The sequence below is a fragment of the Micromonospora jinlongensis genome (genome assembly GCF_013410645.1).
GTDB classification, from domain to species: Bacteria; Actinomycetota; Actinomycetes; order Mycobacteriales; family Micromonosporaceae; genus Micromonospora; species Micromonospora zamorensis.
The window spans coordinates 916,810-1,027,500 of sequence record NZ_JACCHK010000001.1 but is presented as its reverse complement, the minus strand read 5'-3'; the positions used below and the strand labels follow the sequence as shown (position 1 = coordinate 1,027,500).

The following is a 110,691-nucleotide window of genomic DNA, read 5'->3' as shown; positions in this document are numbered from 1 at the left end:
CGGCCAGCGGCGTTTCCATGTCCGTGCGGGTAGGCACGTGGTGCTGGTTGCCGCGGGGGATGCCGCGCGCCGTCCGGGGGGAGCGGGTGGCACGGTTCGGTGGGTGGCTGCCCGGGAGATCTTGGACAGTTTCCGTTCCGCGCGAACGGAAACTGTCCAAGATCTCGCGGGGCACGGCCGAAGCGCGGCTCGATGGTGCGAGGGGTGGGTGTCGTGGCCGTGCGGCGATCACCGGTGCAACTCGACGGCGGTGCGATTCGGCGGCGGTACGGCCGGTGGTGCGGCCAGCCGGCGTGGTCGGTGGTGCGGCAAGCCGGCGTGGCCGGCGGTGCGGCAAGCCGGCGTGGCCGGCGGTGCGGCAAGCCCACGCGGCCGGCGGTGCGGCAAGCCCACGCGGCCGGCGGTGCGGCAAGCCGTTGCGGTCGCCGGCCAGCGGGACGGCGGACAGCCGGGCGGTGCATCGGACGGGCGCGTGCGGTGGGGTGAGGGAACAACGTGGGGGCCGAGCCGGTTGTGGTCAGTGTCGGTGTGACTCAGTGTCCCCGGGCCTCACCTAATATCGCCTTCGCGGAACACCGTTCGGCTGGAGCCGCGTCGCGCCACTCGCCGAGAGGCGACCTGCACACCGACACCAGCGCCGCCCCCGAGCCCACAAGGCCGGGGGCGGCGCTGACTGACTTCCCTCCGCTCGCGAAGATGTCTCGGCTGGCCTATGTTCATGGGGTCGCTCGCGTGGGAGGGGGTGTCGGGGCATGGGTCTGCGTACCTTCATCGAGGGTTGGCCGGTCTACCGCCAGCTCACGGGCACCGACCCGTTGGGCCGGGGTGCCGCGGCGAAGTCTGACGGATCCCGCGCGCTCACCGCTCGCACCGACACCGCCGACAGCGTGGCCCGTTCGGTGTGCCCGTACTGCGCGGTGGGTTGCGGTCAGCGGGTGTTCGTCAAGGACGGGCAGGTCAGCCAGATCGAGGGCGACCCGGACAGCCCGATCTCGCGGGGTCGGCTCTGCCCGAAGGGCGCGGCCAGCAAGAGTCTGGTGACGAGCCCGTTGCGGCAGACGAAGGTCCGCTACCGCCGTCCGTACTCGACGCAGTGGGAGGATCTGGACCTCGACACCGCGCTCGACATGATCGCCGACCGGGTGCTCGCGGCTCGTGAGCAGACCTGGGAGGACGTCGACACGCAGGGCCGGCCGCTCAACCGGACGCTGGGTTTCTCCAGTCTGGGTGGGGCGACGCTGGACAACGAGGAGAACTACCTCATCAAGAAGTTGTTCACCGCGGCCGGTGCGTTGCAGATCGAGAACCAGGCCCGTATTTGACACTCCGCCACTGTCCCCGGTCTGGGGGCCAGCTTCGGTCGTGGCGGTGCGACGGATTTCCAGCAGGACATCGCCAACGCTGACGTCATCGTCATTCAGGGTTCGAACATGGCTGAGGCACACCCGGTGGGTTTCCAGTGGGTGATGGAGGCCAAGCGTCGGGGCGCGAAGGTCTTCCACGTCGACCCGCGCTTCACCCGCACCAGCGCGCTGGCTGACTCGTACCTGCCGATCCGGGCGGGCACGGACATCGCGCTGCTCGGTGGTGTGGTGCGCTACATCCTGGACAACGAGCTGGACTTCCGGGAGTACGTGCTGTCGTACACCAACGCGGCGACGATCGTGAGCGAGCAGTTCAGCGACACCGAGGACGGCGACGGGTTCTTCTCCGGGTTCGACCCGGAGACCAGCACCTACGTGCAGGACAGCTGGCAGTACGAGGGCAACGAGGACTCGTCCGGCAGTGGGCACACGGCTAAGGAGCGCGACACCGCGTCCGGGCTGGAGCACGAGTCGCACGGCGCGCAGGTCGACGGGGACACCCCGCGGGACGAGACGTTGCAGCACCCGCGCTGCGTCTACCAGATCCTCAAGCGACACTTCGCCCGCTACACCCCGGAGATGGTCGAGCGGGTCTGCGGCATCCCACAGGACAAGTTCCTGGAGTTGGCCCAGGCGTGGACGCAGAACTCCGGCCGGGAGCGCACCGGGATGCTGATCTACTCGGTGGGCTGGACGCAGCACAGCGTCGGCGTGCAGTACATCCGCACCGGCGCGATCATCCAGCTCCTGCTCGGCAACATGGGTCGCCCGGGTGGCGGGGTCATGGCGCTGCGGGGTCATGCCAGCATCCAGGGCTCCACGGACATTCCGACGCTGTTCAACCTGCTGCCGGGTTACCTGCCGATGCCGCACCACGCCGACCACCCGACCTTCGACGAGTGGGTGGACAGCATCCGGCACCCCGGCCAGAAGGGCTTCTGGGGTAACGCCGGGTCGTTCGCCGCCAGCCTGCTCAAGGCGTACTGGGGTGACGCGGCGACACCGGAGAACGACTACTGCTACGGGTACCTGCCGCGGATGACCGGCGACCACGGCACCTACCAGCAGGTGCTGAACATGATCGACGGGAAGATCAAGGGCTACTTCCTGCTCGGGCAGAACCCGGCTGTCGGTTCGGCGCACGGCCGGGCGCAGCGCCTGGGCATGGCCAACCTCGACTGGCTGGTCGTCCGGGACCTCTTCATGATCGAAAGTGCCACGTTCTGGCAGAACGGTCCCGAGGTCGCCACCGGGGAGATCGTGCCCGAGGAGTGCCGCACCGAGGTGTTCTTCCTGCCCGCTGCCTCGCATGTGGAGAAGGAGGGTACGTTCACCCAGACGCAGCGCCTGTTGCAGTGGCGGGAGAAGGCCGTCGAGCCGCCAGGCGACGCCCGCTCCGAGTTGTGGTTCTTCTACCACCTCGGTCGCAAGCTGCGCGAGAAGCTGGCCGACTCGAAGCTGCCGCGCGACCGGGCGCTGCTCGACCTCGCCTGGGACTACCCCACGCACGGCCCGAACGTCGAGCCGAGCGCCGAGGCGGTGCTGCGTGAGATCAACGGGTACGACGTGGCGACCGGCCGCCCGCTGTCCAGCTTCGCCGAGGCCCGCGCTGACGGCTCCACCGCGATCGGTTGCTGGATCTACACCGGGGTGTACGCCGACGGCGTGAACCAGGCGGCGCGGCGCAAGTCCCGACACGAGCAGGACTGGGTGGCCGCCGAGTGGGGTTGGGCGTGGCCGGCGAACCGGCGCATCCTCTACAACCGTGCGTCCGCCGATCCGGACGGCAACCCGTGGAGTGAGCGCAAACGCTACGTCTGGTGGGACGCCGAGAAGGGCGAGTGGACCGGTCACGACGTGCCGGACTTCGAGAAGACCAAACCGCCGTCGTACCGGCCGCCACCCGGTGCGTCCGGGACGGAGGGCATCGCCGGCGACGACCCGTTCATCATGCAGGGCGACGGGAAGGGCTGGCTGTACGCGCCCAGCGGTGTCCTGGACGGCCCGTTGCCGACGCACTACGAGCCGGTGGAGTCGCCGGTGCGTAACCCGCTCTACGGGCAGCAGGCCAACCCGACCCGCAAGATGTACGCGCATCCGGTGAACTCGGTGAACCCGAGCCCGCCGGAGGAGCACAGCCAGGTGTTCCCGTACGTGTTCACGGTCAGCCGGCTCACCGAGCACCACACCGCCGGTGGGATGAGTCGGACGGTGTCGCCGCTGGCCGAGCTGCAGCCGGAGATGTTCGTGGAGGTGTCCCCGGAGTTGGCCGTCGAACGTGGTCTCGACCACCTGGGCTGGGCGCACCTGGTCAGCGGTCGTGCCGTGATCGAGGCGAAGGTGCTGGTGACCGACCGGCTCACCCCGTTGCGGGTCGAGGACCGGATCATCCACCAGGTGTGGTTGCCGTACCACTTCGGTTTCGAGGGTCTGGTGACCGGCGACTCGGCCAACGATTTGTTCGGCATCAGCCTGGACCCGAACGTGCTGATCCAGGAGAGCAAGGTCGGCACCTGCGACGTGCGGGCCGGCCGTCGGCCGACCGGGCCGGCGCTGCTGGACCTGGTCGCCGACTACCAGCGGCGCGCCGGGATCGACCCGGGCCACAACGCCCCGGCGGTCACCACCGACAGTGAGGGGAGGGATCGCGGTGCTTCCTGACCCGAACAGCCTCTACGGTCCGTTGGATCCGGCGCCGGACGCCGGTTGGTCGTCGGCGCCGCCGCGGATGGGGTTCTTCACCGACACCAGCGTCTGCATCGGCTGCAAGGCCTGCGAGGTGGCCTGCAAGGAGTGGAACGGCGTCCCGGAGAGCGGGCTCGACCTGCTCGGCATGTCGTACGACAACACCGGCGCGTTGACCGCGAACTCCTGGCGACACGTCGCGTTCATCGAGCAGCCCCGGCCGGCCGGGCACCGCACGCCGCCGTTCGCGGGACTGCCGACCGGTGCGTCGGTCAGCGCGGCGTCGGCGGCCGTGGCGGCTGGCACCAGTGAGCGCACCGGCACGGACCCGGGTGTGCCGACCGGCGCGCCGTCCGCCGCCGCCCGGATGGCCGCGGGCGGGACGGCGGACGTGCTGGGCGCCCCGATCGCCGCCGGTCCGACCGCCGTCGGCCAGGGTGGCGGTGGTGCGGGTCCGCAGTTCCTGGGGATGCCGGGGGCGCAGCCGCCGGGGCGTGGGTCCGGTGTGGAGGGGCGGACGGATTTCCGGTGGTTGATGATGTCGGACGTCTGTAAGCACTGCACGCACGCGGCGTGTCTGGATGTCTGTCCGACGGGTTCGTTGTTCCGGACGGAGTTCGGCACCGTGGTGGTGCAGGAGGACATCTGCAACGGGTGCGGTTACTGCATCTCCGCCTGCCCGTACGGCGTCATCGATCAGCGTAAGGACGACGGTCGGGCGTGGAAGTGCACGCTGTGCTACGACCGGTTGGGTGCGGGGATGACCCCGGCGTGCGCGCAGGCGTGCCCGACGGAGTCGATCCAGTACGGGCCGCTCGACGAGTTGCGGGAGCGGGCCGCCGCGCGGGTCGAGACGCTGCACGAGCGGGGCGTGCCCGAGGCCCGCCTGTACGGGCACGACCCGAACGACGGCGTCGGTGGTGACGGGGCGTTCTTCCTGCTGCTGGACGAGCCGGAGGTGTACGGGCTGCCACCGGACCCGGTCGTGACCACCCGCGACCTGCCGAAGATGTGGAAGCGCGCCGGCCTCGCGGCCCTCGCCATGGCGGCGGCCACCGTCGCCGCGTTCGTCGGAGGTTCCTCGTGAGTCCGCAGCGCCCCGAGGTCGGCGAGATCTTCCGTCGCTTCCGGGACCGCCTGGCCGCCGATGGCCGCGATCGGCCGACGGCCAGCACCGAGCCGCCGGCCGCGAACGGCGAGAACACCGGGCTGCCGGCCACGAATGGGACCGGCACCCGCTCGGCGATCGGACAGCAGCGGCGCAGCGCCGAACCCGGTCGGCGGGGTGGGCGTCGCGGGGGTGGGCGTCGTGGGGGCGGCGAGGAACTGCGGGTGCCGGAGGCGGAGTTCACGTCGTACTACGGTCGGCCCATCCTGAAGGCGCCGGTCTGGAAGTGGGACATCGCGGCGTACCTGTTCACCGGTGGGCTGGCGGCCGGCTCGTCACTGCTCGCCGCCGGTGGGCAGCTCACCGGCCGGCCGGCGTTGCGACGCGCCGGTCGGGTCACCGCTCTGGCCGCCGTCAGCGCCAGCGCGGTCTTCCTGGTCAAGGACCTCGGCCGGCCGGCGCGGTTCCACCACATGCTGCGCGTGGCCAAGCCGACCTCGCCGATGTCGGTGGGTACCTGGATCCTCACCGCGTACGGGCCGGCGGCAGGTGTCGCCGCGATCGCCGACGCCGCCGGTGTGCTGCCGCGCCACGGCCTGCTCGGGGTGGCCGGTCGGGCGTTGCCGTCGGTCGGGCACGTCGCTGGGCTGCTCGCCGCCGGCACCGCGCCCGCGCTGGCCACGTACACCGGGGTGTTGCTCGCCGACACGGCAGTGCCGTCGTGGCATGAGGCGTACCCCGAGTTGCCGGTGATCTTCGCGGGCAGCGCGCTGGCCAGCGGCGCCGGCGTGGGTCTGCTCGCCGCGCCGCCGGCCCAGGCGGGGCCGGCCCGGCGGATGGCGGTGGCCGGCGCGGCCCTGGAGCTGTACGGAGCGCATCGGGTGGAGACTGGCCTCGGTCTGCTCAGCGAGCCCTACCGGCAGGGCAGCCCCGGTCGGCTGCTGCGCGCCGGCCGGATGCTGACGGCCGGTGGGGTCGCCGGCGCGCTGCTCGGTCGGCGTAGCCGGCTGGTCAGCGCGCTGTCCGGCGCCGCGCTGCTGGCCGCCTCGGTGGTGACCCGGTTCGGCATCTTCTACGGAGGGGTCGCCTCCGCCCGCGACCCTCGGTACACGGTGGTGCCGCAGCGCGAGCGGGCCGACGCCCGCCGGGCCGGCATGGATCTTCCATCTGATCGGGCGGCCCCGCCCGCGATGTGATCGAATGTCCGGTGGAGGCGTTCAGGCGGCTGGTGCCCCTCCCGGTCTTCAAAACCGGTGTGGTCCGGGACCCGGGCCAGGCGGGTTCGATTCCCGTCCGTCTCCGCCAACCAGTGCAGGAGATGACGCGATGGGTGACGGGCCGGTGGACCCGCGACGCCGGGTGCCCCGCACCGACACGCTGCTCGCCGACCCTCGGCTGGCCGCGGCCAGCGCGACGCTCGGCCGGGACCGGGTGAAGGCGGTCGTCGCCCGGGCCCAGGAGCGGGCCCGCCGGGGCGAGCTGCACCCCGATGACGTACGCGACGCCGCGGTCGCCGCGCTGCCCGCGCCGGGCCCCCGCGTGGTGCTCAACGCCACCGGCGTCGTGCTGCACACCAACCTGGGCCGGGCGCCTCTGTCCACCGCCGCGGTCGCCGCCGTGGTGGCCGCCGCTGGGCACACCGACGTGGAGTTGGACCTGCGCACCGGCCGGCGGGCCCGCCGCGGCCGCGACGCCCTCGACGCGCTGGCCGCCGCCGTGCCCGACGCGGGCGCCGTGCACGTGGTCAACAACGGCGCCGCCGCGCTGGTGCTGGCCGCCACCGCGCTGGCCGCCGGCCGGGAGATCGTGGTGAGCCGGGGCGAGCTGGTCGAGATCGGCGACGGCTTCCGCCTGCCCGACCTGGTGGAGAGCACCGGCGCGCGCCTGCGGGAGGTCGGCACCACCAACCGCACCACCCTCGCCGACTACGCCGCCGCGCTCGGCCCGCAGACCGGCTTCGTGCTCAAGGTGCACCCGTCGAACTTCCAGGTCACCGGCTTCACCTCGGCGACCCCGGTCCGACAGCTGGCCACCCTCGGGGTGCCGGTGGTCGCCGACATCGGCTCCGGTCTGCTCACCGCGGATCCGCTGCTGCCCGACGAGCCGGACGCGGCCAACACCCTGCGCGCCGGTGCCACGCTGGTCACGGCCAGCGGCGACAAACTGCTCGGCGGCCCGCAGGCGGGGTTGCTGCTCGGCGACGTCGCGCTGGTCGACCGGCTGCGCCGTCATCCGCTGGCCCGCGCGTTGCGGGTGGACAAGCTCACCCTGGCCGCGCTGGCCGCCACCCTGCACCAGCCGGACACGCCCACCCGGACGGCGCTGCACGCCGACCCGGGTGCGCTGCGCAGCCGGGTGGAGCGGCTGCGCGACCGGCTCGGCGCGGACGGCCGCAAGGCGGAGGTGGTGCCGGCCGCCGCGGTGGTCGGCGGCGGCGGGGCGCCCGGCGTCGAGCTGGACTCGTGGGCGCTGAGTCTGCCCGAGCGGTACGCGGAGCCGCTGCGCACCGGCGACCAGCCCGTGCTCGGGCGGGTGGTGCGGGGCCGGCTCCTGCTCGACCTGCGCTGCGTGCCCGAAGAGGCCGACGAGATGGTCCGCGCGGCCGTGCTCCGCGTCCCCGGGGACGACTGACCGTGTTCGTCGTCGCCACCGCCGGGCACGTCGACCACGGCAAGTCGACACTGGTCCGGGCGCTGACCGGGATGGAACCCGACCGGTGGGCCGAGGAACGCCGCCGGGGGATGACCATCGACCTGGGGTTCGCCTGGGCGACGCTGCCGTCCGGCGGCACCGTCGCCTTCGTCGACGTGCCCGGGCACGAGCGGTTCGTGCCGAACATGCTCGCCGGTGTCGGCCCGGTGCCGGCGGCGCTGATCGTGGTGGCCGCCGACGAGGGCTGGATGCCGCAGTCCGCCGAGCACCTGGCCGCGCTCGACGCGCTCGGTGTGGCGTACGGCCTGGTGGCGGTGACCCGCGCGGACCTGGCCGACCCGGGGCCGGCCATGGCCCGCGCCCGGGCCGAGATCGCGGCGACCAGCCTCGGCACGGTGCCGGCGGTGGCGGTCAGTGGCCTGACCGGCGCCGGCCTGCCGGAGCTTCGGGCCGCCCTGGACCGGCTCGCCGCCGGGCTGCCCGCGCCGGTGGTGGACGACCCCGTCCGGCTCTGGGTGGACCGCAGTTTCACCGTGCGGGGCAGCGGCACCGTGGTCACCGGCACCCTCGGCGTCGGACGGCTGCGGGTGGGCGACGAGTTGGAGCTGGCCGGGGCCGACGAGCCGGTCCGGGTACGTGGCCTGCACTCACTGGGCGAGGCCCGGCCGGAGGTGACGGCGGTGGCCCGGGTGGCGGTCAACCTGCGCGGTACGCCCCGTGACCGGCTCGGTCGTGGCGACGCGCTGCTCACCCCGGGCCGGTTCCACCGCACCGACCTCGTCGACGTGCGGCTGACCGGTGATTCGGCGGCCGACCTGCCGGCCACCCTCACCCTGCACGTCGGGTCGGCGGCCGTGCCGGCACGGGTCCGCCCGCTCGGCCCGGACACCGTACGCCTGCGGTTGGCCCGTCCGTTGCCGTTGCTGGTGGGCGATCGGGCGCTGCTGCGTGACCCGGGGCGCCACCACGTGACCGGCGGGGTGCGGGTGCTGGACGTGGCGCCGCCACCGCTGGCCCGCCGGGGTGCCGCCGTCGCCCGCGCGCAGGTCCTCGCCGAGTTGGACGGTCGTCCCGACCTGGCCGGGGAGCTGCGCCGTCGCCGGCTGGTCCGCGCCGGTGCGCTGATCCGGATGGGTGTGCCGGTGGACGCCGCTCCGGTGGCCGGTGACTGGCTGGCCGACCCGGCGCACTGGCGGCGGCTCGGCGAGCGGGTGACCGAGGAGGTCGCCCGCCACGCCAGGGAGCACCCGTTGGAACCGGGGATGCCGGTGGACGCGCTGCGCCAGCGCCTCGCCCTGCCCGACCGGGTGCTGGTCGAGGCGTTGGTCCGGCCGCCGCTGCGGATCCACGCCGGGCGGGTCGGCGCGGCGGGCGCCGACGCGCTCCCCGAGCCGGTGGCCCGGGCCGTGCGGCGGGTCCGCGCAGAATACGGCGACCGGCCGTTTCGCGCCCCCGAGGCGGACCGCCTCGTCGACCTCGGTCTGGGCCCGCGCGAGATCGGCGCCGCGGTGCGGGCCGGCGCGCTGCTGCGGCTGGCCGACAACGTGGTGCTGCTGCCCGACGCGCTCGACGGCGCGGTCCGGGTGTTGGCCGGGCTGCCGCAGCCGTTCACGCTCTCCGCGGCCCGGCAGGCGTTGGACACCACCCGCCGGGTGGCGGTGCCCCTGCTGGAGTTGCTGGACCGTCGGGGCGCGACCCGACGACTGCCCGACGACGCCCGGATCGTCGTCGGCTGAGCGACGGGGTCGTGGCCGATACCGGCGGGCGGTCTCGTCAGTCCAGGTCGGACATGTCGAGCACGAAGCGGTAGCGGACGTCGTTTCGCCGGAGGCGGTCGAGTGCTGTGTTGACCTGCGTCGACGGAAGCACCTCGATGTCGGCGGCGATGCCGTTGTCGGCGCAGAACTGGAGCATTTCGGCTGTGGAGCGGCGGCCTCCGCTGCCAGCGGAGCTGAGCTTCTTGCGGCCGACCAGCAGGTCGGTGGCCTCGACGGTGACCGGGCCCAGGTGGCCGAGCAGGCTGAGGGTGCCGTCGAGCGCCACCAACTTCAGGTAGGGGGCGAGGTCGTGCGGTGCGGAGATGGTGTCGATGACGACGTCGAAGGTGTCGCGCGTCGCCGCCATCTGGCGGGTGTCGGTGGAGTCCACGAGGTCGTGTGCGCCGAGCCGGCGGGCGTCGTCGCGTTTGTCTGGGGTGCGGCTGATGACGGTCGTGGTGGCGCCGAGCGCGACTGCCATCCTGACCGCGAGGTGACCCAGGCCGCCGAGCCCGGCCACGGCGACCCGACTGCCGCGGCCCACACCGAGGGAGCGCAGTGGCTCCCAGACGGTGACACCGGCGCACAGCAGCGGGGCGGCCGCAGCCGGATCGAGGCCCGAGGGCAGCCGGTAGGCGAAGGTGTCGCGGACGACGTAGTCGCGGGAGAAGCCACCCAGGGTGGTCGACCCGTCCTGTCGGTCGGTGCCGCCGTAGGTGAGGGTCGGGAAGGAGTGGCAGAAGTTCTCCTGGCCCGCCGCGCACATGGCGCAGATGCCGCAGGAGTCGACGATGTTGCCCACGGCGACGCGGTCGCCGACCGTGAAGGCGCTCACCTCGGGGCCCGTCTCGGTCACCACGCCGGTGAACTCGTGACCGGGCACCAGAGGCGCGTCCGCACTGTGGTCGTAGTCGTGCAGGGCGTGCAGGTCGCTGTGGCACACGCCGCAGTAATCGATCCGCACCGCGAGGTCATCGGGGCGCAGGTCACGGCGGTTCAGCGAGGCGCGTCGCAGGGTTGTGGGGCTGTTCGCCAACCATCCGGTCGTCGTACGCATGGGTGAACTCCTTAAACAAACTGTTCGGTCTGTTCAGCCTAGGTCCGAACGACGGGCATGGCAAACCAACCGTTCTGTTTTTTGCTAGAGTGAGGGCATGCCGGAGCAGCCCCTGACCTCGCGAGGCGCCGCGACCTACCAGCGCATCCTGGACGCCGCCACCGAGGAGTTCGCCCAGCACGGCATCGCCGGAGCGCGCATCGAACGCATCGTGACGGCAGCGCGCACCAACAAGGCGCAGCTCTACGCCTACTTCGGCGACAAGGAACGACTCTTCGACGCGATCTTCCTCAGCTCCCTGGAGCGCATCACGAACGTCGTGCCCATCGACGCTGACGATCTCGCGGACTGGGCAGTTCGGCTCTACGACGAGTACCTTCGCCGCCCCGATCTCATCCGGCTCGCGACCTGGACACGGCTGGAGCGCAGGCCCGCCGGGCACCTCGTCGAGACCCACCAGCACTACGACGAGCGCAAGCTCACGGCCATCGCCGAGGCTCAGGCAGCCGGGCGGGTTCGCGCAGGTGACCCGTTCGACATCATGGCCCTGGTGATCGCCATGTCCATGGCCTGGTCGCCGGTCAGCAACGTCTACGCGGCCAGCAGCCAGGAACCCGACGAGGTCCACGGGCAACGTCGCGCACTGCTCCGCGACTGCGTCCGCCGAGCCACCGTGCCGACGGGCCAGGATCAACCGGATCGCTGACCCCGTACGACTCTCGCTCGTGGCCGATCCGGGGCTGACAGGATCGCGCCGGGGTGCGACGGTTGGCTGATGGTCGCCGTCACCCCCTCCTGGTCACGGCCCTCCGGCCGCCGGTGGCGCGAGATCGTCGCGGTGGCTCTGCGCTCGGCACTGCCGGTCCTCTGGGTGCTGTGGGCCGGTCTGGCGTGGTGGGTCGAGCCCCGCGAGTCGACCGAGGCCCAGCTCGACCGTGATCTCGCGGCCGGCCGGGTGGTGAGCGTCCAACGGGCGTACGGCTGGGCCGACGACGACGCGTACTGGGGCAGCCGGCCGCGGCCGCAGTATGCGGAGAACGGCGGGATGCTGGCCTGGACCGTGTCGAACGGCCAGAGCCGGTACACCTTCGACGTACCGCCCGACCCGGACTCGTACCTCGGCGAACCTGATCGGTCGGCCGGTGCCGGGCCCGACTGGCGGGTCGCCCGGTTCGCCGCCATTCCGGACCGGTGGAGCACCGCTGGCGGCTGGGCGCACCGGATCGCGAACGCGGCCGCACTGCTCGCTGGCGTGCTGACCGCGCTGTGGCTGGCCCGGCTGATCGGCGGCGCGCCGCCCCTGGCCGGCACCCGGTGGTTCTGGTTCTGGGTCGGGCTCCTGCCGTTCGGGCTGGGTGTGCTGGCCTGGACCTACCGTGAGCTCTGGAGGCCACCGTCGACGCCGGTGCTCGACCGTGGCTCCGGGTGGCGTGGCGTCGGCTGGCTGGTGCTCGCCGGGGTCGGGATCGCCCTGGTGGTGTCGGTCGCCCGCGGCGTGCTCGGCACGACGGCGGTCCCGGGCTAACCGGCCCCCCGGTCGGCGGCGGTCACCTACGGTGACGCCATGGACCCTTCGGCGGTCTGGCGGGACAGGCAGCACCGGTGGCGGATCGAGGCGTACCGCGCACCGGACCTGCGCTTCGCCATCTACGCCACCAACGGGCCCACCGAGTCGGTGCCGCTGTGGTTGTTCGGGATGACGGCGCTGGCCCGGTGGCTGATGACGCACGCCATCTCACTGGACGACCTGGAGGTCGACTGAGCGGGGCGCGGTCACGAACCAGGCCCGCAGGCGGCTCCGCTGCGGTTGAGTGACCTGAGGCGGCGGACGGGGGTGCGCGATGGGCGGTCAGTTCGGGCAGTTGGCGCTGGTGGCCGTGCTGGTGCTGATCAACGCCGCGCTGTCCGGCAGTGAGATGGCGCTGGTGACGCTGCGCGAGGGGCAGTTGCGACGGCTGGGCCGGCGGTCGCGCGCCGGCGACCGGTTGGTGCAGCTGTCCCGCGACCCGAACCGCTACCTGGCCACCATCCAACTCGGCATCACGCTGGCCGGCTTCCTCGCCTCGGCCGCGGCGGCGGTGTCGCTGGCCGGGCCGCTGGTCGGGCCGCTGGGTTTCCTTGGCGGCGCGGCCCGCCCCGCCGCGGTGCTGCTGGTGACGGTGCTGCTGACGTTCGTCACGCTGGTGCTCGGCGAGCTGGCCCCGAAGCGGCTGGCCATGCAGCGGGCGGAGCGGTGGGCGTTGCTGAGCGCCGGCCCTCTGGACCTCCTCGCCCGAGTGTCCCGACCGGCGGTGTGGTTGCTCAGCCGGGCCACCGACGCGGTCGTACGGCTCGCCGGGGGTGATCCGCGGGCCAACCGGGAGGAGATGACCGAGGAGGAGTTGCGGGAGATGCTGGCCAGCCAGCGCGGCCTGTCCGCCCAGCAGCGGGAGATCCTGACCGGCGCGTTCGACATCGCCGGCCGGACGCTGCGCGAGATCCTGGTCGCCCGGCGGGAGGTGATGACACTGCCGGCCAGCCTCACCGCCGACGAGGGGGTGCGCCGGCTCGCCGCCGCCGGGCGTTCCCGTGCCCCCGTCACCGGTCCCGGTGGCCTGGACGAGGTGCTCGGGGTGGTGCACATCCGTGACCTGGTGCGGGCCGGCACCGCCTCGGTGGGCGAGCAGGTCCGGTCGCCGCTGCTGCTGCCGGTCACCCTGCCGGTCGCCGACGCGTTGCGTCAGCTTCGCCAGGAGCATCAGCAACTGGCCCTGGTGGTCGACGAGCACGGTGGCATCGACGGCATGGTCACCATGGAGGACCTGCTGGCCGAGGTGGTCGGCGAGTTGTACGACGAGACCGACCGCGACGTGCGCGGGTTGGTCCGGGAAGCGGACGGGTCCCTGCTGGTGCCCGGTGACTTCCCGCTGCACGACCTGCCGGACCTCGGGGTGCGGCTGAGTTTCCCGTTGTCCCGCGAATACACGACGGTGGCGGGGTTGGTGCTGGCCCGGCTGCGGCACCTGCCGGGTGAGCCGGGGGAGACGGTGCGTCTGCCCGGGCTGACCCTGGAGGTGGTGGAGGTCCGCGACCGGGCGGTGCGTCGGGTGCGGCTGCGCAGCTTCGTCAGCGAGCGGTGACCTGTCACCCGGGCGATGGACAATAACCAACAATACGGCTAAACGGGGCGTGACCCGCCTAGGGTGCTATACGTGAAGGACCGAGGGTTTCGTACGTTCGTCACGGTGCTGGCCGGCCTCGCGGTGATCTACTTCGGTAGTGCGGGTCGCAGCCCCGAGGAGGGCCGTGGCATCTCCGGCGGGGTGGTGGTCCTGGCGCTGCTCGCCGCCCTGCTGGTGTGGCACCTGACCCGGCCGGGAGACAAGACGGTGAAATGAGCGCGGTCAGCGGGCGGCGACGCGGGTGACCTCGCCGGCGGACTCCTCGCCGAGCGCCACCCGGACCAGCGCCGACGCGAGACGGCCGAAGTCCGGTTCGTCGACGAGGTCGGCCAACCCGTGCGGGTTGCCGGGCAGGCCCAGCCGCTTCGCCCCGGCGAGAGCCCGCCGGTCGGCGTACGGGCGCACGTCGGACCAGACCGTCTGCGCCTCGCGCAGGTAGATGTCCGCTCCGGTGGGGCCGATGCCCGGGAACTCGGTGAGCCGCCGACGCAACCCGACGGGGTCGCCCTGGGCGTCGCGGTGCAGCCGTCGCAGGTCACCGTGCCAGCGGTCCAGGCACAACCGGGCGCCGGTGTCGAGCATGGTGGCGGTGCGCTCGTCGTAGCGGCGGTAGTGGCCCCGGCCCAGCGCGTCGACGCGCTCCTGCCAACTGGCCGCCTCCATCGCCTGCGGCGTGCGGTAGCCCGCGGCGAACAGCTCCCGTGCGGCGTCCACCGCCACGCACGCCCGGATCCGGGTGCTCAGCAGGGTGGTCAGCACCAGCAGCTGGTACAGCGGCCCGGGGCGGTCGGAGAGCCGGATACCGGCCTCCTCCGCGTAGGTGCGGCCACGCCGGTCCAGCAGGACCCGCACCACCGTTCGATCGTTGCCCACACCGACCGGGTACCCGATCCGGGCTCTGCTAGCCGTCGCGCCGGCGACCGCTGTCGGAATGCCGCCGGGGCGGGCGGGTATGCCGGCGGTGGAGGCGGTCGATGCCGCCCGCCGTACCCGGAGGGAGACACCCATGGTCAACCCGCAGCAGGAGGAGCTCCGGCGTAACGCCAAGGGCGCCACCAGTCAGGACAGCAAGGGGCCCAAGCCGACCGGGCATCCGCTCAACCGCGGCTCGTCGCGGGGCGACGTGGGTCGCCCGGTGCCAAAGGGGCAGGTGTCGCCGTACGGCCCGGCCGGTGAACCGGTGGCCGAGGACGAGAGCGACACCCGCTGACGAGACCCTAGCGACCGCGACCTGACGGCCGCCGCAACCTGTTCCAGGTGGCGGCGGCCGTCAGCCCGTACGCCAGGTGCGGAATGATGTCGGAGATCCAGTCGGAGCGCCGCCACGTACGCGGGTCGCTGATGCCCAGCGCGGTGATGGACCCGTCGGTCATCGTCATCACGCCGGCCCCGAGCACGCCCGCGGCCATCGGCAGCGGCTGGCGGCGACCACCGGCGTAGAGCGCGAACGCGACGCCGGCGGCGATACCCAGTCCGTAGCCGATCAGCGGGCCGAGGCCCGAGCGGCGGTTGGCCGCCCGGGCCCCGGACCCCAGGTTCACGTGCGCGATACCGGCCAACCGGTCGACGGTCTCACCGGGGACGCTGCTCTCCGGTCGAGCCCGCAGCGCCACGTCCAGATAGCTGACCACGTTCAGCGCGGTGCTGCCGACGGCGCCAGCGATGGCGCCGTCGGCAAGGTCGACCCTCCTCATTTCGGGTCGCCCGGTTCGCGCTCACTCTTGGGTCCGTACGTGCGCTCACCACGCACCACGCCCCGCTGGCCGCGATCCTCCTGCAGAATCCTGTTCGCGACCTGGTTGGCCTTGCCGTCGGGTACCCGGCGTCCGGAGTCGTCGATCGCGTTGCGCAACCGCGCCCGCTGCTTGTCGTACGCGTTACTGCCCGGCCGTGGTCCTGGCATCTGCTGCCTCCTTCGTCGGTCCGGCCGTCTACCCGTCTCGCGACCGGCCAACCCCGGCGCCTAACGCGGCGCGCGGACCACGGCGACCGGGCAGTGCGCGTGGTGCAGCAGCGACTGGCTCACCGACCCCAGCAGCAACCCGGACACCTCGCCACGCCCCTGCCCACCGGCCACCACGAGTTGGGCGGAGCGGGACGCTTCGGCGAGCACGGCGCCGGGGCGGCCGTGGACCGCCCGGCAGGTGAGCCGCACCGTCGGGTGCTGCTCGGTCAGCCCGCTCAGCCACCCGGCGAGCATCCGGTCCTGCTCGCCGTGCAGCTTCGCCTCGTCGTACACCAGGGGTTGCATGTCGCCCGGCCCGCTGCTGCCCGGGTGCCGGTAGGCGTGCATCGCCACCAGCGGCACCCCGCGCGACACGGCGGTCTCGGCGGCGAAGTCGGCCGCCTGCCGGGAGGCCGCCGAACCGTCCACCGCGACCAGCACCGGTTCGTCGGGTCGTTGCTCGCCGCGGGCCACCAGCACCGGACAGTCGGCGTACGCGGCGACCTGCACCGCGACCGACCCGACCACCAGCGCGGAGAAGCCGCCCAACCCGCGGTCGCCGAGCACGATGAGCGCGGCGGTGGGGGATTCGCCCACCAGCACCGCCGCGGCCTCGCCGTCGATGATCTCGCCGGAGATCGACAGCCCGGGTACTGTCGCCTCGGCCTCGGCCACCGCGGCCTCGACGAGTTCCTCGGCCTGGTGGCGCAGCCCACCGCCGGGCGGCGCGTCCGGGGCGGGGGAGACCGGCACGTGCAGCAGCGGCCAGATGAAGCCGTGCACGACCCGCAGGGGTCGTTGCCGGCGCGCCGCCTCGGTCGCGGCGAGGCGAACGGCGCGCAGCGCCGGCTCCGAGCCGTCCACGCCGACCACCACCGCCGCGTTGTTCGCCGAGTTCACCGCCCACCTCCCGCTCGCGGCCAGTATCGCGGGCCCGGGCGCCTCCGCGTCGCGATACCGCCGACAGCGTCCCGGTCGGTACGCTGGCCGCGAGCGGTCGGGGAGGGGGCGTCATCGATGGGTGAACCGGACCAGCCAAGCACGGCACGCATGATCGACTTTTGGCTCGGCGGGGAGCATCACTTCCCGGTCGACGTTGCCGCCGCGAGCGCTTTCGAGCAGGCGTACGGGCCGTGCGCGCCGGTGTTCCGGGAGCTGCGGGCGTTCCTGGGCCGGGCGGTGCGGGCGATGGCCGAGCAGGGCGTGGACGGGTTCCTGGTGTTCGGCGCGGGGGTGCCGACGATGGGCAACGTGCACGAGGTCGCCACCGACGCGACGGTGCTCTACACCGACGTCGACCCGGTCACCATCCGGCTGGGGCAGAGCATCCTCGCGGGCAGCGACCGGGCCGGCTACGGCTTCGGCGACGCGACCGACATCGGCACTGTCGACCCGGCGCAGCTGCACCGCTTCGTCCCGGGCTGGGGCCGGCGACCGGTCGGAGTGGTCTTTCTCGGGCTCGCCGCGTTCCTCGACGACGACACGCTGACCCGCACGCTCGACGAGCTGTACGCCGCCGCCGCGCCGGGCAGTCTGCTCGCCGTGGACTTCGACACCGAGGAGCTGGCGGGGCACCCGCAGGCGCTGGCGATGATGGGGCCGCAGTTCCGGATGCGGCCACCGGCGGCGTTCGCGCCGCTGCTGGGTCGCTGGGCGCCGACGGCGGACGGGATCGTCCCGGTCGCCCAGTGGCGGCCGGTGGGTCCGCCGGCGCAGGTGCCGGACGCGTTCCACGGCGTGCTCGCGACCCGGGACGGCGACTGACCGCGCCGGTCTGGTCGTCCGGGGGCGTCCGTATGATGCTTGCCCTGTAGCAAGCTTCTGGAGAGGACGACCATGGTTGACGCGCCGGACGTGGTGTCGCGCGCACTGCGCGACGCCCCGCCCGACCAACTGGCGGAGGCGGCGGACCGGGTGATCCGGTCGACGATGGGCGCGCTGCGCACCGACGTGTTCGTCGCCGACTACCGGATCAGCGGGCTCTGGCCGCTGCTGGATCCGGATCTGCCGGCGGCGGGCTTCCTGGCCTGTCACACCGTGGCTCAGCGGTGTTTCAGCAGCCAGCAACCGGTGCGCGACGGCGATGGCCCGTGCCGGCTCTACCTACCGTTGACGGTCTGGGGGGAACGGCTGGGTGTGCTGCTGATCGAGCTTCCCGCCGTACCCAATCCGGCTGTCACCGGCCGGGCGACGGACATCGCCGGCGCCCTGGCGCTGGCGATGCGTGCGGCGGACCGGGAGACCGACCGTTACCGGCGGGCGCGCCGCCGCGAGCGGCTGACGATGGCCGCCGAGATGCAGTGGGATCTGTTGCCCGGTCGCAGTGTGGCGCACCACGCGTTCGATCTGGCCGGTCAACTCGAACCTGCCTACACGGTCGGTGGCGACCACTTCGACTGGTCCCTGGACGGCGACCGCCTGACCGTGACGGCGCTCAACGGCGAGGGCAATGGTCTGACCGCGTCGATGCTGACCTCGGTCACGGTCAACGCGATGCGCAACGCGCGCCGCTCCGGCGGGGGGCTGGTGGAGCAGGCCGAGCTGGCCTCGGACACCGTCTTCTACCAACACCGGGGACGCCGGTACGTGGCCACCCTGCTGCTGGAGGTGGACACTCGCACGGGTCAGGTACGGGCGGTCGATGCCGGTTCCCCGCACATGCTGCGGGTGCGGGGGTCCGTGGTGGAGCCGGTGAAGCTGGATCAGCAGCTGCCGCTGGGCATGTTCGCGGAAACCCGTTACGAGCTGCAGGAGTTGCAACTCGCCCCCGGTGACCGCCTCTTCGTGGTCAGCGACGGGGTGTGGGCCGCCGAGCCCGCGGGTCGGGAGCCGTACGGGGAGCGGGTGATGGCTCGTTCCCTTCGCGCCACGCGGTTGCAGCCAGCGGCCGAGGCGGTTGGTACGGTGATGCGCGAACTGCACGCCTATCACGCGGATTCCGATCTGCGCGACGACGCCGTCGTGGTCTGTCTGGACTGGCACGGTCCGCGTGGGCGGAGCAGCGGGTGAGGGTGGCCGCCGTCCGGCTGGGCGGTCAGCAGCGCGACGACGGCAGGGGACATCGGGTGGAGCGACCTGCGGATCTCGCCGCGGCGATCGACGCGGCTGCCGAGACGCTGATCGCCGTGCTCGACTCGGCCGCGTCGCGGCATCAGGTGCCGCCCACCCAGTTGCGGGTGCTGGCGTTGATCAGCAGCCGGCAGGAGACCAACGTCAACGGGTTGGCGGAGCTGCTGGACGTGGTGCCGTCGTCGGCGAGTCGCCTCTGCGACCGGCTGGAGGCGACCGGGCTGTTGCGTAGGGTGGCGGATCCACGCGACCGGCGTGAGGTGCGACTGGTGCCCACCGCGGCGGCGCTGACCCTGCTGGGGGAGTTGGCTGAGCGGAGGCAGCGGGCGGTGCAGGCGGTGTTGGATCGGATGCCGACGCGGATGCAGCACGACCTGTTGCTGGCGTTGCTCGCGTTCGGCCGGGCGGCGACGCAGTCGGTGCCCGAGCAGCAGACCGATTCCGCAGCGCAGCCGGCGTGAGCAGGTCCCGTCTTCCACTAGTATCCTAGGACGCTCTACGCGTGGTGATCCACACCACAGAGCGGCAGAGCCGCACCCGGACGCCGCACGGCGGCACCCGGGAGGCTGGGGGAAGCCCGATATAGTGACAGCGCACTTACCCGGCCCGCGATCATCGAGATCGCGGGCCGCATCAGGGGAGGGCCCCGCCCGGGGCCGCAGGGGGAGCCGGCGGTGGCCGGCCCGACAGCGCGTACGACCCTCAGCCACGCTCGACGTCGGCTCGGGGGCCCACGTGCCGTGGAGGAGGATCGGTGTCGCGTCGGCCGGCTCGGGCAGAGCAACCGCCGGACACCGGTGACCAGACTCCCGGCAACCAGGTGCTCACCCTGCCCAACCTGATCAGCTTCGGGCGGCTGCTGGGCGTGCCGCTCTTCCTCTACCTGTTTCTGGTCACGCGGGCCGACGTGGCGGCGATCGTCGTGCTGGCCATCGGCGGCACCACCGACTGGGTCGACGGTTGGATCGCCCGCCGACTGCACCAGGTGAGCCGACTCGGTGAGCTGCTCGACCCCCTGGCCGATCGGCTCTACATCCTCGCCACCCTGCTCGCCTTCACCGCGCGGGAGGTGGTGCCGTGGCAGTTCACGGCGGCACTGCTGGCCCGTGAGCTGCTCCTGCTCGCCTCGCTGGCGGTGCTGCGCCGCTACGGCTACGGGCCGCCGCCGGTGCACTACGTGGGCAAGACCGCCACGTTCCTGCTGCTCGCGGCGTTCCCGGTGCTGTTGTTGGCCACCGAGTGGAGCGCGGCGGCGACGGCGATGGCCGCGATCGGCTGGGGGCTGGCCTGGTGGGGGCTGGTGCTCTACTGGGTGGCCGGTGGGATGTACGTCGTACAGGCGGCTCGGCTGGTGCGCGCGGCGCGCGGCCCGGGAGCGGCGGCGTGAGCGCGCCGGAGCCGGGCAAGCCCCGCCAGGACCGGGTGTACGCGCCGGATTTCCTCACCGAACTGTTCCGCAACCCCCTGGACCCGGGCTACGCGGACGCGGCGGCTGCCCGTCGGCGGTCGGCGTCCACCGGGCGGGCCTCGGGATGGCGGGCCTGGCCGACGCGGTCGGTCAGTCTGGTCGTGCTGGTGATGCTCGGTTTCCTGTTCGCGGTCGCATACCGGCAGACGATGGCGGACGAGCCGGGGCGCAGCCAGGCCCGTTCCGGCCTGGTGGCGCAGATCAAGGAACGGGAGAACCAGACCGACCGGTTGTCCACGCGCGCGGATCAGCTGCGCGAGGAGGTCAGTCGGCAGCGCGACGCGGCGTTGAGCGGGTCGGCCGCCGCCCGGTTGCGGGACATGGAGGCGAGCACGGGGCTGGGTCGGGTGCGCGGTGACGGTGTCGTGGTGCGGTTGGCCGATGCTCCGGACAAGGCGGACGCGGTGACCGGTGCTGGGGCTGGGCCGGACCGGGTGCTCTACAGCGATCTGCAGGGGGTGGCGAACGCGTTGTGGAGTGCCGGCGCGGAGGCGGTCGCCATCAACGGGCAGCGGTTGACGTCGACGTCGACGATCCGGTCGGCGGGTGAGGCGATGCTGGTGGATTTCCGGCCGGTGACCGGGCCGTACGAGGTGTCGGCGATCGGGCCGGGTTCGATGCGGCGCAAGTTCGAGGACAGTCGTAACGCGGCGTTGATGCGGGAGGTCGCGCAGAAGACCGGGTTGTCGTTCGGTGTGCGGGAGGCGGACGACCTCACCCTGCCGGCGGCTCCGGAGCCGCAGCTACGCTACGCCAAGCCGTCGGTCAGTCCGAGCCCTTCCGCGTCGGGTGTCCGTTCCGGCAGTCCCGGGTCGTCTGGTCCGACGACGACCGTTAGCCCCTCCGGAGGTGGCCGATGATCGCGGTGCTGGCGTTGCTCGCCGGTGTGGTGCTCGGTGTGTGGCTTGATCCCACGGTTCCGGCGGCGTTGCAGCCGTACCTGCCGATCGCGGTGGTGGCCGCGTTGGACGCGGTGTTCGGTGGGGTGCGGGCGAGGTTGGACCGCATCTTCGACGACAAGCAGTTCGTGGTGTCGTTCATCTCCAACGTGCTGGTCGCTGGTCTGATCGTGTATCTGGGTGACCAGTTGGGGGTGGGCGGGCAGTTGTCCACCGGTGTGGTGGTGGTGCTGGGCGTGCGCATCTTCGGCAACGTGGCGGCGATCCGCCGGCACCTGTTCCGGGCGTAGGTTGGGTTGCGATGAGTGACGAGCAGACCGACACGGGGACGGGGTGGCCGCAGCCTGCGGGTCCGGCGCGGCCGGGTGGGCCGGCGGGTGAGCCGGATCCTCGTCCGGACGCGCCGGATCCGGACGAGTTGAGCCCGTTGGCGCCGCAGGGGCCGGCGGAGCGCGAGCCGGTCGATGAGCCGGCGGTGGAGGATGAGCCGGCGGTGGAGCCGGTCGACGACGGTGCGACGGTGGACCTGAGCGCGGTGCCGCGGTCGGGGGAGCCGGTTGCGGGTTCCGACGGGTTGGGTGAACCGGTTGGTGAGTCGGCGGCACCGGCGGCGGGTCGGTCCCGGTGGAGTACGGCCGGGGTGATGATCGCCGCGTTGTTGGCGTTGCTGGGTTTCACGTTGGTGGTGCAGTTGAAGACGACGTCGACGGATCCGACGTTGGGTGCGACGCGCCAGGAGGACCTGGTCCGGATCCTGTCGGATCTGGATGCGCGGGAGAACCGTCTTCAGCAGGACATCCGGGCTCTGGAGGACAGTCAGCGGCAGTTGCAGTCGGGTGAGCAGGGGCGTCAGGCGGCGTTGGACGAGGCGACGCGGCGGGCGGACGAGTTGGGCATCCTGGCGGGCACGTTGCCGGCGATCGGGCCGGGGTTGACGGTGCGGTTCGACGCCGGTGCCAAGCCGATCTCGGCGAATCGGGTGCTGGACGCGGTGCAGGAGCTGCGGGGCGCTGGCGCGGAGGCGATGCAGATTTCCGGCGGCGACGGGGCGTCGGTGCGGATCATCGCGTCGACGTACTTCCTCGACGGGGACAACGGGTCGTTGGTGGTGGAGGGGCGTCGGTTGACGGTGCCGTTCACGATCACGGTGATCGGTGATCCGGCGACGATGCGCACGGCGTTGAACATTCCTGGTGGGGTGGTGGCGTCGGTCCGTGGTGTCGGCGGTAACGTGACGTTTGGGGAGCGTGAGGTTGCCGAGGTTTCGGCGCTGCACGTGCCGATCAAGTTGGAACACGCCCGTCCGGTCTCCTGACCGGCGCGGCCGCGCCGGATCCGGGTGGTCCGGGGCACCGATGGATGAAGGACGCGTCTGGTGATTCCCGAGGATCTGCGATACACCGCCGAGCATGAGTGGGTGGCGGGTGACGGCACGGGTTCGATCCGGGTCGGCATCACGCACTTCGCGCAGGACGCGCTGGGTGACATCGTGTACGTGCAGTTGCCCGAGGCGGGTGCGGTGGTCGCGGCCGGTGACTCGTTGGGTGAGATCGAGTCGACCAAGAGCGTGTCGGAGATCTACGCCCCGGTCGCTGGTACGGTCGCTTCCCGCAATGAGGCGTTGGGTGACACGCCGGAGCTGATCAACACGGATCCGTACGGTGAGGGTTGGTTGGTGGAGATCACGCCGAATGATCCGACCGCGACGGACGGGTTGCTCACGGCCGGCGCGTATCAGAAGATCACCGAAGGCTGAGTGTGCTTGATCCGGCGCGTGGGTTGTCTGCGCGCGTCCGGTTGCCCTGCATTTCGGCGCTGGCTAGGCTCGCCCAGTCGACCGAGAACCCAATAGTTGAGCGTTGCGGAATTGCCTTCCCGGGCACGGGGAGCCAGCCGCCGGGTGTTCAAGTGCCCGGCGGCCAGACCCGCCATTACCCGACGCCGACCGAACAGATCCGTGAGGTGGTCCCATGACGCGGCCAGACGACGAGTTCCCCCCGCTCGACGTCACTTCGACGCTCAATCTCGGTTCGCTCGACGAAGTGCTGGAGGGGCCGGACACCGATGTGGTGCCGAGCCGGATGTCCGGTTCGTTGCCGCCGGGTATGGCGCTGCTGGTGGTTCGTCGAGGTCCGAATGCGGGTGCCCGGTTCTTGTTGGACCACGATGTGACGACCAGTGGCCGGCATCCGGACAGTGACATCTTCCTCGATGACGTGACGGTGTCGCGTCGGCATGCGGAGTTCCACCGCGACGGTGGCACGTTCACGGTGCGGGACGTGGGTAGTTTGAATGGCACGTATGTGAATCGTGAGCGCGTCGAGGCGGCCACGTTGAGTAATGGTGATGAGGTTCAGATCGGTAAGTTCCGGGTGGTGTTCATCGCCGGTCCGCGCCCGGAGGAGGAGGCCGGCCGGGGGTGAACGAGCCTGCGGCCTCCACGTCACCCGGTGCGGCCCGGTCTCAGCCGCTGATGAGCATCGGTGAGGTGCTCGGGCAGTTGCGGGTGGATTTCCCGGACACCACGATTTCGAAGCTGCGGTTTCTTGAGGCTGAGGGTCTGGTCGAGCCGCAGCGGACGGCGGCGGGTTACCGGAAGTACAGCTGGGACGATGTGGCGCGGTTGCGGTTCGTGTTGACCGCGCAGCGGGACAAGTACCTGCCGTTGCGGGTGATCCGTGAGCAGTTGGCGCAGTGGGATTCGTCCGGTGAGCAGCCGGGGCGGTCGCGGCCGGCGTTGGTGGCGGTTGGTCCTGATGGTGCTGTGCCGGGCCGTGAGTCGGCGGAGCCGGCCGAGTCGTCGCAGGTGCGGCTCGGCCGGGCGGATCTCGTGGCGCGCAGTGGGATCGACGAGTCGACGTTGGTGGAGTTGGAGCGGCTCGGTGTGCTGGTGTCGGATCCGCCGGGGTGGTATGACGCCGACGCGTTGATCATCGCGTCGGCGGTGGCGGGGTTGGCGTCGTACGGGTTGGAGCCGCGGCATCTGCGGGGTTACCGGACTGCGGCTGATCGTGAGGTTGGTTTGTTCGCGCAGTTGGTGGCGCCGTTGGCGCGGCAGAGTGATCCGGCGGCGCGTGCGCGTGCGGCGGAGACGGCGCGGGAGTTGGTGGCGTTGTCGGAGCAGTTGCACGCGGCGTTGGTGCGGGTGGGTTTGCGGTCGACGTTGGGTCGGTGATGTGCCCGGTGGGTGGTGGGCTGAGCGGAAAGATCTCTTCCGGGAAGCGTGCCGTAGGCTTGCCGGGGTAACCCCTTTCTGGCGCGGGCGTGGTGCTGTAGCGCATGGGACGGCCGTGTCGCGGTCCGTGTACCGTGCAGGGAAGGGCGCGGTGCGGCGTAGGTGACAACGACACGGAGGCGGCGGTGCGCGAGCTGAGCGTGGTCGGAGTTCGGGTGGAGCTGCCCAGCAACCAGCCGATCGTCCTGCTCAGGGAGGTCGAGGGTGACCGCTATCTGCCGATCTGGATCGGCGCGGTCGAGGCGACGGCTATCGCTTACGAGCAGCAGGGGGTCAAGCCGGCCCGGCCGTTGACCCATGATCTTCTGCGGGATGTGTTGGCGGCGTTGAAGGCGCCCTTGCAGGCGGTGGAGATCACCGAGCTCAAGGAGAACGTGTTCTACGCGGATCTGTTGATCGGTGATGGGGTGCGGGTGTCGGCGCGGCCGAGCGATTCGATCGCGTTGGCGTTGCGTGTCGGTGCGCCGATTCGTTGTTCGGAGCAGGTCCTCAGCGAGGCGGGGATCGTTATCCCTGATGAGCAGGAGGATGAGGTGGAGAAGTTCCGCGAGTTCCTGGAGCAGGTGCGTCCGGAGGATTTCGCGGGCTGAGGTGGGCTTGGGCTCTGCGCCTTGAGGTGTCACTGTGGGTGATGCTCCGGGCGGGTTGGTGATCTTTCTCGGTGGCTGCGCGGCGTGTCGCGTCGGTTCCTCCGTGGTAACCCCTGGCGGTGGCGTTAGGGTTGCCATGTCGAGGGGTGCGCGTCCCGGAAACGACGCGTCGCCACACTGACGGGGAGGTTGTCCGGATGCACGAGCCGCAGGATTCCGATCCGGGTGGACAGTTCGATGAGCCTGGTGCCTCGTCGCCTCATGGGGCGGCTGAGGGTGAGGGTGCGGTTGGCTACCGGGGTGTGACGGCCTGCCACGCGGTGGGCATCAGTTACCGGCAGTTGGATTACTGGGCGCGGACGACGCTGGTGGTGCCGAGCGTGCGGGACGCCTCGGGTTCGGGGACGCAGCGGTTGTATTCGTTCCGGGACCTGGTGGTGTTGAAGGTCGTGAAGCGGTTGTTGGACGCGGGGGTGTCCCTGCAGAACATCCGTAAGGCGATCGAGGCGTTGCGGTCGCGTGGTGTGGAGGATCTGGCCGGGATCACGTTGATCTCCGATGGGACGACGGTGTATGAGTGCCGGTCCCCGGAGGAGGTGGTCGACCTGTTGCAGGGTGGCCAGGGTGTCTTCGGGATCGCGATCGGTGGGGCTTTCAAGGAGATCCAGGGGTCGTTGTCGCATCTGCCGGCGGAGCCGGCGACGAGCGGCCCGGTGGAGCCGGCGGCGGCGTCCGAGTCGGATCCGGTCGGTGACGAGTTGGCGGCGCGGCGGGCGCGGCGGCGGGCTGGCTGAGCGCCGGGGGCGTTGCCGGTTCCGGTTTTTTTCGGTTCGTTTTGTCGCGACCGTCGGTGACGGTGGGCGGGTCCGTCAGGCCTCTGTTGTCTATTGTGGACACTTTGGGTGTCGATGTGGTGGCTCGTTGTGGAGATACCCATCGGTAGTGGTGACGCAGTGTGTCTTCGCATTGTCGGGAACCCGATAAGGGGGCAATGACCGGAGGCGGTTGACACGCTATGGTCCGACACGGTTCTGGCCCCTTCACCCCCGGAAGGAACGACCGTGACGGTTACGGAAGAGACCGCTCCCGCCTCGCACTACGACCGCATTGGCGGTGCCAGCGCGGTGAAGGCGGCCGTTGACCTGTTCTACGACAAGGTGCTCGTCGACCCGGAGTTGGCGGGTTACTTCTCCAATGTGGACATGGTGGGTCAGCGGCGGCACCTGACGTTGATGTTGACCACGGTGCTGGGTGGCCCTGATGAGTACACCGGCCGTGGGTTGGCGGAGGCGCACCAGCCGTTGAACATCCCGGTGGAGCACTACGCGATGGTGGGTGGGCACCTGGTGGTGACGCTGACCGAGTTGGGTGTGCCGGCGGAGATCCTGGCGGACGTGCAGACGGTGCTGGGGCAGGTGCAGGACCAGGTGGTGTCCCGCGGAAACCGGTCGGGCGTCTGAGCGTGGACGCGGCCCGACTCAAGCAGAGCTGGTCGGTGGTCGCCGGGCACGGTGATCAGGTGCCGCTCTACTTCTACTCGACGTTGTTCCTCGCTCATCCCGAGACGCGGCAGATGTTCCCCACGAACATGGCTGGGCAGCGGGATCGCCTGGTGACCGCGTTGGGTCACATCGTGTCGAACGTGGACCAGGTGGAGCACCTGGTGGGTTTCCTGCAGGACCTCGGTGCTGACCACCGCAAGTTCGCGGTCCGCGCGGAGCACTACCCGGCGGTCGGTGAGGCGCTGTTGGCGACGTTGCAGCATTTCCTCGCCGAGCAGTGGACCGACGAGTTGGCGTCGGACTGGGCTGCCGCGTACGGGTTGGTGTCCCAGGTGATGACGGAGGCCGCGCAGGCCGCCGAGGCGGTGAATCCGCCGTGGTGGGTGGCGGAGATCGTGGCTCACGAGCGGCGGGCGTTCGATGTGGCGGTGTTGACGGTGCGCCCGCAGTATCTGTTGCCGTTCACCCCGGGTCAGTCGATCGGGGTGTCGCATCCGGCGGTGCGGTCGTGGCGGTACTACTCGCCGGCGAACGCGCCGCGCGCGGACGGCACGTTGGAGTTGCATGTGCGGGCCGCGCCGGGTGGCGCGGTGTCGTCGCGGTTGGTGTACGGGTCGGCGGTGGGGGATCGGATCCACCTGGCGGCGCCGGTGGGGGATCGGCTGGGGTTGTGGTCGGCCGGTTCCAGTGACCTGTTGCTGGTGGTCGCGGGGACGGGTTGGGCGCCGGTGAAGGCGTTGGTGGAGCAGGTCGCGGCCGAGGGTTCCCGCCGGAGGGTGGATCTCTACGTGGGGGCACGTTCCCGCAGTGAGCTCTATGACAGCGAGGCGATCGACAAGTTGGCGTCGTCGTACCCGTGGTTGACGGTGACCTACGTGGTGGGTGCCGACGTGCACCGGCCGGGAGAGTTCGTGCACGCGGTGGATCGGGCGTTGGCCGACGGTGACTGGCGTTCCCGGCACGTGTTCGTGTGCGGGTCCGACGAGATGGTTTCGCATGCGGTGCAGAGGTTGGCCCAGGCGGGTTTCCACGCGGGTCAGGTGCACCACGAGGGCCTGGGCGCGCAGTGGTACGGCGCGGCCTGGCGCACGGCGGTGCAGGGAACGACCGCCGGTGACACTTCGGGAGGTGGGCTCAGGTGAGCGCGAAAGGTGAGCTTGCGGGTCCCGCAGTCGCGATCGGAGGGGCGGACAGGTGAGCGCGACCCCGATCAGTCGGTATGACGGGATGCAGGTTTCCGGCGGTGTGCAGGTGCGGATGACCGCCGATCGGGTTCGGCGGTGGGAGTTCGATGCCGCGTCGTTCGCCCGGCGTGGTTACGACAACGCCGACGTGGACCGGTTCCGGATGCAGGTGGCCGACGAGTTGGACCTGTTGGCGACGCAGATCGCGACGTTGCGGGCGGAGAACGAGCGGCTGACCGACCGGGTGGAGTTGCACCGGCACGGGGTGATCCCGAGTACGGGGGCGGCGGCGAAGGTCCCGGCGGCGCGGGAGGTGAATCTGCTGTCCGCGGCGCAGCGGGAGGCGGAGCAGATCATCGCGCAGGCGCATGACTACGCGCGGCGGGTCGCCGAGTATGCCCGGGTGCAGTACGAGAGTTACCTGCAGGCGGCGGAGGCGGAGGCGAAGCAGGAGGCGGAGCGGGCCGTGGCGGAGTACCGCAGCGCGGCGGGGCCGAGCTTCGACGACACGGTGGCCACGCGGGAGGCGTTGCGGATCTTCGGCGAGATGATGGTGTCGCACATGCAGGCGGCGGCGCGGCATCTCGACGATGGCAGTGAGCAGTTGGCCCGCACGATGGACCGCATCGCGGCGGAGACGCCGGGTGCGCCGTTCGTGGGTGGTGTGGTGGGGCAGTCGGCGTTGCCCCGGCACCAGCAGCGCTGACCGCCGCGCGGGTGGGGACCACCAACGAAATTCCCCACCCGCAGCGGGTCAGGCGGCGGCCCGGACGGCGTCGGCGATCGGGGTGGGCCCGTCGACGAGTTCCAGGGTCTTGCCGGTGGTGCGGGGCTCGTCGAGCAGGGCGACGAGGACGTGGGCGACGTCGGCGCGGCTGATCGCGCCACGGCCGGCGTGTCGGGTGAGGGTGACCCGCCCGGTGGGTGGGTCGTCGGTGAGCTGGCCGGGTCGCAGCACCGTCCAGGCCAGGTCGCGGCCGCGCAGGTCGTCCTCGGCGGCGCGTTTCGCCCTCAGGTACGCCGCCCACACGTCGTCGGTGCCGGTGGCCGGTGGGTCGTCCACGCCCATGGAGGAGACCAACAGGTAGCGGTGGACACCGGCGCGGGTGGCGGCGTCGGCGAGCAGCGCGGCGGCCCCCCGGTCGACGCTGTCCTTGCGGGCGGCGCCGCTGCCGGGGCCGGCGCCCGCGGCGAAGATCACCGCGTCGGCGCGGTCGAGGTGCGCGGCGACCTCGGTGACGTCGGCGTGTTCCAGGTCGCAGACGACGGGGGTGGCGCCGGCGGCGCGTAGCGTCGCGGCCTGCTCGGGGTTGCGGATCAGACCCACCGGGGTGTCACCGCGCCCGGCGAGGTGACGTTGCAGCAGTAGGGCGATCTTGCCGTGACCTCCGGCGATGACGACTCGCATACGACCAACCTACCGGCGGTGCTGGCAGCACGCGCGACACCAGGCGCTCCCAACCCGATGCGCGCGGCCCGGGTCCGGGTCTTGACCTTGACCTTTGGTCAAGGCCCAGTCTGGTGCCTGTCGGTCGCCGTGACCGGCACGAGGAGGAAGCCGACGTGGGGTTGCTGACCATCGGGGCGTTCGCCCAGGCGGCGGGACTGACACCGAAGGCACTGCGCCTGTACGACCAGGTGGGGGTGCTGCTGCCGGCCGCGGTCGATCCCGAGTCCGGGTACCGGCTCTACGACCCGGAGCAGGTGTCAATGGCCCGGCTGGTCGCCCAGCTGCGTCGCATCGGCATGCCGCTGGCCATGATCCGCACCGTGTGTGGGTTGGCGCCCGCGGCGGCGGCTGAGGCGATCACCGCGTACTGGCGGCAGGTCACCGCCGACACCGCGGCGCGCGCCCGGCTCGCCACCGTCCTCGTGGATCATCTGTCCGGAGGGAGCACCATCGTGTCATCACCGAACCCCACCGTTGCCGTCCGTTATGCCTCTGACTGTGAGACCGGCGCCGTGCGCGACAGCAACGAGGACGCCGCGTACGCCAGCCAGCGGTTGCTCGCCGTCGCCGACGGCATGCGAGGGGCCGGTGGCGCGGACGCGAGCGCCGCCGCCATCGACGCCCTCAGGCCGCTGGAGCTCGCGGACGCGCCGGCCGTGGAGCTGCTGACGATGCTCGCCGGTGCGGTCGCCGACGCCGACCGTGCGGTGCGCGGGTTGGCGGCCGACGATCATCAGCCGGTCACCACGCTGACCGCGTTGCTGCGCAGCGGCTCCCAACTGGCCCTCGTGCACATCGGTGACACCCGGGCGTACCTGTTGCGCGACGGTGAGCTGTCGCTGTTGACGCAGGACCACACGTGGGTGCGGACCCAGGTGGATCAGGGCCGCCTCGACCCCGTTGAGGCCGCCACGCATCCGCAGCGGGCGATGCTGGTGCGTGCCCTCGGTGCCGGCCCGCAGGTCGAGGCGGATCTCGCGCTTCGTACGGCGCTGCCCGGTGACCGGTACCTGTTGTGCTCCGACGGGTTGTCCGCCGTCGTCGACCGGGCCGATCTGTGCGCGGTGCTGGCTGCGGCCACCGATCCGGAGCAGACGGTGCGGGGGTTGATCGACCTGGCGCGGGCCGAGGGTGCGCCGGACAACATCGCCTGCGTCGTCGCCGACATCGTGGCCGTGTAGACGTCGCGGCGCTTCCCGCCGCGGTGAGGGCTCGGCGTCGGCGGGTGCGCTGAGGCAGCATGGAGGGGTGACGGAGAGATTCGACGCGTTGACCTCGCTGGTGGCCGGTGGTGGGGTGGTGGTGCTCAGCGGTGCGGGCCTGTCCACCGAGTCGGGCATCCCCGACTATCGGGGGCCCAGCGGGGTGGCCCGGCGGCACACCCCGATGACGTTCCAGGCGTTCACCCGGGATCCCCTCGCCCGGCGGCGCTACTGGGCGCGCAGCCACCTGGGGTGGCGGTTGATCGCGGGCGCGGCGCCCAACGGCGGGCACCGGGCGGTCGCCGGGCTGCAACAGGCCGGTCTGGTCGACGCGGTGATCACCCAGAACGTCGACGGTCTGCACGGCGCGGCCGGCAGCACCTCGGTGATCGAGTTGCATGGTCGCCTCGACGAGGTGACCTGCCTGGACTGCGGCAACCTGACCTCCCGGGAGGAGCTGGACCGGCGGCTGCGCGAGGCCAACCCGGACTTCGTGGCCCGGGTCGCCGCGGTCAACCCGGACGGTGATGTGGATCTCCCCGACGAGCAGGTGGAGGCGTTCCGGCCGGTGGACTGCGGGATCTGCGGCACCGGCATGTTGAAGCCCGACGTGGTGTTCTTCGGCGAGACGGTGCCGCCACAGCGGGTGGCGCGCTGCTTCGCGGCCGTGGAGCAGGCCCGGTCGTTGCTGGTGCTGGGGTCGTCGTTGACGGTGATGTCAGGGCGACGTTTCGTGATTCGGGCGGCGAAACGGGGCATCCCGGTGGCGATCGTCAACCAGGGTCCGACGCGGGGTGACGCACACGCCAGCGTGTGCGTCGACGCCCCGTTGGGTGCGCTGCTGCCGGAGCTGGCCGCGCGGGTCAGCGGCAACGCGGCGACGGTCGGGGTCTGAACGGCGGGCACCCGACGACCCGGTGCCGGGGGTAGGACATCTGCCGGAAACACCGGCGCTGGTAGCGTTGAGAGTGCCGGTAACACCCACGTGGGAGAGACCGCCCGACAGCACGCAGGGCGGCGCCGAAGGGGCAAATCCTCCCCGGAACCTCTCAGGCAAAAGGACCTCGTGGGCAGGCACTGTGGAGCGCCGTTTCCTGGGTGCGACAGAGGGGGAGGCCGACACGTCGACCTCGCCCCGGGAGCGCCACCCATGACCGTAGAGCAGTTCGCCACCCGTCACATCGGTCCCGGCCCCGACGACGAGCGTCGGATGTTGGAGGTCGTCGGCCACGGCTCGATCGATGAGCTGATGGACGCCGCGATCCCCGAGGTGATCCGCTGGCACGGCACCCTCGACCTGCCGGACCCCGCCACCGAGGCCGAGACGATCGCCGAGCTGCGGGCCCTCGCCGCCCGCAACACCGTCGCCGTCTCCATGATCGGTCTGGGCTACCACGGCACGCACACCCCGGCGGTGATCCGCCGCAACGTCCTCGAAGACCCGGCCTGGTACACGGCGTACACGCCGTACCAGCCAGAGATCAGCCAGGGCCGCCTGGAGGCGCTGCTGAACTTCCAGACCATGGTCACCGACCTGACCGGCCTGGCCACCGCGAACGCCTCCATGCTCGACGAGGGCACCGCCGCGGCCGAGGCCATGACCCTCGCGCGGCGGGCCTCCAAGAGCAAGAGCCGGGTGTACGTGGTCGACGCCGACGCGTTGCCGCAGACCATCGCGGTCATCGCCAGTCGGGCCGAGCCGCTCGGCATTCAGGTGCGGGTCGTCGACGTCGAGCGCGACGAGTTGCCGGCGGAGTTCTTCGGCCTGCACCTGCAGTACCCGGGGGCGTCCGGGGCGGTCCGTGACCACACCGCCCTCGTCGAGGCCGCACACGCCGTCGGGGCCCTCGTCACGGTCGCCGCGGACCTCTTGGCGTTGACGCTGCTGCGGGCGCCGGGGGAGATCGGGGCGGACATCGCCGCCGGCACCACCCAGCGCTTCGGCGTACCGATGGGCTTCGGCGGGCCGCACGCCGGTTACCTGGCGGTGCGCGCGGGCCTGGAGCGGATGCTGCCCGGGCGCCTGGTCGGGGTGTCGCGCGACGCGGACGGCAACCCGGCCTACCGGTTGGCGTTGCAGACCCGCGAGCAGCACATCCGGCGGGAGAAGGCGACCAGCAACATCTGCACCGCGCAGGTGCTGCTCGCCGTGATGGCCGGCATGTACGCCGTCTACCACGGCCCGGACGGGCTGCGCGACATCGCGGCGCGTACCCATCAGATGGCGGCGCGGCTCGCGGCCGGGCTGCGCGCCGGTGGCGTGGACGTCGCGGACGCCGCGTTCTTCGACACCGTCACCGCCCACGTGCCGGGCCGGGCGGCGCAGGTCGTCGCGGCCGCCGCCGAGCGGGGCGTGAACCTGCGGCTGGTCGACGCCGACCGGGTGGGGGTGTCCTGCGACGAGACGACCACCGTCGCGCACCTGCGCGAGGTGTGGGCGGCGTTCGGCGTGGACGCCTTCGACGGCGACGGTGACGCGGCCCTGCCTGTCGACCTGGCCCGCACCAGTGACTTCCTCACCCACCCGGTGTTCCGCAGCCACCACTCCGAGACGGCGATGCTGCGCTACCTGCGGCGCCTGTCGGACTTCGACTACGCCCTGGACCGGGGCATGATCCCGCTCGGGTCGTGCACGATGAAGCTGAACGCGACCACCGAGATGGAGCCGATCAGCTGGGCGGAGTTCGCGCACATCCACCCGTTCGCGCCGGACGCGCAGACCGCCGGGTACCGGGAGATGATCGGCCAGCTGGAGTCGTGGCTGGCCGAGGTCACCGGCTACGACGCGGTCAGCGTGCAGCCCAACGCGGGTTCCCAGGGTGAGCTGGCCGGGTTGCTGGCGATCCGCTCCTACCACGCCTCGCGGGATGAGTCGCACCGCGACGTGTGCCTGATCCCGTCGTCGGCGCACGGCACCAACGCGGCGTCGGCGGTGATGGCCGGCATGCGGGTCGTCGTGGTGGCCTGCGACGAGGACGGCAACGTCGACCTGGTCGACCTCGACGCGAAGATCGACAAGCACCGCGACGCGCTCGCCGCGATCATGGTGACGTACCCGTCGACGCACGGCGTGTACGAGACGGGCATCGCGTCGCTGTGCGCGAAGGTCCACGACGCCGGCGGTCAGGTGTACGTCGACGGGGCGAACCTCAACGCGCTGGTCGGGTTCGCGAAGCCGGGCAAGTTCGGGGCGGACGTGTCGCACCTGAACCTGCACAAGACGTTCTGCATTCCGCACGGCGGCGGTGGCCCCGGCGTGGGTCCGGTGGCGGTGCGCGCGCACCTGGCGCCGTTCCTGCCGGGTGACCCGCTGGGCGCCCACGCGGACTCCACGCCGGCGATCTCGGCGGCGAAGTACGGGTCGGCGGGGATCCTGCCGATCCCGTGGGCGTACCTGCGGATGATGGGCGCCGAGGGGCTGACCCGGGCGACCGGCGTGGCGGTCCTGGCGGCGAACTACGTGGCGGCGCGCCTGCGGGGGCACTTCCCGGTGCTGTACGCCGGCAACAAGGGCCTGGTGGCGCACGAGTGCATCCTCGACCTGCGGCCGTTGACGAAGGCGACCGGGGTGAGCGTCGACGACGTGGCGAAGCGGCTGATCGACTACGGCTTCCACGCGCCGACGATGTCGTTCCCGGTGGCGGGGACGCTGATGGTGGAGCCGACCGAGAGCGAGGACCTGGCCGAGCTGGACCGGTTCTGCGACGCGATGATCGCGATCCGGGCGGAGATCGAGCAGGTGGGCTCGGGGCAGTGGCCGGCGGGGGACAACCCCCTGGCCAACGCTCCGCACACCGCGGCGATGGTCAGCGCTGACGAGTGGCCGCACCCGTACCCGCGGTCGGTGGGCGCGTACCCGGCCGGGGTGGACCGGGCCGGGAAGTACTGGCCGCCGGTGCGGCGTATCGACGGCGCGTACGGCGACCGGAACCTGGTCTGCTCGTGCCCGTCGCCGGAGGCGTTCGAGGACTGACAACGCCGCAGGCGTTCGAGGGTGAACGACGGCGAGCCGGGGCGGGCGGTGTTGGCCGCCCCGGCAGCCGCTGCGACCTGGGCCGGGTGTCCCTTACCGGGGGACCAGCCTGGGTCGACGGCGGCTATTCGGTGACTCTGAGTGGTCGATCAGGCCACGAGGGCGTGACGGGCGGGGCCGCGGTGCGGTGCGATGCTGCTGCCGTCGGGGAGCAGCTCGCCGGTGTCCTCGAAGACGATGACACCATTGCAGAGCAGGCTCCAGCCCTGCTCACGGAAGCAGGCGAGCACTCGCGCGGCTTCCCGATCGGTGGCTTCAGCAGAGGGGCAGGTCGGTTGGTGCTGGCACATCGGGTTCTCCGGACTGTGGGGGCACTGTGTCATGGTTCACATGACCAGTGACGCACAGTACCAAGCGAAAGTGTCCAACATCGAGCAGGTGCCCGTCTGTCGCACCGGAAATCCACTGAACGGATGAGGAAGGTCGGACCGTACGGCGTGGAAACGCTCCCACAGGTTGCTGCCGCGGGCAGCGGCTCAGGCACGTTGGCCGCGGGCAGCGGCTCAGGCACGTTGGCCGCGGGCAGCGGCTCAGCCACGTTGGCCGCGAGCAGCGGCCCGACTGCGTTGGTCGACGTACCGGCGGCACCGGCCGCGTGCCGAGGCGCCCTGACCGAACGCGCTCGACTGCACTGGCGCCTCAGCGACGGCGGCGACCCCGCCGCACTCGCCGAGGAGTTCCTCGCCGCGCACGGCCTGCCACTGCACGACCTCACCCGACCCGCCACCCGCCAGCACCACACCGGGGCCTGCGGGGCGGCGCTCTACCTGTCCGCAGCGGCCGGGGCCCACCTGGCCGGCGCACCCGGCGCGGCGCCCGAGCCCGCGCCGACCCTGCCCGACCTCAGCGTCGTCGTCTACGACCACCGCCCCGCCCGGGCCATCCCACCGGGCCCACCGACGTCACCGTGGTGGCTCGACGAGTGGACCGAGAGCTGGACGCCGCGTCAACACGCCGACGCCGTCGACCAGGTCCGCGCCGCCATCGGCCGCGGCGACGTCTACCAGACCAACCTCGTCGGGCACGCCGCCGCCCGCTACACCGGCGACCCCCTGCCCGCCCTCAGCCGCCTCGGCGCCCTCCCCGGCGCCCGCTACGGCGGCGTGCTCACCGGCGACGGCTGGGCCATCGGCTGCGCCTCCCCGGAAACCCTCATCGAGGTCACCGGGGGACACCTGATCACCCGACCCATCAAGGGCACCCGCCCGGCCACCGCCACCGGCCGCGCCGAACTCCTCGCCAGCGCCAAGGAACGCGCCGAACACGTCATGATCGTCGACCTGGAACGCAACGACCTCGCCCGCATCGCCCGCACCGGCACCGTCACCGTCGACGACCTGTTCACCGTCCGCCGCTGGTGCGACCTGTGGCAGGCCGAGTCGACAGTCCGCGCCGCCGCCGCCGACGGCCTCGGTCTCGCCGACCTGCTGCGCGCCACCTGCCCCGGCGGGTCCGTCACCGGCGCGCCCAAACGCGCCGCCCTCACCCAGATCGCCGCCCTCGAACCCGTCGGTCGCGGCGCCAGCATGGGCGCGCTGGGCTGGGTCGCCCCCGGCCACGTCGACCTCGGCCTGACCATCCGCACCGCCGCCGCCGACGGCCAGCACCTGCACACCTGGGCCGGCGGCGGCATCACCTGGGACAGCGACGCGTACGCCGAGGTCGCCGAAGCCGCCGCGAAGACCGCCCCGATCCGCGCCACCCTGGCCGGGCGGTGACCCCGCCGCCACCGGCGATACGCTGACCGACATGACCATGCGGCCCATCCGGATCATCGGCGACCCCGTCCTGCGCACCGAATGTGAACCGGTCACCACCTTCGACGCCGAGCTGCGGGCGCTGGTCACCGACCTGATGGACACCCTGCTCGGCGCCCCCGGCCGCGCCGGCGTCGCCGCACCCCAGATCGGCGTCAGCGCCCAGGTGTTCGTCTACGACGCCGACGGGCACCGCGGCCACCTGATCAACCCCACCCTCGAGTTGTCCGACGAGCTCCAGGACGACGAGGAGGGCTGCCTGTCCATCCCCGGGCTGTACTTCCCGACCGCCCGGGCCCTGCACGCCACCGCCCGCGGCGTCGACCAGCACGGCGAACCGTTGACCATCGCCGGCAGCGGGTTCCTCGCCCGCGCCCTGCAACACGAGACCGACCACCTGCGCGGCACGCTCTACGTCGACACCCTGCGCGGTGACATCCGCCGCCGAGCCCTGCGCGAGATCCGCGCCGGCCGCTTCGACTCACCCAGCCGCCGCCGCTGACGGCACCACCCGAGGCGAGCGGCGAGGCGTCACCGGGCCGTCAGCGTCCACTCCTCGTAGTCCGCGACCCGGGTGAACCCCACCCGCTCGTACAGCCGCACCGCCGCCGTGTTGTCCGCCTTCACGTTCAACGTGACGTGCTCCACGGTCTCGCGCAGCCGGACACACAGCGCCGCCACCACCGCCGCGCCCAGCCCCCGCCCACGCCACCGCGGATGGGTCGTGACGTTGCCCAACGCCGCCACCCGGTAGACCGGGGACCACACATGCACCCCGGCCACCGCCACCACCTCAGCGCCCTCACGTACGCCCAGGTACTGCCCGGTGTCCACCATCCGAGGATCGAACCAGTTCCCCGGGTACGCCCGCGCGTACAGACGGCGCAGCCCCGGCAGGTCCGCCGGCCCGAGCACCACACCCTGCGGACGCACCGCCGACAACCGGGCCGGATCGGTCAACGCCATCCGGTGGTGCGCACCACCGGAATCCAACCGGAACGACCCCGCCAGGACGTCGGACAACCCGGGGGAGAGGTGTGCGTACAACCGGGCGGGCAGCGCCGGCGCAAGGTCGGCCAGCAACGCCGCCAGCGCCGCCGTGTCCGCCGGCGCCGCGAACGCCAGCAACGTCGGCGGGTCCACCCCGCGATAGAGCAACGCGACCTGCTCACCCCGGCGAAACCACGAGGTGTACGGCCAGAAGAAGTCGTCCAGGTCACCCAACTGGTAGGCGTGCAGCACCGGATCACGCCCCAGCAACCGCGCCAGGACCGCACGGTCATGCTCGGGGCGTACCGCCATCAGCGGGCCACCCACTGGTCGTACCCGAGCTTCGCCACCAACGCCACCACCACGACCAGCAGCACCACCCGCACGAACCCGGACCCACGGCGCAACGCCATCCGGGCCCCCAGCACCGCGCCGGCGATGTTGCACACCGCCATCCCCACGCCCAGCAGCCACCACACGTGCCCGGTCACCCCGAACACCACCAGCGCACCCAGGTTCGTGCCCGCGTTGACGACCTTCGCCATCGCCGAGCCGTGCACGAAGTCCGCGCCGACGACAGCGGTGAACGCCAACACCAGGAACGTGCCGGTCCCGGGACCGATCAGACCGTCGTACAGGGCGATGCCCACCCCGGCAACCGCGATCACCGCCGCCACCCGCACCGGAGTCCGCTTCGCCGGCATCGCCACCACCCCCATCCGGGGACGCAGCAGCACGAACACCGCGACCGACACCAGCACCACCAGCACGACCGGCCGGTACGCCGACGCCGGCACCGCCCCGGCCAGCGCCGCGCCCACCCCCGCGCTGAGCACCGCCACCCCCGCCGCCGGAGCCGCCACCCGCCAGTCGACAGTGGTTCTGCGGGCGTACGTCGCCGCCGCCGTGGCCGTACCGAAGATCGCGGCCAGCTTGTTCGTGCCCAACGCGGTGGCCACCGGCAACCCCGGGGCAGCCACCAACAACGCCGGCAGCAGCAACAACCCACCACCACCGACCACGGCATCGACCCACCCGGCCATCGCGGCGGCGGCCAGCAGGGTACTCAGCGTCACGGCGTCCACGGGCGGCAATTCTCCCTACCCGACGCGCCCGACCAGCACCCGAGTGGCCAGCCTCACCCGGTCACCGACCCCTCGTACGCCGCAACCACACCCCCAACGCGCCGACCGCCACGAACACCAGCACGGAACACAGCAGCACCTTCAGCACCCGGCAACCATGCCACGGGCACGTAAGGTGCAGGAGTGCGCCTGGCCACCTTCAACCTGCTGCACGGACGATCCCTCACCGACGGGCTCGTCGACTCCGACCGCCTCACCGACGCCGTACGCGCCCTCGACGCCGACGTGCTCGCCCTGCAGGAGGTCGACCGCGACCAACACCGCAGCGGCAAGCTCGACCTCACCGCCATCGCCGCCCGCGCCCTCGACGCACCCCACCACCGCTTCGCCGCCGCCGTCGTCGGCACCCCCGGCGAACACTTCCGCCCGCTGCGCCACGACGACGACGGGCACGGCGAACCCTGCTACGGCATCGGGCTCATCAGCCGACACCCCGTACGCAGCTGGCACATCACCCGACTGAAGCCGGCGCCCGTCCGCTCACCGGTCTACGTGCCCGGCCCCCGCGGCGGCCTGATCCTGCTGCACGACGAACCCCGCGTCGTGCTCGCCGCCATCCTGGACACCCCTCACGGCCCGCTCACCGTGGCCGCGACCCACCTGTCCTTCGTGCCCGGCTGGAACGGCCGCCAACTGCGACAGACCGTCCGCGCCCTGCGCGCCCTGCCCGCCCCCCGCGTCCTGCTCGGCGACCTCAACCTGCCCGCCGGCGCGGCCCGGCTCGTCTCCGGCTGGCACCCACTGGGTCGCCGCCCCACCTACCCCTCCGGGCAGCCCCGCGTCCAGCTCGACCACATCCTCGCCGACCGCCACGCCCTCGACCAGCTCCCACCGGTACGGGCGGTCACCGCACCGGCGTCCACCATCTCCGACCACCGCCCCCTGCTGGTCGACCTCGGCTGAGCCCGAGACGCAAGATTCCCTCAAGATCATTGCATCGACCCACTTCGACGATCATGCTGGTCGACACGCGCCACGATCAACACGTCGGAGGCCACATGAGACGTCAGCGACCCACCCTCATCGCCGTATCCACCCTCATCGCTCTCACCCTCACCACCGCACCCACCCCCGCCAACGCCCAGAGCGCCGCGGAACCCCACCAGGTCACCGCCCTCACCGTCCGCCAAGCCGACGGGTACGCCACCCTCGCCTGGCAACCCGTCGACGGCGCCACCGACTACCAGATCGAACGCACCGCCGTCGACGCCAACGGCACCCCCACCGGCGCACCGACCATCGTCGGTATCTGGCGACCCAACCGCCAGATCAACCAACAGGCACCCACCTTCGCCGACGCCGGCTTCAACCCCGGCGACACCTTCCAGTGGCGCGTACGCGCCCGCACCGACACCACCGAACAGCCCTACTCCGACCCGGTCGTCGCCACCACCACCGCACCCTGGGGCAACCCCACGACCCCCGGCGAGCAACTGCGCACCGGCTGGGAAACCACCCACGCCGCGCAGTACACCAGCGACACCGACGAGTACGCCTACACCGCCGCCATCGACGCCCTCAGCGACCGCGCCCGCGTCGTCGAACTCGGCCGCACCGTGCAGAACCGACCCATCAACATGATGGTCATCGGCCACCCCACCCCGGCGACCACCCCGGAAGCCGTCGCCGCCACCGCACCGGTGGCCATCAACTGCAACGTGCACGGCAACGAACCGGGCGACCGCGAGGCCTGCCTCATCATGGCCCGGCAACTCGCCTTCAGCACCGACCCCCGGATCACCGACCTGCTCAGCCGAACCACCGTCCTGATCGTCCCCACCATCAACGGCGACGGCCGGGCCAACAACACCCGCGGCAACTCCACCGGCCAGGACCTCAACCGCGACTACTCGCTCATCCGCCAGCCGGAAACCGCCGCGTACATCAAGATGGTCCGCGACTACCGACCCGTCGCCGGCTACGACGGCCACGAGTTCGGCAACTCCCGCGCCGGCGACCTGCCGATGCTGCCCCCGCGGCACCAGAACGTCGCCCAACCCATCTTCGACCAGTCCCAGGACATGATCGAAGGCCACATGTACGCCAAGGGCGCCGAAGCCGGCTGGTGGGCCTGCCCCTACGGCTGCGAAGGCGGCGGCAACGTCGGCCTCAGCGAGGAAACCATCCTGCGCAACACCCTCGGCCTCAAGAACGTCGCCAACTCCCTGCTCGAACTGCGCAGCTCCGGCGGTCAGACCCGACCCGACGAGGGCAACACCGCCAACAACCGGCGCCGCAAGACCTACTCCGCGCTGTGGACCTTCCACCAGTTCCTCGACTACCACCGCGCCGACCGCGCCGACATCCTCAACTCACGCGCCCAGTCCATCGAGATCCAGGCCGCCAACACCGGCCGCCTCGTCTTCCGCGGCTCCCGACCCATCCCGGCCTACCCGGCCCCGCACCCCGGCGACAGCCCGCCGCCGCTGGACGCACCCCGCGCCGACCTCATCCTCGACAACGCCCCCTGCGCCTACAAACTCACCGACGAGCAGTACAACGGCGCCCGCACCGACGGACCCGGCGGCGTGGGCACCACCGTCGCGCAGCGCATCGCCGCACACGGCTGGAAGGTCATCAAGACCGAGGACGGCTACTACGTCCCCCTCAACCAGCCCGAACGCGGCCTCATCCCGCTGCTGCTCGACACCAAGGGTGTGGAGAAGCTGACCGACGGCGAACGCGTCTACCCGACCCTCACCGGCCGACGCAACGGACCACTGACCGTCTCCGGCTTCGCCTGCGCCGCCGACGCCACCATCAACGGCCCGGTCACCGTCCGGGCCGGCGCGGCACTCGTCGCGACCGGAACGACCATCAGCGGCCCCGTCACCGCCACCGGCGCCGCCGGCATCCTCCTCGCCGACAGCACCATCAACGGCCCGGTCCAGATCGCGAAGACCACCAACGCGGTCTCCGTCATCGACGTCACCATCGCCGGCCCGGTCAGCCTGACCGGCAACACCACCGGCACCGACGCACCCCTGCTGGCCGGCAACACCATCCGCGGCCCGCTCAGCTGCACGGCAAACAGCCCCGCCCCGACCAACCTGGGCGTCGCCAACACCGTGCACGGCCCACGCACCACCCAGTGCGCGGCACTGTGACAGGCACCTGACCGAACCGAACTGCCGGCGGCGCGGGTCTCGAACCCGCGCCGCCGGCACATCCCCACACCAACCCGAAACCGTGGAGGCCGCCGTGTCGCAACCCGCCACCCCACCGCGACGCCCCCGACTGCGTACCCTCGGGCTCCTCGCGCCGACACTGCTGCTCGCCGCCTGCACCAGCAGCCCCACGACTCCCCGCACCGACGCCGCACCACCGGCCACCACACCCCAGGTCACCGGGCCCCTCTGCGCCGCCCTGCCCACCGGCACCGACCCCGGAAACCCGACCTTCCTCGCCGGTCAGCCCGTCGACCAGGCGCTCCGGTGGATCCCCACCCTCACCACCTTCGAAGCGGCGCTGCGCACCAGCGGAATCCTCACCGACCTGCCCACCGGCACCGGCGTCACCATCCTCGCCCCCTCCGACGACGCCTTCGCCGCCAAGTTCTCCGAGGACAACTGGGACGACCTGATGGCCCGCCACACCGACCAGCTGCGCACCCTGCTGAAGGCACACCTGATCCAGGGAACCCACCCCATCGGCGAACTGGCGAACACCGGCACCGCCACCACCCTCGACGGCACCACCGTCACCGTCACCCGCAACGGCCCCACCGTCCGTCTGGCCGACCGCGCCGACGCCGTCTGCGCCGACTACCAGGCCACCGACACGCGCATCCACATCATCAACGCGGTCCTCGGCCCACTGCCCACCACCGCCAACGACAGCGACCACCGCGCACACTGACCGCGCTCACTCCTGGTTCACCGGCACCAGACCCGCCAGCGCCCGGTTGGTCCGATTCGCGCGCACCGCGTCGCGCTGCTGCCCGGCCGTCACCTCGATGTACGTCTGCGACGACGCCAACGACGCGTGCCCCAACAAACGCATGATCTCCGCGGCGCTCGCCCCGTCCTCGGCCAACCGGGTCGCGAACGTGTGCCGCAACGCGTGCAACCGCGCACCCCGCGGCACCCGGTCACCGATGCCCGCCCGCCGAAAACACGACTCGACGAGATACTGCAACCCACCCCGGCGCAACGGCTCACCACGCCGATCCACCAGCAACGCCGAGTCGGGACGTACCGACCGCGAACCGAAGCGCCGCGCCCGACTGTCCAGGTAGTCCACCAGCACACGGTCCAGATCCGCCTCGATCGGCACCACCCGGGGCCGCCCACCCTTCCCGAGCACCTCGATCCGCCGCTCACCGGGGCGACCACCCAGCGAGCCGACCCGAAGCGCCAGCAGCTCCGACAGGCGCAGCCCCGCGCAGAGCGCCACCGCCAACACCGCGACGTCCCGCTCCGGCCACGGGTCGCGCTGCCGACCCTCGTCGCGTGCGGCGGACGCGAGCAGCACCTCGGGAGTGTCCGCCCCGCGTAATGGCTTCGGCTGGGGGAGTAGCGCCCGAGGTCGCCCGACCGCCGGCATCGGGTTGCCGGCCACGATCCCGTCGGCCACCAGAAACGTGAAGAAACTGTTCCAGGTGGACCAGGCCCGGTGCACCGACGCGGGCGCGCGGGGAGCGGCGAACCGCGCGAAGGCCGCCCGCATCACCCTGGGGGAGAGATCGGTGATCGACAGCGCGCCCAGGGGGAGGGGAGTGGCGGCATCCTCGGCGACCAGGGCCGCCACCGCGTGCAGATCCCGGCGGTACGCGGCCAGGGTGTGGGGGGAGGGCTTGCGGGTTGCTCGGGCGGTCAGGAACTCCTCGATCAGCACCATGAGCGATTCGTCCTGTTTGTCATGCATAAGGGATATTATGCAGCATTTTCGCGTTCCGGGGAAGCGTGGGGAGAGGGGGGAGCGGACCCGGTCCACACGGCAGGCGGCGGCTGCCTGCTCGGGTGCCTGTAGAGCTGCCCCGTCCGTGGGGCGGGTGATCCTCGGCTGCGCAGACCAGTGGTGGTGGTTCCTCGAAGCCGATCACGTCCCGACAAACGCCATCACACTGTGGGTAGGTGACCATCCGTGGGGCGGTCTCTGCGCCGCTGCGGGTGGTCCCTGCGCCGATGGTCGGCGCGCCCCACGGATGGGGCAGCTCTACAGGCGCCGAGCGACACATCCGAGCGACACATCGGCTCGCCCCGCGTCGCAGGCCAGGGGCGCCGCTTGAGCTGCACGTATCGTGCGTGGCATGACGTCGCCCGTCGCCACCTGCCCCGTCTGTGGTCGACCCGGTATGCCCACCGTCTACCGGGACCCGGCCCACCCCATCGACATGGCCTGCCCCGAGGGGCACCAGTGGCGGCCGGCCGGCGCACCCGGGTGGGCTCCCTCAGCATCGCCCGCCATCGTGGCTGGACACCACGACGACGACGTCGCCTCGACACAGCCCCTGGACGTCCACAAGGACGGACGGAACTGGCGGATCGGCACGGCCAGAGACATCGCCTGGCTCGCCGGCCACACCACACAGGGCCTCGCGATCACCACCGCGATCCCGGAGGTCTTCGACGCGTACGCCACCTTCCACCCGCCGGAGGGTGTCGGTGTGGACGCCCACGAACAGGCCGTGGTCCGCGAGCTGGCGGCACGTACCCCGGAGCAGCCCTGGTGGCTGGGCTATCTCGACACCGGCGCGCACGACGTCGTCTTTCCGCGTGTCCCGAGGGTGTCGCTCTACTGGGGTTGGCCCTACGTCCTGGTCGAAGCGGGACCCGAGCAGGCCCTCACCTGGCGAACGGGTCACATGCGCGGTGACGGTCCGCTGCCCGATCTGTTCTTCCCAGCAGATCACTCCTGGCTCGTCTCCGCCCTGTGGGACGACACCTGGACCGACGTCGGCGGCAGCGCCGCTGTCATCGCCGGGCTGCAACGCAACCCGCTGGTCAGTGCCCGCCGCGTGCGACCCGACGAGGACGCGTGCCCGCCGGGACTGACGCGCGACTGACACTGCCAGCAGCGGCGGCCGAGGGGACCGTCAGATAACGTAGCTTTACATAATGTGCATTATCGAACTCCACGTACGCGCTGGTACGGGCCGGGTCTGATCCCGCCCGGAAGCGTCGACGGTGACGCCTCCAGATCATCTCCGCAGGTCGGAAAGCGCCCTGTCAATGGAGAAGAGCACTTCCTCAGTGCTCTCGAAGGCGTCGGCGCGGTCGACGTCGACACCGCACTCCAGTTGCCGCGCACGTAGCAGATCCCCGTGGGACCACTGTGAGATGTCCACGGGAAAGGAGAACGGATCGAGGCCTCGTTCCAGCAGCACATCGAATGGGTCGCGTTGGTCGTTCTCGGCGTCTCCGACGTGAAGCCAACTGTCGTACGGCGAGTGGAAGTAGACGTTGGCGGCGAACCCCCTGTTCCATTCGGTGAACAGGGTGGCCAGGCTGGGGGCGGCGCGAACCGGGTTCCAGTCGTCGGCACCGATCTGGTAGCGCCAGATCTCTCCCTCGTTGTGACCGGCGAGCACGAACGTGAAGACGATGTGCTCGCAGATGAACAGCGGCAGTTGATGCCGCCAGTTGAATGGGATTCCGACTGCGAAGGACAGGTATCCGAGAAGGGTTTCGGCCTTGTCCCAGACCAACGGATACGCGCCGTCGGGTAGGACCCTCGCGGACGGCAGGGCCTGGGTGTTGAGCCAGATCGGTTGGTCGGCGATGCGGTCCACATCGAAGATCCGGCAGAGCTCGTCGACAGGCAGACCTTCGATCCGGTCGCCCTCAGCACGCCAGGCGGCACCGAAGGCTGTCGCCGCCGCTCGGTAGTCCCCCACCGCGCTGCGCAGAACCCCCATGTCGTCGAGCATCACTGGTCTCCCCTGTCTTGCCGTGCCGAGGTCGCGCTGGCCTCAGGTGCGGGCGCGGTGCAGCCAGTCCTGGGTGAGTGACCGCAGAAGCGTGGGTTGCTCGAATGGAAGGTAGTGCCCGGCTGCGTCGACGGTGGTGAAGGTGCCTCGGGGATAGTGGCGCATGGCGTGGAACTGGTCGGCGTAGCCGACGATGCCGTCCTGGCGGCCGGTGATGACGCTGACCGGACCGTCGAAGGTGATGTCGGCGTCCTCGTCGGGGAGCGCGTACCCGGTGCCGGTGCGGAGTTCTTCCTGGAACTTGTCGTCGCCGGGGCCGCCGGACCGCAGTGCCGCGAGCACTGTTGCGACGACTGCCGGCGTGCGGTGTCCCAGTGCCACGTCGAGGTGGGCGCGCAGGTCGGTGGGGGCGTCGTCGAGCCAGCCCGGGGGCGCGTCAGGTGGGTCGAGTTCGGGCAGGGTCCGGCTTGCCGGGGCGATGGTGACGCCCGGGCAGACGAGGAGAAGCCCGCGGACGAGGTCGGGCCGCTGGCGCGCTATGCCGGCGGCCAGGTAGGCGCCGTAGGACGCGCCTGCCAGGAGGACGGGGGCGTCGACGTGGCGGTCGAGCCAGGCGCAGACGGTGTCCATTACCGCCTGGGAGGTCGGACGGCAATTGGCTGGGGAGTCTCCGTGGCCCGGCAGGTCCAGGTAGGTCTGTCGTAGGCCGGTGCCCGTGAAGGTTGGGGCGAAGGCGGCGGCGGTCGCGGCGCGAGTGGCGCTGAACATGGGCAGGCAGACGACTGACGGTCCGGCGTCCGTCGACTTGTCGACCGCGAGGCTCATGAGTGGATCCTAGCGAGGTTGTTCTGGGCGGCCGACCGCCCTGAGCGCGGCAGTCTGCGGGTCGGGCGGGGGTCGTTGCGGCATGGGCAGGGGCTGCGAGGGCCAGGTGCGCAGGGCGCTGCCCGGGCGCGTCACCTGTCCGTGATTGAGGTGCGGCTCTGGGGGAAGGTTTGGAATCGCGCGCACCCGTAACGGGGAAGGCTTTTCTGACGGTACGCCTCAGAGCCAGGGCACCTGGGGGGACGGGTAGAAGTTGACCTGTTGCAGGCGCCAGCGGGGTGCCTGCTCCCCCAGTCGCGTCCGGAATGACTCCCAGTCGTGGCTGACTGCCGTCGACCAGCCGAGTTCGGCGATCGCGGGCAGGCGTGGGAAGGCCATGTATTCGATGTCGTCGAGGCTGCGCAAGGTTTCGGACCACAGTGGTGCCTCGACGCCGAGGATGGCGTTCTCGCCGACTCCGGTCACCCGGGTGGCGGGGTCCCAGCCGTATGCGTCGGAGACCTCGATCAGGCCGGCCCAGCGCAGGCCGAGGCGGGTGGTGGCGTCGTACTTCATGTCCAGGTAGGACTTGTTCGCCGGCGACATGATGACCTTGTTGCCGCGGGCGGCGGCCTCGGCCAGGTCGGCGTTGGTGGTGCCGGTGCCCCAGAACTGGGCGACGACGTCGGTGGGCGGGTCGGCCTGCATGATCTCGTTCCAGCCGGAGGCGCGTTTGCCGTACTTGGCGACCAGGGGCAGGACGCGGTTCATGAAGGTGCGGTAGTCCTCGTCGGTGGTCGCGTGGGCTTCGTCGCCGCCGATGTGTAGGAATGGCCCGGGGGTGATGGCGGCGAGTTCGCGGATGACGTCCTCGACGAAGCGGTAGGTGAGTTCGTCGTTGATGCAGAGGGAGCTGTAGCCGACCGCGATGTCGGTGCGCGGGGGTGGCGCGACGCCGTCGCAGTTGAGTTCGGGGTACGTCGACTGGGCGGCGTTGGTGTGCCCCGGCATGTCGATCTCGGGGATGATCGTGATGTGTCGCGCGGCGGCGTAGGCGACGACGGCCTTGTAGTCGGCCTTGGTGAGGTATCCCGGTCCGGTGCCGTCGACGCCGGTGCCTGGTCCGCCGCCGACGGTGGTGAGGCGGGGCCAGGAGTCGACCTGGATGCGCCAGCCCTGGTCGTCGGTCAGGTGGAGGTGCAGGTAGTTGATTTTGTACTGACTGAGCAGGTCCACGTAGGCGGTGATCTCGTCGACGGTGTGGAAGTGCCGTGCGAGGTCGAGCATCGCGCCTCGGTAGGCGAAGCGCGGGTAGTCGACGATTCGTCCACCGGGGACCGTCCAGGTGGTGGGTTGCCGGTGGGGTGCCTCGATCTCGGCGGGCAGCAGTTGACGCAGTGTCTGTGTGCCGGCGAACAGGCCTGCGGGGGTGTTGGCCCGGATCGTCACGCCGCGGCGGGTGACGTCGAGTTGGTAGCCCTGCTGGCCGATGCGGTCGTCCGCTCCCCCGATGAGCAGGGCGATCTCGGGTAGCGGGGTGGAGCGTACGGGTAGGACGGGCAGGGGGTGGCCGGTGGCGGGGCGCATCGTCTCGGCGAGTTGGCGGCCGACGTGCCAGGCGGCGGCGGAGCCGGGGGTGGTGCGGATGACGGTCAGTGGGCTGATCCGGAAGGCGTTGTGGGCGTCGGGTCGGGTTTCGACCGGTGCGGGGATGACGTCGCTCAGCTGCCGGGGCGGTGCGGTGGCTGCGGCGGCGGCCGGAGTTGCGGGCAGGATGAGTGGTAGCGCGAGTGCGGCTATGGCCAGCAGCCGTGTGGTGGTGTGTCGGCGACGCACGGTACCTCCAGGCCTCGTCATGATCGACCTTAATCGATTAGACTCGCACGCTATCGGTACCGCGCCTGTACTGTAAACCTTCCTTAACGTAGAAGCCTGTCGGCCCAATGGTGTAGCCGACCTCACGTGCGCCGTGTGCAGGGGAATTCTCTGCGGCAGCCGGGCTGTTCTCCGGTTGGAAGATCAGATTCTGATGATCGAATGGAAGTGCCATGCGCATGCGCTCAGACGCGGTCGTGCTGTTCGGCGTCACGGGAGACCTCGTTTCGAAGAAGCTGTTCCCGGCGCTGTACGAGTTGACCCGGCGCGACCGCCTGGACGTCCCGGTGATCGGGGTGGCCCGCTCCCCCTGGGATGATCAACAGCTCGTCACGATGGCCCGCAAGTCTGTTGCCGAGGCCAACGACGAGGTCGACGACGAGACTTTCGACCGGCTGGCGGGCAACCTTTCGATGATCTCCGGCAACTACGCGGACCCGGTCACCTATCAGCGGCTGGCGGAGCGTCTGCGGGGTGCGGAGCGACCGGTCTTCTACCTGGCGATTCCTCCGGCGGTGTTCGGTGCCGTCGTCGACGGTCTCGCGGAGGTCGGTCTGGCCGACCGGGGTCGGGTGATCGTGGAGAAGCCGTTCGGGCGTGACGTGGAGTCCTCCCGTGAGTTGGACCGCACGCTGCGGGCGACCTTCGACCCGGAGCGGGTGTTTCGCATCGACCACTACCTCGGTAAGGAAGCCGTCGAGGGCCTCTACGCCTTCCGGTTCGCCAACCGGCTGTTCGAGCCGCTGTGGAACAACGAGCACATCGACAACATTCAGGTCACTCTCGCGGAGGGTTTCGGCACGCAGGGTCGGGCCGGGTTCTACGACACCGTCGGCGCCACCCGTGACGTGTTGCAGAACCACATTCTGCAGGTTGTCGCGCTGGTCGCGATGGAGGCGCCCGCCACTGACGACGCGGCCGCGTTCCGTGAGGCGGAGGTCGCGGTGCTGCGCCAGATCGAGGCGCTGTCGCCGCAGTCCACGGTACGGGGGCAGTACGCCGGGTACCGCGACGAGCCGGGTGTCGCTGCGGACTCGAACACGGAGACGTTCGTCGCCACCCGGTTGACGATCGACTCCCCCCGCTGGGCGGGTGTGCCGTTCTATCTGCGGACCGGTAAGTCCCTGCCGGGGACGGCGACGGAGGTCGTGGTCGAGTTCAAGCAGCCGCAGCGGTCGCTCATCCCGGCCGAGCGGGGCACGGTGACGGCCGCGAACCTGCTGCGGTTCCGTCTCGGGCGTGGTGACGGCATCACGATGTCGATCCAGGCGAAGAGCCCGGGCGCCGAGGTGGCGAGCCGTCCGGTGGACCTGTCGGTCGACTTCGGCGCGGCGTTGGGTCGCCGTCAGGAGGCGTACGAGCGGTTGCTCGACGACGCGATGGATGGGCAGCACCTGCGCTTCGCGCGCGAGGAGACGATCGAGCAGGAGTGGCGCATCGTCGAGCCGATCCTCGATCTGGCGGCGCCGGTGCAGTCGTACGAGAAGGGCAGTTGGGGTCCGGCGGACGCCGACGCGTTGGCGGGCGGCTGGCACACCCCGGACCTGCGGTAGCGGTTGGGGCGCTGACTGACCGCTCAGCTCACCGGGATGACCGTCCGGCGACGGTGAGGTTTGCCGTGGGGGTGTGGTGTGGGCACGTTGTGCGGGACGTCCTTCGTCCTCCTCGGAGAGGAAGCACCGCATGCTTTCCGCACTCGATCGTCGGCACACCGTCGCGCCGCCCGGTTACAGCAGGTGGCTCATTCCCCCGGCGGCGTTGGCCATCCACCTCTGCATCGGCCAGGTCTACGCGACCAGCGTCTACAAGAACTCGCTGATCGCCCACTTCGACGCCAGTCAGACGGCGATCGGGGTGATCTTCAGTATCGCGATCGTGATGCTCGGGTTGTCCGCCGCCGTGGCCGGGACCTGGGTGGAGGCGAACGGCCCGCGTAAGGCCATGTTCGTCTCGGCCTGTTTCTGGGCGGCGGGCTTTCTGGTGGGCTCGCTGGGCATCGCCACGAAGCAGCTGTGGTTGCTGTATCTGGGCTACGGGTTGCTCGGCGGCATCGGTCTGGGCATCGGGTACATCTCCCCCGTCTCCACGTTGATCAAGTGGTTCCCGGACCGGCCGGGTCTGGCCACCGGGTTGGCGATCATGGGGTTCGGTGGTGGGGCGATGGTCGCCTCTCCCCTGTCCCGACAGTTGTTGTCGTTCTTCGACGCCGGTTACGACCCGTCCAACGCGGGGTCGACGGCGTCGGGCAGCGCCCTGGTGTGGTTGTTCGTGACGCTCGGTCTGGGCTACTTCGCGATCATGATGTTCGGGGTGGCGAACGTGCGGGTGCCCGCGGAGGGCTGGCGTCCGGCCGGCTTCGACCCGGCGAGCGTCGCGGCGAAGCCGCTGGTCACCACGGCGAACGTGTCGGCGGCGAACGCGGTGAAGACCCGCTCGTTCTGGCTGCTGTGGGTGGTGTTGTTCTGCAACGTCACGGCGGGCATCGGCATCCTGGAGCAGGCCAGCCCGATGATCCAGGACTTCTTCCGGGACAACGGCACCTCGGCGGTGAGCGTCGCCGCGGCCGGCGGTTTCGTGGGTCTGCTGTCGCTGTTCAACATGGCGGGCCGGTTCGTGTGGTCGTCGACGTCGGACGTCATCGGCCGCAAGCCGATCTACATGGTGTACCTGGGTGTCGGGATGGTGCTGTACGCGCTGCTGGCTCTCGTGGGGCAGACGGCGACTGCGCTGTTCGTGTTGTTGGCGTGCGTGATCCTGTCGTTCTACGGCGGGGGGTTCGCGACCGTGCCGGCGTACCTGCGGGATCTGTTCGGCACGTTCCAGGTCGGTGCGATCCACGGCCGGTTGTTGACCGCCTGGTCGGCGGCGGGGATCGCGGGTCCGCTGATCGTCAACGGGTTCCTCGACGCGCAGGGTGAGCCGGGTTCGTTGACGGCGGCGGCGTACCGGCCGGCGCTGTTCACGATGGTGGGGGTGCTGGCGGTGGGCTTCGTGGCGAACCTGTTGGTGCGGCCGGTGCCGCAGCGCTACCACGAGCCGTCGGCGGATCGGGACGTTGACGAGGACAGGACCGCGCAGAGGAGTGGTACGCGATGAGCGACGACAGCCGATCCGGGCAGCAGGCCCGGTTGTGGATTTCCTGGTTGGTGGTGGCGGCGCTGCTGGGCTACGGGGTGACGCAGACCGTCATCACCGCGGCGAAGCTGTTCACCCACTGAGCCGGCCCCGGCGGTCTCTGACTGGGCGAACGAGAGGTCAGAGACCGCCGGAGACCCGCAGGACCGTGCCGGTGGCGTACGAGGCGTCGGGGCCGAGCAGCCAGGCGATGGCGGCGGCGATCTCGTCGGGTTCACCGGCGCGGCCCAGCGGGATGCGACCGACGGCGGTGTCGGCGCGGTCGGGTACGCCGGAGTCGGCGTGGATGTCGGTGCGCACGATGCCGGGTGCGACGGCGTTGACCCGGATGCCCTTCGGGGCGAGTTCCTTGGCCAGGCCGACGGTGAGGGTGTCGGTGGCGGCCTTCACGGCGGCGTAGTGCACGTACTCGCCGGGGCTGCCGAGGGTCGCGGCGGCCGACGACACGTTGACGATCGCGCCGCCGTCGGTCAGCCGGCGGGCGGCCTGCTGGGCGCAGAGGACGTAGCCGACGAGGTTGACGTCGACGACGCGGCGCAGGTCGTCGACGCGCAACTCGGTGAAGGGCCCGATCGGGCTGGTGACCCCGGCGTTGTTGACCAGGCCGGTGAGCGGGCCGAGGTCGGCGGCCGCGTCGAACAGCGCGGCGACCTGGTCGGGGTCGGTGGTGTCGGCGCGTACCGCGATGGCCTGTGCGCCGGCGGCGCGCAGGTCGGCCAGGACGGCGGTGGCGGCGGCTTCGTCGCGGCGGTAGCAGACGGCGACGTGATGACCGGCGTTGGCGAGGCGGCGGGCGGTGGCCGCGCCGATGCCGCGACCACCGCCGGTGATGACGGTGACGGGTGCCACGGTGCCTCCCGGAGTGCTGACGGCTGCGCAGGTGTCGTGCCGACGCTACCGTGACCGGCGCGGGTCGGTCGTCGAGAGGAGAGTCACATGCGGCGGGCGTTGGTGCTCGGTGGTGGCGGGGTGACCGGGGTGGCCTGGGAGCTGGGGCTGCTGGCGGGTCTGGTCGAGCGGGGCGTGCCGGTCACCGAGGCGGACCTGGTGGTGGGGACGTCGGCGGGTTCGGTGGTCGGGGCGCTGGTGTGCTCCGGGTTGTCCGTGCAGCGGTTCTACGAGGAGCAGTTGGCGCCCCCGTCGAGTGAGGTGGCGGCGCGGTTGGGCTTCGCGACGCTGGCGCGGCTGGTGTGGGCTGGTGGTCGTACCCGCGACGCGGCGCGCTCCCGGGCCCGGATCGGAGCGATGGCGTTGGCGGCGCGTACCCCGTCGGAGGCGTCGCGACGCGCGGTGATCGAGGCCCGTCTGCCGGCCCGGGAGTGGCCGCAGCGGCGGCTGCTGGTCACGGCGGTGGACGCGTCGTCCGGTGAGTTCGTGGTGTTCGACCGGGACAGCGAGGTGTCCCTGGTGGACGCGGTGGGCGCCAGTTGCGCGGTGCCCGGGGTGTGGCCGCCGGTGACGATCGGCGCGCGCCGTTTCGTCGACGGTGGGATGCGCTCGACGGTGAACGCGGACCTCGCGGCCGGCGCCGAGCGGGTGCTGGTGCTCGCACCGACGTCGGCGGCGATCGGGCCGATGCCGCGGCTGTCGGCGCAGGTCGACGGGTTGCGGGCGGCCGGGTCGCGGGTGTCGGTGCTGACGCCGGACGCGGCGGCGCGCACGGCGATCGGCCGCAACGTGCTGGACCCGGCCCGGCGGGCGGGCGCGGCGCGGGCCGGGCGGGCCCAGGCCGCCGCGGTGCTCGAGGAGGTGGCGGCGCTCTGGGCTTGATCGCTTACGCTCACCGCCTGTCCGGTCCGACGATGGAGGTGCGCGGTGGCGAGTGTGGGTGTCGGCGACGTGGTCGAGGATTTCGAGCTGCCGGATGAGACGGGCACGCCGCGGCGGCTGTCGGAGTTCCTGGCGGCGGGGCCGGTGGTGCTGTTCTTCTACCCGGGGGCGATGACCCGTGGGTGCACGGCGGAGAGCTGCCACTTCCGGGACCTCGCGGCGGAGTTCACGGCGTTGGGCGCGTCCCGGGTGGGCATCAGTCGCGACCCGGTGGCGAAGCAGGCGGAGTTCTCCAAGCTCAACGGGTTCGACTATCCGCTGCTCTCGGATGAGGACGGGACGGTGGCGCAGCAGTTCGGGGTGAAGCGGCGGCTGCCGTTGGGGCCGTTGAGCACGAAGCGGATGACGTTCGTCATCGGCGCCGACAGTCGGGTCATCGAGGTGATCCACAGTGAGGTCAGCATGAACGACCACGCGGACCGGGCGCTGCGGGCGTTGGGCGGCTGAGTGGGTGCGAGCCCTGTGCGGCGGGTGTCGCAGCCGGCTGGTATCAAGACAGCAATCAAACAGGTGTACGGAAGAGGGTTGTGATGGATGCCGGCCAGGGTTTGTCCACTAGCGAGGTGCAGAGCATCCGGGAGGCGTTGGCTGCCGGGCGTAAGCCGCGGGTGGTGTTCACCGCGTCGGCGGGGCAGATCGCCGGTCAGGTCGGTCAGGTGATCGAGCTGACCGACCCTGAGGTGTCCGACGAGTTCGTGGTGGTGCGTTTCGGCCGCGACGAGTTGCCGTTCTCCCCCGCGGACCTGGCCATGGCGCCCAAGGGAGTGACGCGTCGGGTGGTGGAGCCGAAACCGGAGCCGGAGCCGCAGGAGTCGCCGGTGGCGGCGGCGCCGGAGTTCGTGTTGGACACGCCGCGGGTGCCCGCGCAGCGACAGGAGGAGCCGAAGGTGGAGCAGACGGAGAAGCCGCCGGCGCGGCGGGCGGTCAAGGCCGTCAAGCCGAAGGGTCCCGCGGGTCTCACGGTGACGCTGGCGTACGCCGACGGTGAGTGGACCGTCGCCGCGCAGCAGGGCAGCAAGGCTCTGGCGAAGCCGTACGTGGTGAAGCCGGCGGAGGCGTTGAAGATGGTGGGCCTGGTCGACGTGCCCGGTGTGCAGGAGGCGGTGGAGCAGATCCTCGGCACCGAGCGGGCCGAGGCGGAGCAGCAGGCGGAGAAGCTGCGCGCCGAGCTGGCCGAGATCGAGGCCCGGTTGGCGGAGCTGCGCGAGGCCCGATGAGGCGGGTCACTGCCGGTTGTGGTGCGCCAGCAGCCGGGTGAGCAGGCGGGTCAGCTGGTCGCGCTCGGTGGCGGACAGCGGGGCGAGCAGGTCACGTTGGACGCGCTCGAGGGTGTCGCCCAGCCGGCGGGCCTCGTCGGCGCCGGCGTCGGTGATGCTGATGACGTTGCGGCGGCGATCGGCCGGGTCGGGGGCGCGCACCACGAGCCCTCGGCCGGCCAGGTCGTTGATGGCCGCCACGACGTCGCTGCGGTCGATGCCGCAGCGGCGGCCGAGGTCGGCCTGACTCGCCGGGCCGTCCTCGGCGAGCGCGGCGAGCAGCCGGTAGTGGTAGCCGCGCAGGTCGTGCGCGGCGAAGCCCTCGCTGAGCAGGCGACCGGCGTGGCTGGCGGTCTGGCTGAGCAGCCAGGTCGGGGTGGTGCTGAGCCCGGCGGGTGACTGCGGGGCCACGGCATCCATGGGTGCAGCCTACCAGTAATCGTTGGCGCGACCCACGATCGGGTGTTACGTTGGCGGCTCCAACGTTGGTTCAGCCAACGTTTCGAAGGAGGTTCCATGTCCACCGTCCCCACCCTCAACGGCCAGGTCATCGGCCAAGCCCACTACGCCACCCGGGCCCTGCTCGAACGCGCCGTCGCCCCGCTCGGGCTCAGCTTCGGTCAGGTGGTCGCGCTCAACGTCCTCGCCGCCGGCCCCGTCGAGCGGGCCCGGCTCGTGCACCGGGTCACCAGCACCCTCAAGGTCGACGAACCGGCCGTCCGCCAGGTGGTCGACCAACTCGTCGACGCCGGCGTCGTCCAGGTCGACGGGCCCGCCCCGCACGTAAGGCTCACCGACATCGGTCACGCCACACAGGCCCGCGTCGCCGACGCCGTGGCGGGCCTCACCGCCCGGTTGTACGGGGACATCCCGGCCGACGAACTCGCCGCCGCCGCCCGGGTGCTCACCCTGGTCACCCAGCGAGCGAACGACGAACTGGCGGGCACCGCCTGACCCGACAGCGGCTCAGGTGAGTGGGTTCATGGCCGCCCGGATCCTCAGCCAGGACGGGTCGGTCCCGGAGTCCTCGCTGACCACTTCCAGGTCACCCGGCTGCCAGGTCCGCGTCCCGTCAGTGAGGTCGAGTTGGTCCATGTCGACAACCGGCGCCTCGGAGGTGGCGGCGAGGAACTCGGTCACCGCGGCCCTGGGCGCCTCACCCGGGGCAGTTCTTTCCGCCGACAGCAGCAGAAGCACGCCGTCGTTGCTCGCGACGACGAGGTCACCGGCGGCGGTAGCCGCCAGCGCCGTTACCGCCACCCCGGGCAGCACCTCGTGCTCGGTCGCCCGCTTCCCGTCGATCTCCAGCTCGACCAGGGCGCCCTCGGGTGTCCCGATCCAGAGGACGCCCGGCAACGCACCGAACACGACGTTGTGGCGGGACCAGGCGTGCATCTCGTCCAGCCACTCCTGCGGGTACGGGTACCCCGGACTCGGCTCCCCCAGCGTCATGCTCAGGACACGTCGTAGCGAGGGGAACTCGAACACCTCCAGCGAATTGTCGTACGCGTTGCCGCGTACGGCGAAGTGCCGACCGTCGGAGCTGAAGATCGGTGCCTCGTAGCCGTCGCAGTCCAGGACCAGCGCACGGCGCAACGGCCGCAGCACCGGCTCGGTGTCCTCAGAGAAGAGCACCAGCGTGGCACCTTGGTCGCTCTGGAGGGTGCACACGAGCCCGCCGGCCGGATGCCCGACCACCCCGGTGTCCCACCTAGGGCCGATGGAGGTCGTTCCCGAGGCGAGGTCGAGCGCGACAGACTGTTCCCAGCCGTCCTCTCCGTCGGCGGGCGACAACCAGAGCGTCCGGCCGTCCGGACTGAACGCCACCTCGCGTTGATACTCAGTCGGCGCAAAGCCGTCGACCGGCGAGGTCCCCGACGGCGTCCAGCCGGTGGCGCTCTCGGCGTCCGCCACCACCAGCAGCGCCTCGCCCGGATGCCAGGCGGCGGAGGGTGTCCGCTTGGACCGCTCATAGCCGACGTCGTCGCCGTAGGCGGCCGAACCCGCGCCGACGGTCCCGCACTCGCGCAGCTGCCCGTCCCCGTACTCCCAGATCCTGATCGCCGGACGGTCAGCATCCCAACCGGCCACCAGCGGAAGGCGGGGGTGGCACAGCAGCCGCTGCACCGTCGCTTTCGAGTGGACCCGCGCCAGAATTTCCACCGGCACACCGTACCGCCGAGGCGGACTCGCGATCGTCCCCGACGGGCGATCCTCGGAGTAGGTCCGCGCCCGAACGCCCGGCTCCGGGAACGCTGGTCAGAAGTAGTCGAGCAACTGTGCCGGGCCTCCGGCGCCCAGGAGGTCGAGCGCGGCAGGGTCGACACCCGGGCTGTGGTGCAGCAGCCCGGCCTGCGCGACCGAGTGGGCGCGGGCGGCTCCGGCGTAGAGCAGGGCGAAACCGCGTACGTCCAACCCCAGGTCCGCGTCGCCGTCGACCCGGGCCAGCTCGGCGGTGCCGTCGGCGACGGTCAACCGCCAGGTGCCGGTGTTCCACTCGGCGAGCGCGTCGGTGAGGGTGAAGTCGACGACGCCTCGGGTGTGGGCCGGCCACCCCCGCGCGCTCACCGCCCGGGCGACGTCGACCGGTCGGTGCATCCACAGGTCCCGCTGGTGGTCGCGGGCCGACTCCAACGGCAGGCAGGCGCTCACCGCGTCGCCGTCGAGCGGGCACAGCCGCAGCGTCGGCGCGACGCTGGCCCAGCTGCCGAGCACCCCGACGATCTCCCGGGCGGCCTCGGGGGTGACGGCCAGGGCCTCGTCGACGGTGAGCACCGATTCGGTGCCGTAGCCGCGACCCCGCTGCCAGGTGGCGTACCCGACCAGGTCGCCGTCGCGCTCGACGAGGGTCAGGCCGTCGCCGGGCAGACCCCCGTCGGCGGCGAAGAAGTCGAACAGCTCACCCCGGCGGGTCAGCATGCCGTTGCGGTGCCGGGTGACCCGCTCGTACAGGTCGGCGACGGCGGGCAGGTCGGTCACCGTGCCGGCCCGCACGGTCAGGTCCGGGGAGGGCCGGTACCGGGGCAGCGCGGCGGTGGCCAGGTCGACGGTACGCAGCACCCCGGCGGCCTCCCACCCGCAGGCCCGGTAGGGGGCGGCGACGGTCGGGTAGAGCGCGCTGACCGCCGCCCCTCGCTCGCGGGCGCCGCGCAGCAGGGCGGTGAGCATGGCCCGGGCCACACCCCGACCGCGGGCCTCGGGCGCCACCGCCACTCCGGCCACGTCGGCCGCCGGCACCGCCCGCCCGGACCACCACTGGTCGTGGCTCAGGTCGACGGCCTTGCCCAGGAGCCGACCGTTGCCGTCGAACGCGCCGTACCGGGTCAGGCCGGGCACCACGGCGGTGGTTTGCGCGGGACGCTCCGGGTCGGAACCGAACGCGAACCGGCCCAACTCCCAGGCGGCGTCGAGGTCGTCGGCGGTGAGTTCACGGACGTGCACGGGCTCGGGCATCGGCACACCCTAGCGGGGCGGCCCGTCGGCGACCCCCGATTAACCGCCCGGTGCGGTTACCGGCCCCACCTCGCGCCACCCCGCGCCGCGCCGATCATGGAGTTGTGGTGGGCGACAAAGTCTCTCTTACCGCCCCAAACTGGCACCACGACTCCATGATCGGCGCGGCGGGGCAGGGCGGCGACGTGCGCTCAGTGCTGCGGAATGTTGGCCACGCCGATGCGCTTGCGGAACACCCAGTAGGTCCAGCCCTGGTATGCCAGCACGATCGGGGTGAAGATCACCGCCACCCAGGTCATGATCTTCAAGGTGTACGGGGTGGAGGCGGCGTTGGTGGCCGTCAGCGTGCCGGCCGCGTCCAGCGTGGACGGCAGCACGTTCGGGAACAGCGCCGCGAACAGGGTCGCCACGGCCAGACCGATCGCCACGGCCGTGCCGGTGAACGCCCAGCCCTCCCGGCGTACCCGGGCGGCGGCCAGACCACCGAGCAGGGCGAGAGCCGCGCCGACGGCGAGCACGACGGCCGCCGCGCTGGAGCGGATGTTCAGCGTCCACGTCAGGAACCCGACCGCCAGCACGGCGGCGCCGACGCCCAGGCGCACCGCGAGCGCGCCCGCGCGCTCCCGGATGTCGCCGGTGGTCTTCAGGGCGAGAAACACCGCGCCGTGGGTGAGGAACAACGCCAGGGTGGTCGCGCCACCGAGCAGGGCGTACGGGTTGAGCAGGTCCACCAGGCCACCGACGTACTCGTGGTCGGCGTCCAGCGGCACACCGCGCAGGATGTTGGCGAAGGCGACGCCCCACAGGATCGCCGGCAGCAGCGAGCCGACCACGATCGCGGTGTCCCAGCGGCGCTTCCAGGACGCCTCCGGGCGCTTGTGCCGGTACTCGAACGCGACCCCCCGGGCGATCAGGGCCAGCAGGATCAGTAGCAGCGGCAGGTAGAAGCCGGAGAACAGGGTGGCGTACCACTCGGGGAACGCGGCGAACATGGCGCCACCGGCGGTGATCAGCCACACCTCGTTGCCGTCCCAGACCGGGCCGATGGTGTTGATCAGAACGCGGCGTTCCCGGTCGTCACGGCCGAGCACGGGCAGCAGCATGCCGACGCCGAAGTCGAAGCCCTCCAGGATGAAGTACCCGGTGAACAGCACGGCGACGAGGAGAAACCAGATGGTGGTCAGTTCCACGATGGGCTCCGGGATCAGTAGGCGAAGGCGAGCGGGCGCTCGGCGTCGTCGTGGGTGTCGTCGATGGGGTGCTCTTCGCTGACGTCGGGCACGCCGGCCTTGGCGTAGCGCAGCAGCAGCTTCACCTCGATCACGGCGAGGGTGGCGTAGATGAGCGTGAAGGCGGTGAACGAGGTGAGCACCTCGGTCAGCGAGACGCTGCGGGACACCCCGTTGCGGGTGAGCATCTCGCCGAACACGATCCACGGCTGGCGGCCCATCTCGGTGAAGATCCAGCCGAAGGAGTTGGCCAGCAGCGGCAGCACCGGCATGGCCAGCCCGGCGCGCAGCAGCCACCTGCTGCTCGGGGTGCGGCCCTTGCGCTGGCTCCAGAGCACCAGCAGGGCGATCGCGGCGGCGGCCATCCCGAAGGCGATCATGAAGCGGAAACTCCAGTAGGTGACCGGGATGATCGGGGTGTAGCTGCCCGCGCCGTACTGGGTGGCGTACTGGGCCTGCAGGTCGTTGATGCCGTGCACGGTGCCGTTCGGGTCGCCGGTGCCCAGGTACGACAGCAGGTACGGGATCTTGAGGGCGAACACCTCGCGGCTGCCGTCGAGGCTGCCGATGGTGAGTACGGAGAACGAGGCGGGGCTCTCGGTGGTGTAGAGGCCCTCGGCGGCGGCCATCTTCATCGGCTGCACGTCGGTCATGATCTTGCCCTGGATGTCGCCGGTGAACAGCACGGCGGCGGAGGCGACCAGGACCACCCAGGAGCCGAACTTCGTGGCGAAGCGGTACGCGCCGGTGTCGGCGGAGTCGCGGTTGCGGATCACGTGGTAGAGGCCGACGGCCACGACCAGCGAGCCGGCGACCAGGAACGAGCCGGCCAGGGTGTGCGGGAACGTGATGAGGGCGACCTTGTTGGTGAGCACGGCCGGGAAGTCGGTCAACTCGGCGCGTCCGCTGTCGGGGTTGATCCGGTAGCCGACCGGGTTCTGCATGAACGAGTTGGCCGCGAGGATGAAGTACGCGGACAGGTTGGTGCCGATCGCGGCGGCCCAGATGCTGGCCAGGTGCGCCCGCTTGGGCAGCCGGTCCCAGCCGAAGATCCACAGGCCGATGAAGGTGGATTCGAGGAAGAACGCGACCAGCGCCTCGATGGCCAGGGGTGCGCCGAAGATGTCGCCGACGAAGCGTGAGTAGTCGCTCCAGTTCATGCCGAACTGGAACTCCTGCACGATGCCGGTGACCACGCCCATCGCGAAGTTGATCAGGAACAGCTTGCCGTAGAACTTGGTGAGCTTGAGGTAGCGCTCGTTGCCGGTGCGGTGCCACATCGTCTGGAGGATGGCCACCAGCACGGACAGGCCGATGGTCAACGGCACGAAGAGAAAGTGGTAGACGGTGGTGACACCGAATTGCCACCGGGCGACGTCCAACGCGTCCACCTGAAACCCCCAGCTGTTCGTACTACGAGACGTAGTAAATACTACTGCTTGTCGTAGAGGATTGGGCAGGGCCGGGCGACCCGAACCGGCCCGGGACCAATGACCCTGATCACCCCGGCCAACCGGCCGTCCCACCCTCGCGACCCCGCCGCCGCGTGCGACGATGTCGCGCTGATGGACACCGCGTACTCCCCCTGGCAACCGCCGCTGATCTGGCGCGGCGCCCTCCTGCTGACCCGGATCCTGGTCGGCCTGCTGGCCCGCATCGAGGTCACCGGCGACGTGCCGGCGCACCTGCGTCGCGGCCCGCTGGTGCTGGCCGCCAACCACATCAGCCCGTTCGACCCGGTCGTGATGGCCGCCGCCTGCCACACCCGGGGCATCGCCCCCCGGATCATGGCGACCGCCGGCCTGTTCCGCGCCCCGGTGCTCGGCGCCGCCATGCGCCACGCCGGGCACATCCGCGTCGACCGGGGCACCAGCGCCGTGCACCGGGCCCTCGACGACGCCGCCACAGCCGTCGCCCGCGGGTCGGTGATCCTCATCTACCCCGAGGGACGCATCGGCCTGGACCCCGGCATGTGGCCCGAACGCGGCAAGACCGGCGCGGCTCGACTCGCCCTGGCCTGCGGCGCCCCGGTCATCCCGGTCGCCCAGTGGGGCGCCCACGAGGTGCTGCCCTACCAGGCGCCCCGGGGCATGCTGCGCGGCATCGCCCGCTCGCTGTGGCGCCGCCCGGTGATCCGGGTGCACTTCGGCGCGCCCGTCGACCTCGGCGAGTCGAGCGCCGCGAGCCCCGGCGCCGCCCGCCGGGCCACCGGTCGGATCATCGACGCGCTCACCGACACCCTCGCCCCGCTGCGGCCCGACGAACCCGACCTGCCCCGGCACGTCGACCCCGGTCGGCCCAGCGACCCGAGTCGCGCGCACCGCCGCAACCAGGGATGATGGTGCTTGCCGCACCCCAGGGCTGACGAATTAGACAATTTTTCGCAAGATCATCTAATCTGTCTACTGTGAGCAACACTGAGATGGACGTCGAAGACCCGAAGCGCGCCGCAGTCCTTGTGACGGCGGTCGGGGTGTTCGGCCGCTATGGATTCCAGAAGACGTCCATGGAGGCCGTTGCCAGGGCGGCCGGCATTTCCCGACCTGGCCTGTACCTGATGTTCCCCAACAAGGAACAGTTGTACCGCGCCACCATGCAGGGCGTCCTGGAGCGCGCCCAGCGGGCCATGGAGGTCCACCTCGCCGACCGCTCGCTGAGCTTCGACGCGGGAGTCGTAGCCGCGCTCGACGCGCTGATGGGCCCGTACATCGACACCCCGCTGGCCCGCGACCTCAACGAACTGCTGGAGAACAGCGAACCCCGGTTGGGCTCGATGTTCCACGACTACCAGGAGCGGGCCCGGGCGACGCTGAGCGCCCACATCGCCGCCACCGCCCCACCCGGCCTGCTGCACGCCGACCTGACCGGACACGACGTGATGGATCTGCTCTTCTCCGCCGCCCTGACCTGGAAATCGACCTCGGCCACCAGGGACGAGTTCCGCGACCGCATCCGGCGCAGCCTCCAGCTGATCCACCGACCCGCCGGCTGACCCGCCGAGCGTCGACTCGGTTTCCTGCAAACCGGGGCATCCCCGCGTTCCGGACACCCCGGCTTTCAGGAAGCCGAGTCGATCAACACGGAGCCCGGCGGCGGCGCGAGCGGGCGACAGACGCCGGCCGGCCACCCACCGGCCACCCACCGAGGGCATACTGCGTCGCGTGTTGACCCGACCCGCCTACCTCGACGCGCCCGCGCCACTGGCGTTCGCCCACCGTGGCGGCGCCGCCGAGGGCGACGAGAACACCACCGAGGCGTTCGCCCGGGCCATCGCGCTCGGCTACCGGTACGTGGAGACCGACGTGCACGCCACCGCGGACGGCGTCGCGGTGATCTTCCACGACCCGACGCTGCGCCGGGTCACCGGTGAGGCGGGGCGCATCGCCGAGATGAGCTGGGCCGACCTCGCCTCGGTACGCGTCGGCGGCGCGGCCGTCGTACCCCGGCTCGACGAGGTGCTCGGCGCCTGGCCGCAGGTCCGCTTCAACATCGACGTGAAGGCCGACAGCGGCGTCGCGCCGACGGTCGCCACCGTGACCCGGGCCGGCGCCGCCGACCGGGTGCTGCTGGCCTCGTTCAGCGACGCCCGCCTGACCCGGCTGCGCGCGCTCACCGAAGGGCGCGTCGCCACCAGCCTCGGCATGCGCGGGGTCGCCCGGCTGCGGCTCGCCTCCCTGCACGGACGCCCGCTGCGACTGCCCCCGTCGGTGGTCGCCGCGCAGGTGCCGCCGAACTACGGGCGGGTGCCGGTGGTGGACCGCCGGTTCCTCGACTACTGCCACCGCATCGGCCTGCAGGTGCACGTCTGGACGATCGACGAACCAGCCCAGATGCACGACTTACTGGATCGTGGCGTGGATGGCATCATGACCGATCACGTCGGCGTGCTGCGCGACGTCTACCGCAGCCGCGGCCACTGGGCCGCCTGACCATCGAAGGACCCCCGATGGCCGAGACCGTGACCCCCACGGTGGACGACACCCCGCCTCCGGCGAGCACCCGCCGGGAACGCAGGGGCTGGTACATCTACGACTGGGCCAACTCCGCGTTCCAGACCACCGTGATCACCGTGTTCCTCGGCCCGTTCCTGACCACCGTCGCCGAGCTGGCGGCCGGCTGCGAACTGGGCGCGGACTCCTGCGACGGCTCCGTCTACCCACTGGGCATCAAGATCGCCGCCGGGTCCTACTACCCCTACCTGATCTCGCTGTCGGTGTTCCTCACCGTGTTCGTGCTGCCGGTCATCGGGGCGATCGCCGACCGGTCGGCACACAAGAAGCGGCTGCTCGGCGGCGCCGCGTTCACCGGCGCCGGCGCCACCATCGCGATGGCCTTCGTCACCGGCGACCGCTACCTGCTCGGCGGGGCGCTCTTCCTGGTCGCCAACATCTCCTTCGGCGCCGCGATCGTGGTCTACAACTCGTTCCTTCCGCAGCTCGGCGGCCCCGACGAACGCGACGGCATCTCCAGCCGCGGCTGGGCGCTGGGCTACCTCGGCGGCGGTCTGCTGCTGGCCCTCAACCTCGTCGCGATCACCCTGCTCGACGAGGGCGACAACCCGCAACGCACCCTGGACCTGGCCCGCTGGTCGATCGTGTCCGCCGGCGTGTGGTGGGCGTTGTTCACGCTGGTGCCGCTGCGCTGGCTGCGCGAGCGCCCCAGCGTCGCGGCCCTGTCCAGCGGCGGCAACGTGCTCACCGACGGGTTCCGGCAACTCGCCCGCACCATGCGCGAGGTCAAGGCGTACCCGCTGACGCTGTACTTCCTGCTGGCGTTCCTGGTCTACAACGACGGCATCCAGACCGTCATCACCCTGGCCAGCCAGTACGGCACCGAAGAGCTGCGCCTGGAGCAGAGCACCCTGATCATCACGATCCTGCTGGTGCAGTTCCTCGCCTTCGGCGGCGCGCTGAGCCTGGGCGCGCTGGCCAAGCGCATCGGCGCCTGGAAGACCGTGCTGCTCAGCCTGGTGCTCTGGACCGGTGTGATCATCGCCGCGTTCCGGCTGCCCGCCGAGGCGCCGCTGCCGTTCATGGTCCTCGGCGCGGCCATCGGCCTGGTCCTCGGCGGCAGCCAGGCGCTGAGCCGCTCGCTGTTCAGCCAGCTCATCCCGGCCGGCAAGGAAGGCGAGTACTACGGCTTCTACGAGATCAGCGACAAGGGCACCAGCTGGCTCGGGCCGCTCGCCTTCGGCCTGGTGTTCCAGCTCACCTCCTCCTACCGGGTGGGCCTGGTCTCACTGCTGATCTTCTTCGTGGTCGGCTTCCTGCTCCTCGCGGCCGTGCCGATCCGCCGGGCCATCGTGGCCGCGGGCAACACGCCACCCCGGGTGCTCTGAGCACGCGTCCCGCGCCCGACAGATCAGGCACGGTCGATCAGCTAGGCTGCCCGACCGTGACTGACGACGCCGCCGCCGCCCCGACCTGCCTGGCCCACCCGTTCCCCGGCCAGCCGCACGCTCCGGCCGGGTGCGCGGCTGCGCGCGGACTCGACGGGCGTCCGGTGCACGCGGCGGCGTTGAAGTTCTTCTGGGGGCCGATGGACTGCGGCAAGTCCACGATGGCGTTGCAGATGAACTACAACCACGCCCGGCAGGGCCGTCGAGGGCTGGTCACCACCCGCATCGACCGGTCGCTGGGCCCGCAGGTCACCACTCGCATCGGGTTGGCCCACGAGGCCATCGAGGTCACCGACGACCTGGACCTGCGGGCCCTGGTGCGTGGTCGGTGGGCCGACGGCGTACGCGTGGACTACCTGATCTGCGACGAGGCGTGCTTCTACACCGTGGAGCACGTCGAGCAGATGGCCGAGCTGGTCGACAGCTACGACGTCGACGTGTTCGCGTTCGGCCTCGCCACCGACTTCCGGTCCCGCCTGTTCCCCGCCACGCAGCGGCTGTTCGAGCTGGCCGACGAGGTGGCCCGCATCCAGGTCGAGGTGCTCTGCTGGTGCGGCCGGGAAGGGCTGCTCAACGCTCGCGTCGTCGACGGGCGGGTGGTTCGCGAGGGCGCCCAGGTCGTCATCGGCGACACCGTGGACACCGCCGACGTGCGCTACCAGGTGCTGTGCCGGCGGCACTACCGCTCGGGCGACCTGGGCCCCCGCGACTGAGGCGTCGATGCGTTGGCCGGCCGCCCCTGGTAGAGGACGGCCGGCCGTGGTACGGGTGGATCAACCCACGCAGACCTGCTGCGCTTTGACGTTCCACGCCGTGGCGAACGCGACGATCTCCCGTCCGGTCGCCTCAGCGGTGTCCAGTGCCGGCTTGGGCAACAACGTCGCCACCGATCCGGCCCCGGTGAGCCCGGTCAACACCGCGCCGACCCCGGCGGTCTGCGACCCCGCCGGGCAGGCTGGCGTCGTCATGGACTTCGGCGAGTTCGCGTTGGACGCGCTCGTCGCCTCCGTCAACGCCATCGCCGGCAGCGGGGCGGCGCAGAACGCCTGGGTCTGCAGCGTGAAGTTGCCCGGCGCGCCGAACACGTACGCGGTGCTCGACACCGAGCCGAGCGCCGAGGTGAACGCCAGTTCGTCGATCGCCACCGCGGCGTTGGCGTTGTCGATCCGGTACCCACCGCCGAAGGTCTTCTTGCCCGGCGGGCACACGGCGGTGATGCCCACCTTGTCGAGGGCGTTGTTCGCCGAGGTGGTGGTGACCAGTTGCAGGCCGGTCACCGCCCCCGCCGGGGCGCAGACCGCGAACGCGTCCACCGACCACGGCACGTTGGTGGCGTTGGCCTCCACGCCGAGCACGGTGACCGTGTGCAGGGTCGCGTCGGCGTAGACCCGGGTCATCAGGACGTCACCCTGACCGTCGTTGATCCGTCCGCCGGCACCGACCACCTGGTCGACGCCGTTGCACGAGATGGCCATCGTCTTGGCGTTCGTCGCGTCCAGGACGCTGGTCGCGGCGACCCGGTACAGGCCGACGGACGCCTGCGCCGGGCTCGTCGGCGCGAGCAGCGTCGTGGCCGCCGCCATGCCGGTCAGCACTGCCAGACCAGCCAGTTTCCGCTTCATCGGATGTTCCCTCCGCACTGCCTCGTCGACTGTCGACGACGGCGTTGGGACCAGACTCCGCACGGTCGTCAGGAGCGCGTCAGCACCGCGACCGCGCTCGGCGTACTGACGCCACGATGACGTGCGGCTGCGACAGTGCGCGTGACGTCATCGCGGCGTCACCGGGCTCCGGACGGGGTCCACGAACAGGAGGCTTCATCATGCGTATCCGAGCGGCGGCGCTGGCCGCCCTCCTGGTCAGCGGCGCTCTGGTCGGCGTCGGCGGCGGCGCGGCGCACGCCGATCCGGACGCGAATCCGTGCGCCACCACCGACGGCGACCCGATCATGGGCACCGACGGCGACGACATCATCTACGGCGGCGCCGGGCCCGACGAGATCTACGGGCTCGGCGGCGACGACATCATCTACGGCGGCGGTGGCGTGGACACGATTCGCGGCGGCGCCGGCGACGACATCGTGTTCGGCCAGGGCTGCGGGGACATCATCGTCGGCGGCGCGGACGACGACGTGCTGGCCGGTCTCGACGGCAACGACGTCCTCTCCGGCGCCAACGGCGCGGACCTGCTGATCGGGGAGACGAGCGGCATCATCTGGGGTGTCGTAGGCGGCGACCTCCTCGACGGTGGGGCCGGGGCGGACACCTGCGCCGAGGACGGCACCACCGACCCCAACGACATCTTCTACAAGTACGTGGACACCGGCGCGGGCAACGAGAACCTCTACAGCTGCTGACCAGCCCTCGTCCGCAGCACATCCGGGTCCGGGGGCGGTGCGTCGATCGAGCGCATCGCCCCGACCCACCGGTCGAACGCCCGCCGAGCCTCCCCGTGCCGGCCGGCACCGACCAGCGTCGCGACCAGCGCGCGGTGCGCCCACTCGTCGTAGGAGTCGGCGTCGAGCAGCCGGACCAGGGTGGTGGCGGCCCGGTCGGCGTCACCGTCGCGCCGGTATCCGCGGGCCAGTTCGCGCAGCGCCCGCAACCACACCGAGCGGGCCTGTTCCCGCAGCCCGTCGGCCCAGTCCTCGTAGGGCTCGTCGGCGAAGGCGTCCCCCCGGTAGGCGGCGGCCACCTGGGCGAGCATCTCCCGGGCCCGCGCCGGGTCACCGTCTCGGGCGAGCCGCTCGGCGTGCGGGACGTCGGCGAGCAGGTTCTCCGCGTCGACGACCACCCGGGTCAGGTCGACGCGTACGCCGGTCAGGTCGGCGCGGACGTACCGGTCGACGGGCCACCGGCGGGGCGGGTCGAGCACGGCGCGCACGGCGGACAGCAGCACCGACAGGCGGTGCGCGGTCCGCCGCGGCTCGTCGTCGGGCCACAACAGCTCGCACAGCTCCGCGCGCCCGACGGCACGGCCGCGCCGGGCGACGAGGATCTTCAGCAGCGTGCGGGCCTGCCGGGACCGCCACGCCGGCAGCGGGACCTCCCGCCCACCGACGACGACCTCGAACCGGCCGAGCACCCGCACCTCGACGGTGCCACCGTCGGCGGATGTCCCGGACAACTGCCGCCCGTCCACCGTCTCGACCCCGAGCGCCAGCAACCGGTTGGCGGCCACCTGCGCCGCCGACCGCTGGGCGCCGTCGGCGCCCGGGACACGGCCCAGCAGGACGACGATCTGTTCGGCGGCCGGTCCCGCGCCCGCCGCCCGCCAGATCGTGCCGGCCTCCAGCAGCGCGTCCCGGCTCGCGGCCGGGTCGGCGGCCACGGCGGCGGTGAGCTCCAACGCCTCGGCCAGAGCGTCGGCCTGCCGACCGGTGCGGGCAGCAGCGACCGCTTCGGCCGCGCGCCGCCGGGCCACACCCAGATCACCCCCGGCGTACGCCACCCAACCCGTTGCGACCAACGCGCAGGACAGCAGGAACGCCGGTGCCAGCCGGTGCGCCTCGTCGGCCGCGGCACGAGCGGCAGTGAGGTCGGCGCCTGCGCCCTCGCAGCGCAGCCGGGCCAGACCGGCCAACGCCGGAATGCGTACCTGGAGATCCCCCACGTCGCGGGCCAGCTCAGCGGCCTCGGCGAACGCTGCCAACGCCTCCTCCCGCCGGCCGAGGCGGCGACTGACCTCGGCCAACCCGTAGACCCCGGCGGCAGCCCGGTTCAAACCCAACCGTTGTGAGACCAGTTTGGACCGGGTGAAGTGCAGCGTCGCCTCGTCGTAGCGGCCCAGGCGTACCAGCGCCTCGCCCGCGTTGTGCAGAGCGGTCACCAGCACTCCCGGCGGGCCGGCGAGTTCCGCCGCGCGGACCGCCCGTACGGCGGTGGCCAGCGCCGACGGGTACCGGGCCTCGCGCAGCAGGCAGTGCGCCTGGTTGACCAGGACCCGTGCCTGCTGGACCAGGTCACCCGCGCGTTCCGCCGCCGCCAGCGCCTCGGCCAGGTGCTCATCGCGGCGGGTGCCGGACGAGGTCAGCGCGGCCGCGATGTGCGCCGCCGCCAACGGGGCGTCCTCGTTGAGCTGTTGTGCGGCGGCGAGCGCCCGGGCCCCGGTGGCGACCGCGTCGTCGACCCGGCCGAGCTGGGCGAGGGTGCTGGCGCGGCAGGCCAGCAGCAGCACGTCGTCGGGACCGGGTGGGGTGACCGTCGGTGGTGCGCCACCGCGGTCGAGCACCGCCAGGGCTCTGGCGTAGTCGGCCCGCAGGTACGGCACCATCGCCGCCCGCCAGAGCAGCCGGGCCGGCCAGCGGCGGTCGTGGTCGGCCCGGGCCAGCAGCGGGGCGAAGACCCTCGACGCCCAGGTCACCGAGCCGGACATCCGCAACGCGTCGCCGAAGATCAGTTGGAGGTCGGGGTTCTGCTCGGCCTGCGGCAACGCGCTGATCAGTTCGGTGACGTCCGGCGCGCCGCCACCGGCGAGCATGCCGTCGCCGTGGCTGGCGATCAGCTCCGCGCACCGACCGGTGTCGTCCGCGTCGTGCAGGGCTCGGGCCGCCGCCATCGGGTAGGCGTTGGCGAGGTACCAGTCGGCGGCCGCGTACAGCCTGCGGCGTCCCGAGGTGTCCGGCCGACCCGCCTGCTGGGCCAGCACCGCGGCGAGGACCCGGACCAGCCGCACCGTCGACGAGGTGTGGCCGGCCAGACGGCGGGGATGGGCGACCAGCAACCCGGTGCGGGTCGCCCAGCGCAGCGCCCGCGCGGTGGCGTCGGCTGGCGTGTCGGCGTTGACGGCCACGCACAGCGGCGCGCTGATCGGGTCGAGGTGGTGGACGCGACCGAGCAGAGTCGCCACCTGCGGGGGCAGGTCGGCGAGGATCTCGTCGCGGGCGAAGTGCCCACCGGCGGTGCCGGGCTCGGTCAGGGCCGCGAGCAGCTCCCGCCGGCCGACGCCCTGCCGGCCGAGGGCGTCGCCCGCGAGGTGCACCCACGCCGGCCAGCCGGCGGTCAGCTCGTACACCAGGTAGGCCAGGTCGCTGTCGGGCACCGCGTGTTCGTCGCGCAGGATCCGGGCGACCGCGTCCCGGCCGAGGGCGAGGGTTTCCGGCCCGCGGTGCACGACGGGCCCGGCGCAGGCGCTCAGCGCCGCGTCGGCCAGGGGGTGTCGAGCGGCCAGCGTCACCGCCGGCTGACCCGGCAGCGCGCTCAACAGCCGCACCAGGGTCAGTTGGTCGTCCCCGGTGAGCGCGGACACCTCGTCCACGGCGACCCGGGCCGGCGGTTGCGTGCCCGTCGGCGGGCTGGTGGTGCGCGTCGCAGCGTCGATCAGGTCCGTCGCCCGGTGACAGGCCGTCGGCTCGTCCCCGCCGACGGTCTCCAGAACGGTGGTCTTGCCGTACCCGGCGGCGGCCACCAGCATCAGCCACCGCCGTGGCCGGGGCCGCTGCTCGGTTGCCATCGCGTCGCCTCCGCTCGTCCGAGCACCGCGGAAGGTCACCCGGAGGGCCGGTGACCCACGCTAACCACCCGGGTGCCCACCTGCGGTGACGTTGTCCAAGAACCGACGCAGTGGGTCCGGGCGGGTCAGGACGGCTGCGGGACGCCTCGCCGTACCCGGAAGCGATCGGCCATGATCACGGCGATGATCACCGCCAACGCCAGCGCGGCGCACACCGCGACGGTGGCCCCCAGTCCCACACACACCGGCACCAACGCGAGCAGGAGCACCACCGCCGCGATCCGGCTTGTCGGCAGGGTCCGCCACAGCACCGCCTTGTAGGCGGCGTGCCCGGCGAGGAACAACGCCGGGCCGCCCAGGACGAACAGGGCGGCGGTCGTGGTGGCGGGGGCACCCGGTTCACGCAGGAGCTGCTCGTCGCCCGCCGAGGTGACGATGATCCCGGCGACCATCACGGGGTGCAGGTAGTTGAACGCCAGCCGGCCCAGACCGCCGGTGCGCTCACCGGCTCGCGCGATGACCTCCGCCGCCGCCGGGGCGGACCGGGCGAAGTACACCCACCACAGCGCCACCGAACCGGCGAACGCCAGCACGAACGCGCCGGACATCGTCAGGTCCAGGTGCTGCGCGAGTGTGCTCCCGGTGACCAGGATCGACTCACCCAGGGCGATGAGGATGAACGCCTGGCACCGCTCGGCCAGGTGCCCGCCCTCCACCATCCACCGCTCAGCGGGACTGCGGCCCAGACCGGGCACCGGGAACCCGGTCGAGAGGCCGATCACCTCGATCACGATCGCCGCCGCCCAGAGCGCCTCCTGGAAGGCTCCGCCGACCACCGCGCCGACCACCACGAGCGACGAGGTCACGGCGAACCATGGCAGCGTCTTCTGAAACCCGTCGACCAGCCACGGTTGACCCTGCACCGACCACAGCGCGAACACGGTGCGGCCCATCTGCACGCTCGCGTAGACCAGCGCGAAGACCAAACCGGTGCCGGCGAACGCCTCGGGGATCGCCGCCGAGAGCAGCATGCTGCCCAGCATCAGCGCGATCAGCAGCGCCCGCACCGGCGCCTGGTCGGGTCGCAGCCAGTTCGTGCCCCAGGCGGTGTAGATCCACACGAACCAGACCAGTGCCAGCAGGAGCGCGGTGCGGGCGGCGCCACGCCAGTCCGGATGCGCGATCAGATAGTGCGCCAACTGGGTGGTGGTGAAGATGAAGACCAGATCGAAGAAGAGCTCCATCGACGTGGTCGGCTCCACCCCCCGACGCTCGCGTAGCAACCAGGGCCGCTTCGGCCGAACGACCAGCGGCTCAGAAGGGGTCACCGCACACCCGCCAGTCGCCGCCCTCGCGGACCACCGGCAGGCGGCGTTCCTCGCTGAGCCCGCCGTCGCGGGTCAGCTTCACCGTCACCGTGCCCTGCGGTCGTCCGCTGCGGGTGGTGACCGACACGTCAGTGATCTCGTAGTCGGTGACCATCGGCGGCGTACGCACCCAACTGGTGAAGCCGATCGCGCTCCACCGGCTGCGCGCGTCCTCGCAGAGCCGGTCGTACGCCCTGTCGCTGTCGCCGAGGGCCACCTCGTTGAGGAACCCGTCGGCGGTCTCCCGAACCGGGCCGGCGGCCTGACGGACGGTCTGCAGGTTCCAGGCGGCCAGCCCGGCCACCCCGACGCAGCACAGCGCCACCCCGAACCCGGCGAACGCCAACCCGGTGCGCATCGGGCGGCTGCGCCGGGCCGGTCGGCTCCAAGGCTGGCCGGCACCCACGACTACCGACCGTAGAGAACGCGGTCGCACCGGGGTACGACAAGTCGGAAACTGGGTGCCTCCGGTCAGTGGGTGTGCCCTGTTCGCAGCGGCCACGGATCGTCTACCGTCGGCGCACACCCCCCGAGCAGTGCCAGGAGCCGATCGATGAGCCGCTTCGTGCAGCCGGTACCACCCCCCGTCGACCCGTACGCCGGTGATGGCCTGCTGCGGTCCTGGCTGGAGCGTCACCTCGGCCCGGCCGGGCACGCCGCCGCCAAGGGCCGTCTCGCCGACCTGGCCGCGGACGTCGCCGGGCCCTTGCGCGCCGCGCACGCCGACGCGGAGGCGCACCCGCCGGCGCTGGTCCGCTACGACCCGTGGGGCGCCCGGGTCGACCGGATCGACACCTCCGCCGGCTGGCAGGAGCAGCGCGCCGCCGCCGCCCGGCACGCCGTGGTCGCGCTGCCCTACCTGCCGGACGCGCGCGGCACCTGGGGTGCCGCCGCCCGGGTGGTGCAACACGCCCTGCTTCACCTGTACGGGCCGGAGTCCGCGACGTTCTCCTGCCCGGTGGCGATGGCCGACGGTGCTGCGGCGCTGCTCAGCCTGCCCGAGGTGGACAACGGGGTCCGCGACGCGTGGCTGCCCCGGCTGATCTCCACGGACCCGGCCGTGGCGATCACCAGCGGGCAGTGGATGACCGAGTCGCAGGGCGGTTCCGACCTGGGCCGTTCCAGCACGATCGGCCGACCCGCGGTGGATGGTTCGTGGCGGCTGACCGGCGAGAAGTGGTTCTGCTCGGCCGCCGACGCGGCGATGGCGGTGGCGCTGGCCCGACCGGAGGGCTCCGGGCGCGGCAGTCGGGTGCTCGCGCCGTTCCTGGTTCCCCGCTACGCGGTCGACTCCCCGTTGGCCCACGGGCTGGCGCCGGGCGCGCCCGCACCGGGCGTCACCGTGCACCGACTCAAGGACAAGCTCGGCACCCGGGCGCTGCCCACCGCCGAGATCGGTCTGCACGACGCGTACGCCGTACCGCTGGGCGACCCCGCGGTGCCCGGCCTGGTCCGGGCGATGACTTTGGTCGTGGTGACCCGGGTGCACAACGCCGCCGCGGCGGCGGGCGGGATGAGACGCGGTCTCGCCTACGCCCGGGCCTACGCCGACGTGCGGCACGTCGCGGGCGGCGCGCTGTCGTCCTCGCCGCTGCACCGGGCCACCCTGGGCACCCTGGCGGTCGACGCGGCCGGGGCGTTCGCCCTGGCCGGGCACGCCTTCGCCCTGCTCGGGCGGGTCGAGGTCGGCGCCGACCCGGAGGCCGCGGCGGAGCTACGGATCGTGGCACCGCTGGCGAAGCTGGCCACCGGCCGGCTGGCGGTCAGCTCCGCCAGCGAGTACGTGGAGAGCTTCGGTGGGGCCGGCTACGTGGAGGACACGGGCGTGCCCCGGCTGCTGCGCGACGCGCAGGTGCTGCCGATCTGGGAGGGCACCACCAACGTGCTGTCGCTGGACGTGCTGCGCGCGCTGACCCGGGAGGACGCCGGCGCGCCGCTGCTGGCCCGGCTCGCCGCCGCCGTCGACCTGGCCCGCCCGTTGTCGCCGGTGCTGGCCGACACCCTGGCCGGCGCCGCCGCGCAGTTGGGCGACACCATCACCTCGGTGACCGCCGACCCGGGCTCACCGGCGGTGCTCGCCGGCGCGCGTGGCCTGGCGCTGCGCCTGGCGTACGCGCTGACCACCGCGCTGCTCGTCGAGCACGCCGCGTGGGGCGACGAGCAGGCGGCACTGGCCGCCCGGCTGTGGGCGCGCCGCTGGCTGCGACACGAGGAGATCGCCGAGGACGCCCACCATCACCTGGATCTGCTCTGCTGACCGCCCGACGGCCGTGCTCCCCGCATCCTGACCCGGTGTCAGCGAAGGGGCCCGCGGGCGACGGCGGCGCGCATGGCCGCCGGATCGCCGACCGGGACGAACTCCAGCCACCAGGTGGCGCCGGCGGCGGCGAGGTCATCGAGGTAGGCCCGTTCGGCGCGTTCGTCGGGTCGGCGGCGCCGGCCGCCGATCGCCACGTCGAACGGCTGGCCGTCGGCGCGGGTCGGTGGCAGGGCGTTCACCAGCTCGCGTACCTCGTCGGGGGTGAAGTCGGACCACGTGTCGGTGTCGGTGAGCTTGTACGGCACGATGCCGTCGGCGCGGGCCGCGCGGCGACGCACCGCTGCGGCCTGGGTGCTGCCGCCGACCCAGACCGGCACCCGGGGTGCCTGCACCGGCGCCGGCCGCAGCGCCACCCCGTCGGCGCGGTAGTGGGTGCCCCGGTGGTTGACCCGCTCGCCGCTGAGCAGCCCGGTCAGCAGGTCGAGGCCCTCGTCGAGCATCGCGGCGCGCACCGACACCTCGGTCTGCTCGCCGAACGCGACCAGCCCCCGGTCGCCGGGGTCTCCGACGCCGACCGCCACCGTGGCGCGGCCGGCACTGAGGTGGTCGAGGGTGAGGACCTCACGCGCCAGCTTCGCCGGGCGGCGCCGGGGCAGCGCGGTGACCGTGGTGCCCAGCCGTACCCGCCCGGTGCGTCCGGCGATCGCGGCGAGCACCAGCCACGGGTCGTAGGTGGACGGATCGTCCCCGCTGTAGTGGATGAGGTAGTCCTCCAGGAACACGCCGTCCCAACCGGCGTGTTCGGCCAGCTCACCCAACTCCACCAGAACGGACACCGGGATGGCGGCGCCACCGCAGGAGATCTCCAGGCCATGTCTCATCCGTCGACCGTAGGACGGGGGTCTGACGCGTGTGTCGGTCACGCGAGCTTGTCGGGGCCCGGCGGCATACTGCTGGCGTGACAGCCTCTGCGGACCTCGCCATGGTCAACCTCGACAGTTCCGACCCCGCCGGCCACGCCGCGTTCTACCACCAGGCGCTCGGCTGGGAGATCACCCACAGCCAACCCGAGTACGCGATGATCAGCTCCGGTGGTGTCTCCATCGGCTTCGGGCTGGTCGAGGGTTACCGTCCGCCGTCCTGGCCGGACCCGTCGGGCGACAAGCGCTACCACCTGGACCTGTACGTCGACGACCTCGCCACGGCGGAGGAGACGTTCGTCGCGGCGGGCGCCTCGAAGCCGGACTTCCAGCCCGGCGGCGAGCGGTGGGTGGTGCTTCTCGACCCGATCGGGCAGCCGTTCTGCATCTGCCCCCGACCGCAGAGCTGAGCGGCACGCCGGGGGCGGCCGCTGCGGCTCAACTGCTCCGACGGGACCGCGCCGCCCACACCACGTAGGCCGGGTCACGGTCGAGGTTGTGCCGGTCCCGGTCGTAGCGGCGGGTGGTGCGCGGGTCGGCGTGCCCCATCGCGTCCTGCACGTCCTCCAGCGGCACGCCCTCCGAGCGGGCGGTGGTGGCGAAGGCGTGGCGCAGGGAGTGTGGGGACAGCTTGGCCCAGGCCGGGATGCCGGCGGCCCGGGCTAGCCGGCGGACCATCCGGAACACCGAGTGCCGGTCCAGCCGGGCACCGCTGGCGGTGACCAGCAGTGGCCCGGTCAACTGTGTCACCGGCACACCGGTGGCGGCGGCCCGCTGGGCCAGGTAGGCGTCCACGGCGTACCCGCTGCCGGGGGTGAGGGCCCGACGGCGTTGCTTGCCGCCCTTGCCGACGAAACGCACGCTGCGATGTCCGCGTTCGGTGCCGAGGTCGGTCAGGTCCAGCGAGATCAGCTCCCCGACCCGCAGGCCCAGGTCGGCGAGGAGCGCGATCGCCGCCCGGTTGCGCAGGGCGGTCGCGCCCGTGTCCGCGTCGGAGGCGGCGAGCAGGGCGTCCACCTCCTCCGGGGTGAGCCCGAGAGTGGCGGAGTGGTCCCGGTCGACGCGGGGCCGGTCCGCGCCGGCGACCGGGTTGGCCGGCACCGCGCCCAGCTTCACCAGGAAGTCGTACCAACTGGACAGCGCGGAGAGCCGTCGCGCCACGGTCGCCGGGGTCAGCGGCCGGCCGCTGCGGGCGGCGACTGTGGACTCCAACGCCCGGGCGTAATCGTTGACGTGCAGGAACGTGGCCCGCAGTGGGTCCAGGTCCCGGCCGGCGCACCAGGTGAGCCAGCCGGTGACGTCGCGTCGGTACGCGTCGCGGGTGTGCTCGGACAACCGCCGGTTACGCAGCCACGCCTCGGTGACCTCGACCGGCCCACTCGGCAGCACGGGCGGCGCGGACGGGCGGGCCAGCACCGGAGCGTCGGAGAACACCATGTGAAAAAGGTTCTCAGCCTCGGGTGGGATCGGCGTGCAGGCGCGCCGATCCCACCCGACACCGTGATCAGGCGTTGATCTGCCGACGTCCGTCGCCGTTGGCGGTGATGGTCACCCGGCGCGGCTTGGCACGCTCGGCGACGGGGATGCGCAGCGTCAGCACCCCGTGCTCGTAGCCGGCTTCCAGCTTGTCGGTGTCCAGGGTGTCGCCGAGGAACAGCTGCCGGGTGAACGTGCCCATCGGACGTTCGGCTGCCACCAGCTCGACGCCGTCGCCGGAGGGTCGGCGACGTTCGGCCCGGACGGTGAGCACGTTGCGCTCGACGGTGCAGTCGATGGAGTCGGGGTCGACGCCGGGCAGGTCGAACGCCGCGTAGAAGTGGTCGCCGTCGCGGTAGGCGTCGAGGTGCATCATCGCGGGACGGGCTGCCGTACCGAAGAACTGCTCGGCGAGCCGGTCGATCTCGCGGAACGGGTCGGTACGCATCAACATGGTCATGCCTCCTCGGTTCTCCTGGCCGAAGGTGATGAGTTGAGCCGGGGTGACTCAACTTCCTCTTCTTATTTAGCGCATCCGTCGGCGAGCGTCAACCGCTCAGCCCAGCCGTTTCTCGAACCAGTGCTCCGCGTAGGGGCCGTGCGAGTACGCCGGGATCTCGACGTAGCCGTGCCGGGCGTACAGGGCGCGGGCCTCGACCAGGTCGGCGCGGGTGTCGAGCCGGATCGCCTCCGCTCCGGCCGCCCGTGCGTGCTGCTCGACGGCGGTCAGCAACGCGGCACCCCCACCGGCGCCACGATGCGCGGGTCGGACGAACACCCGTTTCAGCTCGGCCCACCCCGAGTGCCAGCGCAGCCCGGCGCACCCGGCCAGGTCGGTGCCGTGGTGGGCGAGCACCAGCAACCCGCTCGGGTGGGTCAGGTCGTCACTGGGCATCTCCGCGAGCGCCTCGTCGACCTCGCCGGGCAGGGCCGGGCGGCGGTGGTAGCGCACCACCATCTCGGTCATGTACTCGCGCAGCAGCAGCGCCGCGTCGGGCTGGTCGGGTCGGGTGACGCTGGTCGTCCAGGTTGGTCGGGCGGTGATGGTCACCGGTCGATCATCACCGCCCGGTCAACGGCATTATCCCGGTCGGTGCTCCTGCTCCCGGCCGGTCGCGCCGGTTCGCGTACCCGGCGTCGGAGACTCGCCGACGCGCAGACGTGGCCAGTCGGCCAGGTCCCGCAGCAGTTGCCGATCGTGCGTGGCGACGACGACGGCGGCACCCGTGTCACGGATCGCCGCGGTCAGCTCGTCGGCCAGGGTCGACGACAGGTGGTTCGTCGGCTCGTCGAGCAGGATCAGCGTGGGCCGACCGGCCAGCGCCAGCGCCAGGTCGAGGCGGCGTTGCTGCCCCTGCGACATCCGCCCGACGCGCGTGCGCATCGCGGCGGAGTCCAGCAGCCCCAGCGATCCGAGCGGCACGGCGTCGTGGTCGGTGAGCACACCACGGGCCACCAGCCGCCCCACCTGCCGGGCGTACACCTCGTCGGCGGGGCAGCCGGGGTCCTGGCCGACGGTCTCCTGGGTGACCCAGGCGACGCGGGCCTCCTTCGCCGTCCAGGCATGCCCGGCGGTGGGTTCGAGCGCACCGGCCAGCACCGCGAGCAGTGTGGACTTCCCGGCACCGTTCGGGCCGGTGACGAGCAGCCGGTCGCTGCCGTCGATGGTGAGGTCGACCGGTCCGGCGAGCCGCCCGTCGACGGCGACGCCCCGGGCGCGTACCTGCGGCGCGCCCGGCCGTGCGCCCAACTCCGGCAACCGCATCGTCGGTGGCGGTGTCGGCACGTCGATCCGGTACGCCTGAAGCGCCTCCTGCTGCCGGTTCAGGGCCTGCACGACGCCTGGTGCACGGGACTGACGCTGGTGCTTGCCGGTCCCCTTGTCCGGCCGCCAGCCGGTGGAGAGCCGGTCGCGGGCCCTCGACACCGCGTCCCTCAGTCGTCGGTGCTCGGCCTGCTGCTGCTCGTGGTCCTGCTCCCAGTGCTCCCGCTCGCGGGACCGCGCGTCCTGCCAGGCGTCGTAACCGCCGGCGTAGAGGCGCGGCTTCCCGTCACGGGTCGGGTCGAGGTCGAGGAACCGGTCGGCGACGTCGCGTAGCAACGCCCGGTCGTGGCTGACGATCGCGAGGCCGCCGCCGTGCTCGCGCAGCCGGCGGGTCAGGAAGTCCAGACCGTCGGCGTCGAGGTGGTTGGTCGGTTCGTCGAGGAGCAGCACGTCGTGCCGTACGCCCAGCAGGCACGCCAGCCGTACCCGGTAGCGCTGCCCGACCGACAGCGTCGCGAGGGGACGGTCGCGGTCCGTGCAGGCGCCGAGGGCCTCGAGTGCGATGTCGACCCGGCGTTCGGCGTCCCACGCGTCGAGCCGGGTGGCGGCGTCGAGCGCGGCGGCGTAGCGGTCCTCGGCACTCCCATCGCCCTCGGCGAGGGCGCGGGCCGCCTCGTCGAGCACGGCGAGGGCGCCGAGCGACGCGGCCAGCGCTTCGGACGTCAGGGTGCCGACGGTCTCGCCGCCCCGCGCGGACAGTTCCTGGCGGGCCAGGCCGATCGTGCCGGACCGCTGGACAGCGCCGTCGTCCGGAGTGATCAGCCCGGCGAGGACGTGCAGCAGAGTTGTCTTGCCGCGACCGTTCTCGCCGACGACTGCCACCCGCGATCGGGCGGAGACGGTGAGAGAGAGGTCGGTCAGGACGCGGCGGGACCCACGGGTCACTGTGACGCCGACGGCGCGTACGTGCGCACTGCCCCCGGCCTCGACGGGCAGGGACATGGTTTCGGGGTTCGGGGTGAGGTTCAACGGTGCTCCGCAGCTCGCGATGGAGCCGGGCAGCAGTCAACGGCCGCCCGGCGGGAACCGGGACGGCGAGCGCGAATTCAGTAGGGAGAAGGGCGCCGCCGTCAGCGGGCGAAGCGAACCTTCTGCGACCAGATACCTCGTGCCATGACGGCGATGCTAGCAGCGTCGACGCACCGCCTCGCGGGGATTTCGCCCACCCCGTGCTCCCAGGTGAGGCTGCGTTCCGCGTCGTGGCGAGCTGTTGGTGCTGGTGCTCTCGGCGGTCAGGATGGCTGGACCTGGTCGAAGAGGGCGAGGGCTTCGGCCGGGTCCGGGCTCACGAGGCGTTCCAGACCGGCCGTCGTGATCGTCGCCCACCTGCTGGCCCGTGCCCACATCCGTTCCTCGAAGGCGCGGACGGCCTCGTCAAGATCTTCCGGGTCGGCGGCGATGGACTCCGCGAGCTCGGCACCGTCGAGCATCGCGAGGTTCGCGCCCGCCCCCAACGGTGGCATCAGGTGGGCGGCGTCGCCCAGTAGCGTCACCCCGCGGACGTGGGCCCAGGTGTGGGATACGGGCAGGACGTAGAAGGGGCGGTGGACGAAGGCGGTGCCGTGGCCGAGCAGGTCGAGGACGGGAGGGGCCCAGCCGTCGAACAGAGCCAGAACGCCCGATCGCGCGGCCTCGACGTCGGCCAGGTCCAGCTCCGCGTGCCAGTCCAGCGGCGCGCGAAACTTGGTGTACACCTTGACGTGACCGCCGCTGTTGCGCTGGGCGACGAGAGAGCGGTTCACGCCGTACACGGCCACCGAACCGTCGCCGATCAACTGGGCGAGGTCAGGGTGGCGGGTGTCGACGTCGTCGAGGGAGGTCTCGACCGAGCTGACGCCGGTGTACTGCGGCGTCACCGGCGAGACTGCCGGGCGGACCCGGGACCAGGCACCGTCCGCGCCCACCACGAGGTCGAACGTCTCCTGACCCCCGTCCGCGTAACGAACCAGTACGCCCTCCTCGGTCCCCGGCACCACCTGCACGACCTCTCGACCCCACTGCACGTCGAGAGAGCCGAGCAGCAGATCGCGGAGTTGCCCGCGATCGATCTCCGGGTTGGCCTGCTCATCCGGAGAGGGTTGCCAGTCCCGCAGAACGGTCCCAGCAGTGTCCAGGATGCGCATGGCCTGCCCCTCCGGGCGAGACAGCGCCTGGAACTCTGCCAGCAGCCCCGCCTTGTCCAGTGCCAGCTGACCCAGTCCTTCGTGCAGGTCCAGCGTGCCGCCCGGGGGTCGGGCGTCCGGGGCGGGATCGCGTTCGAGGACGGCGACGGGGTGGCCGTGGCGGTGCAGGACACGGGCGAAGGTGAGGCCCGCAGGGCCACCCCCGACCACCGCGATACGGTGTCTCATAGCGATACACTGTATTCCACTCGTACGATGCACAGCAACAGAACGGTGGTGACCATTGACTGTGTGGGACCGGCCCGAGCCGTCGAATCCTCCCGTGCCGCTCGACCGCGCGCGGATCGTCGCCGCCGCCATCGCGCTGGCCGACGAGGGCGGGCTGGAGGCGGTGTCGTTGCGCAAGGTCGCCGCCCGGCTGAACGCCGGCCCGATGCGGCTGTACGGATACATCTCCACCAAGCAGGAGCTGTTCGACCTCATGGTGGACGAGGTTCACGCCGAGATTCTCCCCGCCGAGCAGCCCGGTGACTGGCGAGAGGCGCTGCGCATCCTCGCCCACCGCACCAGGCAGGCCGCTCTGCGCCACGTTTGGCTGGCCGACCTGCTCGGCGGCCGTCCGACCCTAGGCCCGAACGGCATGGCCGTGACCGAGGCCAAGCTGGCTGCCCTCGACGGCCTCGCCGACATCGACACCGCTCTGCGCGCCGTGGAAACCGTCAGCTCCTACCTCACCGGCGCGATCCGGCGCGAGATCGCGAACCTGCGGGCCGAGCGCGTCACAGGCCTGTCCAAACGCGAATGGCAGCGCGCCTCCGGTCCGCACCTGACGAAGATGTTGGCCACAGGCCGCTTCCCGGCGCTGACCAAGGCCGTGCACGACGGCGCGGACGTGGAAGCTGAGACATCCTTCGCGACCGGCCTGGACTGGGTCCTCGACGCCGTGGCCGCCAAACTCACCCGGCCGCCCGCGTAAGCGACACGAGGTGGGCGGCCGTGCCCGCGCCGATTACCGGCGAGGGCGGGGCAGCAGGGCGATCAGCGCGACCGCCACGGCCACGTGTGTCGCGCCGAGGGTCAGCTTGGCGCCGCCGGTGGCCTCGACGCCGATCAGGGGGACGAGGGACAGCAGGGTCACCGCGACGGCCAGCGAGATCCAGACCGGGCGGGCGACCCGCGGGGCGAACCGCTCCAGCAGAGCCAGCGACGCCCAGCCGAGCAGGGCGGCCCCTAGGGCGACCACGAAGATCGCGCCCGCACCGATGACCGTGGCGGGCTGACCCGGACTCTCGACGGCGTAGTCGACCCCGGCCAGCGCGCCGATCGACCAGATGGCCAGGCAGGCCACGACGGCGATGCCGACAGCGAGGGCGCGGCGGCGCAGGGTCGAGGTGGTGGGGGTCGTGACGGCGGCAGCACTCATGACGGCTCCTCGTTCCGGGGAAACGAACGAGTACGACCGTAGCAGATAGTCTTGTTCGGAACTATCTTTCTCGGAACTAACAGCCCGAGCGACTACCGGGGGCGTACGGGGAGGTGGTGGCCAACGGACCGGTCACCAGGGTCACCAGGGCACGCAGGAACACCTCGCGATCCTGCTCGGGCAGGGTCGCGAGCAGGCCCTCCTGGATGCGCTCGACCACCTGCCGCGCCCGCAGCAGGACCTCCTCCCCCGCCGGGGTCACCGCGACCAGCCGGGCGCGCCGATCCGTCGGCACGGGGCGACGCTCGGCCAGCCCGGCCCGTTCCAACTGGTCGAGCGTGACGACCATCGTGGTCTTGTCCACGCCGCACCGCTCGCCGATCTCCCGCTGGGTCAGGTCTCCGGTGCGGGCCTGCGCCAGCACGTAGTGCGCCCGCGGCGAGATGCCCAGCTCGGCCAACCCCGCGGCGTGTTCGGTCTGCAGCGCGTGACTCGCCCAGGAGAGCAGGAACAACAGATCCGGGGGGCCGTCAGCGGGCGTGCAGGAGGTCATGCGCCGAGGCTAGCAAGATGCTCCGCGACGAGACGGTTCGCCAAGCGGACAATCAGAGCCGCTGGTAGATGCCGTGCTCGCGGGTGAGCAACCGCTCGTCGATCAGGTACCGACGTAGCGTTGCGTGATCCGACCCGCCCGCCGCGCACCACGCCTTGAGCGCGTCGTCGACGGCGCGCTCCGGATAGCGGGTGCCCGGTTCGAACGACCGCTCGGCGATATGCGCCAGCAGGACCCTCCGTCGGCTGCGCTGCGCCGGCAGACCCACCAGGACACCCGCGCGCAGGAAGGTTCGCAACACCGGGTCGGCGTCGGGCTCCGCGTCGTCGGCCGGGCGACTGTCGCGGGCGGCCGCCCGCAGCGACGCCTCGTCGGCCGCGAGCGCGCCGTCCGCGCCGGTGACGAGACCGGCGTCGGTGAGCCGGCGGACCCCGGTGAGCACCACCCGCGCCGGCAGGCCGGTCCGTTCGGCGACCTCCGTCGCGCTGGTGGCACCCAGCACGATCGCCGCGAAGATCCGTCGCCGTCCGTCGTCGGCCAGGGTTCCGGCCAGAGCATGCGCAGTCACGCCGGTCACCCTCGCATCAGCCGTACGCGAGGCGCCACGCGATTTTTCCGAGCCTGCGCAGTCGGCCTCCGCTCGACCGGGCCTGCTCAGTCGGCATTCGCCCGACGGCCTGCTCAGTCGGCCCTCGGCTGCTCGGCGACGAGCATCACCCGGCGCAACAGGTCGGAGAGTTGCCGCCGTTCGGTCGCTGTGAGCGCGCCGAGCAGTCGGTGCTCCTCGGCGCCCTGGATCTCCATCGCCCCACGCCAGGCAGCCTGACCGGCGTCGGTCAGCTCCACGTCCACCCGCCGGCGGTCGACTGTCGACGGAATCCGGCGCACGAAGCCCCGCCGGAGCAGGGTGTCCACCCGGGCCGTGATCGAAGCGGGGGCCACCGCGAGATCCACGGCGAGATCCGAGGGGGCCGCCCGGCCGCGTCGGCCGGCCAGGGCGTGCAGGGTGTCGTACTCGTGGGCGGGCAGGTCGAGGTCGGCCAGAACGCGTTCCTTGACCGTCCGCAGGTGCCGGATCAACTTGATCATCCTGGTCACCGCACCCTCGACGTCCGCGTCGAGGTCAGGCACCACGGGAAGCCAACGCTCGATGTGCCGGTCGACGTCATCCGGAGTGGTGGTCACCGCACCAGCTTACCTCAGCGTCGAAATATTCATTGCTGAAAGGTTCGGCGTCGAAGTATATTCTGGTCATGGCTCACCCCCTGCGCATCCCCTCCTTCCGGTTGCTGTTCCTGGGCCGTACCGTCTCGGCTCTCGGCGAGGCGGTGGTGCCCGCCGCTCTGGCCCTGGCCGTGCTGCGGGCCACCGGCTCCACCGCCGCGCTCGCCGTGGTCCTCGCCGCGGCGATGGTCCCCCGACTGCTCCTGCTGCCACTGGGCGGTGTCGTGGCCGACCGGTTCGACGCCCGCCGGGTCGCCATGGCGGCCGACCTGGTGCGCTGCGCGACCCAGCTCGCCGTCGGCGTGGAGCTGCTCGGTAGCGCCCCGTCGCTGACCACAGTCGTCGTGGCGTCCGCGCTCGGCGGAACCGCGTCGGCGTTCGCCATTCCGACCGCGTCTCCACTGGTCGCCGGCACCGTCGAGCCAGCCGACCGGCAGCGGGCCAACGCCCTGATGGGCATGACCGCCAACACCAGTCGCCTCGCCGGGCCGGCGTTGGCCGGCGCGCTGATCTGGGCTGCCGGCCCTGGCTGGGCGTTCATCCTCGACAGCGCGTCGTTCGCGCTCAGCGCCCTCCTGCTCGCGCTGCTGCGGGTCCGCCACGTCCCGGTGCCCCGCCGGTCCGTCCTCGCCGACCTGCGGCACGGCTTCGGCGAGGTGCGCGCCCGCGACTGGTTCTGGACCAGCCTGCTCGGGCACGGCGTGTGGAACGGTGCCGCCGCCGTGCTGATGACCCTCGGGCCCGCCGTCGCCATCGACCGCCTCGGCGGTGAGACGACCTGGGTGCTGCTGTTGCAGGCCGGCGCGATCGGGATGCTCGTCGGATCTCTGCTGGCCGGACGGATCCGGCTACGCCGACCGGTGCTGCTGGCCAATCTCGGGCTGGCCTGCTACGCCGCGCCGCTGTTCCTGCTCGCCGTCGCCGCGCCCGCCCCGGCGGTGATCGTCGCCTACGCCGTGGCGCTGACCGCCCTCGGTTACCTCAACCCGGTCTGGGAGACCGTCGTGCAGCACCACTTCCCACCGGAGGTGCTGGCCCGCGTCACCTCGTACGACTGGTTGGTGTCGCTCGGCGCCATGCCGCTGGGGTACGCGCTGGCGCCGCTGGCCGCGGACGCGTTCGGCGCGCCCGTGCCCCTGGCCGTCGCCGGTCTGCTGGTCCTCGCCTCCTGCGCGGGCACGGCACTCGTCCCCGGCGTACGCCGACTCACCTGGCCAGCGACCCCGCAACCGCAACCGGTCGCAACCGTCGCGTCTCGCTGAGACCAGCGCCGGGATCCTTCGGGCGATGTGGTCGGTCAGCGGGCCGCGCGTGCCATCGTCACGAAGCTACGCCACGACTGCGGGCTGAAGGTCAGCGTCGCGCCGCCGCGGTCCTTCGTGTCACGGACGAGGACCACGCCGGGAATGTTGTCGGCGACCTCGACGCAGTCACCGCCGTTGCCGCCGCTCTTCGTGCTCTTACGCCAGCGCGCGCCGGTCAGGTCCATGATGCCGCCGCTTCTCTGAGAAGGTCCACGGAACGTCCTCGGGGCAGTGCCTCTCCGCGAACACGCTCCCACCGTCGTTCCAGGCTGACAAGGTCCGACATCTGGTCGAGGATCCGCGCCCGTGCGGGCGAGTACGGGCGGGGATCGGCCGGGCCTGTTGAGTCACCTGGCAAAACTTCAGGAGGTGGCCGAAGCCGACCTCACCACGCTCAACCCGGGCGTCGCGCTGCCCGATCTCAGCGCGCGCTTCGTCGGCTAGGCCGAAGCCCGCTGAGTCAAACACGGGACTTCGACGGAGCAGCTCACGAGGGTACGGGTCAGCTGGGGCTGAGCAGGCAGAACTCGTTGCCTTCCGGGTCCGCGAGGACGGTCCACGCAACGTCGTCGGGGCCCAGATCGACGGCGGTGGCGCCGAGAGCCCGCAGTCGGGCCGCCTCGGTCTCCGGGTCGTCACCCGGGTAGGGGCGGACGTCGAGATGGACGCGGTTCCACACGGTCTTCACGTCGGGTGTCCGGACGAACTCCAGGTATGGGCCGACACCCTTGGCGGAGCGCAGCACCGCCTGGCGGTCGGTCACGTCGTGCAGGACCCAGTCCGTGGCCTGGCTCCAGAAGTCGGCCATGGCTCGCGGATCCGCGCAGTCGACCACGACCGCGGCGATCGGCCCGGCGTCGCGGTAGAGCGGTCGGGGCTCCAGCACGCAGAACTCGTTGCCCTCCGGGTCGGCCAGGACCGTCCAGGGAACGTCGCCCTGGCCCACGTCGGCAGGAGTCGCGCCGAGATCCTTCAGGCGCGCCACCACCTCCGCCTGGTGAGCCAGCGACGTGGTGGCGAGGTCGACGTGCACGCGGTTCTTCACCGTCTTGGGTTCCGGGGAGACGACGAGGTCGATGCAGACAGCGACGGGGTCCGGGTAGACGAAGCCCTCGGGTTCGAGGTTGGTCACGCCGGGGCCCTCGCTGGAGATCTCCCAACCGAGCACCGCCGCCCAGAAACCGCCCAGCGCGGAATCGTCGCGGGCCTTCATGTTGATCTGTACGAGCCGCGTTGCCATGCCGGAGATGGTAGGGCCCGTCGAGTCGGCGGTGGTACCCGACCAGGGCCACATCGGCTGGCGTCCGCTGATCAGATCGACTCGTCGGTTCGTAGCCGTGCGTGCAGGTGTGTGTCGTGCCAGCCGTCGCTGTGGCGGACCGACCCGCGAGCCACGCCCTCGGCGGGGAAGCCTGCCCGCATGGCCACCCGGCACGACGCCGGGTTGGCGGTCGAGTGCTCCAGGGCCAGCCGGTGCAGACCGGCGTCCGTGAAGCTCCACCGGGTCAGGGCTCCCAGCGCCTCGGTGGCGATCCCCCGACCGCGCGCCCCCGGCAGCAGCCAGTACGACAGGTGCGCCGACGCCTCGGCCAGCAGTACGCCCCGCAACCCCACCTGACCGATCGGCCGGTCGTCCGCGTCGACGATCGCCCAGCTCGCGGACGTCTCCTCGTGCCAGTGGCCGGCCCACTGCGCCGTCCACGCCCGCGCCTCGTCGTCGCTGTCGAGACGGCGGACGTGCCAACGCTGGATCGCTGGACAGTCGAAGGCGACCCAAACGGTCCCGGCGTCGTCGTCGCGCCACGGCCGCAGCGCCAGCCCGGGGCGTACCGGTAGGTGGGGTTGTTTCTGGGCGCCGAGGCTCCCGGCGGGCAGGGCGGGTGTGACGAGCGACGGCATCCGCCCATTATCGAGCCGGGCCTCACTCCCCGGTGGGGCCCCCGGCGAGTTCGGCGACCACGTCGAGGTGGCCGAGATGGCGGGCGTACTCCTGGACCAGGTGGAACAGCACCCGCTCCAGCGACGCCGGGTCTGCGCCGTTCCAGCGCGGCCCCGGCGCACCGATCTCCGCCAGGTCGTGCGCCGTCACCACCGCGCTGGTGTGGGCGCCCTGCGCCCGCAGCGCCGCCACCAGGTCCTCCCGGGTTTCCTCCGGGGCGACGTACCAGCGGTCGTCGCGGCGGTCGCCCACGGGTCGGCGACGTCCCGGCCCTGGAAACCCCACTCGATCCAGCGCAGCTCGACGTGGCGCAGGTGCTTGAGCAGCTCCAGTGGCGTCCACCCCGACGGCAGTCGGCTGCGGCGCAGCTCCGGCTCGGCCAACGCCGACACCTTGTCCACCATGGACTCGCGGAAGTAGTCCAGGTAGCGCAGGAAGACCTCGGTGCGGCTGCCGGCTGGCGCGGTGGGCTCGGGGAAGGGAATCATGATGAGGTCGGCAGGTCGCGGGCGCGCTGCCGCACACCCGCCGCGCCGTACGGGTAGTCCCCCACCAGCGGGGCGCTCGCCTCGTCCAGCAACCGCATCTGCTCGGCGTCGAGGACCAGGTCGGCGGCGGTCAGGTTGTCGTCGAGCTGCTCGGTGGTGCGCGCGCCGAGGATGACCGAGGTGACCGCCGGTCGGGCCGCCAGCCAGGCCAGTGACACCGCCGACATGGATGCGCCGCGTTCCCCGGCGACCTGGCGCACCGCGTCGAGGACCCGCCAGGTGCGCTCCTCGGCGTTGCGACCGGCGTACGCCTCGACGCCGCGCTGGGGGTTCTCGCCGAGGCGGGTCGCTCCGGTGGGCGTGCTGTCGCGCTGGTACTTGCCGGTCAGCCAGCCGCCACCCAGCGGCGACCACGGCAGGATGCCGATGCCCTCGTTCTCGCAGACCGGCACCAGCTCGAACTCGATCTCCCGAGCCAGCAGGTTGTACTGCGGTTGCAGGGTCACGATCGGGGTGAGGTTGAGGTGCTGGGTGAGCAGGGCGGCCTTCTGTAACTGCCAACCGGTGAAGTTGCTGACCCCCGCATAGCGGATCTTGCCGGAGCTCACCGCGTCGTCGAAGAACCGTAGCGTCTCCGGCAGTGGGGTCATCGGGTCCCAGGCGTGCGCCTGGTAGAGGTCGACGGACTCGACCCCGAGTCGACGCAGGCTGGCGTCCAGCGCGCGGGTGAGGTGCACCCGGGACAGGCCGGCGTCGTTCGCCCCCGGGCCCATCGGGAAACGCCCCTTGGTGGCGATGACGAGGCGGTCGCGCAGGTCGGGCCGGGCCCGCAGCCACCGCCCGACGATGTCCTCCGAGACTCCGGCGGAGTAGACGTCGGCGGTGTCGATGAAGGTGCCACCGGCCTCGACGAACCGGTCCAGTTGGGCGAAGCTGCCGGCCTCGTCGGTTTCCGCGCCGAAGGTCATGGTGCCCAGGCACAGGGTCGAGACCACAGTGCCGGTGGAGCCCAGAGTGCGATAGCGCATATCGTCCTTTCGGTCCGAGTGACGAAGCCGATCTTCGCACCCGTCCCGACCACCCGCATGCGGGACAGTGCCGAACGCGGTACGGGCACCCGCGCGACCACCTTGCGGGTCATCATGAGCGGGTGAGCGACCCCGCGATCGACATTGACCGGCCTCAGCGACCGGCTCCGACGTCACCGCCGGGCGCACCATCGGAGCGTGGCGCGCGAGGGCGCGGCCCGTGGCTGGTGGCCGCCGCGACCACTGTGACGCTGCTGCTGCTCGCCGGCCGGTACGGCTATCACCGCGACGAGCTGTACTTCCTGCTCGCCGGCCGACACCTCGACTGGGGCTACGTCGACCAGGGTCCGCTGGTCCCGGCGCTCGCTCGACTGCTCGACACGATCGCCCCGGGCAACCTGGTGGTGCTGCGGACGCCGTCGGCGCTGCTGGCCGGCGGCGCGGTGCTGCTGGTCGCCGCCATCGCCCGGGAGCTGGGCGGTGGCCGTGGCGCACAGACCCTCGCGGCGGTGCTCGCCGCGCTGTCCGGCATCGTGCTCGCCAGCGGTCACCTGCTCAGCACCACCACCGTCGACCTGCTGGTGTGGCTGGCCGCCGTGTGGTGTGCGGTGCGGTTGCTGCGCACCGGCGACAGCCGCTGGGCGCTCGGCATCGGTCTGGCGCTCGGGGTGGGCATGCTCAGCAAGCTTCTGCCGGCGTTGCTGGCCGTGGGCCTGATCGCCGGGGTGCTCATCGCCGGGCCACGTCGGCTGCTGCGTGACCGGTGGGTGCTCGCCGCCGGCGGGGTCGCCGTGCTGCTGGCCGCCCCGAACCTCATCTGGCAGGCGGCACACGGCTTTCCGCAGCTCGGCGTGGCGGCCTCCATCTCCGACGGGGACAGCTCCTACAGCGGTCGGGTCGACGCGTTCACCCTTCAGTTCGTCATCATCAGCCCGTACGCCGTGCCGATCTGGATCGCGGGCCTCGTCGCGCTGCTGCGCCGACCGGAGTGGCGGGCGTACCGGGCGGTGGGCTGGGCCTGGCTGGTGGTGGTCGGCATCGTGCTGATCGCCGGCGGCAAGGGTTACTACGACGCGCCGCTGCTGCTGGTCCTCACCGCCGCCGGTGTGCTGGTCACCGTCGCGTGGGCGTCGCGCGGGTCGATCCGGCTGCGTCGAGGGCTGCTCGTGCTGGGTGTGGTGCCGTTCCTCCTGCCCAACATCGTGCTGCTGCTGCCGGTGCTGCCGGCCGAGCGGCTGCCCGGGTTCGTGATCGACGTCAACTACGACGCCGGCGAGACGATCGGCTGGCCGGCGTTCACGGACTCGGTCGCCGCCGTCCACAGTGGCCTGTCACCCGAGGAGCGCTCACTGGCGGTCATTGTGACCGGCAACTACGGCGAGGCCGGTGCGGTGGCCCGTTACGGTCCGGCCCGTGGTCTTCCGCGCGCGTACTCCGGGCACAACAGCATGGCCGACTTCGGTCGGCCACCTGCCGACGCGGACGTGGTCATCGCCGTCGGCTGGGAACGGCCCGACCCGTTGAACGCCTGGTTCGAGACGTGCACGCTCGCCGGGCGGGTGGACCAGCGGGTCGAGGTGGAGAACGACGAGAACGGCGGCCCGATCCACGTGTGCCGGGGGCTGCGGCGTCCGTGGGCGCAGATCTGGGACACCGAGGTACGCCACACCGGCTGACCGTGGTCAGCCGGTGCGGTCGCCGGTGAGCCAGGTGTGGATGCCGGCCAGTGCCTCGGGGCCGGAGGCGGTGTCGACGTCGCGGGCCAGATCAGCGATCGTGACAGCGGCGAGCGCTTGGCGCCACGCGTCCTCGGCTGCCCACATGGCACGGGCGACCGGGCACGGCGTGGTGCAGGAGTCGGCCGGTGTCGCGAACGGGCCGCGCTGGCGGATCTCCGTGCACACGAAACTGGGCCCCGGGCCGTCGACGGCCCGCACCACGTCGAGCAGGGTGATGCTCTCCGGCGCGCGGGTAAGGACGTAACCGCCCGACTTGCCCTGAACAGAGTGGATCAGGTCGGCGCGGGCGAGCGACTGGAGCTGCTTGGCGAGGTAGCTGCTGGAGACATCGTGCAGCTCCGCCAGTTTGGCCGCCGGGACGGGGGTGCTGCTGGTCGTGAGGACCACGCAGCAGTGCAGCGCCCACTCGACCCCGCCGGACATCTTCATGACCTCACCCTAGCCAACCCCGGATACCCGGACTCGCAATGTCCGAGTATTGTTCTCGGACAGGGAAGGTCCGAGTTTGGCTCGAGCCAGGAAGCCGGACAGACGACCACATTTCACAGGAAGGTGCATGAGCATGAAGATCGCCGTACTGGGTGGGACCGGCCTCATCGGGTCGCAGGTCGTCAAGATCTTGCAGACCGCCGGGCATGAGGCGGTGCCGCACTCGCTGTCCACCGGGGTGGACCTCCTCACCGGGCAGGGCCTGGCCGAGGCGCTCACCGGCGCCGAGGTCGTCGTCAACCTGACCAACTCGCCGACCTTCGACGACGCCTCCCCCGCCTTCTTCCAGACGACCATGGACAACCTCCTGGCCGCGGCCGAGCGTGCGGGCGTCGGTCACGCGGTGGTGCTCTCCATCGTCGGCGTGGACCAGGTGCCCGACCTGGCCTACTACCGCGCCAAGACCCTCCAGGAGGACATCCTCAAGGCCGGTCCCCTTCCGTACTCGATCGTCCGCGCCACCCAGTTCTTCGAGTTCGTCGACTCGATCCTCTCCTGGACCGCCGACGAGACCACCGTTCGCCTGCCCAGTGCTCCGCTACAGCCCATTGCCGCGGCCGACGTCGCGCAGGCGGTCGCCGACGTCAGCATGGGCGCGCCCCTCAAGGGCATCCGCAACGTCGCCGGCCCCGAGGTCTTCGCCCTCGACGAGTTGGGGCGCATCACCCTCGCCGCCCGTGGTGACCAGCGCACCGTCACCACCGACGACACCGCCGGCATGTTCGCCGCCGCCCCCAACGACGTCCTCGTCGCCCCCGACGGCGCCGTCATCGCGCCCACCGCCTACCGGGAGTGGCTGGGCCGCCAGGGCTGAGACGACCGACCCGCACGCACGTCGCCGTGGCAGTCGATCACCACGGCGACGTGCGGGTACGGGATTGCCACTCGTGGTCCAGGATCGCGAAGACGAGCTGGTCAGCCCACTCCCCCGCGAACAGGTAGCTCGCGACGTGGCGCGCCTCGCGACGCATGCCGAGCCGGGCCATCAGACGGGCGGAGGCGGCGTTGCGCCCGTGACACCGACCATAGATCCGGTGCAGCCCGAACTCGGTGAAACCCCAGTCCACCAACGCCGAAGCGGCTTCCGTCGCCAACCCACGGCCCCCATGGTCGGGGTTGAACACAAAACCGATCTCACCCGTACGGTCGAGCTGGCTGCGCCACACCAACTCCACGGTCCCGATCACCCCCGCGTCACCGACCGCTGCCAACGCCAGGCAGTCGCCCTCCGCGCGCAGCGCGTCCTCGCCCGCCATGGCGAGCACCGACGCCCGCGACTGCTCACGGGTACGCGGCTCGGCACCGAGCATCCAGCGAACGACGTCGGGTCGACGCTGGTACGCGTACACGTCATCGAGGTCATCGATGGTGAACGGACGCAGGGTGAGCCGCGCGGTGCGGATCGGATAGGCCGGCCGGAACATCAGGCGAACTCCCGCATCGTCTGCGCGCGGCCGTCACCGTGGGCGTCGGCTCCCCTTGCGGCTCCGGGACCGGGGCGGCGCGGGAGCAGCAACGGGCTGGCGAGGATCAGCAGTCCCGCGACCAGGATGGCCGTGCGAGGGCTGGTGACGGCGGCGAACAGTCCGCCGAGCGCGCTGAGGACCGCGATGGTGGCGCTGCTGCCGATCGACCAGGCCGTCAGAGTGCGGACCACGCGGTCTCGGGGCGTGTGCTCCAGGCGGTAGGTGGCGAGAACCGGGTTGTACAGGCTCATGCTGATGATGATCGCAAGTTCGACGGCGATCACCGTGGCGAGCCCGACGACACCGGGCTGGACGACGGCGAGGCCGACCAGCCAGATCGCGCGCAACGTGCCCACGGTGCGGATGATCCGGTGTTGGCCGTACCTCGCGACGACCCGGCTGGCCAGGCGTGAGCCGACGAGCCCGCCGACGCAGGGCACGGCGAAAGCGAGCCCGTACTGCCAGGGTGGGAACCCGAGTTCGCCCAGCAGGAGCACGGCCAGCAGTGGCTCGGTGGCCATGATCAGCCCGCTGACGAGCAGCTGGTTGAGGTAGAGCGCCCGCAGGCCACTGTGGGTCAGGAGGTGTCGCCAGCCGTCGAGCACCTCGCCAGCCCGCACCCGACGACCGCCACCGCGCCGGGGGTGTTCCTCCCGCCCGCCGATCGCCGTGATCCCCAGCGCGGAGAGCAGGTAACTAACGGCATCGGCCACGATGGTGGCGACCGGCCCGAACAGGCCGACCGCCGCGCCGCCCAGCGGTGGCCCGAGTGCGATGGCGCTCCAGGTCGTCGACTCGAACCTCGCGTTGGCCACGAGCAGGTCGTCCGGCCGGACGAGGGCCTTGAGGTACGCGCCGCTGGCCGCGCCGAAAGCGATCTTGGCGGTGGCGACGACGGCCGAGACGACCAACAACTGCGCGAAACCGAGCCGGCCGAGCGCGTACGCGATCGGGATCGTCAGCAACACCACGAACCGGGCCAGATCCATTCCGACCATCACCGGCCGCTTGCGGCGGAACTCCACCCACGGCCCGAGCGGCAACGCGACCAGCGCGCCCACCGCCGGCCCCACCGCCGACAGCGCGGACACCTCGGCGGGGCTGGCGTCCAACACCAGCACGGCGATCAGCGGTAGGGCACCGAAGCCGAACCCGGAACCGTAGGCGCTGACCGCGTACGCCGCCCACAACCACCGGAACCGCCGACCCAGGGATCGTCTCGCCGCCACACCCCACACCCCCGCTTCCAACAACCCGCCGTTGACCGGTGCGATCAAAGCAAGGGCGCAGAGGCCAGATCAAACAACCGAACCAGCGGTGAGCCACAACCAGATGTTGTGGAAGTAGGGTTCCTGGCGTGGACCTCGATGCCGTACGCACCTTCGTCGCCGCCGCCGACGCCGGCCAGTTCCAGGACGCCGCCACCCCGCTGTCGATCACCCAGCAGGCCGTGTCCAAGCGCATCGCCGCCCTGGAAAAGGATCTTCAGGTACGACTGTTCAACCGCACCGCTCGCGGCGCTCAGCTCACGATCGACGGCCAGACCTTCCTGCCCCACGCCCGGGAACTGCTGCGCGTCGAGGCGCGCGCCGACGCCTCCGTACGCCCCGGCCGGCGCGCCCTGCGCGTGGATGTGCACAGTCGACGCATCGCGCCAGCGGTGCTGTTACAGGACTTCCACCGTGCGCACCCCCGCATCGAGCTGGATGTCGTCACCCTCGACGCCGATGTCCACGCCGCGATGGCCGCCGTCGAGGCGGGCGCTGTCGACGCCACCTTCCACGCCGTACCCATCCCGGCGCGCCACCTGCCCGACGGGATCAGGACCGCCCGCGTGATCGACGAACACCACGAACTTCTCGTCGGGCCACGCCACGCCCTCGCCCACGCCCGCACCGTCACGCCCGCGCAGCTCGCCGCGCACCGCATCTGGATGCCCGGTATGGCCCCCGGCACCGAATGGGCGGACTACTACGACGAACTCGCCGCCGCGTTCGGCCTCACCATCGACCTGGTCGGGCCGGTCTTCGGCAACGAGGCACTGTTGGCCGAGATCGCCGACTCCGCGGAACTGGCGACGTTCGCCGGCGAACGCACCCGGTACCTGTGGCCGGACAGCTACGACCTGCGGCGCATACCGGTACGCGGGCCGGCGCCGATCTATCCGATGTCGCTGATCTGGCGCGACGACAACCCGCATCCCGCGCTCGCCACACTTCGTGACCACCTGGACTCCCGGCGGGTGCGGAGCCCCGACACAGAGGTCTGGTTACCGACCTGGGTGTCGTGATCGGCGATCAGTGCCGCAGGAGGCCGGTCGTCTGGATCGTCTCCACGTGCCCGGTCAGCGGCGCGCTGCGGTGCAGCTCAAGCCCGATGTCGACGACGACGGAGCGCTCCAGGGTCGAGACCTGCGCCATGGGTGTCCACTGCGCCAGGTCGGTCGTGCCGCGCGTCTCGGATCGAAGCTCACCGGCAACGATCCGGGCCCGGTAGAAGATGGCCAGCATGTGCAGCTCGACAACATCCCTGTCGGTGCGCTCCACATTCCTCGTACGCGAGTTCACACCGAGCAGCTGCTCGACCTGGGCCTCGTACCCCGTCTCCTCAGTCACCTCCCGCACGACGGCGTCGAACGGATCCTCGGCGTGCTCGACCCCGCCGCCGGGCAACGTCCAGTGCCGCCGAGCCCCGTCGGGCGAAACCCAACGGGCGAGCAGCAGGTCCTCATCCCGTAGGCACACCGCGTACGCGGCGACCCGGAGCCGTTGCGTGATCACAGCGACCAGGATGTCGCAGTCTCGGGGGAAGCGCTGCCCTCGAACGGGTTGAACGGTTCTGTCAGAACGATTCTCCTGGGATTTCGGCGAGCAGTTGGAAACGCCGGAGCGGCTCCCACCGGATGGGGACCGTCAGGCGCTGACCTAGCCTGGTGACGTGCTGTCGCAGCTGAAGGGCCTGTCCCGACACTTCACGGAGGAGACCCTGCGCGCGTACCTCCTCGACCGATCGGTCCGCCGAGACGACGGCTGCCTGATCGTGCGCGGTTACGGGAGCCAGCGGGGCGTCTACCAGAAGGTCGCCGGGCGGGCCTGGGCGCACATCACGGCCTACGTTGTCTTCGTCGGCGCCTACGACCCCGGGTTGGACGTGCACCACCTCTGTGGAGTGCCGGACTGCATCGAACCCACTCACCTGCAGCAGGTGGCCCACGCCGAGAACTGCCGCAGTCGCACCCAGCAACCGCGCTGCCGCAACGGGCACGAGCGAGAGATCGATCCCACGAGTGGCCGGTACCGCAAGGTTTGTCGCGCGTGCAACAGCGAGGCCCAGAGAAGGTGGCGGGTGCGCCAGGCCGCAGAGGTCGCCGCAGCCCGGGCCGCTTACGGGCGCCAGGTGGGCTGAATCCCTCCCGGCAACCCGCTGAGTGAGCACGTGAGCTGGGCATCGTGTCTGTCCTGGCCCAGCGAAGGCGGGTCGTAGGCCGGTCTGCCGTGAGTCGCGCGGCGGGGTCAACGAAACATCGTGTAGAGGGTCAGCGCTGCCAGCGACGGCGCATCGACGATTTCGCCGGACAGCACCATGGCACGGATCTGCTCGTCGGTGAACGACCGGTGCACCATGTCCTGCTCGGTCGCCTCTCGGTCCGGCTCTCCCTCGGTCAACCCGGAGGCCAGGTAGACGTCGAAGCCCTGGGTGGAAAAGCCGTACGACTCGTAAAGGTGCCCGAGATGGATGACCGTCTCCGCACGCAATCCGGTCTCCTCGGCCAACTCCTGACGAGCCAGCGCGGAGGCGCCGCCCCTGACCCCGTGTCCCCAACTGCCCTGAGGGAACTCCCAGGCTCGCCGACCAACTGGGTAGCGGAACTGCTCGACCAGCCAGAAGCCCTCAGCCCAGCGGGGCAGGACCAGTGCCGAGTCCGGCTTCTCCACCACCCCGTAAATGCCAGTCGAGCCGTCTGGCCGGCGAACGCGATCCTCCCGGACGGTCATCCAGGCATTGGTGTAGACGATCCGACTATCCAAGCGCTCCATCGCAGGATGCTCGCAGATCAACTGCATCGGTCGAAAACTGGTCCCCAAGCCGCGCCCAGTTGGTCCGCCGCCGCCAACTCACTGGGACTCCGCTGCCCGGACCGGGACAGGACACGGGCTGTCCTGGGCTCTGTCGGCTGGGTTGTGACAGCGATGCGTCTCCGTGGATGACCTCTCGGATCATGAGGTGTTTCTTGCTTAAGGAGGCCAGCGTCGCGAAGGCGTTAGTCCTCAAGCGCCTGACCGCGTACCTCGGTTGTGCGTAGCGGGCGCACGTCGCGCGGGGGACGCTGCCCGCCACCGAGGAGGACCGTGACCGCTACGCCGATCAGGTCATCCGCCTGCTCACCGCCTCCGACGCCGGTCAGGAGCGGGTGGGCCCGTAGCGGGCATGTGGTGCCACGAGGCTTTCCCTGGTGACCGGTCCGTATGATCCGGCGATGATCAGCGAGCCGTTGCGCCCCGGCCCGGCGGCCACCGGGCGGCGACCGCCCAGCATCAGCGCCAGCGTGCTGCTGTTCGCGTTCTGGTGGGTGTACGTGCTTGCCGTTGACATCGCGCTCTTGGCCGAGGTCGGCGGCGCCGGGAACTGGCTCGCCCTGGGTGCCTGCACGGTGGCCGTCGGTGTCCTGCTCCGTGGCCTCCGGCGCGGGGGCCCGACCGCGTGGCGGGTGGCCCAGCGATTCGCCGTGGGCGTCGGGCTCGCTTTTCTCGGTGGTGCCGGGACGATGCTGCTGTTCGGGCCGCGCCTCGGGTCGCTGATCACGCCGCCGGTCGAACCCGTTGTCGTCGTGGGGATCCTGGGCGGGCTGCTGGCGGTGCTGGCCCTGCTCGTCAGCGGGCTGCTGCTCCGCACCGCTTCGGCCCGGGCCTGGTGCGGTCGCTGATCCTCATCGACCAGGATGGCGCCATGCACTCGATCTTCACCGGCCGGCTCCTGCTGCCCCTGCTGTCCCCGCTCCGGCGTACTGCCGCGGTCACCCTGGGGGACGGAACTCCGGTGGCGGTGCTGCGCCGGAAGTTCGTGTCCAAGCGGCACCAGTTCGACGTTCTTAATGCTGGAGCTACGACGCTGCTCGCCACCGGTGCCGCCACCAGCTTCGCGAACGACCATCACCGGCTGGTCGGACCGCGTTCCGAGGTCATCCTGGAATACCTGATCGACTATGCGGGTCGCCGGCGGGGGACGGTGACTCTGCCGGACGGCCGGATGTTCACGACCGACGGCGAGCGCAATGCCCAGCATTTCGCCATCACCGACCGGTCGGGTCGCCCGGTGGCCACGCTGGTGACCACGAGCAGTGCCTTGTCGATGCGGTCGGCGGACCTGGTGCTGGACGTCGGTGCGCCGGTGCTGACGCTGCTCGAAGCGATCGGCATGGCGCAGTGCCTGCTCACCGTGGTCAACTCCCGGCGGGGCGACGCGACCTGACCGGCAGTCGCCGCCGGCGACCTTCAGCCAACCCCAGGGGTACGGCGACGCGGCAACTGTGGCCTGAGGACTCGGAGCCCGTCCGTTCATACGCTGCTGGCACCACCGGTTGTGCGGGACTGAGCCACCAGCTCGTCATACCGCCTTCGCCAGTTACGCAGAGCTTGTGCCAGATAGGCGGAGCCAGGGGCATCTCACTGGACGGAACACCATCCTGTCCCATTACGCACAAGAACTGTCATTATGATGTGTGTCCACTATGCCCCTTACGCGGGGATCATTTATCGGATTATCATTACCGGCAAACCGATAAATGACGCGAGAGGTTGGCGAGTTCTCAAACGACGTGCGAGCGCGATCCGATCAGATGTCGCGCATCGTCAGGCGGGCGCGCGCCGCAGCATGAGATGCCCTTGGGGCCTTGGCGTCACTCTTGCCGGGGCCGTGCGTCATGTTGGCGGTTCAGCGACGCGAGGATGATCGCCTGGGTCGCGCGTACGGTCGCCTCGAAGGCTGCCGGATCACGGCCGATCCGTTCCGCTCCCGCGCGCATCACTCCGGACAACAACTCCACCGTGAGCTGTACGTCTCCTACATCTCGGAACTCCCCGGAGGTCACTCCGTCCCGGACCACGTTCTCAACCTCGGACACGATCGCGTTGAATGGATTGCCCGGACCCTTCGGCATCGCCGCGACCAGCGCGCCCGCTCCGGGCCGGAACATCATCTGCAACGTCTGATCCGTCGACTCCTCCAGGAACGCCAAGATGATCTCCTGCATCCGCTGTACCGCTGGCGTCTCGGCGCGTCCGGCGATCGCCGCCACCCGCTCCACCGCCGGCCGGCTGGCCCGTTCGGTCAAGGCCAGGACCAATGTCCCCTTGTCGCGCGCGTAGTTGTAGAGCGTGTTGCGCGCCAGGCCTGCCCGCACGGCGATGTGCCCCATGTTGATCGAGTCGTAGTCCTGTTCGAGCAGCAGCTCCCGCAAGGCACGGGCGAGGTCAGCCCACACCATCGCGTGATGCTCTTCGATGTTCGACCCCCGGATTCGCGGCATCCGATGATCCTCTCCCCCGGGCTGTCGCGCTGGTCAGGCAGGGTAGTGGCGGCGCAGATTGGCGGCGACGATCCGGTCGAGCATGCGGTCGGACAGGATCCGGGTCAGACGGGTGATCACTGCGGCGTCCCAGCCGATCGCGTAGCGGGTACGTGGCCGGCGCGCCGTCACCGCCTTCGCGATCATCTTCGCGGCGGCGTCGGCGGTCAATCCCGATGACGTCCCCGAGGTCATCAGCGCGTTGTTGGCCTCGACCAGCCGGCCGTAGCGCTTCTGCTGGTCCGGTGTCATGCCGGCGGCGAGCCGGTTGGCTGTGGCCACCCCGCGGGTGGCCATCTCGGTGCGCACTCCGCCGGGCTCGAGCACGATCACCTGTACGCCCATCGCCTGCACTTCGCGGCGCAGCGCATCACTGACCGCCTCCAGAGCGAACTTCGCCCCCGCGTAGGCGCCATAGGTCGGCATCGCCGCTTTCCCGCCGATGGAACTGATGTTGAGCACCCGCCCTCGGTTGCTCAGCAACGCCGGCAGCAGCGCCTGGGTGACCGCGACGTGACCGAACAGATTGACCTCGAACACGTGCCGCCATTGCTCCATCGGCAACGCCTCGACAGGCCCGTTCACCTGGATCCCCGCGTTGTTGACAAGCGCGTGCAGCATGCGGGGATCTTCCGCCACCCGCGCGGCGAGCCTCACGACATGCCCAGCGTCGGTGATGTCCAGGATCACCGGCTCCACCCCGTCCGCCCAGATCGCGTCGGCGTCGCGCTGCCGCCGCACTCCCGCCAGCACGTAGAAACCCTGCCGCGCCAGCTCGCGCGCCGCTGCGGCCCCCATCCCCGTGGAAGCCCCGGTCACTACCACCAGTCGCTGTTCGCGCTCCACCACGCCACCCTCCGATTTTCCGACGACCTGTCGCAAAGATTACGACAGGTCGTCTTAAAGACCAAGTGCGCGAAGTCCCGGAGCGTCAGTCAGTCGCGCCCTTGCCATCTGGTGATGCAGGCCTCGTTGCCTTCGGCGTCGGCCAGTACCCAGAAGGACGGAGCGTGTGCTTCGCAGACGAGGACGCCGCCGGCGCCGAGGGCCGCAACGACATCTGGCCCACGCCCCGGTCAGGGCCGGAGCCAGCGATCGAACCAGGCGCGGGTCCGCCGCAGGACGTCGAGCTGGTGGTTGCGTTCCCGGATCGAGTGGCCCTCTCTCGGGTAGATCACGAACTCGTGCTCGACGTCGAAGTGGCGCAGCGCCCGGTGGAGGTACACGGCCTGCCCGAGGGGAACGTTGGTGTCCTCGGCGCCGTGCAGGATGAGCACCGGAGTGCGGATGTGGCTGGCGAAGGAGATCGGGCTGACCGCGTCATGGGGGTGTGGGCCGATGCCGGACCAGCCGGTGCTGCCCCCGAGCGCGGCTTCGAACTGGCCGTTCTCCCCGGTCGCGGCGAGCATGCCCCAGTCGACGACGCCGGCACCGACCAGCGCGGCGCGGAAGCGGTCGGTCTGGCCGACGGCCCAGGCGGACATGAAGCCGCCGTGACTCCAACCAGCGATGCCCAGCCGGTCGGGGTCGGCGATGCCCTGAGCGATGAGCAGGTCGATGCCGGTCAGGATGTCGGTCCACTCCTGCTGTCCGACCCGACCGGCGACGCTGGCGGCGAACTGGTGGCCATGACCCTGGCCGCCGCGCGGGTTGGGTAGGAACACCGCGTAGCCGGCGGCGGCCAGCCACTGCGCGCTGGGGAACCAGAACAACTGGCACCGATCGGCGTAGCGATCGTAGGGGCCTCCGTGCACGATCGTGACCAGCGGGAACGGGCCTTCCGACGCGGTCCTTCCGACCGGCAGCACGAGCAAGCCGTCCAGGTCGAGGCCGTCGGCGGCGCGGTAGGCCAGCGGTTGTTGCGTGCCGAGTGTGATGCCGTCCAGGCTCGGGCGGGTGTTGGTGATTCTTCGCAGCGGCCCGGTCGACGGACCGATGTGAAGGTTCGGGGGTTGATAGCGGGCGCCGGTGACCGCGGCGATATCTGTGCCGGTAGGAGTGGTGGTGACGTTGTCGAGGCGTCCGGGGTGATGCGACAGGGTGGTGAGGTCGACGGGGTCGAGCCGGGCCAGTGTGGTGTTCAGGCCGTCGGCGAACACCACCAGCGGGGCGGCGTTGGTCTGGCAGAGCTTGGTGGGGCACATCGAGAGACCAGCTGTCCGGTTGCGCAGGACGCGGCTGTCCACGGCAAGGTCGAACACGGCGGTGCCGGCCTGCAGCACCGGTGGGGTGAGCGCGACGTAACCGAGGTGCCAACCGTCCTCGCCCGGCCACCAGGCCAGAGATCGTGCGTCGGCCGCGACCGGCCCAAGGTTCTCCGCACTCCCGGTCGTGGGGTCGAACAGGTGCAGGTGGCCGGTGCGCGGGCCGTGGTCGTTGTCGGCGCTGGCCCAGGTGAGCACGGCCAGTGGGCCGCCGTCGGGACGTTGGCACAGTTCCACGACGTGCCGGTCCCCGAACACACCCGGGGTGGTGACCCGGCCGGTGCGCAGGTCGAGCATCCGCAACCGGGCACGCGGTTCGCGCTCGCCGACGACGATGGCGTCGTCTCGGTCCCGGGCGCGGCGCTCGTCCTGCTCGGTGGGTTCGTCCTCCGCGAGCAGAGCGACCAGGTGGGTGTCGCTGAGCGGCAGGTGGTCGATGACGCCGGCTCGCCAGCTGGTCACCGTGGTCACCGTGCCGTCGGCGGGAGTGAGCCTGTGCAGCTGCGGCGTACCGCGGTCGGCGCGGTCGGACAGGAAGAACAGCGTCTCGGAGTCGGCCGACCAGCGCGGCCGGGACTCGGTAGCGGTGTCGGCGGTCGCCCGGCGCGGCGCGACGGCGTCATCGGTGTCGGCGAGCCAGAGTTCGGTGTCGAGGTGGTCACCCGTCCGGCTGATGGGAGCGAGGACGTAGCAGAGCAGGCGCCCGTTCGGGGCCAGCGCCGGGGTCTGCGGGGCACAACCGTCGACCACGACCTCGGCGGTCAGACCTGTCATGCGATCAGTCTGCCAGCATCCACAGAACAAGATGCGATCGATCCGGCGCGGGATCGATGCGCTGGCGGGTTCTCATCGGAAGTGGCGAGGAATGATGTTCTCAGTGGAGGAACGCGACCTGATCCGGCGGCGGCTGCTGAATCTGGCGGATCAGGACCCCGCTGTCGTCGCCGCCGCGATCACCGGCTCGCACGCCACGGACGATGAGGATCGCTGGTCGGACATCGATCTGGCCTTCGGGGTCAGGGCCCCCCTCGACGCCGCCATGCGTCGATGGACGCAACAGATGTACCAGGACTTCGCGGCGGTCCACCACTGGGATCTGACGTCCGGGTCTGCGATCTACCGGGTGTTCCTGCTACCTCACTGCCTGGAAGTCGACCTCTCGTTCAGCCCGGAAGTCGATTTCGGGCCGCGAGGCCCGAGCTGGCGACTCATCTTCGGGCGAGCCACACCACCCCAGGCCGCCGCGATGAGCGGTCGCGACGACACGGCTGGCCTGGCATGGCACCACGCACTACACGCGCGGATCAGCATCGAACGGGGCAGATACTGGCAGGCGGAACACTGGATCAGCGCCATGCGCACCCAGACGATCGCGCTCGCCTGCCAGCGCCTGGGCCACCCCACCAGCTACGCCAAAGGCGCCCACCTGCTGCCCGCCGACATCACCGGCCCGCTCGAAACGACCCTGGTCCGCTCCACTGACGAGAGCGAGTTACGCCGTGCGCTCTCGGCTGCCGCAACGGCCCTGACCTCGGAACTCACTCGAACGGACCGGACTCTGGCCGAGCGCCTACATCCGATTCTCACCGAACTCGCCGCGATCAACCGACGGCCACAGGGCAGCACGCCACACGCCCAGTTGCCGCAGCAACACTGAGGCTCGGACGCCGCGCGTCTCGCGCGATCGACGGCACCGCCAGTCACTGCGACCCCAAGCGGTCAGGATCCTGGTTGGGCTCCAGGCCCGGGCAACAGGTCGATGTCCGTAGCCCGCATGGGCTGTTCGCACTCCGAGCACCGCAGCTCCACATGGCTGATCTTGGAGCAGGCGTGGTGGCGGTACAGCACGGGCGGGCCGGCCTCGCCCGCCGTCCACCGGTCACCCCACCGCACCATCACAAGCAGCAGATCACAGAGCTCCGTGCCCTTGTCGGTGAGCAGGTATTCGTGGCGGAGCGGCCGGACTGAATACTCACGCCGGGTCAGGACGCCCTGTTCGACCAGCCAGCTCAGCCGTTCCGCGAGCACCTTGCGGGACATGCCGAGGCCCCGTTGGAGTTGCTCGAAGCGGTGCGTGCCGGCGTAGACGTCCCGCAGGATCAGCGGAGACCACGGCTCACCGATGACGTCGAGGGTGCGAGCGATCGAGCACGCCATGGCGCCGAACTGCGTTCGTTGCATGACACCACGATACGCAAAGGTGGTTCCTTCAAGGAACTGACTCTGTTAGCGTCACGTCAGTCCATCCCCTTAAGGAACGGACTGGCCCTGTCCCCCTCCACACGCGTGTGGAAGCCGAAAAGAGGCCCGCATGAGCCATCCGCCGATCGTGCCGACCGGGGACTGGCAGGACGCGGTAGGCGCCCTGCGCGTACGCGAAAAGGCACTCACCCGTCAGCTCGACGCAGTGGCCGCGGCGCGGCGCCGGCTACCGATGACGCCGGTCGAGCAGGACTACGTGTTCGAGGGCCCGTCCGGGCCTGCCAGTCTGAGCGACTTGTTCCAGGGCCGCCGCCAGCTCATCGTGTACACCTTCATGTGGAACGGCATCGACGCTGTCTGCTCCGGCTGCTCGATGTTCACCGACAACGTCGGACACCCGGCCCACCTCAACGCCCGCGACGTCACCCTCGCGTTGACGTCTCATGGCCCACTGGACGACCTGCTGGCGGTGCGCCGGCGAATGGGTTGGGACCTGCCCTGGTACTCGTCGCTGAACAACACCTTCAACGCCGACATGGGAACCGGTGACGGATTCGCGCTGAACGTCTTCCTCCGCGCCGACGACCGCATCTTCCGCACCTACACCACCACCGCCCGCGGCGTGGAACGGCTCGGCAGCAACTGGACCTTCCTCGACCTGACGCCGTACGGCCGACAGGAGACCTGGGAGGACTCCCCGGAAGGCTGCCCGCAAACCCAGCCCTACCAGTGGTGGCGGCTGCACGACGAGTACGACACGACCAAGGATCGGTCATGACGGCCGACACGCCGGTCGCTGAACTCCTGTTCCAGCAGGAGGATGCGACGCCCTTCGACACCGACGCGGCGACACTCAAGCCGTGGAGCCAGGCACTGGCCTGTCTGCGGTCGGCGCACAAGTGCTGGCTGTCCACTGTGGGACCCGATGGTCGACCACACGCCGCGCCGGTGATGGTGGTGCTGGCCGACGGCGCGCCGTGCATTGCGAGCCGCCCACACTCCCGCAAGAGTCGAAACCTGGCCGGCAACCCTCGCGCTGTCATCACCGTGAGCGGCGAAGACCTCGACCTGGTCGTGAGCGGTGAAGCTCACCGGGTGTCCGGCGGCACCGCACTGCGTCGGGTGGCCGCCGCCTTCGCGACAAAGTACGGCTGGACGTTCGACATCAGGGACGGCCGGGTCCACGACGAGAGTCTGCCCGGATCACCCGAGTACGCCTTCCACCAGATCTCCCCGGTCCGGGCTTTCGGCTACGGAACGGACGGGCTGACCGCAACCCGGTGGCGGTTCAACCGCACCTGACGTCACGCCCAGCCCGTCCGCCGCTGGTACGTCTGCGCCACACTCCTCGACGTCGGAGCCACCGGCCTGGGATCAGTGAACGGGCTCGCCGAACCAGCGGGAGAGGTGCTCATCCAGGCTCTGCTGATCGTCACCGACCCAGGCGACGTGCCCGTCGGGGCGCAGCAGGACACAGGGGACGTCCAGCTCAGCGGTGGGATCCGCCAGGTGATCCACCCGGTCTGTCCAGCCGCCGACGGTCAGGCGTTCGGTGCGGTCCAGCAGCAGGCCCCGGCCTCGATGCAACAGACCGTAGAGGTTGCCCTGTTTCACGGCGACGTCGCGCAGGCGGCGACCGAGCAGGTCGGGGCCTGCGCCGAAGTCGTACCGGATGCCGATCGCGGTGATCTTCTCGATCAGGTGGCGGTTCACCTCGTCGACGTCCATCAGTTCGGTGAGCAGCCTGCGTACGGCCTGCGGGCCCGGTTCGGGGGACAGCAGTTCCATCTGGGCTCGGGTGTTGTCCAGCACGTCCTCGGCGACCGGGTGACGTTCGGCCTGGTACGTGTCCAGGAGGGTCTCCGGCGCCCAGCCCCGGATGTGCGCGGCCAGTTTCCAGCCGAGGTTGAAGGCGTCCTGAACGCCCAGGTTGAGGCCCTGTCCCCCGATGGGCGGATGGATGTGGGCGGCATCGCCGGCCAGGAGGACGCGGCCGACCCGGTATCGGTCGGCCAGCCGGGTGGCGTCTCCGAAGCGGGACAACCAGCGTGGGGAGTGCACACCGAAATCGGTTCCGGCGATGGTGCGCAACTGTTGTTTGAAATTCTCGAGGGTGGGCGTCACCGCACGGTCGCTGACTCCCGCGGCGGGCACCACGACGCTGTAGACCCCGTTTCCTGCGGGCCGGAGCCAGAAGGGGTGATGGTTTTCGCGGATCGCGTTCACCGTGGCGGCGATCTCCTCCTGCGGCGCGCCCACCTCCATCTCGCCCATCAGCGTCTCGGTCCGTGCGGGCTCCCCGGGAAAGCCGACGCCGAGCAGTTTGCGCACCGTGCTGCGCCCGCCGTCACAGCCGACGAGATAGCGTGAGCGCAGCTGCTCCCCGTCGGCCAGCTCGACGGTCACACAGTGGTCGTCCTGCTCGATGCCGACGACCGCGCAACCATGCCGAACCTGCGCGCCCAGTTCGATCGCGTGCTCTTCGAGCAGGCCGACGATGACCGGCTGCGGGATACCCAGCAGATAGGCGTACGAGGAATCCAGGTCCTTCGGCGCGGGTTTGGCGATGGCCGCGAAGAAGCCGGCGGCCGGCCGCTGCCTGCCGTGCGGGAGGACGCGCTCCAGCAGGCCGCGCATGGCCAGCAGTTCGAGGCTGCGGACATGCAGACCGACGATGCGGACGAACGACGCGGGCTCGGTCTCCTTCTCCACCACGAGGACCCGCACGCCGTGCAGCCGCAGTTCGGCCGCCAGCATCGCACCGGTCGGCCCGCACCCGGCAATGATCACGTCGAAGATGAGGGGCGGGCGATCCGCGCCGGTGGACGGCGACTCGACCCTGGTCTGCGACGAGGGCTCGGCGGTGAATTGTTGAGGGCGCATGGGTGTTGCCTTTCGGGAGGGCCTTGTTGGCGGGGCGCTCCCGGCGACACCTACGTCAATCGCCCGGCCGTGACGGGAAGGGGGAGCACCCAGATCGCTGCATCGTTCATGGGTCTCACCTCCTCGGGCCGGTCACGTCACCTGCAAGCTACAAGCCCGACCATCATCCCGCCAGCTCTTTTCGGCCATGGTCACGGGCCTACGGTCGCTTGTCCGCGCCGGGGCTTGCGCTGATGGACTCCTGGTAGATGTCGGCGTAGGTGCGTGAGTCCTTGATCAGGTCGTCGCAGAAGGCGGCGACGTCGGTGCCGATGAGTTGCGTGACCCCCTTGCCGGCGGCGACACCCTCCTCGAAGAAGTCGACGATCCCGGGGAGCAGAGGGCCGTCCGGCAGGTCGACCGGCCCGACCTTGAACAGGTATCTCTGCATTTCCTTGTAGACGATCTGGTAGTCCGGCGGGAGCGCCTCGACCCGTGCCACGTGCGCCCGCCACTGCTTCTTGCCCTCGATGATGTCCTGAATGCCCACGTCAGCCTCCCAGCCGGCCCAGTTTTCTTGCCACGTTCCTGTTCAGCTGCTCGCGCCACCGATCGCGGTAGGTGCGGGCTCCCTCACCGCCGGCCAGCGCCGCACAGAAGCCGGGGATGTCGTCGCCTAGCACCGCGTGGGCGCTCTGCCCGTCCGCCGCTGCCTCTTCGAGCAGCCCCAGGGCCGCGTCGAGAATCGGCGTCAGATTGCGGCCGGTGAAGCCCGCGTAGGGGTGCAGGCAGCTCTTGATCTGCTGCCACGCCGCCTGGTGGTCGACCGGCAGTGCCTCCGCCCGGGCTTCGAACGCCTGCCATTCCCGGGTGAGGTCGCTGCCGGTGATGGTTTCCCAGAAGCTCATCTCCCGCCCTCCTTGAGCCTGTCGATGCGAGTTGAGACGTACTGCCACTTCGCCCAGAACGTCGCGAGTTCCCGACGCCCTGCGTCGTTGAGCGCGTAGAACTTGCGCGGAGGGCCCACCTCGGACGGCCTTTTCGTCACCTCGACGAGGCCGTTCCTCTCCAGTCGCAGCAGGATGGTGTAGACCGTTCCCTCGACCACGTCGGCGAAGCCCAGCTCGTTGAGCCGGCGCGTGATGGCGTACCCGTAGGTTTCCTCACCGCCGATGATTTCGAGAACGCAGCCTTCGAGCGTGCCTTTCAGCATCTCCGTCAGGTCGTCCATCGCGCTCCTCGCCTGCCACCTGGTACCTCGTACTACCGGGTACCGCTATACGGTATCACCGAGTAGTGATACCCGGTAGTGCCGAGTACGAGCACGGCGAACGTCGCGCTCGTACTCGTCGCCGTCAGCGGTCCTGCAGGCGAGTCAGCGATCGGTGCAGCCACTCGGCCATCAGCGCGCGCTCGGCCTCGGTGATCCCTGGGAGGTCGGGCAGCACCGTCGCGAATGTCACCGCGACCGCGCTCGTGGCCGTGTCGGGTGCCGCCGGAGTTGTCGCCAGGATGCTGTTGAGCACAGCGTCGAGCATGGCCTCGCTCAGACCGGGGTCGCGCTGCTCCGGGGGCGCTCCCAACAGGGTCAGGATGGTTCCGTTGCCCGCAGAGTGGATCATCAAGAGCGCGCGCTGCTCGTCAACCCGGAGGAGGCCGGCAGCGGCGAGTCGCCGAACGCGGCGATGCAGCACGTCGAGGCCCGCGACCGTCGCCGGCGAGGGTGCGGCGCTCCCCCGCGTCGCGATCAGCGCGTACAGCTCGGGGTTCGCCAGGCCGAACTCCACGTGCGTACGCCATCCGGCGCGCAGGTCTGCGACCGGGTCACCCGCCGCGACGTCCGCCGCGACCGACTTGCCGCTGACGTAGGTGGCCATGACATGTTCGGCGACGGCGTCGATGAGGCCGTCCTTGTCGCCGAACAGGCGGTAGATGGTCGGGGCCTGCACTCCTGCGGCCTGGGCCACCGCGCGCGTCGTCACCGCGTTCGCGCCCTTCGCGCGCAGCAGTTGGATGGCTGCCGCGACGATGCCGGAACGGACGTCGTCGCGAGATGCCGTGTCCTGCGTCGTCACCATGAACCGATGCTAACAGCGCCTTGTTATCTGCGGAATATCGGTGTTAACGTCATGGACGTATCGCCGATAACAAGGGAGCGTTCATCATGTTGGTCGTCACCGGTGCCACTGGTCAGCTCGGGTCCCAGATCGTCGACCTGCTCCTCGACCGGCTGCCACCCCAGGCCGTGGGCGTGAGCGTGCGCGACGTCGACAAGGCCGCGGACCTCGCCGAGCGCGGTGTCCGGGTCCGTGCTGGAGACTTCACCGACCCAGCCACGCTGGAACACGCCTTCGAGGGTGCCGAGAAGGTCCTCATCGTGTCCGCCGCCATCCGCGGTGCCGGTGCGCTCACCGCGAACCGCGCCGCCGTCGACGCCGCCCGGGCCGCAGGAGCCAAGCGAATCCTTTACACCAGCCACCAGGCCGCCTCCAGGGACTCGCTGTTCGCCCCCCAGCCCACGCACGCCGCGGCCGAGGAACACCTGGCCGGCCTGGGAGTTCCCTTCACCGCACTGCGCAACGGGTTCTACGCGAGCACGCTCAGCTACTCCATCGGTGCGGCGCTGGAGACCGGGCACCTCGTGGCGCCGGCGGACGGGCCGGTGTCCTGGACCGCGCATTCCGACCTGGCCGAGGCCGCAGCCATCGCAACGGCAGAGGAGGGCCTGCTCGATGGCATCACGCCCGCGCTGACCGCGGCGGAGGCGCTCGACCTCGAGGCGGTGGCCGGCATCCTCACCGGGATCACGGGCCGCGACATCACCCGAGTGGTCGTCGGCGACGAGGAGTGGAAGGCCGACGCCGTCGCGCACGGCATGCCCGCGGCAGCCGCCGACTTCACCCTCGGCATGTACCGCGCAGCCCGACGGGGAGAGTTCGCCGTCACCGACCCGACGCTGGAAACCCTCATCGGTCGTCGTCCGACGTCCGTCCGTTCGGTGCTCGAGGCCATCGTCTCCCAACGGTGAGGCGTGCTGACGAGCACCAGGCCTGCGCCCGCTGACTGTCGATCGCCGACCCAGGAGACAGCGATCGCCCTACTGAAGTGAGCCGTTGGCCCACCATACGAAGGCGGCCTTCAGTCGTAGAGAATACGAGCCAGCATGGCCGGGTCGGTGACGGAGGCGTGGGCAACGTCGGTCAGTTTGCGGTTGTGCCGGCGGGCATAACCGCGGATGACGGCGAACGCCTCGTCAACGTCGATACCGGCGGCTTGCGCGACTGCTCCCTTGGCCTGTTCGATAACGATGCGGCTGGTCAGAGCGCCGTGCAATTGCTCGGTCAGGAGTTCGCCTCGTCGGATGGCGCGCTCCTGCAACAGGCCGATCGCCGCAACATCCGCCAAGGCCTGCATCACCGGCACGTCGGTGCCCTCGAAGGTGCCACCCTTGATGCCGCCGAAGACGTTCAACGCTCCGATCACCTGGCTGCGCAGTCGCAGCGGGAACGCGTGCACCGACTGAAACCCGGCGGCGGTGGCACGTGGCGCGAACAGGGGCCATCGCTCCCCTGCTTCGCTCAGGTTGACGTTGATGACGGGCACGGCAGTCCGGAAGGCTTCCAGGCAAGGGCCCTCGTGATTCTGTAGCTGGAACAGCTCCACCAGCTTGACGTTCTCGTTGGAGCCTGCCATGAACTCGAGCCGACCATGCTGATCGGCCAGGAGGAGCCCCACTGCGGCCGCGTCGACCAGGTCGGCCGCCCGGTCGGTCAGCATGTGGAGGAAATCGATCAGGTCAAAGTCGTCCACCAGAGTGTCGGCCACCTCGACAAAGATCGTCGCCATCCGTTCGGCGGAAACGATGGTCATGCTTGCCTCCCGGCTCGTCCGGCCCTCATACGTGCGGTCATCGGAATCTCGGTTACCGCTCGTCGCGGTCGAACCGCAGCCGGCGCGCGACGACGTCTCGGGTCACATCGCAGAGGCGACGATCCTCCGCGTACGCATAGGCCCGGATTCGCGCCATCGCCTCACCGAGGGTAATCCCAAGCTGCACCATGACCATGCCCTGGGCTTGGAACAATTCCGCACGGTAATCGGCCCCGTCATCGACGAGTTCGGCGATGCCGCCGTTGGTCCTTTGTGCCTGCTGGTCGAGTAGGGCGGTCACGGTGACGTCGGCGAAGGTGAGCGCATCGGCAAGCTCCGCACCGGTCAGCGGGCCGACACGGTCACGGAACACGTCGAGGACACCCAGGCGGGCAGCGCCGATCTGCAGCGGGAACGCGAACACCGCGCGTAGACCGTTCGCATGGGCGGCAGGTGCGTAGAACGGCCAACGACCGTCTGCGCTGTCCACGAGATTACCCAGGTCAGGGATCAACACCGGTCGACGGCTGGCGAAGGCGTCGATGCAGGGCCCTTCACCGATCATGAACTGCAACTCCTCGATACGCTCGCTGACCGAGTCGGACGCGGCCGCTGCGCCACGGACTCCGCCCTCGGTCATCACACTGATCCCAGCCCCGAACGCTGCTAACTCCTGCGCGGCGGCGCCACAGACCCGGCGGAGCAGGCCATCGTCTCCGCCGGGTCCGTCGGGCTGCCGGAGGATGAGGTCCCTGATGACTGCGGTGCGGTCATCCACGGCTCGGACCGACGGCACGACCAGCATCGGCGAGCTGACAGTCCAGCGGCGTACCGGAGTTCACGGGATTCGGATGCAACACGGCGGCACCTTCCAAGTGAGGCGCCGCCGAGGACTGGGGCAGCATGACTCGTAGAGCCGGTTGGCTCATCCTAGCTGCGGATCGACTGCGTCGCAGGATGAAGTGGACCGCCACGCTTCGCTGACCTGTCGCGTAGTGGGTTGCTAGGCGGTAGCATCCAGGAGCGGTCCGTTGTGGGCCGTTGCCCTGGACCCCGGCATAAGGCACATCATGCTGAGGTGGGCTATGGCGCAGGTATTCGGCGAGCACTTCTCCATCACCGTGCTAGCCGCCCCAGATGCACCAACCGCTCTGGTGCGCCTCGCGGGCGAGATCGACCTGGCCGCCAACTCGGCGCTGACGGACGTGGTCGACCACCTGTCCACCGTCGCGCCGACCGAGGTCGTGGTTGACCTGGTTGGTGTCAGCTTCGCCTGCTCCACCTTGCCCAATTTCCTGGCCCGGGTGCACCTCAGTCTTCCGAACCGCCCCGCGCTGGTCGTCTGTCGGCCTACAGCCAAAATCCGGCGGTTGTTCGATCTCACCGGGATGGGCCAGATCGCGACACTGCGCGACAGTCTGCCAACGTCTGGTCCTTCGGAGCCGAACAAGGGCGTACGACAGCTGGAGTCCGAGGAGGACGTAGCAGCGCACTGCCCCCGGCCGGCGGATCGGTGTGGCGATCAGCGGGTCGCGTGATGACCAGGCCCCTCCACGGTGAGTTGACCCTCGACCGGGTCGAGGCCCGACCATCGGCGACATGGACAACCAGCCGACACTCGACCAGACCATGACCCGCATCGGTGCGGCGGTGCAGCTCGGCAGATCAGGGCAGAAGGCTCTCGCCCGTGACGCCCTCACCGCGCTGTGGGACGAGATCGGCCCCACCGGCGACGCCTTCCACCGCTGCACCCTCGCCCACTACCTCGCCGATCTCCAGGACACCACCGAGGCGGAGCTGGCGTGGGAC

The 110,691-nt window shown here is 71.2% G+C and carries 118 protein-coding genes, 1 tRNA gene, 2 pseudogenes and 1 riboswitch (1 of these 122 only partly in view); of the genes and pseudogenes, 66 read left to right on the top strand and 55 right to left on the bottom strand.

All coding sequences use genetic code 11. The annotated features are described in order from the left end of the window. Window positions 1-752 precede the first annotated feature (752 nt). From fdh to selB, 6 genes are all read left to right on the top strand, one after another. Window positions 753-4,025, top strand: a complete 3,273-nt coding sequence (fdh, locus tag HNR22_RS04260) for a formate dehydrogenase (protein WP_179779164.1) — start codon at window positions 753-755, stop codon at window positions 4,023-4,025. After that, entirely contained in the window at window positions 4,015-5,136 is a 1,122-nt protein-coding gene (locus tag HNR22_RS04255) for a 4Fe-4S dicluster domain-containing protein (RefSeq protein ID WP_179779163.1), read from the top strand. The genes fdh and HNR22_RS04255 overlap by 11 nt, the downstream gene beginning before the upstream one ends. Further along, window positions 5,133-6,353: an NrfD/PsrC family molybdoenzyme membrane anchor subunit gene (gene nrfD, locus HNR22_RS04250; protein WP_179779162.1), complete on the top strand. Its 1,221-nt coding sequence runs from the start codon at window positions 5,133-5,135 to the stop codon at window positions 6,351-6,353. Before HNR22_RS04255 ends, nrfD begins: the two co-directional genes overlap by 4 nt. Window positions 6,354-6,366: 13 nt before the next feature. After that, window positions 6,367-6,462: transfer RNA gene (locus HNR22_RS04245), tRNA-Sec, on the top strand. Window positions 6,463-6,483: 21 nt separating this feature from the next. After that, complete coding sequence (selA, locus tag HNR22_RS04240) at window positions 6,484-7,788, top strand: L-seryl-tRNA(Sec) selenium transferase (protein ID WP_179779161.1); 1,305 nt, start codon at window positions 6,484-6,486, stop codon at window positions 7,786-7,788. Window positions 7,789-7,790: 2 nt separating this feature from the next. Continuing rightward, window positions 7,791-9,545, top strand: a complete 1,755-nt coding sequence (selB, locus tag HNR22_RS04235) for a selenocysteine-specific translation elongation factor (protein ID WP_179779160.1) — start codon at window positions 7,791-7,793, stop codon at window positions 9,543-9,545. A gap of 37 nt (window positions 9,546-9,582) precedes the next feature. Here selB and HNR22_RS04230 read toward each other — a convergent pair whose 3' ends face one another. Next, complete coding sequence (locus HNR22_RS04230; protein ID WP_179779159.1) at window positions 9,583-10,623, bottom strand: NAD(P)-dependent alcohol dehydrogenase; 1,041 nt, start codon at window positions 10,621-10,623, stop codon at window positions 9,583-9,585. Between the two features lie 97 nt (window positions 10,624-10,720). Here HNR22_RS04230 and HNR22_RS04225 point away from each other — a divergent pair, with 97 nt between their 5' ends. The 5 genes from HNR22_RS04225 (at window position 10,721) to HNR22_RS04205 (ending at window position 14,000) form a co-directional block, all read left to right on the top strand. Further along, window positions 10,721-11,329: a TetR/AcrR family transcriptional regulator gene (locus tag HNR22_RS04225; RefSeq protein ID WP_179779158.1), complete on the top strand. Its 609-nt coding sequence runs from the start codon at window positions 10,721-10,723 to the stop codon at window positions 11,327-11,329. A gap of 69 nt (window positions 11,330-11,398) precedes the next feature. Continuing rightward, window positions 11,399-12,148 (top strand): hypothetical protein, encoded by a 750-nt coding sequence (locus tag HNR22_RS04220; protein WP_179779157.1) that lies wholly within the window; start codon window positions 11,399-11,401, stop codon window positions 12,146-12,148. A gap of 39 nt (window positions 12,149-12,187) precedes the next feature. Continuing rightward, window positions 12,188-12,385 (top strand): hypothetical protein, encoded by a 198-nt coding sequence (locus tag HNR22_RS04215; protein ID WP_179779156.1) that lies wholly within the window; start codon window positions 12,188-12,190, stop codon window positions 12,383-12,385. Between the two features lie 79 nt (window positions 12,386-12,464). Further along, window positions 12,465-13,742: a hemolysin family protein gene (locus HNR22_RS04210; protein ID WP_179779155.1), complete on the top strand. Its 1,278-nt coding sequence runs from the start codon at window positions 12,465-12,467 to the stop codon at window positions 13,740-13,742. A gap of 72 nt (window positions 13,743-13,814) precedes the next feature. Further along, complete coding sequence (locus tag HNR22_RS04205) at window positions 13,815-14,000, top strand: hypothetical protein (protein ID WP_030492012.1); 186 nt, start codon at window positions 13,815-13,817, stop codon at window positions 13,998-14,000. 6 nt (window positions 14,001-14,006) lie between these two features. On the opposite strand, the gene HNR22_RS04200 is transcribed toward HNR22_RS04205, so the two are convergent. Then, window positions 14,007-14,657: a hypothetical protein gene (locus HNR22_RS04200; RefSeq protein ID WP_179779154.1), complete on the bottom strand. Its 651-nt coding sequence runs from the start codon at window positions 14,655-14,657 to the stop codon at window positions 14,007-14,009. Here HNR22_RS04200 and HNR22_RS31180 point away from each other — a divergent pair. Continuing rightward, window positions 14,650-14,994 carry a hypothetical protein gene (locus HNR22_RS31180; RefSeq protein ID WP_246380667.1) on the top strand — a complete coding sequence of 115 codons (345 nt, stop codon included), beginning with the start codon at window positions 14,650-14,652 and terminating at the stop codon, window positions 14,992-14,994. The genes HNR22_RS04200 and HNR22_RS31180 overlap by 8 nt on opposite strands. A gap of 7 nt (window positions 14,995-15,001) precedes the next feature. Here HNR22_RS31180 and HNR22_RS04190 read toward each other — a convergent pair whose 3' ends face one another. The 3 genes from HNR22_RS04190 to HNR22_RS04180 are packed head-to-tail and all read right to left on the bottom strand — an operon-like array spanning window position 15,002 to window position 16,629. Next, complete coding sequence (locus HNR22_RS04190) at window positions 15,002-15,478, bottom strand: hypothetical protein (RefSeq protein WP_179779153.1); 477 nt, start codon at window positions 15,476-15,478, stop codon at window positions 15,002-15,004. Further along, window positions 15,475-15,687, bottom strand: a complete 213-nt coding sequence (locus HNR22_RS04185; protein ID WP_088948250.1) for a phosphatidylethanolamine-binding protein — start codon at window positions 15,685-15,687, stop codon at window positions 15,475-15,477. Before HNR22_RS04185 ends, HNR22_RS04190 begins: the two co-directional genes overlap by 4 nt. Window positions 15,688-15,747: 60 nt before the next feature. Then, a complete protein-coding gene (locus HNR22_RS04180; protein WP_179779152.1) occupies window positions 15,748-16,629 on the bottom strand; it encodes a universal stress protein in 882 nt (293 codons plus the stop codon). 117 nt (window positions 16,630-16,746) lie between these two features. On the opposite strand from HNR22_RS04180, the gene HNR22_RS04175 reads away from it, so the two are divergent. The 15 genes from HNR22_RS04175 (at window position 16,747) to HNR22_RS31580 (ending at window position 28,382) form a co-directional block, all read left to right on the top strand. Further along, window positions 16,747-17,493: an SAM-dependent methyltransferase gene (locus tag HNR22_RS04175; protein ID WP_179779151.1), complete on the top strand. Its 747-nt coding sequence runs from the start codon at window positions 16,747-16,749 to the stop codon at window positions 17,491-17,493. Between the two features lie 72 nt (window positions 17,494-17,565). Beyond that, window positions 17,566-18,738, top strand: coding sequence for a PP2C family protein-serine/threonine phosphatase (locus HNR22_RS04170; protein WP_179779150.1), 1,173 nt, complete (start codon window positions 17,566-17,568; stop codon window positions 18,736-18,738). Between the two features lie 56 nt (window positions 18,739-18,794). After that, window positions 18,795-19,259, top strand: a complete 465-nt coding sequence (locus HNR22_RS04165) for a MarR family transcriptional regulator (RefSeq protein WP_179783396.1) — start codon at window positions 18,795-18,797, stop codon at window positions 19,257-19,259. A gap of 293 nt (window positions 19,260-19,552) precedes the next feature. Then, window positions 19,553-20,185, top strand: coding sequence for a cardiolipin synthase ClsA (clsA, locus tag HNR22_RS04160; protein ID WP_179779149.1), 633 nt, complete (start codon window positions 19,553-19,555; stop codon window positions 20,183-20,185). Then, window positions 20,182-21,126 (top strand): DUF881 domain-containing protein, encoded by a 945-nt coding sequence (locus tag HNR22_RS04155; protein WP_179779148.1) that lies wholly within the window; start codon window positions 20,182-20,184, stop codon window positions 21,124-21,126. Before clsA ends, HNR22_RS04155 begins: the two co-directional genes overlap by 4 nt. After that, window positions 21,123-21,455 carry a small basic family protein gene (locus HNR22_RS04150; protein ID WP_030327710.1) on the top strand — a complete coding sequence of 111 codons (333 nt, stop codon included), beginning with the start codon at window positions 21,123-21,125 and terminating at the stop codon, window positions 21,453-21,455. Before HNR22_RS04155 ends, HNR22_RS04150 begins: the two co-directional genes overlap by 4 nt. A gap of 11 nt (window positions 21,456-21,466) precedes the next feature. Then, window positions 21,467-22,480, top strand: coding sequence for a DUF881 domain-containing protein (locus HNR22_RS04145; RefSeq protein ID WP_179779147.1), 1,014 nt, complete (start codon window positions 21,467-21,469; stop codon window positions 22,478-22,480). Window positions 22,481-22,540: 60 nt separating this feature from the next. After that, a complete protein-coding gene (gcvH, locus tag HNR22_RS04140) occupies window positions 22,541-22,921 on the top strand; it encodes a glycine cleavage system protein GcvH (RefSeq protein ID WP_088948243.1) in 381 nt (126 codons plus the stop codon). Between the two features lie 214 nt (window positions 22,922-23,135). Continuing rightward, complete coding sequence (gene odhI / locus HNR22_RS04135) at window positions 23,136-23,588, top strand: oxoglutarate dehydrogenase inhibitor Odhl (RefSeq protein WP_007071101.1); 453 nt, start codon at window positions 23,136-23,138, stop codon at window positions 23,586-23,588. A gap of 50 nt (window positions 23,589-23,638) precedes the next feature. Further along, complete coding sequence (gene ftsR, locus HNR22_RS04130; RefSeq protein ID WP_179783395.1) at window positions 23,639-24,340, top strand: transcriptional regulator FtsR; 702 nt, start codon at window positions 23,639-23,641, stop codon at window positions 24,338-24,340. Window positions 24,341-24,525: 185 nt separating this feature from the next. After that, window positions 24,526-24,990: a bifunctional nuclease family protein gene (locus tag HNR22_RS04125; RefSeq protein WP_088951760.1), complete on the top strand. Its 465-nt coding sequence runs from the start codon at window positions 24,526-24,528 to the stop codon at window positions 24,988-24,990. Window positions 24,991-25,187: 197 nt separating this feature from the next. Next, on the top strand, window positions 25,188-25,784 hold the full coding sequence (locus HNR22_RS04120; protein WP_179779146.1) for a MerR family transcriptional regulator: 597 nt from the start codon (window positions 25,188-25,190) through the stop codon (window positions 25,782-25,784). 267 nt (window positions 25,785-26,051) lie between these two features. Beyond that, complete coding sequence (locus HNR22_RS04115) at window positions 26,052-26,450, top strand: globin domain-containing protein (RefSeq protein ID WP_179779145.1); 399 nt, start codon at window positions 26,052-26,054, stop codon at window positions 26,448-26,450. A gap of 2 nt (window positions 26,451-26,452) precedes the next feature. Then, entirely contained in the window at window positions 26,453-27,634 is a 1,182-nt protein-coding gene (locus tag HNR22_RS04110; protein WP_179779144.1) for a globin domain-containing protein, read from the top strand. 52 nt (window positions 27,635-27,686) lie between these two features. Further along, a complete protein-coding gene (locus tag HNR22_RS31580) occupies window positions 27,687-28,382 on the top strand; it encodes a cell division protein DivIVA (protein WP_179779143.1) in 696 nt (231 codons plus the stop codon). 48 nt (window positions 28,383-28,430) lie between these two features. On the opposite strand, the gene HNR22_RS04100 is transcribed toward HNR22_RS31580, so the two are convergent. Next, window positions 28,431-29,084 (bottom strand): NAD(P)H-binding protein, encoded by a 654-nt coding sequence (locus tag HNR22_RS04100; RefSeq protein ID WP_179779142.1) that lies wholly within the window; start codon window positions 29,082-29,084, stop codon window positions 28,431-28,433. A gap of 155 nt (window positions 29,085-29,239) precedes the next feature. Between HNR22_RS04100 and HNR22_RS04095 the strand changes: the two genes are divergently transcribed. The 3 genes from HNR22_RS04095 to gcvP all read left to right on the top strand — a co-directional run bounded on the left by HNR22_RS04095 (window position 29,240) and on the right by gcvP (window position 34,301). Beyond that, window positions 29,240-30,307 carry a MerR family transcriptional regulator gene (locus HNR22_RS04095; RefSeq protein ID WP_179783394.1) on the top strand — a complete coding sequence of 356 codons (1,068 nt, stop codon included), beginning with the start codon at window positions 29,240-29,242 and terminating at the stop codon, window positions 30,305-30,307. 67 nt (window positions 30,308-30,374) lie between these two features. Continuing rightward, window positions 30,375-31,223 (top strand): NAD-dependent protein deacetylase, encoded by an 849-nt coding sequence (locus HNR22_RS04090; protein WP_179779141.1) that lies wholly within the window; start codon window positions 30,375-30,377, stop codon window positions 31,221-31,223. A gap of 81 nt (window positions 31,224-31,304) precedes the next feature. Further along, window positions 31,305-31,403: riboswitch (glycine riboswitch) on the top strand. Window positions 31,404-31,478: 75 nt separating this feature from the next. Next, a complete protein-coding gene (gene gcvP / locus HNR22_RS04085; RefSeq protein WP_179779140.1) occupies window positions 31,479-34,301 on the top strand; it encodes an aminomethyl-transferring glycine dehydrogenase in 2,823 nt (940 codons plus the stop codon). Between the two features lie 149 nt (window positions 34,302-34,450). On the opposite strand, the gene HNR22_RS04080 is transcribed toward gcvP, so the two are convergent. Beyond that, window positions 34,451-34,651 (bottom strand): DUF5999 family protein, encoded by a 201-nt coding sequence (locus HNR22_RS04080; protein ID WP_007460326.1) that lies wholly within the window; start codon window positions 34,649-34,651, stop codon window positions 34,451-34,453. Between the two features lie 123 nt (window positions 34,652-34,774). Between HNR22_RS04080 and HNR22_RS04075 the strand changes: the two genes are divergently transcribed. Both HNR22_RS04075 and def read left to right on the top strand, forming a co-directional pair. Beyond that, a complete protein-coding gene (locus HNR22_RS04075; protein WP_179779139.1) occupies window positions 34,775-36,079 on the top strand; it encodes a chorismate-binding protein in 1,305 nt (434 codons plus the stop codon). A gap of 31 nt (window positions 36,080-36,110) precedes the next feature. Further along, window positions 36,111-36,620 (top strand): peptide deformylase, encoded by a 510-nt coding sequence (def, locus tag HNR22_RS04070; RefSeq protein ID WP_088948232.1) that lies wholly within the window; start codon window positions 36,111-36,113, stop codon window positions 36,618-36,620. A 29-nt stretch (window positions 36,621-36,649) separates the two neighbouring features. On the opposite strand, the gene HNR22_RS04065 is transcribed toward def, so the two are convergent. Further along, window positions 36,650-37,420, bottom strand: coding sequence for a GNAT family N-acetyltransferase (locus tag HNR22_RS04065; protein ID WP_179779138.1), 771 nt, complete (start codon window positions 37,418-37,420; stop codon window positions 36,650-36,652). Next, window positions 37,420-38,193 carry a sulfite exporter TauE/SafE family protein gene (locus tag HNR22_RS04060; protein WP_343059671.1) on the bottom strand — a complete coding sequence of 258 codons (774 nt, stop codon included), beginning with the start codon at window positions 38,191-38,193 and terminating at the stop codon, window positions 37,420-37,422. The genes HNR22_RS04065 and HNR22_RS04060 overlap by 1 nt, the downstream gene beginning before the upstream one ends. 183 nt (window positions 38,194-38,376) lie before the next feature. On the opposite strand from HNR22_RS04060, the gene HNR22_RS04055 reads away from it, so the two are divergent. From HNR22_RS04055 to HNR22_RS31170, 3 genes are all read left to right on the top strand, one after another. Beyond that, window positions 38,377-39,156, top strand: coding sequence for an endonuclease/exonuclease/phosphatase family protein (locus HNR22_RS04055; protein WP_179779137.1), 780 nt, complete (start codon window positions 38,377-38,379; stop codon window positions 39,154-39,156). 95 nt (window positions 39,157-39,251) lie between these two features. Then, window positions 39,252-41,360, top strand: a complete 2,109-nt coding sequence (locus HNR22_RS04050) for a M14 family zinc carboxypeptidase (protein ID WP_179779136.1) — start codon at window positions 39,252-39,254, stop codon at window positions 41,358-41,360. Between the two features lie 94 nt (window positions 41,361-41,454). Continuing rightward, window positions 41,455-42,111 carry a fasciclin domain-containing protein gene (locus HNR22_RS31170; protein ID WP_179779135.1) on the top strand — a complete coding sequence of 219 codons (657 nt, stop codon included), beginning with the start codon at window positions 41,455-41,457 and terminating at the stop codon, window positions 42,109-42,111. 6 nt (window positions 42,112-42,117) lie between these two features. Here HNR22_RS31170 and HNR22_RS04040 read toward each other — a convergent pair whose 3' ends face one another. After that, the gene (locus HNR22_RS04040; RefSeq protein ID WP_179779134.1) at window positions 42,118-43,119 is read right to left on the bottom strand and encodes a tyrosine-type recombinase/integrase; all 1,002 of its coding nucleotides are present in this window, start codon (window positions 43,117-43,119) and stop codon (window positions 42,118-42,120) included. A 385-nt stretch (window positions 43,120-43,504) separates the two neighbouring features. On the opposite strand from HNR22_RS04040, the gene HNR22_RS04035 reads away from it, so the two are divergent. Next, window positions 43,505-44,260 (top strand): hypothetical protein, encoded by a 756-nt coding sequence (locus HNR22_RS04035; protein WP_246380664.1) that lies wholly within the window; start codon window positions 43,505-43,507, stop codon window positions 44,258-44,260. A 135-nt stretch (window positions 44,261-44,395) separates the two neighbouring features. On the opposite strand, the gene HNR22_RS04030 is transcribed toward HNR22_RS04035, so the two are convergent. The 3 genes from HNR22_RS04030 to HNR22_RS04020 form a co-directional block, all read right to left on the bottom strand. Next, the gene (locus HNR22_RS04030; protein ID WP_179779133.1) at window positions 44,396-45,124 is read right to left on the bottom strand and encodes a hypothetical protein; all 729 of its coding nucleotides are present in this window, start codon (window positions 45,122-45,124) and stop codon (window positions 44,396-44,398) included. Between the two features lie 42 nt (window positions 45,125-45,166). After that, on the bottom strand, window positions 45,167-45,949 hold the full coding sequence (locus HNR22_RS04025) for an alpha/beta fold hydrolase (protein WP_179779132.1): 783 nt from the start codon (window positions 45,947-45,949) through the stop codon (window positions 45,167-45,169). Window positions 45,950-46,168: 219 nt separating this feature from the next. Further along, a complete protein-coding gene (locus HNR22_RS04020; protein WP_343059670.1) occupies window positions 46,169-47,764 on the bottom strand; it encodes a beta-N-acetylhexosaminidase in 1,596 nt (531 codons plus the stop codon). 212 nt (window positions 47,765-47,976) lie between these two features. Between HNR22_RS04020 and zwf the strand changes: the two genes are divergently transcribed. The 3 genes from zwf (at window position 47,977) to HNR22_RS31575 (ending at window position 51,021) form a co-directional block, all read left to right on the top strand. Further along, the gene (zwf, locus tag HNR22_RS04015; protein WP_179779130.1) at window positions 47,977-49,356 is read left to right on the top strand and encodes a glucose-6-phosphate dehydrogenase; all 1,380 of its coding nucleotides are present in this window, start codon (window positions 47,977-47,979) and stop codon (window positions 49,354-49,356) included. A 130-nt stretch (window positions 49,357-49,486) separates the two neighbouring features. After that, window positions 49,487-50,899, top strand: a complete 1,413-nt coding sequence (locus tag HNR22_RS04010) for an OFA family MFS transporter (protein ID WP_179779129.1) — start codon at window positions 49,487-49,489, stop codon at window positions 50,897-50,899. Further along, window positions 50,896-51,021 (top strand): MFS transporter small subunit, encoded by a 126-nt coding sequence (locus HNR22_RS31575; protein ID WP_274529894.1) that lies wholly within the window; start codon window positions 50,896-50,898, stop codon window positions 51,019-51,021. The genes HNR22_RS04010 and HNR22_RS31575 overlap by 4 nt, the downstream gene beginning before the upstream one ends. 37 nt (window positions 51,022-51,058) lie before the next feature. Here the strand turns inward: HNR22_RS31575 and HNR22_RS04005 are convergent, their stop codons facing one another. Then, a complete protein-coding gene (locus HNR22_RS04005; protein WP_179779128.1) occupies window positions 51,059-51,787 on the bottom strand; it encodes an SDR family oxidoreductase in 729 nt (242 codons plus the stop codon). A gap of 87 nt (window positions 51,788-51,874) precedes the next feature. Here HNR22_RS04005 and HNR22_RS04000 point away from each other — a divergent pair, with 87 nt between their 5' ends. The 3 genes from HNR22_RS04000 to HNR22_RS03990 all read left to right on the top strand — a co-directional run bounded on the left by HNR22_RS04000 (window position 51,875) and on the right by HNR22_RS03990 (window position 53,985). Beyond that, window positions 51,875-52,708, top strand: a complete 834-nt coding sequence (locus HNR22_RS04000; RefSeq protein WP_179779127.1) for a patatin-like phospholipase family protein — start codon at window positions 51,875-51,877, stop codon at window positions 52,706-52,708. A 45-nt stretch (window positions 52,709-52,753) separates the two neighbouring features. Then, window positions 52,754-53,215 (top strand): peroxiredoxin, encoded by a 462-nt coding sequence (locus HNR22_RS03995; RefSeq protein WP_343059669.1) that lies wholly within the window; start codon window positions 52,754-52,756, stop codon window positions 53,213-53,215. Window positions 53,216-53,298: 83 nt separating this feature from the next. Further along, entirely contained in the window at window positions 53,299-53,985 is a 687-nt protein-coding gene (locus tag HNR22_RS03990; protein ID WP_179779126.1) for a hypothetical protein, read from the top strand. A 6-nt stretch (window positions 53,986-53,991) separates the two neighbouring features. On the opposite strand, the gene HNR22_RS03985 is transcribed toward HNR22_RS03990, so the two are convergent. Next, window positions 53,992-54,444: a MarR family winged helix-turn-helix transcriptional regulator gene (locus HNR22_RS03985; RefSeq protein WP_179779125.1), complete on the bottom strand. Its 453-nt coding sequence runs from the start codon at window positions 54,442-54,444 to the stop codon at window positions 53,992-53,994. Window positions 54,445-54,540: 96 nt separating this feature from the next. Here HNR22_RS03985 and HNR22_RS03980 point away from each other — a divergent pair, with 96 nt between their 5' ends. Further along, a complete protein-coding gene (locus tag HNR22_RS03980) occupies window positions 54,541-54,978 on the top strand; it encodes a MarR family winged helix-turn-helix transcriptional regulator (RefSeq protein WP_179779124.1) in 438 nt (145 codons plus the stop codon). A gap of 12 nt (window positions 54,979-54,990) precedes the next feature. On the opposite strand, the gene HNR22_RS03975 is transcribed toward HNR22_RS03980, so the two are convergent. The 4 genes from HNR22_RS03975 to HNR22_RS03960 all read right to left on the bottom strand — a co-directional run bounded on the left by HNR22_RS03975 (window position 54,991) and on the right by HNR22_RS03960 (window position 60,097). Next, the gene (locus HNR22_RS03975) at window positions 54,991-56,187 is read right to left on the bottom strand and encodes a hypothetical protein (protein WP_218906174.1); all 1,197 of its coding nucleotides are present in this window, start codon (window positions 56,185-56,187) and stop codon (window positions 54,991-54,993) included. A gap of 96 nt (window positions 56,188-56,283) precedes the next feature. Next, a complete protein-coding gene (locus HNR22_RS03970; protein WP_179779123.1) occupies window positions 56,284-57,477 on the bottom strand; it encodes a GNAT family N-acetyltransferase in 1,194 nt (397 codons plus the stop codon). A gap of 191 nt (window positions 57,478-57,668) precedes the next feature. After that, a complete protein-coding gene (gene cydB / locus HNR22_RS03965; protein ID WP_179779122.1) occupies window positions 57,669-58,667 on the bottom strand; it encodes a cytochrome d ubiquinol oxidase subunit II in 999 nt (332 codons plus the stop codon). Window positions 58,668-58,681: 14 nt separating this feature from the next. Then, window positions 58,682-60,097, bottom strand: coding sequence for a cytochrome ubiquinol oxidase subunit I (locus tag HNR22_RS03960; protein WP_179779121.1), 1,416 nt, complete (start codon window positions 60,095-60,097; stop codon window positions 58,682-58,684). A gap of 174 nt (window positions 60,098-60,271) precedes the next feature. Here HNR22_RS03960 and HNR22_RS03955 point away from each other — a divergent pair, with 174 nt between their 5' ends. The 5 genes from HNR22_RS03955 to HNR22_RS03935 all read left to right on the top strand — a co-directional run bounded on the left by HNR22_RS03955 (window position 60,272) and on the right by HNR22_RS03935 (window position 64,817). Further along, window positions 60,272-61,045 (top strand): lysophospholipid acyltransferase family protein, encoded by a 774-nt coding sequence (locus HNR22_RS03955; protein ID WP_179783389.1) that lies wholly within the window; start codon window positions 60,272-60,274, stop codon window positions 61,043-61,045. 68 nt (window positions 61,046-61,113) lie between these two features. Continuing rightward, window positions 61,114-61,698, top strand: coding sequence for a TetR family transcriptional regulator (locus HNR22_RS03950; protein ID WP_179779120.1), 585 nt, complete (start codon window positions 61,114-61,116; stop codon window positions 61,696-61,698). Between the two features lie 169 nt (window positions 61,699-61,867). Further along, on the top strand, window positions 61,868-62,635 hold the full coding sequence (locus HNR22_RS03945; protein WP_179779119.1) for a glycerophosphodiester phosphodiesterase family protein: 768 nt from the start codon (window positions 61,868-61,870) through the stop codon (window positions 62,633-62,635). A 17-nt stretch (window positions 62,636-62,652) separates the two neighbouring features. Further along, complete coding sequence (locus HNR22_RS03940) at window positions 62,653-64,044, top strand: MFS transporter (RefSeq protein ID WP_179779118.1); 1,392 nt, start codon at window positions 62,653-62,655, stop codon at window positions 64,042-64,044. A 56-nt stretch (window positions 64,045-64,100) separates the two neighbouring features. Continuing rightward, a complete protein-coding gene (locus HNR22_RS03935) occupies window positions 64,101-64,817 on the top strand; it encodes a thymidine kinase (RefSeq protein WP_179779117.1) in 717 nt (238 codons plus the stop codon). A 60-nt stretch (window positions 64,818-64,877) separates the two neighbouring features. Here HNR22_RS03935 and HNR22_RS03930 read toward each other — a convergent pair whose 3' ends face one another. Continuing rightward, window positions 64,878-65,726: a hypothetical protein gene (locus HNR22_RS03930; RefSeq protein ID WP_179779116.1), complete on the bottom strand. Its 849-nt coding sequence runs from the start codon at window positions 65,724-65,726 to the stop codon at window positions 64,878-64,880. Window positions 65,727-65,926: 200 nt separating this feature from the next. Here HNR22_RS03930 and HNR22_RS03925 point away from each other — a divergent pair, with 200 nt between their 5' ends. Then, window positions 65,927-66,460 carry a calcium-binding protein gene (locus HNR22_RS03925; RefSeq protein ID WP_179779115.1) on the top strand — a complete coding sequence of 178 codons (534 nt, stop codon included), beginning with the start codon at window positions 65,927-65,929 and terminating at the stop codon, window positions 66,458-66,460. Here the strand turns inward: HNR22_RS03925 and HNR22_RS03920 are convergent. The 3 genes from HNR22_RS03920 to HNR22_RS03910 all read right to left on the bottom strand — a co-directional run bounded on the left by HNR22_RS03920 (window position 66,448) and on the right by HNR22_RS03910 (window position 71,328). Beyond that, window positions 66,448-69,555 carry an AfsR/SARP family transcriptional regulator gene (locus tag HNR22_RS03920; RefSeq protein ID WP_179779114.1) on the bottom strand — a complete coding sequence of 1,036 codons (3,108 nt, stop codon included), beginning with the start codon at window positions 69,553-69,555 and terminating at the stop codon, window positions 66,448-66,450. The genes HNR22_RS03925 and HNR22_RS03920 overlap by 13 nt on opposite strands. A gap of 125 nt (window positions 69,556-69,680) precedes the next feature. Next, window positions 69,681-70,883: a low temperature requirement protein A gene (locus HNR22_RS03915; RefSeq protein ID WP_179779113.1), complete on the bottom strand. Its 1,203-nt coding sequence runs from the start codon at window positions 70,881-70,883 to the stop codon at window positions 69,681-69,683. Further along, window positions 70,870-71,328 carry an Rv0361 family membrane protein gene (locus tag HNR22_RS03910; protein WP_179779112.1) on the bottom strand — a complete coding sequence of 153 codons (459 nt, stop codon included), beginning with the start codon at window positions 71,326-71,328 and terminating at the stop codon, window positions 70,870-70,872. The genes HNR22_RS03915 and HNR22_RS03910 overlap by 14 nt, the downstream gene beginning before the upstream one ends. Window positions 71,329-71,475: 147 nt before the next feature. On the opposite strand from HNR22_RS03910, the gene HNR22_RS03905 reads away from it, so the two are divergent. Then, window positions 71,476-73,179, top strand: a complete 1,704-nt coding sequence (locus tag HNR22_RS03905) for an acyl-CoA dehydrogenase family protein (RefSeq protein ID WP_179779111.1) — start codon at window positions 71,476-71,478, stop codon at window positions 73,177-73,179. 38 nt (window positions 73,180-73,217) lie between these two features. On the opposite strand, the gene HNR22_RS03900 is transcribed toward HNR22_RS03905, so the two are convergent. Next, window positions 73,218-74,063: an LLM class flavin-dependent oxidoreductase gene (locus tag HNR22_RS03900; protein WP_179779110.1), complete on the bottom strand. Its 846-nt coding sequence runs from the start codon at window positions 74,061-74,063 to the stop codon at window positions 73,218-73,220. 77 nt (window positions 74,064-74,140) lie between these two features. Between HNR22_RS03900 and HNR22_RS03895 the strand changes: the two genes are divergently transcribed. After that, a complete protein-coding gene (locus tag HNR22_RS03895) occupies window positions 74,141-74,512 on the top strand; it encodes a VOC family protein (protein WP_099853547.1) in 372 nt (123 codons plus the stop codon). A 28-nt stretch (window positions 74,513-74,540) separates the two neighbouring features. Here the strand turns inward: HNR22_RS03895 and HNR22_RS03890 are convergent, their stop codons facing one another. From HNR22_RS03890 to HNR22_RS03870, 5 genes are all read right to left on the bottom strand, one after another. Then, window positions 74,541-75,539: a tyrosine-type recombinase/integrase gene (locus tag HNR22_RS03890; protein WP_179779109.1), complete on the bottom strand. Its 999-nt coding sequence runs from the start codon at window positions 75,537-75,539 to the stop codon at window positions 74,541-74,543. Window positions 75,540-75,606: 67 nt separating this feature from the next. After that, the gene (locus HNR22_RS03885; RefSeq protein ID WP_179779108.1) at window positions 75,607-76,032 is read right to left on the bottom strand and encodes an Hsp20/alpha crystallin family protein; all 426 of its coding nucleotides are present in this window, start codon (window positions 76,030-76,032) and stop codon (window positions 75,607-75,609) included. A gap of 102 nt (window positions 76,033-76,134) precedes the next feature. After that, window positions 76,135-76,629, bottom strand: a complete 495-nt coding sequence (locus HNR22_RS03880) for a GNAT family N-acetyltransferase (RefSeq protein WP_179779107.1) — start codon at window positions 76,627-76,629, stop codon at window positions 76,135-76,137. 30 nt (window positions 76,630-76,659) lie between these two features. Next, entirely contained in the window at window positions 76,660-78,372 is a 1,713-nt protein-coding gene (locus HNR22_RS03875) for an ABC-F family ATP-binding cassette domain-containing protein (RefSeq protein WP_179779106.1), read from the bottom strand. A gap of 263 nt (window positions 78,373-78,635) precedes the next feature. Then, complete coding sequence (locus HNR22_RS03870) at window positions 78,636-79,754, bottom strand: FAD-dependent oxidoreductase (RefSeq protein ID WP_179779105.1); 1,119 nt, start codon at window positions 79,752-79,754, stop codon at window positions 78,636-78,638. Window positions 79,755-79,848: 94 nt separating this feature from the next. On the opposite strand from HNR22_RS03870, the gene HNR22_RS03865 reads away from it, so the two are divergent. Further along, window positions 79,849-80,502 (top strand): TetR/AcrR family transcriptional regulator, encoded by a 654-nt coding sequence (locus HNR22_RS03865; RefSeq protein WP_343059667.1) that lies wholly within the window; start codon window positions 79,849-79,851, stop codon window positions 80,500-80,502. 33 nt (window positions 80,503-80,535) lie between these two features. Here the strand turns inward: HNR22_RS03865 and HNR22_RS03860 are convergent, their stop codons facing one another. The 4 genes from HNR22_RS03860 to HNR22_RS03845 all read right to left on the bottom strand — a co-directional run bounded on the left by HNR22_RS03860 (window position 80,536) and on the right by HNR22_RS03845 (window position 82,687). Next, complete coding sequence (locus HNR22_RS03860; RefSeq protein WP_179779103.1) at window positions 80,536-80,949, bottom strand: DUF6069 family protein; 414 nt, start codon at window positions 80,947-80,949, stop codon at window positions 80,536-80,538. A gap of 76 nt (window positions 80,950-81,025) precedes the next feature. Beyond that, window positions 81,026-81,502, bottom strand: coding sequence for a MarR family winged helix-turn-helix transcriptional regulator (locus HNR22_RS03855; RefSeq protein ID WP_179779102.1), 477 nt, complete (start codon window positions 81,500-81,502; stop codon window positions 81,026-81,028). Window positions 81,503-81,554: 52 nt separating this feature from the next. Further along, complete coding sequence (locus HNR22_RS03850; protein ID WP_179779101.1) at window positions 81,555-82,070, bottom strand: DUF2087 domain-containing protein; 516 nt, start codon at window positions 82,068-82,070, stop codon at window positions 81,555-81,557. Window positions 82,071-82,183: 113 nt separating this feature from the next. Continuing rightward, window positions 82,184-82,687 (bottom strand): MarR family transcriptional regulator, encoded by a 504-nt coding sequence (locus HNR22_RS03845; RefSeq protein ID WP_218906170.1) that lies wholly within the window; start codon window positions 82,685-82,687, stop codon window positions 82,184-82,186. Between the two features lie 68 nt (window positions 82,688-82,755). Here HNR22_RS03845 and HNR22_RS03840 point away from each other — a divergent pair, with 68 nt between their 5' ends. Then, complete coding sequence (locus HNR22_RS03840; protein WP_179779100.1) at window positions 82,756-83,988, top strand: MFS transporter; 1,233 nt, start codon at window positions 82,756-82,758, stop codon at window positions 83,986-83,988. Between the two features lie 35 nt (window positions 83,989-84,023). Here HNR22_RS03840 and HNR22_RS03835 read toward each other — a convergent pair whose 3' ends face one another. Both HNR22_RS03835 and HNR22_RS03830 read right to left on the bottom strand, forming a co-directional pair. Continuing rightward, a complete protein-coding gene (locus tag HNR22_RS03835; RefSeq protein ID WP_179779099.1) occupies window positions 84,024-84,215 on the bottom strand; it encodes a DUF397 domain-containing protein in 192 nt (63 codons plus the stop codon). Continuing rightward, window positions 84,206-84,346 (bottom strand): annotated as a pseudogene (locus tag HNR22_RS03830) (XRE family transcriptional regulator); the annotation flags it as partial. The pseudogene HNR22_RS03830 and the gene HNR22_RS03835, both read right to left, overlap by 10 nt. On the opposite strand from HNR22_RS03830, the gene HNR22_RS03825 reads away from it, so the two are divergent. Further along, on the top strand, window positions 84,337-84,474 hold the full coding sequence (locus HNR22_RS03825; RefSeq protein WP_179778421.1) for a hypothetical protein: 138 nt from the start codon (window positions 84,337-84,339) through the stop codon (window positions 84,472-84,474). The pseudogene HNR22_RS03830 and the gene HNR22_RS03825 overlap by 10 nt on opposite strands. Window positions 84,475-84,532: 58 nt before the next feature. Here the strand turns inward: HNR22_RS03825 and HNR22_RS03820 are convergent, their stop codons facing one another. The 4 genes and pseudogenes from HNR22_RS03820 to HNR22_RS03805 form a co-directional block, all read right to left on the bottom strand. After that, window positions 84,533-85,270: a VOC family protein gene (locus HNR22_RS03820; RefSeq protein WP_179779098.1), complete on the bottom strand. Its 738-nt coding sequence runs from the start codon at window positions 85,268-85,270 to the stop codon at window positions 84,533-84,535. Between the two features lie 71 nt (window positions 85,271-85,341). Continuing rightward, complete coding sequence (locus HNR22_RS03815; RefSeq protein ID WP_179779097.1) at window positions 85,342-85,929, bottom strand: GNAT family N-acetyltransferase; 588 nt, start codon at window positions 85,927-85,929, stop codon at window positions 85,342-85,344. A 22-nt stretch (window positions 85,930-85,951) separates the two neighbouring features. Beyond that, window positions 85,952-86,373, bottom strand: a pseudogene (locus HNR22_RS03810) (mycothiol transferase). 80 nt (window positions 86,374-86,453) lie between these two features. After that, entirely contained in the window at window positions 86,454-87,485 is a 1,032-nt protein-coding gene (locus tag HNR22_RS03805) for an aldo/keto reductase (protein WP_179779096.1), read from the bottom strand. Between the two features lie 122 nt (window positions 87,486-87,607). On the opposite strand from HNR22_RS03805, the gene HNR22_RS03800 reads away from it, so the two are divergent. Further along, a complete protein-coding gene (locus HNR22_RS03800; RefSeq protein ID WP_179779095.1) occupies window positions 87,608-89,161 on the top strand; it encodes a glycosyltransferase family 39 protein in 1,554 nt (517 codons plus the stop codon). Between the two features lie 6 nt (window positions 89,162-89,167). Here the strand turns inward: HNR22_RS03800 and HNR22_RS03795 are convergent, their stop codons facing one another. Then, window positions 89,168-89,653, bottom strand: coding sequence for an RrF2 family transcriptional regulator (locus HNR22_RS03795; protein ID WP_179779094.1), 486 nt, complete (start codon window positions 89,651-89,653; stop codon window positions 89,168-89,170). Between the two features lie 127 nt (window positions 89,654-89,780). On the opposite strand from HNR22_RS03795, the gene HNR22_RS03790 reads away from it, so the two are divergent. Then, complete coding sequence (locus HNR22_RS03790; RefSeq protein WP_246380656.1) at window positions 89,781-90,527, top strand: SDR family oxidoreductase; 747 nt, start codon at window positions 89,781-89,783, stop codon at window positions 90,525-90,527. Between the two features lie 37 nt (window positions 90,528-90,564). On the opposite strand, the gene HNR22_RS03785 is transcribed toward HNR22_RS03790, so the two are convergent. Then, window positions 90,565-91,137, bottom strand: coding sequence for a GNAT family N-acetyltransferase (locus HNR22_RS03785; protein ID WP_179779093.1), 573 nt, complete (start codon window positions 91,135-91,137; stop codon window positions 90,565-90,567). Then, the gene (locus HNR22_RS03780; protein WP_343059666.1) at window positions 91,137-92,408 is read right to left on the bottom strand and encodes an MFS transporter; all 1,272 of its coding nucleotides are present in this window, start codon (window positions 92,406-92,408) and stop codon (window positions 91,137-91,139) included. Before HNR22_RS03780 ends, HNR22_RS03785 begins: the two co-directional genes overlap by 1 nt. A gap of 128 nt (window positions 92,409-92,536) precedes the next feature. On the opposite strand from HNR22_RS03780, the gene HNR22_RS31160 reads away from it, so the two are divergent. Next, the gene (locus HNR22_RS31160) at window positions 92,537-93,469 is read left to right on the top strand and encodes a LysR family transcriptional regulator (RefSeq protein WP_179779092.1); all 933 of its coding nucleotides are present in this window, start codon (window positions 92,537-92,539) and stop codon (window positions 93,467-93,469) included. A 7-nt stretch (window positions 93,470-93,476) separates the two neighbouring features. Here HNR22_RS31160 and HNR22_RS03770 read toward each other — a convergent pair whose 3' ends face one another. Continuing rightward, window positions 93,477-93,959, bottom strand: a complete 483-nt coding sequence (locus HNR22_RS03770) for an NUDIX hydrolase (protein ID WP_218906169.1) — start codon at window positions 93,957-93,959, stop codon at window positions 93,477-93,479. A 157-nt stretch (window positions 93,960-94,116) separates the two neighbouring features. Here HNR22_RS03770 and HNR22_RS03765 point away from each other — a divergent pair, with 157 nt between their 5' ends. After that, on the top strand, window positions 94,117-94,584 hold the full coding sequence (locus HNR22_RS03765) for an HNH endonuclease (RefSeq protein WP_179779091.1): 468 nt from the start codon (window positions 94,117-94,119) through the stop codon (window positions 94,582-94,584). 107 nt (window positions 94,585-94,691) lie between these two features. Here the strand turns inward: HNR22_RS03765 and HNR22_RS03760 are convergent, their stop codons facing one another. Beyond that, a complete protein-coding gene (locus HNR22_RS03760; protein WP_179779090.1) occupies window positions 94,692-95,216 on the bottom strand; it encodes an NUDIX domain-containing protein in 525 nt (174 codons plus the stop codon). Window positions 95,217-95,656: 440 nt separating this feature from the next. Between HNR22_RS03760 and HNR22_RS03755 the strand changes: the two genes are divergently transcribed. Next, window positions 95,657-96,103 (top strand): hypothetical protein, encoded by a 447-nt coding sequence (locus HNR22_RS03755; RefSeq protein WP_179779089.1) that lies wholly within the window; start codon window positions 95,657-95,659, stop codon window positions 96,101-96,103. Between the two features lie 23 nt (window positions 96,104-96,126). Then, window positions 96,127-96,648: a hypothetical protein gene (locus tag HNR22_RS03750; protein WP_179779088.1), complete on the top strand. Its 522-nt coding sequence runs from the start codon at window positions 96,127-96,129 to the stop codon at window positions 96,646-96,648. Window positions 96,649-97,075: 427 nt separating this feature from the next. Here the strand turns inward: HNR22_RS03750 and HNR22_RS03745 are convergent, their stop codons facing one another. The 3 genes from HNR22_RS03745 to HNR22_RS03735 all read right to left on the bottom strand — a co-directional run bounded on the left by HNR22_RS03745 (window position 97,076) and on the right by HNR22_RS03735 (window position 100,722). Then, window positions 97,076-97,705 carry a TetR/AcrR family transcriptional regulator gene (locus tag HNR22_RS03745; protein WP_179779087.1) on the bottom strand — a complete coding sequence of 210 codons (630 nt, stop codon included), beginning with the start codon at window positions 97,703-97,705 and terminating at the stop codon, window positions 97,076-97,078. A gap of 33 nt (window positions 97,706-97,738) precedes the next feature. Continuing rightward, the gene (locus tag HNR22_RS03740) at window positions 97,739-98,590 is read right to left on the bottom strand and encodes an SDR family NAD(P)-dependent oxidoreductase (protein ID WP_218906165.1); all 852 of its coding nucleotides are present in this window, start codon (window positions 98,588-98,590) and stop codon (window positions 97,739-97,741) included. A gap of 230 nt (window positions 98,591-98,820) precedes the next feature. After that, window positions 98,821-100,722, bottom strand: coding sequence for a S9 family peptidase (locus HNR22_RS03735; RefSeq protein ID WP_179779086.1), 1,902 nt, complete (start codon window positions 100,720-100,722; stop codon window positions 98,821-98,823). Between the two features lie 94 nt (window positions 100,723-100,816). Between HNR22_RS03735 and HNR22_RS03730 the strand changes: the two genes are divergently transcribed. Then, a complete protein-coding gene (locus tag HNR22_RS03730) occupies window positions 100,817-101,605 on the top strand; it encodes a nucleotidyltransferase family protein (RefSeq protein ID WP_179783383.1) in 789 nt (262 codons plus the stop codon). Between the two features lie 62 nt (window positions 101,606-101,667). On the opposite strand, the gene HNR22_RS03725 is transcribed toward HNR22_RS03730, so the two are convergent. After that, the gene (locus tag HNR22_RS03725) at window positions 101,668-102,129 is read right to left on the bottom strand and encodes a winged helix-turn-helix transcriptional regulator (protein ID WP_179779085.1); all 462 of its coding nucleotides are present in this window, start codon (window positions 102,127-102,129) and stop codon (window positions 101,668-101,670) included. A 130-nt stretch (window positions 102,130-102,259) separates the two neighbouring features. Here HNR22_RS03725 and HNR22_RS03720 point away from each other — a divergent pair, with 130 nt between their 5' ends. Next, a complete protein-coding gene (locus HNR22_RS03720) occupies window positions 102,260-102,928 on the top strand; it encodes a DUF899 domain-containing protein (RefSeq protein WP_179779084.1) in 669 nt (222 codons plus the stop codon). Beyond that, window positions 102,925-103,452: a pyridoxamine 5'-phosphate oxidase family protein gene (locus HNR22_RS03715; protein WP_179779083.1), complete on the top strand. Its 528-nt coding sequence runs from the start codon at window positions 102,925-102,927 to the stop codon at window positions 103,450-103,452. Before HNR22_RS03720 ends, HNR22_RS03715 begins: the two co-directional genes overlap by 4 nt. Window positions 103,453-103,524: 72 nt before the next feature. Here HNR22_RS03715 and rox read toward each other — a convergent pair whose 3' ends face one another. The 5 genes from rox to HNR22_RS03690 form a co-directional block, all read right to left on the bottom strand. After that, window positions 103,525-104,949, bottom strand: coding sequence for a rifampin monooxygenase (gene rox / locus HNR22_RS03710; RefSeq protein ID WP_343060029.1), 1,425 nt, complete (start codon window positions 104,947-104,949; stop codon window positions 103,525-103,527). 283 nt (window positions 104,950-105,232) lie between these two features. Continuing rightward, window positions 105,233-105,562, bottom strand: coding sequence for a DUF1048 domain-containing protein (locus HNR22_RS03705; RefSeq protein ID WP_179779081.1), 330 nt, complete (start codon window positions 105,560-105,562; stop codon window positions 105,233-105,235). 1 nt (window position 105,563) lies between these two features. After that, a complete protein-coding gene (locus HNR22_RS03700) occupies window positions 105,564-105,920 on the bottom strand; it encodes a DUF1048 domain-containing protein (protein WP_179779080.1) in 357 nt (118 codons plus the stop codon). Continuing rightward, entirely contained in the window at window positions 105,917-106,243 is a 327-nt protein-coding gene (locus HNR22_RS03695; protein WP_179779079.1) for a PadR family transcriptional regulator, read from the bottom strand. The genes HNR22_RS03700 and HNR22_RS03695 overlap by 4 nt, the downstream gene beginning before the upstream one ends. Window positions 106,244-106,367: 124 nt before the next feature. After that, window positions 106,368-107,090: a TetR/AcrR family transcriptional regulator gene (locus HNR22_RS03690; protein ID WP_179779078.1), complete on the bottom strand. Its 723-nt coding sequence runs from the start codon at window positions 107,088-107,090 to the stop codon at window positions 106,368-106,370. An 86-nt stretch (window positions 107,091-107,176) separates the two neighbouring features. On the opposite strand from HNR22_RS03690, the gene HNR22_RS03685 reads away from it, so the two are divergent. Continuing rightward, complete coding sequence (locus HNR22_RS03685; protein ID WP_179779077.1) at window positions 107,177-108,040, top strand: NAD(P)H-binding protein; 864 nt, start codon at window positions 107,177-107,179, stop codon at window positions 108,038-108,040. 110 nt (window positions 108,041-108,150) lie between these two features. Here the strand turns inward: HNR22_RS03685 and HNR22_RS03680 are convergent, their stop codons facing one another. Both HNR22_RS03680 and HNR22_RS03675 read right to left on the bottom strand, forming a co-directional pair. Further along, on the bottom strand, window positions 108,151-108,882 hold the full coding sequence (locus tag HNR22_RS03680; protein ID WP_179779076.1) for a GAF and ANTAR domain-containing protein: 732 nt from the start codon (window positions 108,880-108,882) through the stop codon (window positions 108,151-108,153). A gap of 52 nt (window positions 108,883-108,934) precedes the next feature. Beyond that, the gene (locus tag HNR22_RS03675; protein ID WP_343059665.1) at window positions 108,935-109,660 is read right to left on the bottom strand and encodes a GAF and ANTAR domain-containing protein; all 726 of its coding nucleotides are present in this window, start codon (window positions 109,658-109,660) and stop codon (window positions 108,935-108,937) included. Between the two features lie 307 nt (window positions 109,661-109,967). On the opposite strand from HNR22_RS03675, the gene HNR22_RS03670 reads away from it, so the two are divergent. Beyond that, window positions 109,968-110,420, top strand: a complete 453-nt coding sequence (locus tag HNR22_RS03670) for an STAS domain-containing protein (protein ID WP_179779074.1) — start codon at window positions 109,968-109,970, stop codon at window positions 110,418-110,420. Between the two features lie 61 nt (window positions 110,421-110,481). After that, a protein-coding gene (locus tag HNR22_RS03665; protein WP_179779073.1) for a hypothetical protein crosses the window boundary here: on the top strand, window positions 110,482-110,691 show its 5' portion. Its footprint extends 267 nt past the window's final position; only the first 210 of its 477 coding nucleotides appear in the window; the start codon lies at window positions 110,482-110,484; its stop codon lies off the right edge, out of view.

What these genes read in the sequence shown, in the direction of transcription:
- selA (WP_179779161.1), top strand. Translation starts at nt 6,484, where the DNA reads ATGGGTGACGGGCCGGTGGACCCGCGACGCCGGGTGCCCCGCACCGAC.
- HNR22_RS04230 (WP_179779159.1), bottom strand. Translation starts at nt 10,623, where the DNA reads ATGCGTACGACGACCGGATGGTTGGCGAACAGCCCCACAACCCTGCGA.
- HNR22_RS04225 (WP_179779158.1), top strand. Translation starts at nt 10,721, where the DNA reads ATGCCGGAGCAGCCCCTGACCTCGCGAGGCGCCGCGACCTACCAGCGC.
- HNR22_RS04220 (WP_179779157.1), top strand. Translation starts at nt 11,399, where the DNA reads ATGGTCGCCGTCACCCCCTCCTGGTCACGGCCCTCCGGCCGCCGGTGG.
- HNR22_RS04215 (WP_179779156.1), top strand. Translation starts at nt 12,188, where the DNA reads ATGGACCCTTCGGCGGTCTGGCGGGACAGGCAGCACCGGTGGCGGATC.
- HNR22_RS04210 (WP_179779155.1), top strand. Translation starts at nt 12,465, where the DNA reads ATGGGCGGTCAGTTCGGGCAGTTGGCGCTGGTGGCCGTGCTGGTGCTG.
- HNR22_RS04190 (WP_179779153.1), bottom strand. Translation starts at nt 15,478, where the DNA reads ATGAGGAGGGTCGACCTTGCCGACGGCGCCATCGCTGGCGCCGTCGGC.
- HNR22_RS04185 (WP_088948250.1), bottom strand. Translation starts at nt 15,687, where the DNA reads ATGCCAGGACCACGGCCGGGCAGTAACGCGTACGACAAGCAGCGGGCG.
- HNR22_RS04175 (WP_179779151.1), top strand. Translation starts at nt 16,747, where the DNA reads ATGGGTGAACCGGACCAGCCAAGCACGGCACGCATGATCGACTTTTGG.
- HNR22_RS04170 (WP_179779150.1), top strand. Translation starts at nt 17,566, where the DNA reads ATGGTTGACGCGCCGGACGTGGTGTCGCGCGCACTGCGCGACGCCCCG.
- HNR22_RS04150 (WP_030327710.1), top strand. Translation starts at nt 21,123, where the DNA reads ATGATCGCGGTGCTGGCGTTGCTCGCCGGTGTGGTGCTCGGTGTGTGG.
- HNR22_RS04145 (WP_179779147.1), top strand. Translation starts at nt 21,467, where the DNA reads ATGAGTGACGAGCAGACCGACACGGGGACGGGGTGGCCGCAGCCTGCG.
- odhI (WP_007071101.1), top strand. Translation starts at nt 23,136, where the DNA reads ATGACGCGGCCAGACGACGAGTTCCCCCCGCTCGACGTCACTTCGACG.
- ftsR (WP_179783395.1), top strand. Translation starts at nt 23,639, where the DNA reads ATGAGCATCGGTGAGGTGCTCGGGCAGTTGCGGGTGGATTTCCCGGAC.
- HNR22_RS04120 (WP_179779146.1), top strand. Translation starts at nt 25,188, where the DNA reads ATGCACGAGCCGCAGGATTCCGATCCGGGTGGACAGTTCGATGAGCCT.
- HNR22_RS04100 (WP_179779142.1), bottom strand. Translation starts at nt 29,084, where the DNA reads ATGCGAGTCGTCATCGCCGGAGGTCACGGCAAGATCGCCCTACTGCTG.
- gcvP (WP_179779140.1), top strand. Translation starts at nt 31,479, where the DNA reads ATGACCGTAGAGCAGTTCGCCACCCGTCACATCGGTCCCGGCCCCGAC.
- HNR22_RS04080 (WP_007460326.1), bottom strand. Translation starts at nt 34,651, where the DNA reads ATGTGCCAGCACCAACCGACCTGCCCCTCTGCTGAAGCCACCGATCGG.
- HNR22_RS04075 (WP_179779139.1), top strand. Translation starts at nt 34,775, where the DNA reads ATGAGGAAGGTCGGACCGTACGGCGTGGAAACGCTCCCACAGGTTGCT.
- def (WP_088948232.1), top strand. Translation starts at nt 36,111, where the DNA reads ATGACCATGCGGCCCATCCGGATCATCGGCGACCCCGTCCTGCGCACC.
- HNR22_RS04065 (WP_179779138.1), bottom strand. Translation starts at nt 37,420, where the DNA reads ATGGCGGTACGCCCCGAGCATGACCGTGCGGTCCTGGCGCGGTTGCTG.
- HNR22_RS04050 (WP_179779136.1), top strand. Translation starts at nt 39,252, where the DNA reads ATGAGACGTCAGCGACCCACCCTCATCGCCGTATCCACCCTCATCGCT.
- HNR22_RS04040 (WP_179779134.1), bottom strand. Translation starts at nt 43,119, where the DNA reads ATGCATGACAAACAGGACGAATCGCTCATGGTGCTGATCGAGGAGTTC.
- HNR22_RS04035 (WP_246380664.1), top strand. Translation starts at nt 43,505, where the DNA reads ATGACGTCGCCCGTCGCCACCTGCCCCGTCTGTGGTCGACCCGGTATG.
- HNR22_RS04030 (WP_179779133.1), bottom strand. Translation starts at nt 45,124, where the DNA reads ATGCTCGACGACATGGGGGTTCTGCGCAGCGCGGTGGGGGACTACCGA.
- HNR22_RS04025 (WP_179779132.1), bottom strand. Translation starts at nt 45,949, where the DNA reads ATGAGCCTCGCGGTCGACAAGTCGACGGACGCCGGACCGTCAGTCGTC.
- zwf (WP_179779130.1), top strand. Translation starts at nt 47,977, where the DNA reads ATGCGCATGCGCTCAGACGCGGTCGTGCTGTTCGGCGTCACGGGAGAC.
- HNR22_RS04010 (WP_179779129.1), top strand. Translation starts at nt 49,487, where the DNA reads ATGCTTTCCGCACTCGATCGTCGGCACACCGTCGCGCCGCCCGGTTAC.
- HNR22_RS31575 (WP_274529894.1), top strand. Translation starts at nt 50,896, where the DNA reads ATGAGCGACGACAGCCGATCCGGGCAGCAGGCCCGGTTGTGGATTTCC.
- HNR22_RS04000 (WP_179779127.1), top strand. Translation starts at nt 51,875, where the DNA reads ATGCGGCGGGCGTTGGTGCTCGGTGGTGGCGGGGTGACCGGGGTGGCC.
- HNR22_RS03990 (WP_179779126.1), top strand. Translation starts at nt 53,299, where the DNA reads ATGGATGCCGGCCAGGGTTTGTCCACTAGCGAGGTGCAGAGCATCCGG.
- HNR22_RS03985 (WP_179779125.1), bottom strand. Translation starts at nt 54,444, where the DNA reads ATGGATGCCGTGGCCCCGCAGTCACCCGCCGGGCTCAGCACCACCCCG.
- HNR22_RS03980 (WP_179779124.1), top strand. Translation starts at nt 54,541, where the DNA reads ATGTCCACCGTCCCCACCCTCAACGGCCAGGTCATCGGCCAAGCCCAC.
- HNR22_RS03970 (WP_179779123.1), bottom strand. Translation starts at nt 57,477, where the DNA reads ATGCCCGAGCCCGTGCACGTCCGTGAACTCACCGCCGACGACCTCGAC.
- HNR22_RS03955 (WP_179783389.1), top strand. Translation starts at nt 60,272, where the DNA reads ATGGACACCGCGTACTCCCCCTGGCAACCGCCGCTGATCTGGCGCGGC.
- HNR22_RS03940 (WP_179779118.1), top strand. Translation starts at nt 62,653, where the DNA reads ATGGCCGAGACCGTGACCCCCACGGTGGACGACACCCCGCCTCCGGCG.
- HNR22_RS03930 (WP_179779116.1), bottom strand. Translation starts at nt 65,726, where the DNA reads ATGAAGCGGAAACTGGCTGGTCTGGCAGTGCTGACCGGCATGGCGGCG.
- HNR22_RS03925 (WP_179779115.1), top strand. Translation starts at nt 65,927, where the DNA reads ATGCGTATCCGAGCGGCGGCGCTGGCCGCCCTCCTGGTCAGCGGCGCT.
- HNR22_RS03920 (WP_179779114.1), bottom strand. Translation starts at nt 69,555, where the DNA reads ATGGCAACCGAGCAGCGGCCCCGGCCACGGCGGTGGCTGATGCTGGTG.
- HNR22_RS03905 (WP_179779111.1), top strand. Translation starts at nt 71,476, where the DNA reads ATGAGCCGCTTCGTGCAGCCGGTACCACCCCCCGTCGACCCGTACGCC.
- HNR22_RS03900 (WP_179779110.1), bottom strand. Translation starts at nt 74,063, where the DNA reads ATGAGACATGGCCTGGAGATCTCCTGCGGTGGCGCCGCCATCCCGGTG.
- HNR22_RS03890 (WP_179779109.1), bottom strand. Translation starts at nt 75,539, where the DNA reads ATGGTGTTCTCCGACGCTCCGGTGCTGGCCCGCCCGTCCGCGCCGCCC.
- HNR22_RS03885 (WP_179779108.1), bottom strand. Translation starts at nt 76,032, where the DNA reads ATGTTGATGCGTACCGACCCGTTCCGCGAGATCGACCGGCTCGCCGAG.
- HNR22_RS03870 (WP_179779105.1), bottom strand. Translation starts at nt 79,754, where the DNA reads ATGAGACACCGTATCGCGGTGGTCGGGGGTGGCCCTGCGGGCCTCACC.
- HNR22_RS03860 (WP_179779103.1), bottom strand. Translation starts at nt 80,949, where the DNA reads ATGAGTGCTGCCGCCGTCACGACCCCCACCACCTCGACCCTGCGCCGC.
- HNR22_RS03855 (WP_179779102.1), bottom strand. Translation starts at nt 81,502, where the DNA reads ATGACCTCCTGCACGCCCGCTGACGGCCCCCCGGATCTGTTGTTCCTG.
- HNR22_RS03840 (WP_179779100.1), top strand. Translation starts at nt 82,756, where the DNA reads ATGGCTCACCCCCTGCGCATCCCCTCCTTCCGGTTGCTGTTCCTGGGC.
- HNR22_RS03835 (WP_179779099.1), bottom strand. Translation starts at nt 84,215, where the DNA reads ATGGACCTGACCGGCGCGCGCTGGCGTAAGAGCACGAAGAGCGGCGGC.
- HNR22_RS03820 (WP_179779098.1), bottom strand. Translation starts at nt 85,270, where the DNA reads ATGGCAACGCGGCTCGTACAGATCAACATGAAGGCCCGCGACGATTCC.
- HNR22_RS03815 (WP_179779097.1), bottom strand. Translation starts at nt 85,929, where the DNA reads ATGCCGTCGCTCGTCACACCCGCCCTGCCCGCCGGGAGCCTCGGCGCC.
- HNR22_RS03805 (WP_179779096.1), bottom strand. Translation starts at nt 87,485, where the DNA reads ATGCGCTATCGCACTCTGGGCTCCACCGGCACTGTGGTCTCGACCCTG.
- HNR22_RS03795 (WP_179779094.1), bottom strand. Translation starts at nt 89,653, where the DNA reads ATGAAGATGTCCGGCGGGGTCGAGTGGGCGCTGCACTGCTGCGTGGTC.
- HNR22_RS03790 (WP_246380656.1), top strand. Translation starts at nt 89,781, where the DNA reads ATGAGCATGAAGATCGCCGTACTGGGTGGGACCGGCCTCATCGGGTCG.
- HNR22_RS03785 (WP_179779093.1), bottom strand. Translation starts at nt 91,137, where the DNA reads ATGTTCCGGCCGGCCTATCCGATCCGCACCGCGCGGCTCACCCTGCGT.
- HNR22_RS03760 (WP_179779090.1), bottom strand. Translation starts at nt 95,216, where the DNA reads ATGGAGCGCTTGGATAGTCGGATCGTCTACACCAATGCCTGGATGACC.
- HNR22_RS03755 (WP_179779089.1), top strand. Translation starts at nt 95,657, where the DNA reads ATGATCAGCGAGCCGTTGCGCCCCGGCCCGGCGGCCACCGGGCGGCGA.
- HNR22_RS03750 (WP_179779088.1), top strand. Translation starts at nt 96,127, where the DNA reads ATGCACTCGATCTTCACCGGCCGGCTCCTGCTGCCCCTGCTGTCCCCG.
- HNR22_RS03745 (WP_179779087.1), bottom strand. Translation starts at nt 97,705, where the DNA reads ATGCCGCGAATCCGGGGGTCGAACATCGAAGAGCATCACGCGATGGTG.
- HNR22_RS03735 (WP_179779086.1), bottom strand. Translation starts at nt 100,722, where the DNA reads ATGACAGGTCTGACCGCCGAGGTCGTGGTCGACGGTTGTGCCCCGCAG.
- HNR22_RS03730 (WP_179783383.1), top strand. Translation starts at nt 100,817, where the DNA reads ATGTTCTCAGTGGAGGAACGCGACCTGATCCGGCGGCGGCTGCTGAAT.
- HNR22_RS03725 (WP_179779085.1), bottom strand. Translation starts at nt 102,129, where the DNA reads ATGCAACGAACGCAGTTCGGCGCCATGGCGTGCTCGATCGCTCGCACC.
- HNR22_RS03720 (WP_179779084.1), top strand. Translation starts at nt 102,260, where the DNA reads ATGAGCCATCCGCCGATCGTGCCGACCGGGGACTGGCAGGACGCGGTA.
- HNR22_RS03715 (WP_179779083.1), top strand. Translation starts at nt 102,925, where the DNA reads ATGACGGCCGACACGCCGGTCGCTGAACTCCTGTTCCAGCAGGAGGAT.
- HNR22_RS03700 (WP_179779080.1), bottom strand. Translation starts at nt 105,920, where the DNA reads ATGAGCTTCTGGGAAACCATCACCGGCAGCGACCTCACCCGGGAATGG.
- HNR22_RS03695 (WP_179779079.1), bottom strand. Translation starts at nt 106,243, where the DNA reads ATGGACGACCTGACGGAGATGCTGAAAGGCACGCTCGAAGGCTGCGTT.
- HNR22_RS03690 (WP_179779078.1), bottom strand. Translation starts at nt 107,090, where the DNA reads ATGGTGACGACGCAGGACACGGCATCTCGCGACGACGTCCGTTCCGGC.
- HNR22_RS03685 (WP_179779077.1), top strand. Translation starts at nt 107,177, where the DNA reads ATGTTGGTCGTCACCGGTGCCACTGGTCAGCTCGGGTCCCAGATCGTC.
- HNR22_RS03680 (WP_179779076.1), bottom strand. Translation starts at nt 108,882, where the DNA reads ATGACCATCGTTTCCGCCGAACGGATGGCGACGATCTTTGTCGAGGTG.
- HNR22_RS03670 (WP_179779074.1), top strand. Translation starts at nt 109,968, where the DNA reads ATGGCGCAGGTATTCGGCGAGCACTTCTCCATCACCGTGCTAGCCGCC.